At 65.3% G+C, this 113,860-nt stretch carries 101 protein-coding genes and 1 pseudogene (1 of these 102 running past the window's edge); 60 read left to right on the forward strand and 42 right to left on the reverse strand.

Translation table 11 applies throughout. The features are described from left to right. The first annotated feature begins 169 nt into the window (after positions 1-169). The 6 genes from ACE10X_RS34050 (at position 170) to ACE10X_RS34075 (ending at position 5,991) form a co-directional block, all read left to right on the forward strand. Positions 170-742, forward strand: coding sequence for a L,D-transpeptidase (locus ACE10X_RS34050; protein ID WP_038386286.1), 573 nt, complete (start codon positions 170-172; stop codon positions 740-742). A 93-nt stretch (positions 743-835) separates the two neighbouring features. Then, positions 836-1,636: a DUF2927 domain-containing protein gene (locus ACE10X_RS34055; RefSeq protein WP_038386285.1), complete on the forward strand. Its 801-nt coding sequence runs from the start codon at positions 836-838 to the stop codon at positions 1,634-1,636. Positions 1,637-2,227: 591 nt separating this feature from the next. Continuing rightward, entirely contained in the window at positions 2,228-3,187 is a 960-nt protein-coding gene (locus tag ACE10X_RS34060; RefSeq protein ID WP_375763425.1) for a MerR family transcriptional regulator, read from the forward strand. 87 nt (positions 3,188-3,274) lie between these two features. Further along, on the forward strand, positions 3,275-4,270 hold the full coding sequence (locus ACE10X_RS34065) for a LysR family transcriptional regulator (protein ID WP_038386283.1): 996 nt from the start codon (positions 3,275-3,277) through the stop codon (positions 4,268-4,270). An 851-nt stretch (positions 4,271-5,121) separates the two neighbouring features. Next, positions 5,122-5,412: a hypothetical protein gene (locus ACE10X_RS34070; RefSeq protein ID WP_038386282.1), complete on the forward strand. Its 291-nt coding sequence runs from the start codon at positions 5,122-5,124 to the stop codon at positions 5,410-5,412. Positions 5,413-5,529: 117 nt separating this feature from the next. Then, complete coding sequence (locus ACE10X_RS34075; protein ID WP_038386281.1) at positions 5,530-5,991, forward strand: GNAT family N-acetyltransferase; 462 nt, start codon at positions 5,530-5,532, stop codon at positions 5,989-5,991. Positions 5,992-6,011: 20 nt separating this feature from the next. On the opposite strand, the gene ACE10X_RS34080 is transcribed toward ACE10X_RS34075, so the two are convergent. Further along, complete coding sequence (locus ACE10X_RS34080; RefSeq protein WP_244435882.1) at positions 6,012-6,332, reverse strand: hypothetical protein; 321 nt, start codon at positions 6,330-6,332, stop codon at positions 6,012-6,014. Between the two features lie 342 nt (positions 6,333-6,674). On the opposite strand from ACE10X_RS34080, the gene ACE10X_RS34085 reads away from it, so the two are divergent. Continuing rightward, complete coding sequence (locus ACE10X_RS34085; protein WP_038386279.1) at positions 6,675-7,823, forward strand: ABC transporter substrate-binding protein; 1,149 nt, start codon at positions 6,675-6,677, stop codon at positions 7,821-7,823. Positions 7,824-7,827: 4 nt separating this feature from the next. On the opposite strand, the gene ACE10X_RS34090 is transcribed toward ACE10X_RS34085, so the two are convergent. The 4 genes from ACE10X_RS34090 to ACE10X_RS34105 form a co-directional block, all read right to left on the reverse strand. Further along, complete coding sequence (locus ACE10X_RS34090; protein ID WP_038386278.1) at positions 7,828-8,463, reverse strand: bifunctional 2-polyprenyl-6-hydroxyphenol methylase/3-demethylubiquinol 3-O-methyltransferase UbiG; 636 nt, start codon at positions 8,461-8,463, stop codon at positions 7,828-7,830. A gap of 116 nt (positions 8,464-8,579) precedes the next feature. Then, positions 8,580-9,704 carry a M48 family metallopeptidase gene (locus ACE10X_RS34095; RefSeq protein ID WP_051003102.1) on the reverse strand — a complete coding sequence of 375 codons (1,125 nt, stop codon included), beginning with the start codon at positions 9,702-9,704 and terminating at the stop codon, positions 8,580-8,582. 4 nt (positions 9,705-9,708) lie between these two features. Beyond that, entirely contained in the window at positions 9,709-10,860 is a 1,152-nt protein-coding gene (locus ACE10X_RS34100) for a DUF898 family protein (protein ID WP_085970710.1), read from the reverse strand. Positions 10,861-11,144: 284 nt separating this feature from the next. Beyond that, positions 11,145-11,996 (reverse strand): helix-turn-helix transcriptional regulator, encoded by an 852-nt coding sequence (locus tag ACE10X_RS34105; RefSeq protein WP_244435881.1) that lies wholly within the window; start codon positions 11,994-11,996, stop codon positions 11,145-11,147. 214 nt (positions 11,997-12,210) lie between these two features. On the opposite strand from ACE10X_RS34105, the gene ACE10X_RS34110 reads away from it, so the two are divergent. The 6 genes from ACE10X_RS34110 (at position 12,211) to ACE10X_RS34135 (ending at position 19,491) form a co-directional block, all read left to right on the forward strand. After that, positions 12,211-12,921 (forward strand): cyclic nucleotide-binding domain-containing protein, encoded by a 711-nt coding sequence (locus ACE10X_RS34110; protein WP_063709693.1) that lies wholly within the window; start codon positions 12,211-12,213, stop codon positions 12,919-12,921. Between the two features lie 44 nt (positions 12,922-12,965). After that, positions 12,966-13,340: a hypothetical protein gene (locus ACE10X_RS34115; RefSeq protein WP_038386275.1), complete on the forward strand. Its 375-nt coding sequence runs from the start codon at positions 12,966-12,968 to the stop codon at positions 13,338-13,340. 242 nt (positions 13,341-13,582) lie between these two features. After that, positions 13,583-14,854, forward strand: a complete 1,272-nt coding sequence (locus ACE10X_RS34120; RefSeq protein ID WP_038386274.1) for a cytochrome P450 — start codon at positions 13,583-13,585, stop codon at positions 14,852-14,854. 94 nt (positions 14,855-14,948) lie between these two features. Then, positions 14,949-15,962 carry an IS5 family transposase gene (locus ACE10X_RS34125; RefSeq protein ID WP_304557406.1) on the forward strand — a complete coding sequence of 338 codons (1,014 nt, stop codon included), beginning with the start codon at positions 14,949-14,951 and terminating at the stop codon, positions 15,960-15,962. Positions 15,963-16,266: 304 nt separating this feature from the next. Next, the gene (locus ACE10X_RS34130) at positions 16,267-17,541 is read left to right on the forward strand and encodes a cytochrome P450 (protein ID WP_038386273.1); all 1,275 of its coding nucleotides are present in this window, start codon (positions 16,267-16,269) and stop codon (positions 17,539-17,541) included. Between the two features lie 102 nt (positions 17,542-17,643). Beyond that, a complete protein-coding gene (locus ACE10X_RS34135) occupies positions 17,644-19,491 on the forward strand; it encodes a bifunctional 2-polyprenyl-6-hydroxyphenol methylase/3-demethylubiquinol 3-O-methyltransferase UbiG (RefSeq protein WP_244435880.1) in 1,848 nt (615 codons plus the stop codon). A gap of 438 nt (positions 19,492-19,929) precedes the next feature. Here the strand turns inward: ACE10X_RS34135 and ACE10X_RS34140 are convergent, their stop codons facing one another. Then, positions 19,930-20,439 carry a MarR family winged helix-turn-helix transcriptional regulator gene (locus ACE10X_RS34140; RefSeq protein ID WP_028342477.1) on the reverse strand — a complete coding sequence of 170 codons (510 nt, stop codon included), beginning with the start codon at positions 20,437-20,439 and terminating at the stop codon, positions 19,930-19,932. Positions 20,440-20,545: 106 nt separating this feature from the next. Here ACE10X_RS34140 and ACE10X_RS34145 point away from each other — a divergent pair, with 106 nt between their 5' ends. Together ACE10X_RS34145 and ACE10X_RS34150 are read left to right on the forward strand one after the other, a co-directional pair. Then, positions 20,546-21,445, forward strand: a complete 900-nt coding sequence (locus ACE10X_RS34145) for an alpha/beta fold hydrolase (RefSeq protein WP_038386271.1) — start codon at positions 20,546-20,548, stop codon at positions 21,443-21,445. 69 nt (positions 21,446-21,514) lie between these two features. Further along, positions 21,515-22,318, forward strand: coding sequence for an isocitrate lyase/phosphoenolpyruvate mutase family protein (locus ACE10X_RS34150; protein WP_038386270.1), 804 nt, complete (start codon positions 21,515-21,517; stop codon positions 22,316-22,318). A gap of 83 nt (positions 22,319-22,401) precedes the next feature. On the opposite strand, the gene ACE10X_RS34155 is transcribed toward ACE10X_RS34150, so the two are convergent. Both ACE10X_RS34155 and ACE10X_RS34160 read right to left on the reverse strand, forming a co-directional pair. Next, positions 22,402-23,355, reverse strand: coding sequence for an ABC transporter substrate-binding protein (locus ACE10X_RS34155; protein WP_038386298.1), 954 nt, complete (start codon positions 23,353-23,355; stop codon positions 22,402-22,404). A 179-nt stretch (positions 23,356-23,534) separates the two neighbouring features. Next, positions 23,535-25,253, reverse strand: a complete 1,719-nt coding sequence (locus ACE10X_RS34160) for an adenylate/guanylate cyclase domain-containing protein (RefSeq protein ID WP_038386269.1) — start codon at positions 25,251-25,253, stop codon at positions 23,535-23,537. A 367-nt stretch (positions 25,254-25,620) separates the two neighbouring features. On the opposite strand from ACE10X_RS34160, the gene ACE10X_RS34165 reads away from it, so the two are divergent. Both ACE10X_RS34165 and ACE10X_RS34170 read left to right on the forward strand, forming a co-directional pair. After that, entirely contained in the window at positions 25,621-26,181 is a 561-nt protein-coding gene (locus ACE10X_RS34165; RefSeq protein WP_085970709.1) for a thiamine pyrophosphate-binding protein, read from the forward strand. After that, positions 26,181-26,774 carry a thiamine pyrophosphate-dependent enzyme gene (locus tag ACE10X_RS34170; RefSeq protein WP_038386268.1) on the forward strand — a complete coding sequence of 198 codons (594 nt, stop codon included), beginning with the start codon at positions 26,181-26,183 and terminating at the stop codon, positions 26,772-26,774. Before ACE10X_RS34165 ends, ACE10X_RS34170 begins: the two co-directional genes overlap by 1 nt. A 13-nt stretch (positions 26,775-26,787) precedes the next feature. On the opposite strand, the gene ACE10X_RS34175 is transcribed toward ACE10X_RS34170, so the two are convergent. After that, on the reverse strand, positions 26,788-27,711 hold the full coding sequence (locus ACE10X_RS34175; RefSeq protein WP_028334965.1) for a LysR substrate-binding domain-containing protein: 924 nt from the start codon (positions 27,709-27,711) through the stop codon (positions 26,788-26,790). 200 nt (positions 27,712-27,911) lie between these two features. Between ACE10X_RS34175 and ACE10X_RS34180 the strand changes: the two genes are divergently transcribed. The 6 genes from ACE10X_RS34180 (at position 27,912) to ACE10X_RS34205 (ending at position 33,722) form a co-directional block, all read left to right on the forward strand. Next, complete coding sequence (locus tag ACE10X_RS34180) at positions 27,912-29,081, forward strand: acyl-CoA dehydrogenase family protein (RefSeq protein WP_304556756.1); 1,170 nt, start codon at positions 27,912-27,914, stop codon at positions 29,079-29,081. 11 nt (positions 29,082-29,092) lie between these two features. Then, positions 29,093-30,190: a CaiB/BaiF CoA-transferase family protein gene (locus ACE10X_RS34185; protein WP_038386265.1), complete on the forward strand. Its 1,098-nt coding sequence runs from the start codon at positions 29,093-29,095 to the stop codon at positions 30,188-30,190. 242 nt (positions 30,191-30,432) lie between these two features. Further along, positions 30,433-31,287, forward strand: coding sequence for a MaoC family dehydratase N-terminal domain-containing protein (locus ACE10X_RS34190; protein WP_304556759.1), 855 nt, complete (start codon positions 30,433-30,435; stop codon positions 31,285-31,287). A 103-nt stretch (positions 31,288-31,390) separates the two neighbouring features. Further along, positions 31,391-32,443 (forward strand): histidinol-phosphate transaminase, encoded by a 1,053-nt coding sequence (gene hisC / locus ACE10X_RS34195; RefSeq protein WP_304556761.1) that lies wholly within the window; start codon positions 31,391-31,393, stop codon positions 32,441-32,443. Between the two features lie 95 nt (positions 32,444-32,538). After that, positions 32,539-33,171 carry an MBL fold metallo-hydrolase gene (locus ACE10X_RS34200; RefSeq protein WP_375763426.1) on the forward strand — a complete coding sequence of 211 codons (633 nt, stop codon included), beginning with the start codon at positions 32,539-32,541 and terminating at the stop codon, positions 33,169-33,171. Continuing rightward, positions 33,171-33,722 (forward strand): hypothetical protein, encoded by a 552-nt coding sequence (locus ACE10X_RS34205; protein ID WP_304556765.1) that lies wholly within the window; start codon positions 33,171-33,173, stop codon positions 33,720-33,722. Before ACE10X_RS34200 ends, ACE10X_RS34205 begins: the two co-directional genes overlap by 1 nt. A gap of 119 nt (positions 33,723-33,841) precedes the next feature. On the opposite strand, the gene ACE10X_RS34210 is transcribed toward ACE10X_RS34205, so the two are convergent. Further along, complete coding sequence (locus ACE10X_RS34210) at positions 33,842-34,441, reverse strand: VOC family protein (protein WP_375763427.1); 600 nt, start codon at positions 34,439-34,441, stop codon at positions 33,842-33,844. Positions 34,442-34,554: 113 nt separating this feature from the next. Here ACE10X_RS34210 and ACE10X_RS34215 point away from each other — a divergent pair, with 113 nt between their 5' ends. The 4 genes from ACE10X_RS34215 to ACE10X_RS34230 all read left to right on the forward strand — a co-directional run bounded on the left by ACE10X_RS34215 (position 34,555) and on the right by ACE10X_RS34230 (position 37,256). Continuing rightward, positions 34,555-35,055 carry a helix-turn-helix domain-containing protein gene (locus ACE10X_RS34215; RefSeq protein ID WP_038386256.1) on the forward strand — a complete coding sequence of 167 codons (501 nt, stop codon included), beginning with the start codon at positions 34,555-34,557 and terminating at the stop codon, positions 35,053-35,055. Positions 35,056-35,154: 99 nt separating this feature from the next. Further along, entirely contained in the window at positions 35,155-35,538 is a 384-nt protein-coding gene (locus ACE10X_RS34220) for a tautomerase family protein (RefSeq protein ID WP_038386255.1), read from the forward strand. Between the two features lie 126 nt (positions 35,539-35,664). After that, positions 35,665-36,552: a BJP family subclass B3 metallo-beta-lactamase gene (gene blaBJP / locus ACE10X_RS34225; RefSeq protein ID WP_038386254.1), complete on the forward strand. Its 888-nt coding sequence runs from the start codon at positions 35,665-35,667 to the stop codon at positions 36,550-36,552. Between the two features lie 341 nt (positions 36,553-36,893). Beyond that, on the forward strand, positions 36,894-37,256 hold the full coding sequence (locus ACE10X_RS34230) for a DUF930 domain-containing protein (RefSeq protein WP_338132091.1): 363 nt from the start codon (positions 36,894-36,896) through the stop codon (positions 37,254-37,256). Positions 37,257-37,478: 222 nt separating this feature from the next. On the opposite strand, the gene ACE10X_RS34235 is transcribed toward ACE10X_RS34230, so the two are convergent. Next, a complete protein-coding gene (locus tag ACE10X_RS34235) occupies positions 37,479-37,850 on the reverse strand; it encodes a PepSY domain-containing protein (RefSeq protein WP_244435879.1) in 372 nt (123 codons plus the stop codon). A 167-nt stretch (positions 37,851-38,017) separates the two neighbouring features. On the opposite strand from ACE10X_RS34235, the gene mdlC reads away from it, so the two are divergent. Further along, entirely contained in the window at positions 38,018-39,646 is a 1,629-nt protein-coding gene (gene mdlC / locus ACE10X_RS34240; RefSeq protein ID WP_038386260.1) for a benzoylformate decarboxylase, read from the forward strand. Positions 39,647-39,925: 279 nt separating this feature from the next. Beyond that, positions 39,926-41,041 (forward strand): annotated as a pseudogene (locus ACE10X_RS34245) (integrase core domain-containing protein); the annotation flags it as partial. A 194-nt stretch (positions 41,042-41,235) separates the two neighbouring features. Here the strand turns inward: ACE10X_RS34245 and ACE10X_RS34250 are convergent. Then, positions 41,236-42,771 (reverse strand): 4-hydroxyphenylacetate 3-hydroxylase family protein, encoded by a 1,536-nt coding sequence (locus ACE10X_RS34250; protein ID WP_038386252.1) that lies wholly within the window; start codon positions 42,769-42,771, stop codon positions 41,236-41,238. 85 nt (positions 42,772-42,856) lie between these two features. Here ACE10X_RS34250 and ACE10X_RS34255 point away from each other — a divergent pair, with 85 nt between their 5' ends. After that, positions 42,857-43,477 (forward strand): TetR/AcrR family transcriptional regulator, encoded by a 621-nt coding sequence (locus ACE10X_RS34255; RefSeq protein ID WP_038386251.1) that lies wholly within the window; start codon positions 42,857-42,859, stop codon positions 43,475-43,477. A gap of 71 nt (positions 43,478-43,548) precedes the next feature. On the opposite strand, the gene ACE10X_RS34260 is transcribed toward ACE10X_RS34255, so the two are convergent. Both ACE10X_RS34260 and ACE10X_RS34265 read right to left on the reverse strand, forming a co-directional pair. Next, positions 43,549-44,343, reverse strand: a complete 795-nt coding sequence (locus ACE10X_RS34260) for an SDR family oxidoreductase (RefSeq protein ID WP_038386250.1) — start codon at positions 44,341-44,343, stop codon at positions 43,549-43,551. Positions 44,344-44,568: 225 nt separating this feature from the next. Next, on the reverse strand, positions 44,569-45,264 hold the full coding sequence (locus tag ACE10X_RS34265; protein WP_038386249.1) for a hemolysin III family protein: 696 nt from the start codon (positions 45,262-45,264) through the stop codon (positions 44,569-44,571). A 195-nt stretch (positions 45,265-45,459) separates the two neighbouring features. Between ACE10X_RS34265 and ACE10X_RS34270 the strand changes: the two genes are divergently transcribed. Further along, positions 45,460-46,923, forward strand: coding sequence for a YcjX family protein (locus ACE10X_RS34270; protein ID WP_304556766.1), 1,464 nt, complete (start codon positions 45,460-45,462; stop codon positions 46,921-46,923). Beyond that, positions 46,920-47,951 (forward strand): YcjF family protein, encoded by a 1,032-nt coding sequence (locus tag ACE10X_RS34275; protein ID WP_038386244.1) that lies wholly within the window; start codon positions 46,920-46,922, stop codon positions 47,949-47,951. The genes ACE10X_RS34270 and ACE10X_RS34275 overlap by 4 nt, the downstream gene beginning before the upstream one ends. 117 nt (positions 47,952-48,068) lie before the next feature. On the opposite strand, the gene ACE10X_RS34280 is transcribed toward ACE10X_RS34275, so the two are convergent. Next, positions 48,069-49,586 (reverse strand): glycosyltransferase family 39 protein, encoded by a 1,518-nt coding sequence (locus ACE10X_RS34280; protein ID WP_051003101.1) that lies wholly within the window; start codon positions 49,584-49,586, stop codon positions 48,069-48,071. A 220-nt stretch (positions 49,587-49,806) separates the two neighbouring features. Between ACE10X_RS34280 and ACE10X_RS34285 the strand changes: the two genes are divergently transcribed. The 5 genes from ACE10X_RS34285 (at position 49,807) to ACE10X_RS34305 (ending at position 54,153) form a co-directional block, all read left to right on the forward strand. After that, entirely contained in the window at positions 49,807-51,552 is a 1,746-nt protein-coding gene (locus ACE10X_RS34285; RefSeq protein ID WP_375763428.1) for an adenylate/guanylate cyclase domain-containing protein, read from the forward strand. A 162-nt stretch (positions 51,553-51,714) separates the two neighbouring features. Then, entirely contained in the window at positions 51,715-51,942 is a 228-nt protein-coding gene (locus ACE10X_RS34290; RefSeq protein WP_028342505.1) for a hypothetical protein, read from the forward strand. 205 nt (positions 51,943-52,147) lie between these two features. Further along, on the forward strand, positions 52,148-53,347 hold the full coding sequence (locus ACE10X_RS34295; RefSeq protein ID WP_038386243.1) for a molybdopterin-dependent oxidoreductase: 1,200 nt from the start codon (positions 52,148-52,150) through the stop codon (positions 53,345-53,347). Positions 53,348-53,358: 11 nt separating this feature from the next. Continuing rightward, positions 53,359-53,670 (forward strand): cytochrome c, encoded by a 312-nt coding sequence (locus ACE10X_RS34300; RefSeq protein ID WP_085970707.1) that lies wholly within the window; start codon positions 53,359-53,361, stop codon positions 53,668-53,670. A gap of 282 nt (positions 53,671-53,952) precedes the next feature. Continuing rightward, on the forward strand, positions 53,953-54,153 hold the full coding sequence (locus ACE10X_RS34305) for a cold-shock protein (protein WP_016842427.1): 201 nt from the start codon (positions 53,953-53,955) through the stop codon (positions 54,151-54,153). 202 nt (positions 54,154-54,355) lie between these two features. Here ACE10X_RS34305 and ACE10X_RS34310 read toward each other — a convergent pair whose 3' ends face one another. From ACE10X_RS34310 to ACE10X_RS34320, 3 genes are all read right to left on the reverse strand, one after another. Then, positions 54,356-56,428: a tetratricopeptide repeat protein gene (locus tag ACE10X_RS34310; RefSeq protein WP_038386241.1), complete on the reverse strand. Its 2,073-nt coding sequence runs from the start codon at positions 56,426-56,428 to the stop codon at positions 54,356-54,358. A 209-nt stretch (positions 56,429-56,637) separates the two neighbouring features. Continuing rightward, on the reverse strand, positions 56,638-57,261 hold the full coding sequence (locus ACE10X_RS34315; RefSeq protein WP_038386240.1) for a hypothetical protein: 624 nt from the start codon (positions 57,259-57,261) through the stop codon (positions 56,638-56,640). Positions 57,262-57,365: 104 nt separating this feature from the next. After that, positions 57,366-57,827: an Lrp/AsnC ligand binding domain-containing protein gene (locus tag ACE10X_RS34320; RefSeq protein WP_038386239.1), complete on the reverse strand. Its 462-nt coding sequence runs from the start codon at positions 57,825-57,827 to the stop codon at positions 57,366-57,368. Positions 57,828-57,941: 114 nt separating this feature from the next. On the opposite strand from ACE10X_RS34320, the gene putA reads away from it, so the two are divergent. Both putA and ACE10X_RS34330 read left to right on the forward strand, forming a co-directional pair. Beyond that, a complete protein-coding gene (putA, locus tag ACE10X_RS34325) occupies positions 57,942-60,950 on the forward strand; it encodes a bifunctional proline dehydrogenase/L-glutamate gamma-semialdehyde dehydrogenase PutA (RefSeq protein ID WP_038386238.1) in 3,009 nt (1,002 codons plus the stop codon). A 343-nt stretch (positions 60,951-61,293) separates the two neighbouring features. Beyond that, complete coding sequence (locus ACE10X_RS34330; RefSeq protein ID WP_304556771.1) at positions 61,294-62,499, forward strand: CaiB/BaiF CoA-transferase family protein; 1,206 nt, start codon at positions 61,294-61,296, stop codon at positions 62,497-62,499. Positions 62,500-62,525: 26 nt separating this feature from the next. Here ACE10X_RS34330 and ACE10X_RS34335 read toward each other — a convergent pair whose 3' ends face one another. From ACE10X_RS34335 to ACE10X_RS34345, 3 genes are all read right to left on the reverse strand, one after another. Beyond that, positions 62,526-62,690: a hypothetical protein gene (locus ACE10X_RS34335; protein WP_162832429.1), complete on the reverse strand. Its 165-nt coding sequence runs from the start codon at positions 62,688-62,690 to the stop codon at positions 62,526-62,528. A gap of 99 nt (positions 62,691-62,789) precedes the next feature. Then, on the reverse strand, positions 62,790-64,337 hold the full coding sequence (locus tag ACE10X_RS34340) for a hypothetical protein (protein WP_304556773.1): 1,548 nt from the start codon (positions 64,335-64,337) through the stop codon (positions 62,790-62,792). Between the two features lie 193 nt (positions 64,338-64,530). Then, the gene (locus ACE10X_RS34345; RefSeq protein ID WP_038386232.1) at positions 64,531-65,601 is read right to left on the reverse strand and encodes a hypothetical protein; all 1,071 of its coding nucleotides are present in this window, start codon (positions 65,599-65,601) and stop codon (positions 64,531-64,533) included. Between the two features lie 204 nt (positions 65,602-65,805). Between ACE10X_RS34345 and ACE10X_RS34350 the strand changes: the two genes are divergently transcribed. The 3 genes from ACE10X_RS34350 to ACE10X_RS34360 all read left to right on the forward strand — a co-directional run bounded on the left by ACE10X_RS34350 (position 65,806) and on the right by ACE10X_RS34360 (position 67,741). Next, entirely contained in the window at positions 65,806-66,180 is a 375-nt protein-coding gene (locus ACE10X_RS34350) for a Crp/Fnr family transcriptional regulator (protein WP_018273297.1), read from the forward strand. Beyond that, entirely contained in the window at positions 66,177-66,986 is an 810-nt protein-coding gene (locus tag ACE10X_RS34355; RefSeq protein ID WP_375763429.1) for an MBL fold metallo-hydrolase, read from the forward strand. Before ACE10X_RS34350 ends, ACE10X_RS34355 begins: the two co-directional genes overlap by 4 nt. Before the next feature lie 140 nt (positions 66,987-67,126). Beyond that, positions 67,127-67,741, forward strand: a complete 615-nt coding sequence (locus ACE10X_RS34360; RefSeq protein WP_038386230.1) for a glutathione S-transferase family protein — start codon at positions 67,127-67,129, stop codon at positions 67,739-67,741. A 218-nt stretch (positions 67,742-67,959) separates the two neighbouring features. Here ACE10X_RS34360 and ACE10X_RS34365 read toward each other — a convergent pair whose 3' ends face one another. Genes ACE10X_RS34365 through ACE10X_RS34375 form a run of 3 tightly spaced genes read right to left on the reverse strand, consistent with a single transcriptional unit; the run spans position 67,960 to position 69,992 of the window. After that, positions 67,960-68,454: a TPM domain-containing protein gene (locus ACE10X_RS34365; protein ID WP_038386229.1), complete on the reverse strand. Its 495-nt coding sequence runs from the start codon at positions 68,452-68,454 to the stop codon at positions 67,960-67,962. Positions 68,455-68,456: 2 nt separating this feature from the next. Then, on the reverse strand, positions 68,457-69,353 hold the full coding sequence (locus tag ACE10X_RS34370) for a YgcG family protein (protein ID WP_038386228.1): 897 nt from the start codon (positions 69,351-69,353) through the stop codon (positions 68,457-68,459). A 21-nt stretch (positions 69,354-69,374) separates the two neighbouring features. Further along, positions 69,375-69,992, reverse strand: a complete 618-nt coding sequence (locus tag ACE10X_RS34375) for a LemA family protein (RefSeq protein ID WP_038386227.1) — start codon at positions 69,990-69,992, stop codon at positions 69,375-69,377. A 159-nt stretch (positions 69,993-70,151) separates the two neighbouring features. On the opposite strand from ACE10X_RS34375, the gene ACE10X_RS34380 reads away from it, so the two are divergent. Genes ACE10X_RS34380 through ACE10X_RS34390 form a run of 3 tightly spaced genes read left to right on the forward strand, consistent with a single transcriptional unit; the run spans position 70,152 to position 73,370 of the window. Continuing rightward, the gene (locus tag ACE10X_RS34380; RefSeq protein WP_038386235.1) at positions 70,152-71,006 is read left to right on the forward strand and encodes an enoyl-CoA hydratase; all 855 of its coding nucleotides are present in this window, start codon (positions 70,152-70,154) and stop codon (positions 71,004-71,006) included. Positions 71,007-71,014: 8 nt separating this feature from the next. Continuing rightward, positions 71,015-72,160: an acyl-CoA dehydrogenase family protein gene (locus ACE10X_RS34385; protein WP_038386226.1), complete on the forward strand. Its 1,146-nt coding sequence runs from the start codon at positions 71,015-71,017 to the stop codon at positions 72,158-72,160. 13 nt (positions 72,161-72,173) lie between these two features. After that, the gene (locus ACE10X_RS34390; protein WP_038386225.1) at positions 72,174-73,370 is read left to right on the forward strand and encodes an acyl-CoA dehydrogenase family protein; all 1,197 of its coding nucleotides are present in this window, start codon (positions 72,174-72,176) and stop codon (positions 73,368-73,370) included. Between the two features lie 97 nt (positions 73,371-73,467). On the opposite strand, the gene ACE10X_RS34395 is transcribed toward ACE10X_RS34390, so the two are convergent. The 7 genes from ACE10X_RS34395 to ACE10X_RS34425 form a co-directional block, all read right to left on the reverse strand. Continuing rightward, positions 73,468-75,795, reverse strand: coding sequence for a xanthine dehydrogenase family protein molybdopterin-binding subunit (locus ACE10X_RS34395; protein WP_375763430.1), 2,328 nt, complete (start codon positions 75,793-75,795; stop codon positions 73,468-73,470). A 159-nt stretch (positions 75,796-75,954) separates the two neighbouring features. Next, the gene (locus ACE10X_RS34400) at positions 75,955-77,043 is read right to left on the reverse strand and encodes a S1C family serine protease (RefSeq protein WP_038386223.1); all 1,089 of its coding nucleotides are present in this window, start codon (positions 77,041-77,043) and stop codon (positions 75,955-75,957) included. Between the two features lie 97 nt (positions 77,044-77,140). Then, complete coding sequence (locus ACE10X_RS34405; protein ID WP_038386222.1) at positions 77,141-78,016, reverse strand: dihydrodipicolinate synthase family protein; 876 nt, start codon at positions 78,014-78,016, stop codon at positions 77,141-77,143. After that, on the reverse strand, positions 78,009-78,965 hold the full coding sequence (locus ACE10X_RS34410) for an NAD(P)-dependent oxidoreductase (protein ID WP_038386221.1): 957 nt from the start codon (positions 78,963-78,965) through the stop codon (positions 78,009-78,011). The genes ACE10X_RS34405 and ACE10X_RS34410 overlap by 8 nt, the downstream gene beginning before the upstream one ends. A gap of 23 nt (positions 78,966-78,988) precedes the next feature. After that, positions 78,989-80,629, reverse strand: coding sequence for a phosphoglucomutase (alpha-D-glucose-1,6-bisphosphate-dependent) (pgm, locus tag ACE10X_RS34415; RefSeq protein WP_375763431.1), 1,641 nt, complete (start codon positions 80,627-80,629; stop codon positions 78,989-78,991). Positions 80,630-80,873: 244 nt separating this feature from the next. Beyond that, positions 80,874-82,526 carry an acetolactate synthase large subunit gene (locus ACE10X_RS34420; protein WP_375763432.1) on the reverse strand — a complete coding sequence of 551 codons (1,653 nt, stop codon included), beginning with the start codon at positions 82,524-82,526 and terminating at the stop codon, positions 80,874-80,876. Positions 82,527-82,604: 78 nt separating this feature from the next. Then, entirely contained in the window at positions 82,605-85,271 is a 2,667-nt protein-coding gene (locus ACE10X_RS34425) for a M1 family metallopeptidase (protein ID WP_038386234.1), read from the reverse strand. A gap of 249 nt (positions 85,272-85,520) precedes the next feature. Between ACE10X_RS34425 and ACE10X_RS34430 the strand changes: the two genes are divergently transcribed. Further along, complete coding sequence (locus tag ACE10X_RS34430) at positions 85,521-86,975, forward strand: GH1 family beta-glucosidase (protein WP_038386218.1); 1,455 nt, start codon at positions 85,521-85,523, stop codon at positions 86,973-86,975. Position 86,976: 1 nt separating this feature from the next. On the opposite strand, the gene ACE10X_RS34435 is transcribed toward ACE10X_RS34430, so the two are convergent. Together ACE10X_RS34435 and ACE10X_RS34440 are read right to left on the reverse strand one after the other, a co-directional pair. Then, a complete protein-coding gene (locus tag ACE10X_RS34435) occupies positions 86,977-88,044 on the reverse strand; it encodes a maleylacetate reductase (RefSeq protein ID WP_038386217.1) in 1,068 nt (355 codons plus the stop codon). A gap of 20 nt (positions 88,045-88,064) precedes the next feature. Further along, a complete protein-coding gene (locus ACE10X_RS34440) occupies positions 88,065-89,045 on the reverse strand; it encodes a helix-turn-helix domain-containing protein (protein ID WP_038386216.1) in 981 nt (326 codons plus the stop codon). A gap of 153 nt (positions 89,046-89,198) precedes the next feature. On the opposite strand from ACE10X_RS34440, the gene ACE10X_RS34445 reads away from it, so the two are divergent. Continuing rightward, positions 89,199-89,924, forward strand: a complete 726-nt coding sequence (locus ACE10X_RS34445; protein WP_038386215.1) for an alpha/beta hydrolase — start codon at positions 89,199-89,201, stop codon at positions 89,922-89,924. On the opposite strand, the gene ACE10X_RS34450 is transcribed toward ACE10X_RS34445, so the two are convergent. Continuing rightward, on the reverse strand, positions 89,921-91,414 hold the full coding sequence (locus ACE10X_RS34450) for an NAD(P)/FAD-dependent oxidoreductase (RefSeq protein ID WP_038386214.1): 1,494 nt from the start codon (positions 91,412-91,414) through the stop codon (positions 89,921-89,923). The two genes, ACE10X_RS34445 and ACE10X_RS34450, sit on opposite strands and share 4 nt — an antisense overlap. Positions 91,415-91,533: 119 nt before the next feature. Further along, entirely contained in the window at positions 91,534-91,983 is a 450-nt protein-coding gene (locus ACE10X_RS34455) for a cupin domain-containing protein (protein ID WP_016842394.1), read from the reverse strand. A gap of 262 nt (positions 91,984-92,245) precedes the next feature. On the opposite strand from ACE10X_RS34455, the gene ACE10X_RS34460 reads away from it, so the two are divergent. From ACE10X_RS34460 to ACE10X_RS34475, 4 genes are all read left to right on the forward strand, one after another. Then, positions 92,246-93,274 (forward strand): AraC family transcriptional regulator, encoded by a 1,029-nt coding sequence (locus ACE10X_RS34460; protein WP_038386213.1) that lies wholly within the window; start codon positions 92,246-92,248, stop codon positions 93,272-93,274. A 97-nt stretch (positions 93,275-93,371) separates the two neighbouring features. Further along, a complete protein-coding gene (locus tag ACE10X_RS34465; RefSeq protein WP_304556788.1) occupies positions 93,372-94,238 on the forward strand; it encodes a S1C family serine protease in 867 nt (288 codons plus the stop codon). Beyond that, positions 94,235-94,609 carry a response regulator transcription factor gene (locus tag ACE10X_RS34470; protein WP_028342536.1) on the forward strand — a complete coding sequence of 125 codons (375 nt, stop codon included), beginning with the start codon at positions 94,235-94,237 and terminating at the stop codon, positions 94,607-94,609. Before ACE10X_RS34465 ends, ACE10X_RS34470 begins: the two co-directional genes overlap by 4 nt. Positions 94,610-95,006: 397 nt before the next feature. Beyond that, positions 95,007-95,219, forward strand: a complete 213-nt coding sequence (locus ACE10X_RS34475) for a hypothetical protein (protein ID WP_028342537.1) — start codon at positions 95,007-95,009, stop codon at positions 95,217-95,219. Positions 95,220-95,355: 136 nt separating this feature from the next. Here the strand turns inward: ACE10X_RS34475 and ACE10X_RS34480 are convergent, their stop codons facing one another. Both ACE10X_RS34480 and ACE10X_RS34485 read right to left on the reverse strand, forming a co-directional pair. Beyond that, on the reverse strand, positions 95,356-95,706 hold the full coding sequence (locus ACE10X_RS34480) for a hypothetical protein (protein WP_028342538.1): 351 nt from the start codon (positions 95,704-95,706) through the stop codon (positions 95,356-95,358). A 167-nt stretch (positions 95,707-95,873) separates the two neighbouring features. After that, positions 95,874-97,232: a metallophosphoesterase gene (locus ACE10X_RS34485; protein WP_038386208.1), complete on the reverse strand. Its 1,359-nt coding sequence runs from the start codon at positions 97,230-97,232 to the stop codon at positions 95,874-95,876. A gap of 148 nt (positions 97,233-97,380) precedes the next feature. On the opposite strand from ACE10X_RS34485, the gene ACE10X_RS34490 reads away from it, so the two are divergent. Next, a complete protein-coding gene (locus tag ACE10X_RS34490; RefSeq protein ID WP_038386207.1) occupies positions 97,381-98,472 on the forward strand; it encodes a mandelate racemase/muconate lactonizing enzyme family protein in 1,092 nt (363 codons plus the stop codon). Between the two features lie 17 nt (positions 98,473-98,489). Here ACE10X_RS34490 and ACE10X_RS34495 read toward each other — a convergent pair whose 3' ends face one another. Beyond that, positions 98,490-98,903 carry a hypothetical protein gene (locus ACE10X_RS34495; RefSeq protein ID WP_244435878.1) on the reverse strand — a complete coding sequence of 138 codons (414 nt, stop codon included), beginning with the start codon at positions 98,901-98,903 and terminating at the stop codon, positions 98,490-98,492. Between the two features lie 371 nt (positions 98,904-99,274). Between ACE10X_RS34495 and ACE10X_RS34500 the strand changes: the two genes are divergently transcribed. From ACE10X_RS34500 to ACE10X_RS34525, 6 genes are all read left to right on the forward strand, one after another. Then, complete coding sequence (locus ACE10X_RS34500) at positions 99,275-100,693, forward strand: M20 family metallopeptidase (RefSeq protein ID WP_038386206.1); 1,419 nt, start codon at positions 99,275-99,277, stop codon at positions 100,691-100,693. Positions 100,694-101,163: 470 nt separating this feature from the next. Beyond that, positions 101,164-102,954 carry a peptide ABC transporter substrate-binding protein gene (locus tag ACE10X_RS34505; RefSeq protein ID WP_038386205.1) on the forward strand — a complete coding sequence of 597 codons (1,791 nt, stop codon included), beginning with the start codon at positions 101,164-101,166 and terminating at the stop codon, positions 102,952-102,954. A gap of 279 nt (positions 102,955-103,233) precedes the next feature. Beyond that, entirely contained in the window at positions 103,234-104,190 is a 957-nt protein-coding gene (locus ACE10X_RS34510; protein WP_038386204.1) for an ABC transporter permease, read from the forward strand. Beyond that, entirely contained in the window at positions 104,156-105,073 is a 918-nt protein-coding gene (locus ACE10X_RS34515) for an ABC transporter permease (protein ID WP_028334911.1), read from the forward strand. Before ACE10X_RS34510 ends, ACE10X_RS34515 begins: the two co-directional genes overlap by 35 nt. Then, entirely contained in the window at positions 105,070-106,050 is a 981-nt protein-coding gene (locus ACE10X_RS34520; RefSeq protein ID WP_085970703.1) for an ABC transporter ATP-binding protein, read from the forward strand. Before ACE10X_RS34515 ends, ACE10X_RS34520 begins: the two co-directional genes overlap by 4 nt. Beyond that, complete coding sequence (locus ACE10X_RS34525) at positions 106,047-107,015, forward strand: ABC transporter ATP-binding protein (RefSeq protein WP_038386202.1); 969 nt, start codon at positions 106,047-106,049, stop codon at positions 107,013-107,015. The genes ACE10X_RS34520 and ACE10X_RS34525 overlap by 4 nt, the downstream gene beginning before the upstream one ends. A 188-nt stretch (positions 107,016-107,203) precedes the next feature. Here the strand turns inward: ACE10X_RS34525 and ACE10X_RS34530 are convergent, their stop codons facing one another. Further along, complete coding sequence (locus tag ACE10X_RS34530; RefSeq protein WP_038386201.1) at positions 107,204-108,166, reverse strand: LysR family transcriptional regulator; 963 nt, start codon at positions 108,164-108,166, stop codon at positions 107,204-107,206. Between the two features lie 100 nt (positions 108,167-108,266). Here ACE10X_RS34530 and bla point away from each other — a divergent pair, with 100 nt between their 5' ends. Then, positions 108,267-109,166, forward strand: coding sequence for a class A beta-lactamase (bla, locus tag ACE10X_RS34535; protein ID WP_063709692.1), 900 nt, complete (start codon positions 108,267-108,269; stop codon positions 109,164-109,166). 30 nt (positions 109,167-109,196) lie between these two features. Here bla and ACE10X_RS34540 read toward each other — a convergent pair whose 3' ends face one another. Beyond that, entirely contained in the window at positions 109,197-110,618 is a 1,422-nt protein-coding gene (locus ACE10X_RS34540) for an amidase (protein ID WP_038386200.1), read from the reverse strand. Positions 110,619-110,787: 169 nt separating this feature from the next. Here ACE10X_RS34540 and ACE10X_RS34545 point away from each other — a divergent pair, with 169 nt between their 5' ends. Then, positions 110,788-111,738 (forward strand): ankyrin repeat domain-containing protein, encoded by a 951-nt coding sequence (locus ACE10X_RS34545; protein WP_157788039.1) that lies wholly within the window; start codon positions 110,788-110,790, stop codon positions 111,736-111,738. Between the two features lie 217 nt (positions 111,739-111,955). On the opposite strand, the gene ACE10X_RS34550 is transcribed toward ACE10X_RS34545, so the two are convergent. Further along, complete coding sequence (locus ACE10X_RS34550; protein WP_244435877.1) at positions 111,956-112,522, reverse strand: c-type cytochrome; 567 nt, start codon at positions 112,520-112,522, stop codon at positions 111,956-111,958. Positions 112,523-112,608: 86 nt separating this feature from the next. Next, on the reverse strand, positions 112,609-113,860 hold the 3' portion of the coding sequence (locus tag ACE10X_RS34555) for a pyrroloquinoline quinone-dependent dehydrogenase (RefSeq protein ID WP_375763433.1). The gene runs 455 nt beyond the window's last position; 1,252 of the gene's 1,707 nt are visible here — the last part of the coding sequence; its start codon lies off the right edge, out of view; its stop codon occupies positions 112,609-112,611.

Here is a 113,860-nt window from a genome sequence, read left to right on the forward strand (position 1 = left end):
GCCGCTTCGTCAAAGACTTGGCCGGACAATGCAGGTATCGCTTCCGATCTGTTGCCTTTTTAAACCGTGTTGTTCGAAAATGCCTGAGGTCACGGCTTCGTCGCTTGCGAAACGCCGGCAATTGTGGCCTCTCTGACTGCATATTTGATTGTTCGCGAGGACGACGACCATGCGCCCGATTGCCTTGATGTTTGCCGCGCTCACGATCCTGGCAGGTGCCGGCCAGGCCCACGCCCAGTTCTTCGACTCCCGCGGCTATCAGTCCGAAGCCCCGAGCTTCTTCGGCGGCGGCGCAAGCCCGATCCCGCGCACCACCGTCAACTACCCGACCAACTACGCCCCCGGCACCATCGTGGTGAACACCGCCGAGCGCCGGCTCTATCTGGTGCTGGCGAACGGCCAGGCGCTGCGCTACGGCATCGGCGTCGGCCGCGACGGCTTCCGCTGGGGCGGCGTCCACCGCATCTCCGCAAAGAAGGAATGGCCGTCGTGGACGCCGCCGTCGCAGATGCTGCGCCGCCGCCCCGATCTGCCGCGCCACATGAACGGCGGCATCGAGAACCCGCTCGGCGCGCGCGCGATGTATCTCGGCTCGACGCTCTACCGCATCCACGGCTCGAACGAGCCGGAGACGATCGGCCAGGCCGTCTCGTCGGGCTGCTTCCGCATGACCAATGACGACGTCACCGACCTCTATGGTCGCGTCTCGGTCGGCACCACCGTGGTGGTGAAGAACAACTGATCGCGTCGATTTCAACGGAACCAGGCGCCGCCATTCGGGAAGATCGCTGATCCCGCCTTGCGCTGCCGCAAACCTTGCGGCAGCGTTGTCATAATGCCCCAGCACCGTCCTTCGATCCTCGTCCTTCTCGCCGCAACGCTCGCCGCTTGCCTCGCTGATGCCGCGGTGCCCGCGGCAGCCACCGAGGTACCGGCGATCGCCGCGCGCCAGCGCAACGAGAAGAAAATCTTCACCGACGCCGAGATCGTCGAGGGCTTTCTGAAAACCGCGTTCGGCGCCGAATATCATCTCGCCGGGCGGGTCGACCGCATCCGCAAATATGACAGTCCGGTGCGCGTGTTCGCCGACGGCAGCCGCGCCGACCGCAAGGCCCAGCTCGCCAAGGTCGTCGCCGACATCCGCGCCAAGGTGCAGCATCTCGACATCGCGATGACCGACAACAGCGAAGCGGCCAATGTCGTGGTCAAGCTGGTGCGCGACCGCGAGCTGTACCGCACGATCGCGACCTTCTACGGCCAGGAGCGCGCCAGGGAAATCCGCTCCTCGCTCGACCCGCAATGCCTGTCCGGCTTCCGCAAGAACGAGAACTACGAGATCGAGCATTCCGACGTGATCCTCACCGTCGACAACGGCGATTTCGTCTTCCTCGACTGCGCCTATGAGGAGCTGTTGCAGTCGCTCGGCCCGATCAACGACACCGCCACCGTGCCGTGGACCATGTTCAACGACAACGTCTCGATGGGCTATTTCGACGTCTACGACCAATATCTGCTCAACCTGCTCTACGACCCACGCATCAAGCCCGGCATGACCGTGCAGGAGGTCAAGGCCGTGCTGCCCGCCGTCCTCGCCGACGTCCGCGCCTGGGTGGCGAAGGTGAACCATCTGGAGTGAGGGTGGGCGGTTTTTTGTATGCAAATGCCCGTCGCACACAACACCGTCGTCCCGGCGAAGGCCGGGACCCATAACCACCGCATTTGATTGTGAACGGGATCGTGGCTCCAGCGTCGCGCAACGATTGAGATTTGGGGTAATGGGTCCTAGCTTTCGCCAGGACGACGGCGGCAAATGGTCCTCGATTCATGATGACAAACACACGGTGTCATCACCCGCGCATGCGGGTGATCCAGTATTCCAGAGGCCTCTGAGTTCAATCCGATAGGCCGCGGCGTACTGGATCGCCCGGACAAGCCGGGCGATGACAGATGAGGATGAGCATATAGCTTCGCGTTCTCGCGACACGAACTGCCCGAGCTTTGCATCTCGTTCCGCCCTCTCCCTTGGCAGAGGGCGCAGGGAAAGCCGGGTGCCGATCGCACCCATGGGTCCCGCGTAGTAAAAGCACCTCCCCGCTTGACCTTGCCCCTGCGGCCGCCTCCATAGAGGCGCGGTCAGACGACGCGAGGTGATTCGATGAATGCTGCTGCCGCCCGTTTCCTCAGCCCGTCCGAAGCTGCAAGGCAGCTCGGCATCTCGGCGAAAGCGTTGCGCCTCTACGAGGAGCGCGGCCTGATTGCACCCGGCCGCACGCCGGCGGGATGGCGCGCCTATGGTCCGGCCGAGATGGCGCGCGGCGCCGAGATCGTCGAGCTGCGCGCGCTCGGCCTCAGCGTCGGTGAAGTGGCGCGGATCCTGAACGGCGACGCCGTCACCCTCGGCCGCGTGCTGGCCGCGCACGAGGCCGCGCTCGAAGCGCGCATCCGCCAATGCGGCGACAACATCGCCAAACTGCGCCGGCTGCGCGCCGACCTTGGCGGCGGCAAGATGCCCGCGACGGGCGACATCATCGGTGCGGTCCGGACGCGCCCGGCAATCGGCGTCGCGTTCGATCTGCCGTGGCCGTGGGGCGGCGAGCGCTTCGAGCTGCGCGACATCAAACGGCTGAACTACATCGTCGGCCCGCTCGGCAGCGGCAAGACGCGCCTTGCGCAACGGCTCGCCGAAGCCCTGCCCGGCGCCAGCTTCGTCGGGCTGGACCGCGCTGCCGATGGCGGCGCGGCCGTGCGTGCGCGCCTCGATGCCGATCCGGCGCACAACGCCAGGGTCGCGGCCAGCCTTGCCACCCTGCTGGCCGACGGCGCCGCGGACTCGCCGGCGCTGACCGCCCTGCTCGCGGCGCTGGAGGCCGGCGACGACGCGATCCTCGTGATCGACATGCTCGAGCAAGGGCTCGATGCAGCGAGCCAGGAAGCCGTCATCGCGCATCGGCGCCGCCGCGGACCCGAGGCCCGGCCGCTGTTCTTCCTGACCCGCTCCAATGCGATCCTGGATCTCGACGCGGTCGGCGGCGATGAAGCAATCATCCTGTGCCCCGCCAATCACAGCCGGCCGATCTGCGTTACGCCCGTCCCCGGCGCGGCGGGCTATGAAGCGGTCGCGACCTGCCTCGCTTCGCCCGAGGTCCGCGCGCGCACGGAAGGCACGATCGCGTGGCGGCCGTCCTGACTTCTCGCATTGGTTGTATTATAATCGAATGACAATGCACGACGCAGGTCGGATGCGCGCCAGAAAAGTGTGCTATAAGCACGCGCGATGATCGAGCTTCCCCGTACCCAGGCCTTGCGTTGCTTCATCACGGTTGCCCGTGAGGGCACGGTATCGCGCGCAGCGGCGATGCTGAAACTGACCCAGCCTGCGGTCAGCCTGCAACTGAAGGCACTCGAGGAAAGCACCGGGCTGCAGCTGTTCAACCGCACCCCTGCCGGCTTCACCCTGACCGAGGCCGGCGCCGCGCTGCTGCCGCTGGCGCACCGGGCGGTGGCGGCCGCCTCCGACTTCAAGGCGATGGCGGACTCGCTGAACGAGGCGCAGCGCGGCACGCTGCGCGTCGGCACCATCCTCGACCCCGAATTCACCCGGCTCGGACCGTTCGTGCGCAGCCTTGCGATGTCCTCGCAGCGCACCGAAGTCTTCCTGCGCCATGGCGTGAGCGACGACGTGCTGGCGCAGATCGGCCGCGGCGAACTCGACGTCGGCTACTATGTCGACGCCACGCCTCCGGACCAGCTCGCCCATCACAGCTTCACCGAACGGACCATCGCCGACGGCCGCTACCAGCTCGCCCCGCTGCTTTGCTACGACTACCGGGTGATCGCACCGATCGCCTGGCGCGACCGGGTGATGGGCAAGGGCTGGGCCGAGCTCGCCGAGCTGCCCTGGCTGGCGACACCGCTGCACTCCGGCCACCGGCGGCTGCTCGACGACATCTTCCGCCCGCTCGGCGCATTGCCGAAGCGGATCGGCTACACCGACCAGGAAGAGGCGATGATCGACTTCGTCGAATCCGGCCTCTGCCTCAGCCTCGCACGCGACAACGTGCTGGCGCCGCGGATGGCGCGGCCGCATCAGTTCGTGGTCGCCGACAAGGTGAAGCTGACCTGCGATCTCTCCTTCGCCAGCCTCGCCGCCCGCCGCCAGGAGCCGGTGATCGCCCACGCCTTCGCAAGCGTGCGCGCGGTGTGGAATATCAAGCCGGCGATCGCCGGCGCCGGTCCGACGCGGACGCGGAAGGTCGCAAAGAACGTGTAGTGCGGCGCACGAGCGTGCAGCTCAAGAAACGACTCTGTCCACCTCGGCTTCCCGGACAAGACTAGCAGCGCGGAGGCGGCAGGTCAGCTTTGGGCCAATAGCAGTCCTCCGGTCTAAAAATAGCGCGATCACACCCCGCGCCGAATGACGTTCCAAGCCAGCCAACCAGCAACGAAGATTGACAGCGAACAGAATGCTACAGTCCCCCAGACACGGAGGTCAGGGTTTGTCTCGTTCAGCCAAACTAGTGCAGCCAAGCACAGCGACGCCGGGACAGTGCACGCCTGTGTCACAACAAACCGGCGTCGCAGTACGCGCGATGCGCGGGAGCTCCAGACAAAACTTTCAACCTCGAGCCTGCGGGAAATCGTATCGACTGGCTCTTGAGGATACCACTTTGCCAGCTCGCTCATGACGGACATAAAACCCCATCCGGCAATGCCGATTAGCGCAATTCCAATTAGGCTTAAAATGAGCGACATCCTCGCTGCTCCAGTTCCTAATCGTCTAGCGCGTCAAACATTATAGTCCGCTCAGGGTCAAAAGCCGCCACGAGCGGGAGCCGCTGCTCTGTCCGCTCTGGACCATCACCCCGTCATTGGACGTTCTGACATGCGGGTCCGACGTCCTCGAGCCTTCTTCACTTCAAAGCCAAGCTGGTGCAATAAGCGGAGACTTCACCGCTTCTCCAACCGGCGTTGAGTCCAGTTTCCGTGCACTGATTGTAGCTCTTGAAGGGGACGCCGCCGGGCCCGATGTTTCGGCACCCGGTGTAGGCGGACGCGCCGGCGGACCAGGAGCCACCGACCCAGGGCCGGTCGCCCGACCTGAAGCTCGTCACGCAACCGCCGATGCAAAACACCGAGGTTGCAGCTGAGTGGGGAGCCGGAGACGAGGTGCTGCGGGCCGCCGCGTGCTGCTGCGGCCTGGGCTGCGCGGCAACGTGCCTCGGCGCGTCGACCGAAATGCCAGGCAGCGGGCTCGGCTGCGACCACGCCGTGCCGCTCGATCCGCACAGCAGCGGCACCATCGATAAAACAGCGACAGCGACATTCGTGATGAAGAGCGACGAGCCTTTCATAGCCATGTCCTCCCAAGATGCCGGACGGCAGTTCCATCCCGGGATGCAGGTTAGCACATAGTCAACCGCTCGAAGTTCGCATTCGAAGACATAATCAGCAACATACCGCCGATGCGGGTCGTGTTATCGCCTGGTGATTGCAGACTTGACGCGACCGTTGCGCGAACGGAGACGACCGATGGAATGCACGATCCGACCTGCACGCGACGAGGACGCGGACGAAATCAGCGCGGTGATCTTGCGCGCGCTGCGCGAGACCAACGCGAAGGACTATGCGAGCGAGATCATCGAAAGGGTCGAGCGGAGCTTCCGTCCCGACGCCGTGCTGCAGCTGATCGGCAAACGCACCGTCTTCGTCGCCGCGATTGACGGTCGTGTGGTTGGAACGGCAAGCCTCGATGGCAACGTCGTCCGCACGGTATTCGTGTCCCCCGACGTTCAGGGCCAGGGCATCGGCAAGCGGCTGATGGCCACGGTCGAGCGCACGGCGCGTGAGCGAAACATCTCCACACTGGCCGTGCCGTCCTCGATCAGCGCCGAAACGTTCTACGCGCAGCTCGGCTTCAAGGCCGTGCGCGACAGCTATCACGGGGACGAACGGACGATCATCATGGAGCGGTCGTTGCAGGACCGCCCGTAGCTCGTCAATGAACCAGGGCCTTAGGCCGCAAACACCAGCGGCCTCGTCATCTCAGCCATTGTCGGCGCCAGCGACGGCGCCTCGCAATCCTGCAGGGCGAGCTCGTCGACCAACTCTCGCAGCCTTGGCGGCAGATCGGCGTAGTCGCCACGCAGGGCATGGCGCAGCCGCTCGCCAATCTCTTCGCAGATGGCGCGCGCGTGCTCGGACGCAATCGGATGATGCTTAGTCATGGACGTGGACCGCTGGCAATGACTGCGCGCCGTCCAACTGCACTTCCGCAACCACGGATCCGCATGTGCACATGCGATCAAGACGAGGATCCGAACAATGCTGAACATGGTTCGTACTCCCTTTTCCGGTTCTTCAATAACAGCAGGTCGTTGCCGCCCGATTAGGGAAACTGGTTCTCACCGCCTTTAAGGGATTGGTAAACGCGAGGTTCACGACCGGCGGAGCCCGATCAAGTGCTCTGGACGGCGTCGGCCTCGCCATTCCCGTTCGTCGCTTCCGGCACCTCAGCCGGTCAGGGCAGAACTCAACCAGGCGCAGGCCTGCCCGACGCCGCCAATGTCCCCAATCAGGGGGACAGACGAATCCGGCGGAATCAATATGATGCGCGACCGGACGGCGGTCGGCTATCATCGGCCGCAGATAAAAAGAACCTGCTGGGAGGATTTGCAATGAAGCTGGCCATGGCCGGACTGTTGACATTTGCGAGCGCGATCCTGATTGCGCCGGGCGCGCGTGCCGACATCAAGGTCGGCGTCGTGGTGTCCGGATCCGGACCGGGCTCGGCGCTCGGCCAGCCGCAGATGCGCACCATCGCCGCGCTGCCGAAGGAGATCGGCGGCGAGAAGGTCACCTATATCGCGCTCGACGACGAGTCCGATCCGACCAAGGGCACGCAGAATGCGCGGCGCCTCGTGATCCAGGACGGTGTCGATATCCTGATCGGCTCCTCGCTCACCCCGGTGACCATGCCGATGCTCGACGTCGCCGTGGAGAGCAAGACGCCGATCATCTCGCTCGCGGCGGCGACCGCGATCGTGCAGCCGATGGACGACCGCCGCCGCTGGGCGTTCAAGGTGGTGCCCAATGACGACCTGATGGCGGCGGCGATCCTGAAATACATCGCCAAGTCCGGCATCAAGACGCTCGGCTATATCGGCGTCTCCGACGGCTATGGCGAAGGCTATTACAAGGAGGTGTCGCGGCTCGCCCCTCAGCTCGGCCTCACCGTGACGACGCATGAGGTCTATGCGCGCGCCGACACCAGCGCGATGGGTCAGGCGCTGAAGGTGATCGCGACCAATCCGGAAGCGGTGTTCATCGCCTCCGCCGGCACGCCCGCCGTGCTGCCGCAGGAGGCGCTGCGCAGCCGCGGCTATGCCGGCAAGATCTTCCAGACCCATGGCGTGGCCTCGGAAGAGTTCATCAAGCTCGGCGGTGCCAATGTCGAGGGCGCGATCTTCACCGGCGAAGCCTTCACCATCGCCGACGATCTGCCGGCGAACGATCCGTTCCGCCAGGTGCGCGACGAGTTCGTGTCGTCCTACGAGAAAGCCAACGGCTCGAGGCCGAACATCTTCGGCGCGCATCTGTGGGACGCCGTCACGCTGTTCAAGCGGGCGGCGGCGAATGCGCTGAAGACCGCAAAGCCCGGCACGGCGGAATTCCGCGCCGCGCTGCGCGACGAGCTCGAGCGCGGCAAGGACGTCTACCTGAACAACGGCCTCTCGACGATGAGCTCGACCGATCACAACGGCTACGACGAGCGGTCGGCGTTCCTGATCAAGGTCGAGGGCGGCAAGTTCCGGCTGGTGAGGTAGAGTGTCACCTCTTGCGCGCCACGATGTAGGGGCGGTGATCGTCGCCCCTCGTCGCATGGTTCTCTGCAGCGACAATCTCGAACCCGCCGGCACCCAAGAACTCGCGCAGTCTCTCGGACGTGAACACGCCTGCATGGGGCGCCATTCCGATCGCGCGCATCGCCGGCAGCACAAGCCGGACCAGCGGGTTCATCTCACCAACACAGGGCGTCTTGGAAATGAAAACGCCATCTGCCACCAGCAGCGCGTGAATCCGGCAGAGAGTGCCATGCAGGTCCCGAATCAGATGGAGGTAGTTGAACCCCAGGATGGCGTCGAACGGTCCAGCGTCGACCGCAGTGGTATCGGCAGTCGCGACCCGGAACGTCAGACCCCGGATAGGCGTCGTCGCGTGCTTCTCATTGGCGATCGCAATCATCTCCGCCGAAATGTCGGTGGCGAGATAACTCTCGACGCCGCCGGCGAGCCGGAGCGCCGTGGTGCCGGTCCCGCAACCGAGCTCCAGCACACGATCGCTGGATTTCAAGAGTGCGCGGGTCCGGTCCAGCGTGCGCTCATATTCGGCCGGCGCTGCGACCGGCCGCGCGGCATATTTGCGTGCAGCCCGGTCCCAGAAGCGGGCGTCGCTTTCGATGGTCAAGACGGGCAAATCCTCCGGGCGCGTGCGGGCTCAAAGACCATGAGCAGTCTGCACCCACCCAGGTCAATTCCGTCAAAATGTCGCGCTAGCCTGCTCCAGTCTCGAAATCCCCTGCGTCACACCTTGCCCTTGCCCGCCGCGCAGATGCCCTTCAGCGCCTGCCATTCGGCTGGTGACAGCAGCGGCGGACCGTCGGGCCGGCCGGCGGCATCGACCTTGTCCATGCGCGCGAGGCGGTCCTCGGTCAAGGGATGGCTGGAGACCAGCGAGAGCCCCTTGCCGCCTTCCTTGCCGGTGACACGGAACATCAGTTCGCCCATCGGCCTGGCCGGACGGCCGAGCTTGTGCATGGTCTCGACCGCGAAGCTGTCGGCATTGGTCTCGGCGTCGCGCGAATAGGACGACGTCACCAGCGAGCGCGAGGCGAAGATCAGCGCGCCGGAGCCGGTGACATCGCCGAACAACAGCCCGATCAGGAAAGAGGTGCCGCCATTGTGGATCAGTTCGCGCATGCTGTCGCGGTGGCGGAGATGGCCGAGCTCATGCGCCAGGACGCCGGCGATCTCGTCGGGGTTCTCGGCTTTCTCCAGCAGCCCGTCGAACAGATAGACCTTGCCGCCGGGGAGCGCGAAGGCATTCGGGACCGACGTCGCCAGCACGCCCGACTGCACCGATGTGTCGAAGCCCGCGGACTGCCGCAACTTGCCGACCAGCTTCGCGAAGGCCGCCTGGCCGGCCGGGTTGCTGCAGGGCTTGCCGTCGAACAGCACCTTGACCTGCGCCTCCGCGACATCGCCGATGCGACGCTCGAACGAGTCGGGCACCAGCGGGGTCAGCCGCTCGGCGGCCAGCGGCACGCCGAACAGCACCACCAGCACGATCGACGCCGCGGCCGCGAGCGACCAACCGACGATCGCGGCGACGCCCCTGCGGTTCGGCAATCCCTCCTCGAGCGTGTCGCAGCGCGCGACGAGCGCAGCGATCAGCCCGGCGTCGCGGATGTCGAGCCGCGCCAGAGGCGGTGCGGTCAGGCAGCTCAGCCGCAACAGGCCGGACGGGCTGTCGGCGCGGCGGATATCGTGAAACGCCCAACGCGCCAGCAGCTCGCCGTCTTCCCTGATCTCCAGCGCATCGGACAGTTTGAGCGCGACGATGCGCCGCCGGTTCGACAGGCCGTCGAAGAAGACGCCGCCGGGATTAGGCAGCGCCGCGGAATTGGTCTGGCCGGAATCGGATTCCATGTAGCTAGAAGCCCCCGACGTCGAGGCCGTCGGCAAAACCTTCGCCGAGCGCATTGGCGAGCTCGCCGCGCGCGGTGACGTTGGCCGCCGCCCCGATATTGTGCACGATGGTCGACGACAGCACCCGGACCCAGAGATCGCGCATCAGATAGACGCGCAACACCACGTTCAGCGCCAGCGCGAAGGCGAGATAGCCGATGCCGAGCAGCACGATCAGCGGAATGCTCTTGGCGAACGCCTCGGTCCTGAAGAAATCCGCGATCGAGGAGCCGTCCATGCTGGCGACCAGCAGGGTGCAGAGCGCGAGATAGGCCGCGAACAGCAGGCCGAGCAGCACGACCCAGCCGATCACCTTCCAGTACAGGCCGATCAGCGCGCCGCGGCGAAGCGTGGACTCCAGCCTCACTTCGCCGAAGCGGATGCCCGACAGCCACCAGCGCCACTCGACCGCCTTGAACGCGGCATAGGCGAACGGGGCGAAGATCGTGCTGTAGAGCGCGAACGGCATCAGGACCCAGAGCCACCAGCCCCGCTTGAAGAACTCCCAGCCGCGGCCCTCGAACGAGCCTTGCAGGTCACCGTAATAGGAGTGCCGCATCTTGTAGCGTTCGAGCGCCGCCTCGCGCCACGGCAGCGCGAGGCCGAGCGTGATCACGACCAGCACGCCCCAGAGCGAGGCCTTGAGCGCATAGACCCAGCCCGACCCGCTCATCCAGAAGCGGACGCCGCGCCACACCGTGCGGGTCAGGCGGTAGCGCCGCGCGCGATAGATCGCGAACTGGCCGAACAAATAGAAGAAGGCAACCAGCGGCAGCGAGGCGAACGCCTTGAGATGCTCCGCCTCGATGCCGATCAGGAAATAGCCGAGATAGATCGGCACCAGGATCGCGAGCGCGACCAGGAAGCCGATCAGGAGCTCCTTGCCGCGGCCGGTATATTCCGGCGCGTCGCCGTCGATCTGGCTGTTCGACCACAGGTGACGTCGGATGTCGGTGGTGAGCCAGAACCGGTAGAAGCCGACCGTCACCAGTTCGAGCCCGGCGCCGCGCGCGACCAGACGAAAGAACTCCTTCCGGTTCCCTGAAAACGCCACCGGCATCGGCGGCGGAGCCGGTAGCGGCGGCGGCTGCGGCGACCCCAGCGGGGTCCAGCTCATGTCGTTCACGGGATGGCTCCTGGACGGGACAATCTCTGGGTTATCAAAAGCACAGATTTGTCGTCGCGAGTGTGATCCAGGTTTCACACAAGGTCGAGAGCCGAGGCGGTTTTTTGGCGCGGTGCGGTTGGCTTTGCCTTAACGAGATTGCCGGAAACAGCGTGTCCGCACTCCGGCAACCCCGGCGCGGTTCACTTTCCGAGATAGTCCTCCGCGATGGCCAGGATTGCTCTTCTCGCCGAAACGCGCCGCATCTTGCCGCATGAGACTGCGACCGCAGTTCGCTATCGCAGCTTGCCGAGCCACAGCGCGGTGAGCGCCGAGCGATTGCGCACGCCGAACTTGGCGTAGATCGACTTGACGTGGAAATGCGTGGTGTTCGGACTTTGGTCAAGCCTCTGTGCGATCTGCTTTTCCGTGTGCCCGTCGAGCAGTGCGAGCAACACCCTGCGTTCAGCAGGTGTCAGGGCTGCATTGGCGATCAGCAGGCCGTGGCTGAGCAGTTGCTGACGGTGAAACCATCTCAACCCGCGCATCACGAAGCCCAGACGCTGGCCGTCCTGCGCCGAGAAGCGAGGGGCCTCCGCATCGCGAAACACGAACAGGCGAATCCTGACGTCGTCATTGAGCGCGATGCGCACGGAAATGCTGTCGGCGAAGCCGACGTCCAAATAGTGCCGGCGATAGTGCTCGCCCTCGAACCATTCCGGCGGCAACGCTTCGAACAACAGGCGGACGCGGAACGGCTCATCTCCCGACATGGAAAGGATCTGAGACAGGTCGACGTCGCGGGACCAGAGCGTATCGAACTGCTTCTGCACGGATGCCGCCACCGCCGGTATCGGGTCCAGCACCCGGACGAGGCGCGGACGCCAACCGAGCAAGGGATCGGCCCGCTTCGGCGAAGGCAATCGCACGACAACACCCCATAGCACATTGCGTGCCGACAACATGGTACGCAGTGCGGCTAGCAGATGTGTCAGTGCGGCGTCGCCGTCGCCGACGGAGAACTCGGCCAGCCGATCCCAGAGTGCATAGACATCTTGATTCTGCGGATTGGTGGAATCCGTGGATAGATACATGTCCCCCCGCTGCGATTGCAAACGCTTTTGTCCGCGTATTCCCCGCATCGTCATTGCAAGCAAACGTCCTCAAGCAGACCGCGATGTTCTGTGGAGCGGCCCTCTTGGTGTGGCTGCTGTCGGTGACTTATGGGCTGGATCTCAGTGCCGGATTCTTCTAGCCGATCAGCATCTGATGATTGCGTTTGCTTCGGTATCCGGCCCCCTTGAGCCACATGTGCAGGGGTCGTCGCGCTCTTCAGCGGCAAGTTCATAGAAGGACGCGGAAATGCTCTGCTCAGACGTTTTGCTCTGCGGCTCGAAGTCCTGGGTTGAAGCTGCCGGCTATCTCGCATCACTTCTTGTCCTCGCCACGTTTTGCATGAAGACGATGCTCCCGCTCAGGATCGCGGCCATCCTGAGCAATGTCGCGTTCATCGCATACGCGTTCTTCGACGGCTTGTATCCAATCCTCATCCTTCACTCGGTTCTGCTGCCTCTTAACGTCATCCGAACAGTCCAGATGCTCCGCCTCAGGCGAATTGTGGAGCAGGCATCCAGGGGCGAATTCACAACCGAACCGCTATGTCCGTTCATGAAATCCGCGACGTGGAAGGCCGGGGAGATCATTTTCAGGCAGGGCGATTACGCCGATCGCATCTATCTGCTTGCAAAGGGAAGCGTACGCCTCAATGAAATCGATCTCGTTCTAGGGGCGGGAGAGCTGTTCGGGGAAATTGGCGTTTTCTCGACGGCACATGAGCGCACCCAGACGGCTCAGGCAATTTCCGATGTCGAGTTGCTCTGGCTCACCGAGGGCGAGCTCGCCCAGGTGTGCCATGCGGATCCTGCCCTGGCTTTCCACTTCCTGAAGCTGTCGATCAACCGCCTGCTGGCCAACACGGGACGCCAGCCGGTCCTTCGTGGTCCCAATACCCCCGGCCGGCGAGAACGAGCTTCGAACCTCAACGAGGGAAATACATACTTACCGATCAGGTGATGGAACGACCAGCAAGGACGCCGCCGCAAGCGAGGACAGGTGCGATGAACAGGTGGATCGTGTCGGCATGCCTTTTGGCGCTGACGGCAGCTCCGGCTGCTGCCGTCGACGTGCGGCTGGATTCCTATCGCAATCCAAAAAGTGAGAACTTCCGCGTCTTCAATCATATGTACCTGGACGGCGTCAGGGGCGGCCTGATGGCTTCCAATGCCTGGCTGAAACGGCATGGCGGCCAATTGTTGTTCTGCATGCCCGACGACCTTGCACTGAGCAGCGAGCAGACCGAAGAGATCATGCTGAAGTCCGCCGACAAGCGGTCGGCGAAAGGCGAGATGGTGATCGCCCTCCTGCTGCTGTGGGGGATGCAGGACACCTACCCCTGCGAAAAACCCGCCGGCGAGAAAACCGGCAGTCAATAAACGGCGCCCGCGCCGTTCGCACGCCGCCGCCCGACCAAATCAAACGCCGTTTCAAACGGGCGTGGCCGCGGCCGCGGCCCCTTCGCCACCGGAAAGGCCCGGATTCGGCCGCTTTGGCCTGACATCAATGCGGCCAAATGCGCGTCGAGAGCCCTTGCGCAAACCGCCGAATGGGAATGTAATTCGGTAAAACATGCCGCGCCGGCCATGCCCCGGCAGCTCAAACGGTTGAGGAGCCGCTCATGCACGGGACCATCGATCTCGTCGACAACACGAATCTGGACGCCGCACGCGAACGCGCCAACACGCTTGCGCTGGCGGATTACGATCCCGGCAATCCCGAGCTGTTCAAGACCGATACCTTCTGGCCGTATTTCGACCGGCTGCGCCGCGAGGATCCGGTGCACTATTGCAAGGACTCGATGTTCGGTCCGTACTGGTCGATCACCCGCTACAACGACATCATGGACATCGAGACCAACCACTCGGTGTTCTCCTCGGCGGCCTCGCTCGGCGGCATCACCATCCGCGACGTGCCGCCGGATCTGCGCCGCGAAAGCTTCATCGCGATGGACCAGCCGCGCCATTCCGCGCAGCGCAAGACCGTGGCGCCGATGTTCACGCCGACGCACCTCGACGAGCTCGCCACCAACATCCGCAAGCGCTCGACCGAATGCCTCGACAATCTGCCGCGCGGCGAGGTGTTCGACTGGGTCGACAAGGTCTCGATCGAGCTGACGACCCAGATGCTCGCGGTGCTGTTCGACTTCCCCTGGGAAGACCGCCGCAAGCTGACGCGCTGGTCCGACGTCGCGACCACCCTGCCCGGCGCCGGCGGCCTCGTCGCCACCGAAGACGAGCGGCAGGCCGAACTGATGGAATGCGCGAGCTATTTCGCACGGCTGTGGAAGGAGCGCGCGAGCCAGCCGCCGAAGAGCGATCTGCTCTCGATGATGGCGCACAGCGACGCCACGCGGAACATGGACCCGAAGAACTTCCTCGGCAACCTGATCCTGCTGATCGTCGGCGGCAACGACACCACGCGCAACACGCTGTCCGGCAGCATCTATGCGCTGAGCAAGCATCCGGAGCAGTACCGCAAGCTCAAGGAGAACCCGGCGCTGATCGACAGCTTCGTGCCCGAGGTGATCCGCTGGCAGACGCCGCTCGCCCATATGCGGCGCACCGCGCTCGCCGACTACGAGTTCCGCGGCCGCCAGATCAAGAAGGGCGACAAGGTGGTGATGTGGTACGTCTCGGGCAACCGCGACGAGGAAGCGATCGAGAAGCCCTACGAGTTCCTGATCGACCGCGCCCGGCCGCGCACCCACATCTCGTTCGGCTTCGGCATCCACCGCTGCGTCGGCCTGCGGCTTGCCGAGCTGCAGCTCAAGATCATCTGGGAGGAGATCCTCAAGCGCTTCGACACCATCGAGGTGGTGGACGAGCCGCAGCGGGTGTATTCCAGCTTCATCAAGGGCTACGAGACGCTGCCAGTGCGCATCGCCGCCTGACGCGTGGAAGGTTTACCCCCTCTCCCGCTTGCGAGGGCTTTGCGCAAAGGCGAATCTGCGATTCTCTAGGACCGATCTGAAGGGGGAGGCGGGGATGGCGTATCGGCGGGTTGGTCAAGCGAGCTTCGCAGATGCGCTGGTGTCGCGGCGGGGGAAAGGGAGTTCGGTGCTGAGGCGGATTGGCGAGCTGGTCGATTGGGCGGCTGTGGAGTGCGTGCTGCGCAGCCTTGCTGAACCGGAGCGTGGAGCGCCGCCCTATCCACGGCTGGTGATGTTCAAGGCGTTGCTGTTGCAGCAATGGTATGGGTTGTCTGATCCGGAGCTGGAGGAGGCGCTCGATGATCGGGCCTCGTTCCGCGAATTCTGCGGCTTTGTGCTCGGTGACGAGACGCCCGACCACACGACGATCTGGCGCTTCCGCGAAGCTTTGCAGCAGGCCGCTCTGGAGGAGAGGCTGTTCGGCGAGATCCTGCGCCAGATCGACGCGCGCGGGCTGGTGCTGCGCCGGGGCACCTTGATCGATGCGAGCCTGATCCCGGCGGCGGTGAAGCCGCCGAAGCCGCCGAAAGACCCGCTGCCGCTCGGCCCGGACGGCCGTGCGCCGAGCAAGCTGGTCAACAGCGAGCGGGATGCGGATGCGCGATGGACCAAGAAGGGTGGCAAGCGGTACTTCGGCTACAAGGCGCATGTCGGCGTCGACCAGGGCTCGGCGATCATCCGTCGCAGCAAGCTGACCGACGCCGCGGTCAACGACACGGTGCCGGCCGACGAGTTGATCTGCGGCGACGAGAAGGCGGTCTACGCCGACCAGGCCTATGACAAGCACGAGCGCCGCGCCCTCCTCGCGGCCCGGGGCATCAAGCCGCGGCTGATGTTCCGGCCCAACAAGCATCATCCCCTGACCGCGCGTCAGAAGCGCTTCAACGACGCCGTGGGACGGCGCCGCGCCCCGGTCGAGCAGGTCTTCGCGCGCCTCAAGGGCGTCTATGGCTGGGCGCGCGCTCGCTATCTGGGCTTGGCACGCAATCAGACCCATCTGCATCTTCTCTGCCTCGCCATGAACCTCAAACGATGGGCAATGCTGCGTCCAGCGGGAGTTGCGCTGTGACCGCCGCTCCGCAATGCCGTCAATCGGCCGCCCAAACCAAGCTGTCCACTCCCCCGCGCCCCCAGAAGCCACGCAAAAAAAGGCCTGACACTGGCCTGCACTCGCGCACGCCCGATTGCGCAAAGCCCTCGCTTGCGGGGGAGGGCTGGGGTGGGGTGTCGCCGCAAGTGACACTCTTCGTGTGGAGAAAGCCCCCACCCGCATCGCATCTTCGATGCGATGCGACCTAAGAGCGAGCTTCGCTCGTCTCGACCGCCGCAAGCGGGAGAGGTGGAAGTCAGAACATTCACTGGAGCTAGCTGAGATGAACGTCCAGACCGCCATCCTTGCCGACCGGGCCGAGCTGCTGCGCCAGGCCCGCGAGGAAGCCTATTCGACACCGCTCAAGGATTTTCATCCCGGCGCGCCAAAGCTGTTCCAGAACGACACGCTGTGGCCGTGGTTCGAGCGGCTGCGCAAGGAAGAGCCGGTGCACTACTGCACCAATGCGCCGATCGAACCCTATTGGTCTGTCGTGAAGTACAACGACATCATGCATGTCGACACCAGCCACGGCATCTTCTCCTCGGACTCCACGCTCGGCGGCATCTCGATCCGGGACGTGCCGCCCGGCTACGACTATCCGAGCTTCATCGCGATGGACCAGCCGAGGCACGCCCATCAGCGCAAGACCGTGTCGCCGATGTTCACGCCCACGCATCTCGACGAGCTGGCAAAGCTGATCCGGCAACGTTCGGCCAGCGTGCTCGACAATCTGCCGCGCAACGAGACCTTCAATTTCGTCGAGCGCGTCTCGATCGAATTGACCACCCAGATGCTGGCGACGCTGTTCGACTTCCCCTGGGAGGAGCGGCGCAAGCTGACGCGCTGGTCCGACGTCTCCACCGCGCTGCCGAAGAGCGGCATCGTCGAGTCGCCGGAGCAGCGGCGGCAGGAGATGGACGAGTGCTACGCCTATTTCTCGAAGCTCTGGAACGAGCGCGTCAACGCCCCGCCGCGCAACGACCTTTTGTCGATGATGGCGCATAGCGACGCCACGCGGCACATGGACCCCGATAATCTGATGGGCAACATCATCCTGCTGATCGTCGGCGGTAACGACACCACGCGCAACACCATGAGCGGCTCGGTGCTGGCGCTGCACGAGCACCCCGACCAGTTCCAGAAACTGAAGGAGAACCCTGCGCTGATCGACACCATGGTGCCGGAGGTGATCCGCTGGCAGACGCCGCTGGCGCATATGCGGCGCACCGCCCTTCAGGACACCGAGATCGGCGGCAAGACGATCAGGAAGGGCGACCGCGTCGTGATGTGGTACGTCTCCGGCAACCGCGACGACGAGGTGATCGACCGTCCGAATGAGTTCATCATCGACCGGCCGCGGCCGCGCATCCACCTGTCGTTCGGCTTCGGCATCCATCGCTGCGTCGGCATGCGGCTCGCCGAGCTGCAGCTTCGGATTGTCTGGGAGGAAATGCTGAAGCGCTTCGACCGTATCGAGGTGGTCGGCGAGCCGAAGCGGGTCTATTCCAGCTTCGTCCGCGGCATCGAGAACCTGCCGGTGCGGATCCCGGGCTGAAGCCTAGATTGTCCTTGGCCACAAGCGCGATCGGCCCTATGTCTTTGCCGGGCGTGGGGGGTTGATGCACCGCGTCTTGCAGTCTGGGCCAGTTGACGGAACATGAACCGAAAAGAACGGCGTGCGGCTGGTAAGCGACGGGACGAGTCCGCCAAGAACGCACCAGCCGTCGCCTCTGCAGGCGTCAGCATTGCCGATCTCGCCGCCGAGGCCAGCCGCTTCTACGGGATGCGCCGCTTCAACGAGGCGCACGAGATCTGCCGGCAGATTCTCGCGCGCGAGCCTGGCCATGTGCAGAGCCTCAATCTCCTCGGCCTGATGGCGCAGGCATCCGGCGATCATCGGGCTGCCGCCAAGGCGTTCGCGAAGGCGATTGCCGCGGACGAGGTGAACGCCGCCTGCCACTACAACGCCGGCAACTCCTACCAGGCCCTGGGCAATCGCAGCAAGGCGGCCGCGCATTTCAGCAAGGCGCTGGCGCTCGGCATGGATGCGAAGGCCGTCGGCTTCATCCTGCAAAGTCCTGTCGTCACCAGCTATGTCGGGCGGATTGCAAGCAAGTGGCCGCTGCCGGTGGCAAGCTCCGAATTGTTCGGCAGCGAGGGCGTCGCGCCGCTTGCGCGCGACCTGTTCCTGCGCTCGGCGATGGAAGCGACGACGCTGGCAAGCATGCAGCTCGAGGTGCTGCTCGGATATGCGCGGGCCGAGCTGCTGCGGCTTGGCGGCGAGCAGGGCTTGGATGATGGTGACGTCGACGACGATGTCTTTGGCTTTGCGTGCGCGCTCGCCCGGCAGTGCTTCATCAACGAATATGTCTATGCGCAGACCGAGGCGGAAAGCGAGGGTGCCGGCGCGCTGCGCGATCGATTGCTGCAGGACCTGGCATCAGGCACCGTGATCTCGCCGCTCACGCTGGCCGTTGTCGCCGCCTACTTCCCGCTTCACGCCTTGCCGACGGCGGACGCGCTGCTGCGCCGGGATTGGCCCGCGACTGTCGCCGGCCTGTTGCGGGTTCAGCTTCGCGAACCGCGCGAGGAGATGGAAGAGCGCACCGCCGTTGCGACGCTCACACCGATCAAGAACAGCGTGTCGGTCGACGTGATGCGCCAATACGAGGAAAATCCCTATCCGCGCTGGACCGTCAACCCGCTGACGGCCTTCGCCGCCGATCGGGCGCGGGGACGAACCGTCGCGAGCGCGGAGCAACAAGCTGAACGGGATATCCTGATCGCCGGTTGCGGCACCGGCTCGCACGCGATTCAGATCGCGCAGGTCTATCCCAACGCCCGCTTGCTCGCCGTCGACATCAGCATGACCAGCCTCGCCTATGCGCGCCGCAAGACGCGGGAGCTCGGCTTGCGCAACATCGACTATGCCCAGGCGGACATCCTGGAGTTGGGCTCGATCGATCGCAGCTTCGACAGCATCGAGTCGGTCGGCGTGCTGCATCATCTTGCCGAACCCTTGGCCGGCTGGCGCGTGCTGGTCTCGCTGCTGCGGCCGGGCGGCACGATGCGCATCGGGCTCTACAGCAATCTGGCGCGCCGCGTCATCGTCGAGGCCCGCGATCGCATCGCGGCGTGCGGTTATCGCGCCACCGCCGACGACATCAGACGCCGCCGGCAGGACATCTTCCGCGAAGCCGACAAATGGAAACCGCTGATCGGCGCCAAGGATTTCTACAGCATGAGCGGCTGCCGCGATCTGCTGTTCAACGTCATGGAACACCGCCTGACGATTCCGGTGATCGCGGCATTCCTCAGCGAGCACGGCCTGACGTTCCAAGGCTTCGAGCCGTTTGACGATCCGGCGGTGCTCGAACAATTCCGCAAGACGTTTCAGGGCACGGCCGACGAGACCAATCTCGATCAGTGGCACCGCTTCGAGGTCGATCACCCCGAGACGTTCTGGGACATGTACGTGTTCATGGTGCAAAAGACCGGGCCCTGACGGCGAGGCGCTAGAGCATGATAACGTTGAATCGAACTGGCGACTGCGCATGAACTGCGCTCCCTCTCCCGCTTGCGGGGGAGGGCTGGGGTATCGCCGCGAATCCCACCGTGGAGAGAGCCCCCACCCGCCGCGCTCAGGCGCGCAAGAGCGCTGCCGCGCGCGTCGGCCTCCCCCGCAAGCGCAGGGCTATCGCATTTCGTGGCGGTGCCCTCGTGGCCATCCTTCGAGACGCCCGCCTTCGGCGGGCTCCTCAGGATGAGGTCTTGTTTTGCGGCACAATAGTAGACCCTCATGGTGAGGAGCGCCGCTTGCGGCGCGTCTCGAACCACGAGGCCAAGCACTTGCGCGGTCGCCAAGGGGCATATGCGCCTACCCGCAAGCGGGAGAGGCCAAGCGAGTCTGCGGTTCGGCCGATTCAACCAAGATTTTCGCGCGCTAGCGCGCGTGCTGGCCCTTGCTGGTCGGCAACGGGCAGTTGGTGCAGACCCGGTCATCGCACATCCGGCAGATCGTGAAGCGGTCCATCTCGGAGGTGTCCTGCCTTGCCAGCAGCTCGCGGATCAGCGTTGCAAGCTGCTTCCTCTCCGTCGACGATAGCACGTCCAGTAGCGACGTCACGGCGGAAATCCGCGACGCCAAAAGCTCGTTCCGGGACGCGGCGCCTGACGCCGTCAGGTGCAAGGCGACCTCGCGGCCGTCCTTGCCCGCCCGGCGTTCGACAAGCCGATCCGAAACCAGCCGATCCACCAGCCGGACCGTTCCGGAGTGCGACAGGCCGAGGATCCGCCTCAGCTTGTCGTTGGTCATGCCCTGGCCATAGCCGATGACGATCAGCGCCGCGGGCGTTTCGCCGCCGCGGCCGACCACCTCGCGCGCGCCTTGCTCGATGCGATCCATGACGGCGAGCGACAGCGCGCCCAGCAGATTGGCGATTCCGTTTTCCATGCTGGGAATAATATGTGCGCTGCGCACAAAAAACAACTTGACCAGATATGTGTGCTACGCACATATTTAGCCAGGGGAGCAACGACGACAACAATGGAGAGCAGCGATGAAGACCCGAAGCGCCGCACTGGCAACGCCTGACGCATCCGGCAGCGAGCCCGCCCTGAAATACGTGCAGGCCAACGGCGTGCGGTTTGCCTATCTCGAACAGGGCAGCGGGCCGCTTGTCATGTTCATGCATGGCTTTCCCGACAATGCCTGGTCGTACCGAAAGCAGCTGCAGGTGTTCGCGGATGCCGGATATCGCGCAGTCGCGCCGTTCCTGCGCGGCTACGCGCCGACCGAGATTCCCGCCAACGGCATTTTCGATCCGATCGCGCTGGGCCAGGATCTCGAAGCGCTGATCGCGGCGCTGAGCGACGACAGACGAGCCTACGTCGTCGGCATGGATTGGGGCGGTACGTCGACCTTTCAGGCGCTGGCCACGGCGCCGTCGGCGATCAAGGCCGCGGTGGTCATGAACACCGCGCACCCGATCACAATCCCAAGCCTCAGGAGCGATCCCAATGCCGTTCGATCGGTCTTCCATGTCTATTTCTTTACGGTGCCTGGCGCTCACTCGGCGGTCAACATCGAGGGACTTCCCTTCGTCGACTACCTTTGGAAGTTGTGGTCGCCGACCCTGCAGAACGATGAGCATCTCCGCTCGGTCAAGGAGACGCTCAGCTCTCCCGGCACCATGAAGGCGGCGCTGAAATACTATAACGGCTTGGTCGATGCGGGCGTTGCGGGCCGGTTGCCGATCAACGACATGCATACGCCGACGCTGACGATCTATGGCGGCAACGATCCGACAGTACGGTATTCGATCAAGGAAGAACCGCTCTTCAAGGGACCACATCGGCGCGTTGTCCTGCCCGATGTCGGACACTTCCCGCATCTCGAGCGTGAGGCCGAGGTCACCGGCCTGATCATGGACTGGTTCACCACGCACGCCGCCGACTGAGCGCCCGCGCCGCGAGCAGCGGCCGCGTCCGTCATGAATTTTTAATTTCTCCGAGAAGGAGTGCGCGCAATGGACGCCACGACACAGCAGCAATACGCCGAAGCGTTTCACCGACTTCACAAGCAGGGCGATCCGCTCATCCTGTTCAACGCCTGGGACGTCGCCACCGCCAAAGCGATCGCAAAGGCCTCACCGGCAGTGGCGACCAGCAGCGGCGCGGTCGCGGCCGCACTCGGCTACGCCGACGGCGAAAATGCCCCGCTCGAGATGGTGGAAGGCCTGGTCTCGCGGATGACCGCGTCGGTCTCGGTTCCGGTATCGATCGATCTCGAGGCGGGATATGGCGACACTCCGGATGCCGCCGCGCATTCGGCGGCGAGGATCCTGAAGGCCGGCGCGATCGGCATCAACATCGAGGACGGGCTTGTCGGCGGAAAACGGCAGCTCGTCACTCCGGAGCAGCATGCCGCGAAGATCACGGCGGTGCGGGACGCCGCGCAACAACTCGGCGTTCACCTCTTCATCAATGCGCGAACCGATCCGTTTCTGCTGAAGTTCGGCTCGCCCGAGCAATGCCTGAATGAGGCGGCGAGGCGCGCAAAAGTCTATGCCGATGCCGGCGCTGACGGAATTTTTGTGCCGGGGCTCACCGAGCTTTCGCTGATCGAGAGGTTCGTCCAGCTGACGCCGCTGCCCGTCAACATCATGGTGACGCAAGGCGTGCCCGAAATCCCGGAACTCGCCCGTGCCGGTGTTCGCAGGGTGAGCCTTGGGCCGTGGCCGATGATGGCGGCAATGCGCGTCATCGGACAGGCGGCAGCCGCGGTCGCCGCGAGCAAGCAATACGGCGCGTTTCTACAGCCCAACGGTTGAGTCCGTGAGCGCAGGCGATGGCACGGTCCGGCCGGACCATTCAGTTCGTGCCGGCCGGACTACCGGATTCATGAACGAATTAGTCACTCGATCACTTCGTCTGCGCCGCTGACGACTGAAGCAGAGAACTCGTGACCGAGCAGTTTGGCGGTCTTCAGGTTGATGACGAACTCGACCTTGGTGACCAGCTGGACCGGAAGATCGGCAGGCTTCTCACCCTTCAGAACCCGGCCGGCGTAGACGCCCGCGCGTCGATGCGACTGCACGAAATCTCCGCCATAGCTCATCAAGCCTCCGGCCGTCGGGAAATCCCGGGTCTGCGTGATTGCGGGCACGCGATACTTCAGTGCGAGATCGGCCAATCGCCGGCTGCGAAATGCAAAATAGGGATCGGAGGTGAAAACGAGCGCGTTTGCCGACTCTCTCGCTACCGAAGAGAATACGGACTCGAACTCGTCCTCCTTGCTTGCCCGCAATATCTGCAGATGGACCCCCAAAGTTTCGGCGGCGGCCTGAAGCCTCTGCAGTTGCGAGCTGGCGGTTGGACTTGTCGGGTTGGTCACGACCCCCAACGTTGTCGCCGCCGGCAGGAGTTCGTGCATCAATTCGAGCCGCTTCGGCGACACGTCGACGCTCAGGCTCGAAACTCCCGTGATGTTGCCTCCCGGCCGCGACAGGCTGTCCACCACACCCAGCTGAACGGGGTCGCCGCCCATCTCGAAGACGATTGTCTTGGTGACGCCGGCAGCCTTGGCGGCAAGGGCGACGGGCGCGCCGCCGGGCGCCACCACCACATCGACGTTGCGCGCGATCAATTCGCCGGCCAGCGCGGGTAACTGGGCATATTGCCCATTGGCCCATCGATACTCGATCGCGACATCGCGGCCCTCGACAAAGCCGGCTTCACGAAGTCCCTGATGGAAGGCCTTCAGCCGGCTGCCAAACAACTCCGGCGATTCCGGGCAAAGGTAGCCGATCACAGGCATCGACGGCTTCTGCGCGTGCGAAGATGTGGTCCAAGCCGCGGCGGCGGCCATCAACAACAGGACCTCACGCCGGCCGGCGCGTCCGTGCGATGTTGCTGCACCAGAGTGAGCGCAACTCATGCTCTATCGATCCGCTGGCATTCGCCGTCGGCGGAAGTATATCCCACGATCCGAAACCAGTCGCCAATGGACTGCACCGAACCGCTCCTCGCGGCATCGGCCGACGCACATCAAAACGATATTCCGAACACCGGAATGGCGTCATCGAAGCCCTTGATTTGTCGACTCCCGATATCCTCCAGGGAGCGCTTGCCTCTCACGCTAGCGGCGGTCCCTGCGTCCATCAGGATTTCCCGATCTGCGGCAGATGCGCACAGGCGGGCGGCGAGATTCACGACACTGCCGATGGCCGTGTAATCGAGCCGGTCGTCGTAGCCGATCCGCCCAACCGTCGCCGATCCGCTGGCAAGCCCTATTCCAAAGCCAACTTGATAGCCCCGCGACCGCCAGCCGCCGATCAGGCCCTGCACGCGCTTCTGCATTTCGGTCGCAAGGTCGACGGCTCTCAGCGCCGGTTCCTCGACCGGCACGGGTGCGTTCACCAGCACCATCAGCCCGTCTCCCGAGAAGCTGATGAGCGTTGCTTCGAACCGCGCAATGACCCTGCCCAGAACCTCATAATATTCGGACAGCACGCTCATGACTTCCTCGGGAGTGACGCCCGCGGAAAACGCAGTGAACCCGCGCAAGTCACAGAACACAACGACGACGTCGGTGCGGCGGCCATCCAGCACGCTGTCATCGCCGGCGCGATCGACGAGATCGGCGACTTGAGGCGCGAGAAACCGCTTGAGCTTCGCGATCCGCTCCTGGTGCTGCTGCGCCAGCGCGAGCTCGCCGGCCATCCTGTTGAAGCTGTTTGCCAGACGCTGAAATTCGTCCCCGGTCTGGATCGCAATGCGGTGCTCGAACGATCCGGCGCCGATCCGCTCGGTCCCCTCCTCCAGCAGCCTGATCGGCTCGGTCATCCGGTGCGCGAATGCATAGGCGAGCAGCCCTGCAAATACGGTGCTGCCTGCGAGAAGCACTGTCGTCCGTCGCAACGCGGCATAGATCGGGGCGTAAGCCTCGGAGAGCGGCTGCGCCACCACGACGGTCCAATCGGGACCCGCCACAGGAGCCGCGCGGGCAGCAACCCGACGCCCCTGTCCGTCCCGGCCCGTTGCAAAGCCCGCTCCCGGGCCGATCGCGTCGCGTATGGCGCGAAACGGCTGAGAGGTTGTTTCTTCCAGCCCGCGGAGCACAAGGCTGATGTCGGGATGGGCAATGAGACGGCCCGGCCGGTCCAGCACGAAGGCGAGGCCGGTCTCTCCCACCTTGATCGCCGATACGACATCCCAGATCAGCTTGAGATTGACTTCGGCGATGACTGCGCCGACCGCGGATCGGTTACCCACGAGCGCAATGGTCAAATACGGTTCCGAGCCTCTGTTGTAGCTGACATCGCTGAACCAAACCTGGCGCGCGTGGGCGCCAGCCAACGCAGGTTCAGCCGATCGGTCGGTACGACTTTCAATTCGATTGAGACCAACCCGTGAGACGTAGAGACGCTCCAACCCATTGTTGTCGATGAGTGTCAGGCTGACGACGGCCGGCGCTTGACGAAACAGACGCAACGCATCGGTTCGGCGCCCCTCATCGGCCTCGTCGGTCCAGGGAAGTTGGACCAGCCAGCCAAGCTGGCTTGCGATGTCGGAGATGAAGTTATGAATTTCAGCGGCCGCGGAAGTCGCCTGAACACCAAGCAACTGGTCCAGCCTTGCGCGCTGATCGCGGTAACCGAACCAGGCCTCGATCGACCCGTTGACCACGAGCGGAAGCGCGACGGCCAGGAACAGTCCGAGAAAATACTTTGGGAAGAGGCCGCGAAACCGATCTCGGACAATCATGCCCTGATCCCTGAAAATGCGACGGATCTATCGATATGCGAAATGGGCCTTGAAAATGAAGCCCCGGCGCCGCCGCCAACCGGCATCTTCTAGCATAGAGCGTCGTTTTGGGCCGTAATGGGGCTGTCGTTCGACCCGGCCAAGGGACGCAGTCGGCTCCGGCCGCCATTGCGCTTGCGTTGGCCCTGCAAAACCTTGGCCCTATAAAATTCCGGCATAGCTGGGCGAGCCAGATGCGAAGAGAATTAAGCCCCCGCTTGTCCTAAGCCTATCGGTGTGAGGACGCGCCAATGCGCGTCCCTTATATTGACGCGTTTTTCTTCGCGAACCGGTACCCGGTTCGTTCGAAAACGCTACCGCCGAGGCCATGATGGACCAGATTGCCGTTCACCAGGACAGCGCGACCAGCCGGGACTGGCCGGTTGCGATCTACCGCACGCTGAAGAGCTTTGGCGTGGCGCAGGTGTCCTACGTCCCCGATGCGGGACATTCCAAGCTGATCAAGCTGTCGCACGCCGATGCCGACATCAAGACCACGGTGCTGACGACCGAGGAAGAGGGCGTGGCGATGGCGGCCGGCGCCTGGCTCGGCGGCGATCGCGCGGTGCTGTTGATGCAGTCGAGCGGCGTCGGTAATTGCGTCAACATGCTGTCGCTGATGGCGAGCTGCCGCTTCCCGCTGCTGACGCTGGTGACGATGCGCGGCGAATGGGCCGAGTTCAATCCCTGGCAGATTCCGATGGGCCGGGCGACGCCGCAGGCGTTCGAGATCATGGGCACCACCGTGCTGCGGCTGGAGAACCCTGATGATGCCGAGGAGGTGATCTCGGCAGCCGCCTCGCTCGCCTATGACGGCGACCAGCAGGTCGCGGTGCTGATCTCGCAGCGCATGATCGGCCGCAAGAAGTGGACCAAGGAGACGCACTGATGTCGGCATCAACAGGCACTCTCGATCGCCGCGCCGCCGTGAAGGCGCTGCTTGCCGACCGCGGCGAGCTGCTCGTGATCTCCGGGCTCGGCTCTTCCTCTTACGATTTGTTCGACGCCGGCGAGCATCCCGGCAATTTCTATCTGTGGGGCGCGATGGGCGGCGCGGCGATGGTCGGGCTCGGCCTCGCGCTGGCGCAGCCGAAGCGCCCGGTGCTCGTGATCACCGGCGACGGCGAGCAGCTGATGGGCATCGGCAGCCTGCTGACGATCGCGACCAAGCAGCCCGGCAATCTCTCGATCGCGGTGCTCGACAACGGCCATTTCGGCGAGACCGGCATGCAGCCGAGTCATTCCGGCCTTGGCGCCAGGCTCGAGGTGATCGCTGATGGCGCGGGCATCGGCAATGTCTCCGAGATCGCCGACATGGCCGGCATCGAGAACTTCCGCAACCGCCTGCGCGATCTCGGCGGCGGCCCGCGGCTGGCGCGCATTCGCATCGCTGCCGGCGAGGTCGAGCGCGCGCTGCCGCCGCGCGACGGCACCTATTTGAAGAACCGCTTCCGCGGCCATCTCGGCTTCAAGGTGAGCTGATGCGAAGCCGCGCTCAGGCGAGCTGGATATCCCAGAGCCCCTCGGCGCGCAGCGCGGCGACCTCGTCGCGCAACAGCTTCGCGATCAGCGTCATCGCGTTGGAGCCGGGATGCTCGACTGGCGAGGCCAGGGTCAGCTCGCGCCGCGGCGCCGGCCGCGCGATGGCGGCGGTCTCGAGCCGGCCCTCCGCCACCTCGGCGCGGACCGAGGACGGCGGCAGCAAGGTATATCCGAGCCCCTCCTCGACCAGGCTGGTCAGCACGCGAAACGAATCCGCCTCGAGCTTGACGTCGAGATCGATCTTCTTCTTGGCCGCGGCATGTTCGAGCAGCGCACGGAGGCCGTGCGAGTGACTTGGCAGCACCAGGCGCTGGCGCATCAGCCAGCCGAAGTCGACCTGCTTCTTCGGCTTCAGCCCGCTGCCGCGCGGGCCGACCGCGACGATACTGTCGCGGCCGAGGCTCTGCACCGCCAGATGCAGATCGACCGACGGCCCATAGATCACGGCAAGGTCCATCTCGCCGCGATGCAGCCACTCGATCAGATGGCCGCTGTAGCTCTCGACGATGCAGAGCGAGATGCCGGGATAGCGCTCCACCGTGCGCCGCGCCAGCCGCGCCGACAGCACGCAGCTCACCGTCGGCACCAGCCCGAGCACGACGCGCCCGGACGGTGCGCCGCCGGCGGACTGGATGTCGTCGCGGATCTGGTCGATCTGCCGCACGATACCGCTGGTGCGCGCCAGCAGCAGCCGGCCGGCGTCGGTCAGCACCATGCCGCGGCCGTTGCGCGTGAACAATTCGGTGCGCAGCTCGTGTTCCAGCAGCTTGATCTGCCGGCTCAGCGCCGGCTGCGCGACCCGCAAGGTATCGGATGCCTTGCTCAGGCTTCCGAGTTCCGCGACGCACGCAAAGGTCCTAAGCTGGCGGAAATCCATACTTGCCAATCCTGGAAGGCAGGTTCATACGCTATAACAAAACAGCATAGGGAGTTTACCGGGGCCCCACAACAGCGGGCGTTTCGTCCGTACGAGCATGATCCGGAAAAGTGCGAAGCGGTTTTCCGAAAGAGATCATGCTCAGACAACGAGCTAAAGCGCATCGCGCTTTTGGCGCAACCTCTCGGCAAGACAGAACAATGACCGCACACGATCAGAACATCGACGACCATTCCGACATCCGCGACGCGGTGGCAAAACTCTGCGCGCAGTTTCCCGGCGAATACTGGCGCAAGCTCGATCGCCAGATGGCCTATCCGAAGGAGTTCGTCGATGCGCTGACGGAGGCCGGCTATCTCTCGGTCCTGATCCCCGAGGAATATGGCGGCGCCGGCCTGAAGCTGTCCGCCGCGGCGGCGATCCTGGAAGAGATCCAGCGCGCCGGCTGCAACGGCGGCGGCTGCCACGCCCAGATGTACACGATGGGCACCGTGCTGCGGCACGGCAACGACGCGCAGAAGGCCAAGTATCTGCCGAAGGTCGCGACCGGCGAGTTGCGGTTGCAGGCGTTCGGCGTCACCGAGCCGACCAGCGGCACCGATACCTCCTCGCTGAAAACCTTCGCGCGCCGCGAGGGCGACCACTACGTCGTCAACGGCCAGAAGATCTGGACCAGCCGCGCTGAATATTCCGACCTGATGATCCTGCTCGCGCGCACCACGCCGAAGGAGCAGTCGAAGAAGCGCACCGACGGTCTCTCGGTGTTCATTGTCGACATGCGCGAGGTGAAGGGCAAGGGGCTGGAGATCCGCCCGATCCGCACCATGATGAACCACGCGACGACCGAAGTGTTCTTCACCGACATGAAGGTGCCGGCGGAGAATCTGATCGGCGATGAAGGCAAGGGCTTTCGCTACATCCTGTCCGGCATGAATGCTGAGCGCATCCTGATCGCGGCCGAGTGCGTCGGCGATGCCAAATGGTTCATCGCCAAGGCGACCAACTACGCCAAGGAGCGCAGCGTATTCGGCCGGCCGATCGGCCAGAACCAGGGCATCCAGTTCCCGATCGCAAAGGCCTACGCCTCGATGCGCGCGGCGGAATTGATGGTGAAGGAAGCCACCCGCAAATATGAGGCCGGTCTCGACTGCGGCGCCGAGGCCAACATGGCCAAGATGCTGGCGGCCGATGCCTCCTGGGAAGCCGCCAATGCCTGCGTGCAGACCCATGGCGGCTTCGGCTTCGCCGAGGAATACGACGTCGAGCGCAAGTTCCGCGAGACCCGGCTCTACCAGGTGGCGCCGATCTCGACCAATCTGATCCTGTCCTACGTCGCCGAGCACGTGCTCGGCATGCCCCGCTCCTACTGAGTTGCTTGAACATGCTGCCGCTTGAGGGATTGACCGTCATCGCCGTCGAACAGGCGGTTGCCGCGCCGTTCTGCTCGTCACGCCTCGCCGACGCCGGCGCCCATGTCATCAAGATCGAGCGACCCGAGGGCGATTTCGCCCGTGGCTACGACGCCGCCGCGAAGGGCCAGAGCAGCTACTTCGTCTGGCTCAACCGCGGCAAGGATTCCGCCGTGGTCGACCTCGCCACCAAGGAAGGCCGCGCGCAGCTCGAGGCCCTGATCGCCGGCGCCGACGTGCTGCTGCAGAACCTCAAGCCGGGCTCAATGGACAAGCTCGGCTTTTCGCGCGAGCGGCTGCGCAAGGCCTATCCGAAGCTGATCATGTGCACGATCACCGGCTATGGCGACACCGGGCCCTATGCCGACCGCAAGGCCTATGACCTCCTGATCCAGGCCGAGAGCGGCCTTGCCTCGATCACCGGCGGCCCCGAGGGCGCCTCGCGCGTCGGCATGTCGATCGTCGACGTCGCAACCGGCGCCACCGCGCATGCCGCGATCCTCGAGGCGCTGATCGGCCGCGGTCGCACCGGAGACGGTGCCGACATCCGGATCTCGATGTTCGACGTGATGGCCGACTGGCTCACGGTGCCGCTGCTCAATGCCGAGGACGGCAAGTCGCCGAAGCGGATCGGCCTCGCCCATCCCTCGATCGCGCCCTATGGCGTGTTCCGCTCGAAGGACGGCAAGGAGATCCTGATCTCGATCCAGAGCGAGCGCGAGTGGAAGACACTCTGCGCCAAGGTGCTGGGCCAGCCCGGCCTGCCCGACGATCCGCGCTTTGCCAATATGGTCGAGCGCGTGCGCAACCGCGCCGTCACCGACCAGATCGTCAGCGACAGCTTCGGCAAGCTCACGCGCGAGGAATTGCTGGCGAAGCTTGCCGAGGCCGACATCGCCTTTGCCGAGGTCAACAGCATGGACGACCTCGCGAAACATCCGCATCTACGCCGCGTCGAGGTCGACACGCCGAACGGCAAGGTCAGCTATCCGGCGCCGGCCGCGATCGTGGTCGGCGAGGACAGGCACTACGGCAAGGTGCCCGCGATCGGCGAGCGCATTAAACGTTAGGCTGCAATGAGATCAGGCGCGATCGCAATCAAGAACGAGCTGCGCCCCCTCTCCCGCTTGCGGGGGAGGGTTGGGGTGGGGGTGTCACCTCACAGGGACTCTTCAAGTGGAGAGAGCCCCCACCCGGATTGCATCTTCGATGCAATCCGACCTCCCCCGCAAGCGGGAGAGGTGGACCTTGCATGCCGCGCGAGCAATTTGAACATGCATCATCGCACTCACCTCCTCCCGGAGACAACCTCATGACCGACAAACTTGACCTCGATCATCTCCGCCAGTGGATCGGCCGCAGCACGGAGGCCTCCGACGTCGTCACCAAATATCTCGTGATGGGGCTGCGCGCGACGCTGTTCCAGGAGATCGGCGAGCCGAAGGCCGGTGACGCCGCGCCGTGGACCACGCATTGGTGCCTGGCGCAGCCGGTGTTTCCGATGTCGCAGCTTGGCCCCGACGGCCACCCGACCCGCGGCGGCTTCCTGCCGCCGGTGCCGCTGCCGCGGCGAATGTGGGCCGGCGGCGAGCTCGAATTCTCCGACAGCTTGCGCATCGGCGATGAGGCCAAACGCACCTCGAAGATCGCCGACGTCACGGTCAAATCGGGCTCGACCGGCACGCTGTGCTTCGTCTCGGTCAATCACGAAGTGACGACGTCGCGCGGACTTGCGGTGCGCGAGCGGCAGGACATCGTCTATCGCGAGATGACGAGCACGCAAGGCGCAGCGCCTGCCAAGGCGCCGCCGCCTCCGCCGGCCGCGCAGCATCGCGAGAGCCACGTCTCCGACCCGGTGCTGCTGTTTCGGTACTCGGCGCTGACCTTCAACGGCCATCGCATCCATTACGACCGCGACTATGTCACCAAGGTCGAGGGCTATCCGGGCCTGATCTTCCACGGCCCGCTGCAGGCTTCCTTCATCGTCGAGTTCGCCGCCAGGCTGCGCGGCGGCAAGCCACCGAAGAAGCTCACCTATCGCGGCGTGCAGCCGCTGTTCGAGGGCAGCGAGTTCTCGATCAATGCCAGCGACAAGGATGGCGGCATGGAGCTGTGGACCGCGAATGCCGAGGGCCAGCCGACCATGAAGGGCACGGCGACCTGGTAACGCGCGAGCGCGACGCGTGTCATGATGTGAGGGAATAAAGAGGCGCTTTCATTAGCGCCTCGTATTCCCTATTGTGATCGCGTTCATCCCTGGATCGCAGATCATGAGTCGCTTCTGGAGTTCGGTCGTCCACAATCTTTCGCCCTACGTGCCCGGCGAGCAGCCGAAGATCGACGGCCTCATCAAGCTCAATACCAACGAAAATCCCTACCCGCCGTCGCCACGCGCGGTGGCGGCGATCACAGCGACCACGGATCGCCTGCGGCTCTACCCGGATCCGCGCGCGACCGCCCTGCGCGAGGCGATCGCGAGGCGCTACGGCGTCACGGCGGACGAGGTGTTCGTCGGCAACGGCTCGGACGAGGTGCTGGCCCACGCGTTCCCGGCGCTGCTGAAACACGATGCGCCGCTGCTGTTTCCCGACATTACCTACAGCTTCTACCCGGTCTACTGTCGCCTCTATGGTGTCAGCTACGAGCAAGTGCCGCTCGACGCCGTGATGCGCGTGCAGCTTGCCGACTACCGGCGGCCCGGCAGCGCCATCCTGCTGTGCAACCCCAACGCACCGACCGGCACCGCGCTGCCGCGCGCCGCGATCAAGGCCCTGCTCGCCGAACATCCCGACCGGCTGGTGGTGGTCGACGAAGCCTATGTCGACTTCGGCGCCGAGAGCGCCGTGCCGCTGGTCGCGCGCCACGACAATCTGCTCGTCATCCAGACGCTCTCCAAATCGCGCGCGCTGGCCGGCCTGCGGGTCGGCTTCGCGATCGGCCAGCGCCCGCTGATCGAGGCGCTGGAGCGGGTGAAGGACAGCTTCAACTCCTATCCGCTCGATTGCCTCGCGATCGCGGGCGCGGTCGCCTCCATCGAGGACGAGGCGTGGTTCGAGGAGACGCGGCAACGCATCATCCGGAGCAGAGAGGCGCTGGTCCGCGGCCTCATTGAGCTGGGCTTCGAAGTGCTGCCGTCGCAGGCGAATTTCGTGTTCGCCCGCCATCCCAGCCATCGCGGCACCGACCTCGCCGCGAAGCTGCGCGAGCGCGGCGTTTTGGTGCGGCATTTCCAGAAGCCGCGGATCGAGGACTTTTTGCGCATCACGGTCGGCACCGACGATGAGTGCGGCCGCCTGATCGGCCTGCTGCGCGGCATGGTCTGATAGCCGTTCACCGACGACGCAACTTGCGATCGACGGCGCCAACCTGCATAGTGACTGCGCGACAGGATGGCACCGTTCTCCGGGAAGGAGCGGTCATGCGATTTGCGATCGGCGATGCGACCGTCGACGTCATCGTCGACGACGATGATTTCGGCCTTCCGCTCGCCGAATTCCTGCCCGGATACGATCGCGGCCTGATCGAAACACATCGCGCCACGCTGGAGCCGGTGTTTATCGACCTCGCCCGGGGCCTCGCGAAACACGCGATCCAGAGTTTTGTGGTGCGAACCGGCGGCCGAACGCTGTTGATCGACGCCTGCATCGGCGAGCACAAGGACATCCCCGAGATCCCCGCCTGGTATCGGCGGCGCGGCAGCGGCTTCCTCGATCGGTTGCGCGCGTGCGGCGTCGACCCGGCCGGCATCGACGTCGTATTCTGCACCCATCTGCATGTCGATCACGTCGGCTGGAATACGCGCCAGGACAGCGGCCGCTGGCAGCCGACCTTTCCCAACGCGCGCTATCTGTTCGGCCGCCGCGAGTTGGCCGACTGGATGACGCAGCATGATGCCGAGCGTGCGCCGCCGATCCACGCCCGCGCCCTGGAGCAGAGCGTCATACCGATCGTCGAGGGGGGCCGTGTCGATCTGGTCGACGACGGCCATCAGTTGGGACCGGGCTGCGGCTGGTCCCGCTGCCGGGCCACACCAGCGGCCAGATGGGGCTGATGGTAGACTACGCACAACATCGCGCGATCTTTTGCGGCGATGCCGTGCACAACCCGGTGCAGATCTTCCAGCCCGATCTGTCGACATCATCCTGTGCCGACCCGCAGCTCGCGGGCGAGACGCGCGCGAAGGTCCTGGCAGAGGCGGCGGACAGCGGCCGTCTCGTCATACCGGCCCACTTCCGCGGCCCGCGCTGCGCCCATATTCGTCGAGACGGCGGGCTACGCACCGGTGTTCGATGCCCGGCATTGGTAAGATTCAACACCCAGCGCCGCGGCTCACCAGGTGAAGACCGGGCGTATCATCCAGTTCATTGGAACCGAAACCCGGCTTGCGCGTTCCCCGCCCTGACGGAGGACGCCATGCTTAGAGACGAACAGGTCGCGGTTCTCTGCGACATCGCCCAATCGATTGCCTTCGCCGACGACGTGCAAGGCGAGGTCGACCGGCTGATCAGGGAGGGATACGTCGCCAAGGACGGCGACCTCTACGAGCTGACGCCGAAGGCGGAGAAGGTTTTGTCCGAGCGCGGCGCCTGCCTCAAGGCGTGACGCCGCCTACTCGGCCGGCGTACACCACGCCCCGGCAGCCTTGACGCCGATCGCGGCGGTCTGTTCGCAAAACTGCGCGATCGATCGCGCCGCCATGACGGACACTCCTGTTTGATCGCTCACTCCGGCAGCGGCTTGCCGGCCTGTTCGCGCGCGATGTAGTCGGCGTACCAGTCCGGCCAGTTCGCATCGTGGCCGCCGGTTCGCTTCTCGTGCTCGCCATGGGCTTCGGCTGCGCGCCGGAGCGCCGCGGCAAGATCAGCGGATGAAGCGAATGTCGTGCTGCTTCCGTCGACGCGACCGGGCAGACGCTGCGTCACCTGCTGGAGCAGCCAAACATTGCCGTCGGGATCGTTGAAGGTGGCGAGCGAACCGTAGCTCGGCCGCTCCGGATCGGGTCCCTTGATGCGGCCCTCCGCCCCGCGATGAAACACCTCGCTGACATCGACGCCACGCGCGATCAGGTCGGCACGCGCCGCCTCGATGTCGTTCACGATCAGGAAGCGCGGCAGCGCGGATCCCTTGTCGAGATGGATCGAGGTCGGCGAGCCCGGCGGCGTCAGCTGCAGCGCCCGGGATCCGTCCGCCCGGACGAAATCGGCGTCGAGCCGCCAGCCGAGATTTTCATAGAAGCGCTTGGCCCGGTCGACATCGGACACGGGAATCACCACGACCTCGAGCTTCATGTCGATACCCGGTTTCCTGCTTTCGGTACTCATAGCGCGCTCCTTGAAATGTGAGGGACCGGGCCGGAAACGCCCGTTGCACCCACATTGACGATAGCGCATATTGCTATGAATATCATAGTAACAATGCAGATGAAGAAAACGTGATGGCAAGGCCAAAGGGCAATGACCAATCGCTGTGTCCGGTGGCGCGCGCTGAGACCGCGGTGGGCGATCGCTGGACCGTGCTGGTGCTGCGCGAGCTGTTCGCGCGCAACCATCGCTTCGAAGAGATTCAGGCCTATACGGGCGCGACCCCGCAGATGCTCACCGCGCGGCTGAAGAAGCTGGAGGCGGACGGACTGGTGACGCGGCGCGTCTACAACAAGCGTCCGTTGCGCCACGAATATCATCTGACCGAGAAGGGCGCGGCGTTCTTCCCCGTCATGTTCGCGCTGCGCGCCTGGGGCGAGACCTGGTGCAAGTCACCCAGGGACGGTCTTTCCATGAACTATACGCACCTCAGCTGCGGCAAGCCGGCGGGGCTCGGTCCGGTCTGCCAGTCCTGCGGCAAGCCGCTGCATTGGGCGGACATGGTCGCGGAGCGAACGCCCAAATATCAGAGAGAGCGTGATGCGCGATGGGAGGCCTTCAAGGCGGCCCGCTGAACGCACCGACCCCGCCGGCGCAAGCGAACAATGCCCGTTCGTACCGTCGCACATCCCGATCAACGCGGGGCCGAGCCCCACATCACACAGGAGACCACCATGCCATTCGTTCGCATCGACCTGAAGCGCGGCAAGTCCGCCAAATATCGCAAGACGCTGGGCGAGATCGTCTACAAGGCGATGCGCGAGGTGATCAACGTCCCCGAGAACGACAAGTTTCAGGTCATCACCGAGCACGACCGTGGCGATCTGAACTACGCCGACAACTATCTCGGCAATACCTACAGCGACGATCTCGTCTTCATCCAGATCACCATGAATGCCGGGCGTACCGTCGAGATGAAGAAGGCGTTCTACAAGCGGATCGTGGACGACTATCAGAGCCAGCTGCAGGGCCGGCCGGACGATGTCGTCATCAACCTCGTCGAGGTCGCCAAGGAGAACTGGTCGTTCGGCAACGGCATCGCGCAATACGCGAGCTGAACGCAGAACAGGAATGCGCCGGACGGACGGCCGCCTGCCCGGCGGCTTGCCGTCCGCAGCTTGCGGTCGGCGTTGCCAGCACGCATAGTGCACGCCGCACGAACAACAACAAACAGGGAGGCAACCATGAGGACGATCGCAGCCGCGCTGTGCGCGCTCGCGCTGATCGCAACCGGTGCGCAGGCACAGACGCTCAAGGATTTCATGGCTGTTGTCATGAAGAAATGGACCGCGCCGTTCGAACCGTTCCAGCTCATCGACAATATCTACTATGTGGGCACTGACGGGATCGCGGTCTACGTCATCAAGACGTCGCAGGGGCTGATCCTGATGGACACGGCGATGCAGCAGTCGACCGGCATGATCAAGGACAACATCGCCAAGCTCGGCTTCAAGGAGGGCGACATCAAGATCATCCTCAACACCCACGCCCATCTCGACCACACCGGCGGCTTTGCCGAGATCAAGAAGGAGACCGGCGCACAACTGATTGCCGGCGAGCGCGACAAGCCGCTGCTCGAGGGCGGCTATTATCCGGGCGACGAGAACAACGCCGATCTCGCCTTTACGCCGGTGAAAGTCGACCGCACCGTCAAGGAAGGCGACAAGGTGACCCTCGGCGACGTCACGCTCACGGCGCACACCACCCCCGGTCATTCGCCCGGCTGCACCAGCTGGGAGATGACGGCCAAGGACGGCAGCCAAACGCGCAACGTGCTGTTCTTCTGCAGCGGAACGGTGGCGCTGAACCGGCTGGTCGGCCGCCCGACCTATCCCGGCATCGTCGACGACTACCGCTCGACCTTCACCAAGGTCAAGGCGATGAAGGTCGACGTGCTGCTCGGGCCGCATCCGGAGGTCTACGACATGCAGGCCAAGCGGGCGCAGATGAAGGACGGCGCGGCGAACCCGTTCGTCAAGCCCGGCGAGAATGCCACCTATGTGGCGGGGCTGGAGCAGGATTTCGACAAGCAGCTCGCCAAGCAGACGGCGGCGTTGCAAAAGTCGAACTAGGTATCACAGCGAAAGGTCATACCGTCATCCTGAGGAGCCGCGAAGCGGCGTCTCGAAGGATCGACGGCCCGGTTTGTGGCGCATCCTTCGAGGCTCGCTCCGCTCGCACCTCCAGCGACAAAGGCGCAGCCTTTGCGCGGGGATGACGTGGAACAGCCGCCGATACGATTTTCAGCCGTTGCTGAGGCAACACCGTCAGGCAATCCACCGACAGGTGGATTGCTTTTCCAATGTGGCCTTGAGCACGAATTCGTGGATTGAAGACTGCGCCGCTTCTGTATATGGCAGGGTCCTGCTCACCTACCTTCCCGATGAGGCGCCTGTTGAGACTGCTTCTTCTCGTGTCGCTGCTCGTGCTCTCCGCTCCAGCCTGCGCACAGGACCAGCGCTTTCTCGACAGCCTGCGTCACGTCGAGCCGGCAACAAGGCTTGAGCAAGTCTGCGACTATGCCGTCATGTCCGACATCAACCGCGATACCGGGCGACAGGCCGACAGGGCAAAGTCCGACGTCACCTCCAGCCCGTCGCACCATGGCGATACGGTGATCGCAAAAGGCGGCGCGTTCCGCAGCAAAGGCCAGTGGTTCTCGTTGAGCTATACTTGCAAGGGCACTCCCGACCACCTGCATGTGACCAGCCTGCAATACAAAGTCGGTGAGGCTATTCCGACGTCGAAATGGGCGTCGCTGGGCCTTTGGCGCTAGAGCGTTTTCGAGCGAAGTGGATACCGGTTCGCGTGAAGAAAACGCGTCAAAACAAGAATCTAGAGCCCCGTTCCGATTCCATCGGAACGGGAAAAGCTCTAGTCTGAGCGAGCGGAACGTTTCAACAGGCGCGGCCTTCATCTCCGCTTCCGGTGCAGCCGGCGGATCGCATGCAGCCATCTCGCCGCGCAGCGCGGCCACGAGCAGGCGCGAAGGCGGATATCAATTCTTTGGCTCGTTCTTGGTCAACTGTCCGGTGTGCGGGTCGATGTGCAACTCGTACGTCTTGCCATCCTTCACTGCATCGCCTTCCCAATGGCCGTCGTCAGCCTCCAGATCCGTGATGTTCGTGTAGCCCAGATTATGGAGCCGATCGACAATCTGTTGCTTGGTGAGCCAATCCGCGCCCGGAACGTCAGCGAGCGCCGAAGTGGACAGAACAGCAAGGAACAAAACGAGTATCGTCTTCATGCGTGCCTCCTTCGCTTGACCATCGCTTATCCGCGGCCGGAACTCGTGCCACACCTCAACGCCGACCGGCTGGTGGGGTTGCAGGGCATAGGTCAAAAGCGGAATATTCCGGCGCAGGCTCAAGACACTCCACACGCCTCACCTTGGAGCACGACGTCGGCCGGCGCTCGATTGGACAGCGTCCGAACCGTATCCTAGAACGATCAGACGATCCAAGACGCGCTCGTTGGACGTCAAGGCCGATCTCCGTTGCCCGTAACGAACGTGTCACCAACTCCCGGGGTTCAATGATGTCGTCGCGCAAACCCGCCGCCAGCAAAGGCAAGACCGTCACCGTCAAGCACGCCACCTTCGGCCTGCTCCGCGCGTGGGGCATCAACAAGGTGTTCGGCAATCCCGGCTCGACCGAGCTGCCGTTCCTGAGCGACTGGCCCGACGACATCGACTACGTGCTCGGCCTGCAGGAAGCTTCCGTCGTCGGCATGGCCGACGGCTATGCGCTGGCGACGCGCAATGCCGGGTTCGTCAACCTGCATTCGGCGGCCGGGGTCGGCAACGCGCTCGGCAATATCTACAACGCCTACCGCAACCAGACCCCGCTGGTGATCACCGCCGGTCAGCAGGCGCGCTCGATCATGCCGCTGCAGGCCTTCCTCTATGCCGAGCGCGCCTCCGAATTCCCGCGGCCTTACGTGAAATTCGCGGTCGAGCCGGCGCGCGCCGAAGACGTGCCCGCCGCGATCGCGCGCGCTTATTATGTCGCGATGCAGCCGCCCTGCGGACCGACCTTCGTCTCGGTGCCGATCGACGACTGGGCGCATGCGACGCAGCCGCTCGACGCGCGCCAGGTCAGCCGCGAGATCGGCCCCGATCTGTCGGCGATGCAGGCGCTGGTGGCCGCGCTCGGCGAGGCCAAGCGCCCTGCCCTCGTCGTCGGCCCCGCCGTCGATCGTGCCGAGGCGGTCGACCTCATGGTTGACGTCGCCGAGAAGTCGAAGGCCGCGGTCTGGGCCAGCCCGTTCTCGGCGCGCTGCTCGTTCCCCGAGCGGCATCCGCAGTTTGCCGGCTTCCTGCATGCCGCGCCGGGCCAGCTCTCCGACGCACTGCGCGAGCACGATCTCGTCATCGTGGTCGGCGCGCCGGTCTTCACCTTCCATGTCGAGGGCCATGCCGCGATCTTCGACGGCTCGACCACGATCTTCCAGATCACCGACGATCCGGATGCCGCCGCGATGACGCCGACCGGCCACAGCATCGTCGCAACCATGAAGCCCGCGCTGACGGCGCTGCTCGAGATGCTGCCCGAGACCAGGCGCACCGCGCCGGCCGGCCGTGTCCTGCCGCTGTCGCCCGCCGCCGGCGACCCGATCCCCGCCGAATATGCGCTGCACACGCTCTCGGCAGCGATGGGCCCCCACGATGCGCTGGTCGAGGAAATACCGTCGCACCGCCCGCTGATGCAGAAGGCGATGCCGATGCACGGCCAGGACAGCTTCTACACCATGGCGAGCGGCGGCCTCGGCTACAGCCTGCCGGCCGCGGTCGGCATGGCGCTCGGTCGACGTCAGGGACGCACGGTCTGCCTGATCGGCGACGGGTCGGCGATGTATTCGATCCAGGCGCTGTGGACATCGGCGCAGCGCAAGCTGCCGCTGACGGTCGTCGTGCTCAACAATTCCGGCTATGGCGCGATGCGCTCGTTCAGCCAGGTGATGCAGGTGCGCAACGTGCCGGGCCTCGATTTGCCCGGCATCGATTTCGTCAAGCTCGCCGAAGGCATGGGCTGCGACGCCGTGCGGGTGACGAAATCGGCCGAGCTCGCCGGCGCCTACCAGCGCGCCCTGTCGCATCAGGGCACCAGCCTGATCGAGGTGATGGTGGATTCCGCGGTGCCGCTGCTCTACGCGCAGAAGGCGTGAGCAAAGCGGTGATGGCCCTCAGCAGGGCATCGTGGAGCTATGTTAGTTGATCTTGCGGCAAACTGCCTGCACCTCTCCCGCTTGCGGGGGAGGTCGCATCGCATTGAAGATGCGATGCGGGTGGGGGATCTTTCCACGATGTGACTCGCGGAGAGAACCCCACCCTAGCCCTCCCCCGCAAGCGGGAGAGGGAGCCTGGTCCTAACCGGCTAGATAGGTAACAGAATAGACCGGCGACATGGGTAACAGGTCAACTGATCGGCGAGGAGGAGCTTGCCGATGGGGTGGATGGAGACCTGTGCTGTGGATGAGCGGATGCGGTTTGTGGTGGCGGCGCAAAAGCACGAGGAGTCATTTGCGGCGGTGTGTCGGCGATTCGGAGTGAGCCGTCGGGTGGGCTACAAATGGCTTGCGCGGTTCGAGGAAGAAGGCGCGGCCGGACTGTTCGATCGTCCACGAGCTCCTTTGCATCGTCCGCAAAGCGTTGCGGAAAAGATTGCCGAGCGCTGCCTTGAAGTGCGTCGGGCGCATCCGACCTGGGGGCCGATCAAGGTGCTGGCCTTTCTCGAACGGAAGTCACCTCGGACGGCATGGCCCGCGGCAAGCACGATCGGCGAGCTGTTCGATCGTGAAGGCCTGACGGTGAAGCGCAAGCTGCGCCGACGCAGCCCGCCCTCGAGCGCGCCCTTTGCCGGTTGCGATGCAGCCAACGATACTTGGTGCATCGACTTCAAGGGCTGGTTCCTGACCGGGGACGGCATGCGCTGCGAGCCGCTGACGATCACCGATGCCTATAGCCGCTACCTGCTGCGCTGCCAGGTTTTGGCGCGCACCGACACGGATCATGTCTGGCCCGTGCTGGACGCGGCGTTCCGCGAATTTGGGTTGCCGCATTACATGCGCTCGGATAACGGCTCGCCGTTTGCCTCGCGCGGCGCTGGAGGATTGTCGCGGCTGTCGGTGAAGCTGATCAAAGCCGGCGTGACGCCGGAGCGCATTGCACCGGGCAAACCTCAGCAGAACGGCCGCCATGAGCGCATGCATCTGACCCTGCTGCAAGACGTCGCCAGCCCGCCGGCTCCCACCATGCGCGAGCAGCTTAAGCGCTTGCACAGCTTCCAGTATCTCTACAACGAAGAGCGCCCGCACCAGTCGCTCGACAACGCCACGCCAGCCGACCGTTACCAAGCCTCCTCGCGCCGCTTCCACGGTGTCTTGCGCGAGCCGGAATACGCTGACGATCAGGAGGTCCGTTCGGTCCGGCAGAACGGAGAGATCAAGTGGCTGGGCAACACGATTTACATCAGCGAAGCGCTGATCGGTGAGCCCGTCGGCATGGCCGAGGACCACGACGGCTGGACCGTCAGCTATGGCCCGATCGTGCTCGGCACGATCGCTCGCCGCGGTGACCAACTTCGCAGGCCGAGACGCAAAGCAAGCGGCTGTGGACTTGAGGACAACGCTGCCCGTTGCCCTCAGGGTCCACAGCCTCAACAACAACAGACCTGAACGAAACGAGAATTGTGTTACCTATGTTGTCGGTCTGAACTGTTACCTATGTTGCCGGTTGCTCAGCCTGATGAGCGTGCTCACTTCACGAGAGCGGAATCCAGCGCCGACGGCGTCGGCACCTCGCAGCCGGTGGCGCAGCAGCGTCCGGGCTGCTTCGATACCCGCTGTCCCTGGTCGACAAGGCCGCGACCGAGCAGATTCTCGACCAGCTCGGCCTTCTCCATGACAGGATAGTTGCGCCAGATCTCGCGCTTCATCGCCTCCGGTGAGCCGCCGCCGTGCAGCGAGATCACCGAATACCAGCCGGCCTCGTGCGAGACGGTGAGGTCCTCGATCAGCCGCGCCACCTCGGCGCGCTGGTCGGCCGGGATATCGGGACGTCCGCCCATGACAGCGGCAAGCGAGGCGCGCGTTTCCGGATTGTGATCCTCGTCGGGACCCGGCAGCGCGACGATCAGCCCGCCGGAGACGTAGTGCGCGACGCGGTGCATGTCGTAGATCTTGGTCGCCAGCAGCAGCTTGCCGATGTTGGAGAACACCGCATCCGGCATCACCGAGCCCGCCGGATCCTTCGTGCAGTAGACCGACGAGGCGACGCCGCAGGCGTAGAAGCTTTCGGTAATGGTGATCAGCTCGACCATCGCCTCGCGGATATGCGCGTGCTTCTCGGCATCGAGTCCGTTGGCCTCGATCATCAGCGCGCCGGCGCCGATCAAGAGATCGCCGAAGCCGGCACGGGCGCCGATGCAGGAATGGCGATGATGCGTGGCGTAGGACGTGGTGAGGAAGCCGCCCTCCTCGGTCTCGCCGGCGAGGAACACGCGGTCGTGCGGCACGAACACGTCGTCGAACATCACGACGCCGACCGACTGGCCGTACTTCGCCGAGAATTTCGCCGCGGCATCGCCGGGCCGGCCGGCCGGGCGCGCGACGATGGTGACGCCGGGCGCATCGACCGGCACGGCGCAACAGACCGCGAAATCCTTGTCGGCAGGCACATGGGTGCGGCACGGCATGACAAGGAATTCGTGCATGTAGGGCGCGCCGGTCACAATCGCCTTGGTGCCGCGGATCACGATGCCGTCGGGCCGGCGCTCCTTGATATGGACGTAGACGTCCGCATTGGCCTGCAGGCCCGGTCGCTTGGAGCGGTCGCCCTTGGCGTCGGTCATGGCGATGCCGAGCGTCAGATCCTGGTCCTGCACCTCGTGCAGATAGTTCAGAAAGCGCTGACTGTAATCGGTGCCGTGGCGATCGTCGGTCAGCCTGGTCGCCTGATAGAGACCGTTCAGCGCATCATGGGTCAGGTAGCGCTGCGCGCAGCCCGACGTCCTGCACACCAGCCGCACCGCCTCGAGCTTGTCGAGCAGGTCCTGCGAGCTCTGATTGATGTGGAGCATGCGGTTGACGGTCTTGCCCGAAGTGCCCTGCCGCGCCGTCATGATCGGCACGTGCTCGGGCTGTAGCGCGAAATCATAGGTCACGCCGACGCCCGCCACGCCGGGCGCCAGCAACGGCTCGTCCGCGACGCTCGCAACGGCCGCGCCGTTGACGAACACACGCGGCTTGTAGCGGCGCAGGGATTCCCGGTAGTCCGCAGCCGTCATCAGCATGGCGCTTCTCCCTTGCTCATTTATTCTAGCATTGTTAAATTATCTAACGATGTTAGAATTGAGTCAAGAACGGATTCGCCGGGCCATGCAGACGCGCGAGAGCAGGAAGGAAGCGGTCAGCCGCCACAAGCGGGAGCTGATCCTCGACGCGGCGCGGAGCGTGTTCGCGGAGGAAGGCCTCGAGGGCGCGAGCCTGCGGGCCATCGCGACGCGGGCCGGCTACACGCCGGCGGCGCTGTATTTCCATTTCGATTCCAAGGAGGCGATCTATGCCGAGGTGCTGCGGCAGTCGCTGGCCTCGCTCGGCGAAGCCGTCAGCGCGGCGGTCGCGACGACGCGCGGCGCCAAGCAGAAGCTGCACGCCGCAGGCATGGGCTTCTTCCGCTATTATGCGGAGCACCCGCGCGACCTCGATCTCGGCTTCTACCTGTTCCGCGGCGGCATGAAGCCGGCAGGGCTCGGCCATGACCGCGACCACGCGCTGAACGCCGCGCTGGAGGCGGCGCTGCATCCGATCGCCGAAGCCGCTGAAGCGCTCGGCGCGTCAAGGCAAAAGGCGAACACCGTGATGGTGGACTGCTTCGCGCATGCGACCGGCCTGCTGTTGTTGCTGCACACCGGCCGCATCAGGATGTTCGGCGCGTCGGCTCCCGATCTGATGGACGCATATCTGCGCGACAAGATCGCGCAGATCGCCAGGGAGTGACCCGGATTACGCGGAGCCTGTCATCGGGCGCGCGTTCGCGCGACCCGTTGGCTTCATCCGGGCTACCGGTCTCACTTCCCGTGCGCTTCCCGCATCTTGGCCTGGATCTTGGCCATGCCGCCGATCCAGCGGTCGTAATTCTCGGTCTTCTTGCGCATGTAGCCGAGCACCTGCGGATGCGGCAGGATCAGGAAGGTCTCCTGCTCGATACCCCTCAGCGCATCCTGCGCGACCTGCTCGGCGGAAAGATCGCCGTCGCCGGATTGCGGGCCCTTCGGGATCGAGCGCAGCATGTTGGTGTCGACGCCCTGCGGGCAGAGGATCGAGACCTTGATGTTGTCGGCGCGGTGCGAGATCGCGAGGTTTTCCGCAAAGCCGACCGCGGCGTGCTTGGTGGTCGAATAGGCCGGGCTGCCGACCTGCGACAAGAGCCCCGCGGCCGAGATCGTGTTGAGGAAGTAGCCGCCGCCGCGCGTCTTCATGCGCGGCACCAGATGCCGCGCGGCATAGACGTGCGCCATCACATGGATCGCCCAGCTCCGCGACCACGGCTCGTCCGAGGTGCCGCCGGCGTTCACCGACAACGGATCGAAGCCGCCGCCGATGCCGGCATTGGAGCAGAACAGCGCGATCGGGCCGAACATGCGCTCGGTCTCGTCGATCACATGCAGGATGTTCTTCTCCTGCCCGACATCGCATTTGAAGGCGGCGCCGCCGACCGTGGCCGCCACCTTCTCGGCTGCGCCATGATCGAGGTCGACGACCACGACCTTCGATGCGCCCGCGGCGTGGAATGCCTCGCACAGCGCCTTGCCGATGCCATTGCCACCGCCGGTGACCACCACAACCTTACCTGCCACCTGCATGGCCATCCTCCCGATATCTCTGCTTGCACACTGTCGCTTTGCTCACTCGCTCCTGCGTGTCCCGTCACCCTGAGGAGCGCGGCACGCGCGTCTCGAAGGGTCGACGGCCACCAGCCGGGCCGTGCATCCTTCGAGACGCGCTCCGCGCTCCTCAGGATGACGGGACAAAGCGCAACGGGCGTATCACGAAACATGATAGCCCATCCAACGCCGTTGGCGAGAACTTCAGCTCGCCAGCACGACGTCGAACACCGCCGTGTAGTGGCAGGCGGCCCCGAGCAGCACGAAGCAGTGCCAGATCGCGTTCTGGAAGCGCAGCCGGCGCCAGGAGTGGAAGATCACCCCCAGGCTATAGAGAATGCCACCGGCCAGCACGAAGCCGAGCGCCATCGCCGGCAGCGCCTTTACGACGCGGTCGTAGAGCATGATGCCGCTCCAGCCCATCGCGAGATAAAGCCCGACCGAGAGCCGGTCGAAGCGGCCCGGATAGCGCAGCTTCAGCCAGATCCCGACGATCGCCACGCACCACACCCCGACCAGCAGCGCGATCGCGAAAGTGCTGTCCTTCAGTTCCACGATGAACGGTGTATAGGTCGCGGCGATCAGCAGATAGATCGCGGAGTGATCGAAGCGCCGCAGCACCCATTTGGCGCGCGACACCGGCCACAGATTATAGGTCGCCGACAGCACCAGCATCGCGAGCAGGCCGGCGACATAGACCGAGACCACGGCGATGTCGAACGGGCCGGCATAGACCGCGGTCAGCACGATCAGTGCGGTGGCGGCGACCAGCCCGAACGCGACGCCGACGAGATGAATGACGCCGTCGGCGATCAGCTCGGCGCGGTCGTAGTTCCACAGCGCGGCGCCGGCCGCGTGGATCGAGGTCGAGGCAAGTTGCTTCAGGCGGAAGACCGTCATGCAGGCTTTCCCGTGGGCCGATGGACGATGGGTAGCGCGGGTGGTGTGACGCGTTCAATTCCCTTGCCCCCGACAATCCCCTCGCCTGTAAAGGCGCCGGAAATGTGAAGCTTGATTTTGGCCCGATAATCGCCACTTTGCGGGTGATCGCCCGCCCCTTTTTGTCCCTCCTGCCGGGTTTATCGTTAACCCTCCATGCCCCCCAGCTTCACTGATATCGTCGAGGAAGCCCGTCTCTCGGCGCGGGCGCTGCTCGACTATGGCGAGGGCTTCTTCAACCCGACGGTGCGGCTCGGCGTCACCGGCCTGTCGCGCGCCGGCAAGACCGTGTTCATCACCGCGCTGGTGCACGGCCTGACCCGCGGCGGCCGCTTCCCGGTGTTCGAGGCCTATGCCTCGGGGCGGATCGCGCGCGCCTATCTCACCCCGCAGCCCGACGATGCGGTGCCGCGCTTCGCCTATGAGAACCATGTCCGGACATTGGTCGAGGAGCGGACCTGGCCGAGCTCGACCACCGACATCTCCGAGCTCCGTCTCGTGATCGAGTATCAGCGGCAGAATGGCGCGGACCGCACGCTCACCCTCGATATCGTCGACTATCCCGGCGAGTGGCTGCTCGACCTGCCGCTGCTCAACAAGAGCTACGAGCAATGGTCGGCGGAAAGCCTTGCGCTGTCGCGCGAGCCGCTGCGCGCAAAACTCGCGGCGCCCTGGCACGCCCATCTCGCGACGCTGAAGCCCGAAGCCAGAGAGGACGAGCAGGCCGCGCTGACCGAAGCACGCCTGTTCACCGACTATCTGCGCGCCTGCCGCGACGAGCGCTTCGCGATGAGCCTGTTGCCGCCCGGCCGCTTCCTGATGCCCGGCAATCTCGCCGACACGCCGGCACTGACCTTTGCACCGCTCGACGTGCCCGCAGGCGGCAGCGCGAGTGACGGCTCGCTATGGGCGATGATGCGGCGGCGCTTCGAGGCCTACAAGGACGTCGTGGTGCGGCCGTTCTTCCGCGACCATTTCGCGCGGCTCGACCGCCAGATCGTGCTGGCCGATGCGCTCGCCGCATTCAACGCCGGCCCCGAGGCGCTGCACGATCTCGAAGCCGCGCTCGCCGGCATCCTCGACTGCTTCCGGATCGGCCGCAGCACGATCCTGAGCGCGCTGTTCCGGCCGCGCATCGACCGCATCCTGTTCGCGGCAACCAAGGCCGACCACCTGCACCACCAGAGCCACGACCGGCTGGAAGCCGTGCTGCGGCGGATCGTGGCCAAGGCCGCCGAGCGCGCCGAATATGCCGGCGCCGACATCGACGTCGTGGCGCTCGCCGCGGTGCGCGCCACGCGCGAGGCGCAGGTCCAGCGCGGGCGCGACCGGCTGCCGTCGATCCTCGGCACGCCGGCGCCGGGCGAGGTAGCCAATGGCGAGCGGCTTGACGGCGAGACGGAGGTTGCGACCTTTCCGGGCGACCTGCCCGACAATCCGGAGGAGCTGTTCAACGGCGGATTCCGCGGTCTCTCAAGCTCGGACACGGAGGCCGCAGACTACCGCTTCCTGCGCTTCCGCCCGCCGAAGCTGGAACGAAACGGCGATGCGGAGCCGGCGCTGCCTCACATCCGCCTTGACCGCGCTCTCCAGTTCCTGATCGGAGACAAACTGCAATGAACGAGAAGACGCCCCCGCGGCGGCCGGCGACGTTCAAGCTCGACGATCCCGGCGTGGTCGTGATGGATCCGGACGACGGCGGCCGCCTCACCCGCGGCACGATCCAGATCGTGCCCGAGGCCGAGCCCGCGCAGCTCCCGGTCCCGGTTGATACGCCGCTGGTGCCGGCGCGCCGCGGCTTCCGCTGGGGCACGCTGTTCTGGAGCGCGGCCGCGGGCCTCGTGGTCCTCGGCACCGGACTTGGCGTCATCAACCTGGTCGAGGACCTGTTCGCACGCAATGAAGGCCTCGGCGTCCTCGGGCTGGGACTCGCCGTCATCGCCGCGGTGGCGCTCGCGGTCGTCACGACGCGCGAGCTGGTCGGTCTGGCGCGGCTGGCGACCATCGAGAAGCTGCATCTGCGCGCCGCCGAGGTGCTGATCAGCGACGACCGCGCCGCAAGCCGGGTGATCGTTGCCGATTTGCTCAAGCTCGCGCACCAGACCCCGCAGCTCGCCCGCGCCCGCAGCGCGCTGCAGAGCCACACCGACGACATCATCGACGGCGCCGACATGATCCGCCTCGCCGAGCGCGAGTTGATGACGCCGCTCGACGAGGAGGCGCGACGGCTGGTATCGACCGCCGCGCAACGCGTCTCGGTCGTCACCGCGGTCAGCCCGCGCGCGCTGTTCGACGTGCTGTTCGTGTTCGTGGCGAGCTTGCGGATGATCCGCCAACTGGCGCGGCTCTATGGCGGCCGGCCCGGCGCGCTCGGCATGATCCGCCTGCTGCGCCACGTCATCGCGCATCTCGCGATCACCGGCGGCATGGCCGCCAGCGACAGCCTGATCCAGCAGATGCTCGGTCACGGCATCGCGGCAAAACTGTCACAACGCCTCGGCGAAGGCATGCTCAACGGCCTGTTGACCGCCCGGCTCGGCCTCGCCGCGATCGACGTGACCCGCCCGCTTCCCTTCAACGCCCTGCCGCGCCCGGCGCTGACGGATCTCGCGAAGGACCTGATCCGCAAGCGCGAGGAAGAGGAATGAGTTGCTTTGCCTCGCCCCGCTTGCGGGGAGAGGTCGGAATTTTCGCGAAGCGCAAAATTCCGGGTGAGGGGGAGTCTCCGCGATACCAACTCTCGCCGTCCCCGCGGAGACTCCCCCTCATCCCGACCTTCTCCCCGCAAGCGGGGAGAAGGAGAAGGCCAGCACGCGCCAGCGGAAGAAGGTGGTGTCCGGCGGCGGCGACAGATCGGGCGTCCAGCCGCTGATCTTCTCCAGCGAATAGGTGTCCATCACCATGCCGCGCCAGCTCCGCGTCACGCGCTCCAGCGGCTGGCGCACCGCTGTCGTCTCGCTCCACAGCGGCAGATTGTTCTCGGGCTCGCGTCCGACATAGACGCCGGCGTGATCGCGGATCTTGCTCATGCCGGGATCGGCAAAGCCCTGGAAGCGGCCGCGTTCGTTGATTTCGATGACCGTCACCTTCCCGCGCAGCAACCAGCGCAGCATCGCATAGGTGCGATAATCCGTTGTCGCGACCCAAGTCGCGCCGGTCGCCTCAACCTGCGCCAGCGTGCGCGCGGCCACCACATCGTAGCCTGCCTCGGTGCCGATCGGATCGGTGCGGCCGATCAGATTCCACGGCGCGAACATGTAATAGAGGAAGACGCAGACCACGAACACGATGCCCGTGGTGATCGCGGTCCGCGCCCAATAGACCGTCGATTTGACGAGCCCGACCGACCAGCCCTCGAACGGCATCCGCGTGACGTTGATGGCAATTGCCGCGAAGCCGGCGGGCCACAGGAACATCGGCCAGGTGTCGCCGACCCGCAGCGTCAGGGACTTCCAGAGGAAGTAGAGGAACGGCACCAGCACCGCGGTCGCCAGCAGGATCGCGACCGGCTCGCGCTTGCGATAGCCGCGCCATGCTGTCAGCGCGGTGCCGAACAGCGTCACCGGCAGCAGCACGAAGCCGACCAGGCCGAACTGCATGCCGATAAACTCGCCGACGGTGCGCAGCGTGAAGGCGCGCTCGGCGGTGGCGCGCACCGCCTGAAAGCGGAACGAGGCCCAGTCGTGCCCGGCATTCCAGATCAGCACCGGCGCGAACACGACGATCACGATCAACGCGGCGAAATACGGATACGGGCTGCGCAGCCAGCGCCAACGCCAATCCGGCGCCAGCGCAAAGGCGAGCACCGCCGGCGCGAACATGATCGCGGTGAATTTCGACAGCAGCGCCAGCCCGGCAAACAGCCCGGCGGCGAGCCACCAGCGTCCGTCACCACTTTGCGCAAGCCGGACCAGCGACCACAGCATCGCCACCGAAAACGGGATCAGTGCCGTATCGGGCGCGACCTTGGCCATCAAGAGGCCGTAATAAAGCGCCGCCTCCGGCAGCAGCAGCGCCAGCATCACGGCGCGGATATTCTTGGCCGTCACGCGGCGGACGATGTCGGCGAGCAGGAGCTGGGTGGCCAGCATCGCGACGATGCCGCCGAGGCGGACGCCGAGATTGGTGTCGCCGAGGATCGCGGTGCCGAAGCGGATGAACCAGGCGACCATCGGGGGATGGTCGAGGAACGACAGCACGTTTTCCTTCGACCAGGTCCAGTAATAGGCCTCGTCGGTGCGCAGATCGAGCGCATGGGCGTAGACCAGCCGCATCGCGGTCATGGCAACGATCACGGCGATGACGCCCCGCCAATCCGGCGCGCGCGAACGGGCCGGCTTAACGCTGTTGTTATCGGCTCCAGGTTCGGCTTGGGCTATCGTCACGGCGCGCTTTTTGTTCGACTCTTAACGGAGTGTCAACGTGCCGCGCGGCCCGCTCTCGCGGCTGGTCCGGACCCGCGACGGTGTTCAGCGCGGGAATTAACCACTAGACTTGCCGATCATGAATCACATGGCCTCCCCCTCGCGCGAGCATTTGCAGGACATGGCCCGCGGTATCGGCCTGCGGCAGGTCCGCATCGTCACGGGGGCGATCATGTTCGCCTACCTGATCAGCCATTTCCTCAACCACGCGCTCGGCAATATCTCGACGCAGGCGCTGGCGATCGGGGTCTACTACCACACCGAATTCTGGCAGTTCCTGCCGGTCGCGATCGTGTTCTACAGCGCCTGTCTGGTGCATACCGGGCTTGGCATCTGGGCGCTCTATCAGCGCCGCGAGTTCCACTGGAAGGCGATCGAGCCGCTGCAACTCACGCTCGGCCTCAGCATCCCGATGCTGATCGTCGCGCACGTCGTCGGCGTACGGCTCGGCCAGACGCTGTACGGGCAAGAGAAGCTCTACCCCCAGGAGCTGTACACCTTCTTCATCGCCTCGTCGAACCGGCTGTGGCAGATGCTGGCGGTGCTGGTGATCGCCTGGGTGCACGGCTGCATCGGCCTGTATTTCTGGCTGCGGCTGCGTCCGTTCTTCAAGCGCGCCGCGCCGTTCCTGCTCGCCGGAGCCGTGCTGATCCCGACCCTGGCGATGCTCGGCATCTACCAGGGTGGCCGCGCCACGATCATCGACTATCAGGATCCCGACTGGCGGCGCGAGGAGCTCTCGGTGCAGAAGCTCGGCACCGCGGCGCAGGGGACCACGCTCGAGAAGATCACCGACGGCCTGACCATCGGCTATCTCGGCCTGCTCGGCCTCGTGCTGCTGGCGCGCGGCGCGCGCGCCCTGCTGGAGCGCCGCGGCGGCATGATCGCGCTGTCCTACGGCAACGGCCGCACGCTGCGGGTACCGAAGGGATTGAGCGTGCTGGAAGCAAGCCTGCGCTACAACGTGCCGCATGCGAGCGTCTGCGGCGGCCGCGCACGCTGCTCGACCTGCCGCATCCGCATCATCGGCGATCACGCCGGATTGCCCGAGCCCTCGCCGCGCGAAGCCTTCGTGCTGCACCGGGTCGGCAATGACGATCCGTCGATCCGGTTGGCCTGCCAGTTGCGGCCGACCGCCGACCTGAATTTCTTCCAGCTGTTCCTGCCGAGCACGACATCGGCCAACGCGTACGCCGCCAATCCGGCACGGGTCGGCCAGGAGCGCTATCTGGTCAGCATGTTCGTCGACATGCGAGGCTCGACGCAACTTGCCGAGAAGCGGCTGCCGTTCGACACCGTGTTCATCGTCAACCGCTTCCTCGGCGCGGTGTCGCAGGCGGTGCTGGAGGCGGGCGGGCGGCCCAACCAGTTCATCGGCGACGGCATGTTGGCGCTGTTCGGGCTTGCCACCGACCGGCAGGTGGCCTGCCGCCAGGCGTTGCGCGCGGCGGCGCTGATCGCAACCCATATCGACGAGCTGAACCAGTTCCTGAGCCACGATCTGCGCGAGCCAATCCGCTTCGGCATCGGCATCCATGGCGGCGAGGTGATCGTCGGCGATATCGGCTATCGCGACCACATGGTGTTCACCGCGCTCGGCGATGCCGTCAACGTCGCGGCACGGCTGCAGGACATGACCAAGGCGCTGGCCTGCGAGGCGATCATCTCGGACGAGGTGCGCATCACCGCCGGGCTGGCCGACGATGCCCTTCCGGCGCAGGAGGTCGCGATCCGCGGCCGCAACGAGCCGATGACCGTGCGCACGGTCGAAAAGACGCAGCTCCTGTCGACGCTGGTCGACGGCCGGCGTGCCGTCGCGGCCTGACAGGTTCATCTCCGCTTCAGCCCAATGTGACCTGCCGCACATCCGACGGTGCGTTCAGCAGAGATGCTCGAACGTGCCCGGTGCCGGATGCGACTGACTGGCGATGGGTAACACTGCAACCGCGCCGCGACCGAGCTCAACGCGCATCTGAAGGAGACGACCATGTTTCGCAAAGTCACACTCGCTCTCGCCACTGCCGCAACCCTCGGTGCCGCCGCGCTGGCGCCGACCGCAGCTTCCGCCAAGCCGTTCTTCTGGCATCCGCATCACCATCACTTCTGGGGTGGCCCGGGCATTGCCGTCGGCTTCGTCGACTCCGGCTGCTACGCCACCCGCCTGGTGCTGACGCCCTACGGCTATCGCTATCGCACCGTGAACGTCTGCTACTGATCGAACCTTCTTGGATGGAAACGCCCCGGTCGTCCGCGCGATCGGGGCTTTTCGTTGTTGCGACGCAACGCTGCGAAAGCTCAATTGACTCGCGGTTGCCAGGTGCGACATTTGGATCGCGCGCATTCCATGATGCGAAGGCGCGCAAGGCAATCTGGGGCTGGTGATGACTGGCTCACGACAGAACAGCTTCGGAGGAAGCGGAATGCTCGATCGACGAGACTTGATGAAGCGCGCCGGATTGGCCGCTTTGGTGACGGGGCTGGGATCAAGGGGCGCATTCGCCCTCGACACCGTGACGCTGCCCTTTGGCAATGGCGAGCGCCCGCTGGTGCGCTACCCGCAGAAGCGCCCGATGATCGGCCTGACCGCCCGCCCGCCGCAGCTGGAAACGCCGTTTGCGGTGTTCAACGACGGTCCGCTCACGCCGAACAATGCGTTCTTCGTCCGCTATCACCTCGCCGACCTCCCCTACAATCTCGATCCGGACAAGTTCACGCTGGAGATCAAGGGCAAGGTCGACAAGCCGCTGAAGCTGTCGCTGAAGGACATCAGGAAGCTGAAGGCGACCGATATCGTCGCCGTCAACCAGTGCTCCGGCAACAGCCGCGGCTTCTTCAGTCCGCGCGTCGCCGGTGGCCAGCTCGGCAACGGCGCGATGGGCTGCGCGCGCTGGCACGGCGTGCCGCTGAAGACCGTGCTCGACATGGCCGGCGTGCAGGCCGGAGCCAAGCAGGTCACCTTCAACGGCATGGACGGCCCGGTCAGCGACAAGACGCCGGATTTCGTCAAGGCGCTCGATCTCGACCACGCACGCGACGGCGAGGTGATGCTGGCCTGGGGCATGAACGGCGAGGACCTGCCGTTCCTCAACGGCTTCCCGCTCCGCCTCGTGGTGCCCGGCTATTACGGCGCCTATTGGGTGAAGCACCTCAACGAGATCACCGTGATCGACAACGTGTTCGAGGGCTTCTGGATGAAGTCCGCCTACCGGATACCGGATACGCCGAACAATGCGGTCGAGCCCGGCACCGCACCGAAGGCGACGATCCCGATCAATCGCTTCACGGTGCGCTCGTTCATCACCAGCGTTGCCGACGGCACCAAGCTGAAGGCCGGCCGCACCATGCTGCGCGGCATTGCCTTCGACGGCGGCAAAGGCATCAAGGAGGTGATGGTCTCGACCGACGGCGGCAAGAGCTGGACGCCGGCCAAGCTCGGCAAGGACCTCGGCAAATACGCCTTCCGCGAATGGAAGCTGCCGGTGAAGCTCGCGGCCGGTCCCGCAGAGCTGAAGGTGCGCGCCACCAACAATGCCGGCGACACCCAGCCGATGGATCCGTTGTGGAATCCGGCCGGCTATCTGCGCAACGTCGTCGAAACCGTGCGCGTCACCGCGGCGTGAGGAGAAGCATCATGACCAGCAAGCTGCTTCCATCCCTCGCCGCGATCGCCATGTTGTCGATCGGCGCCGCCGTCGCCGCGCCCGTGAACTACACGGTCCCCGAAGAGACCGCGGCCTTCAAGCCGGGCCCCAACCTCGAGGTGGTGCAAAACAACTGCACCGCCTGCCACTCGGCCGACTACATCAAGACCCAGCCGCAGGGCGAGAAGTTCAAGAAGGACTTTTGGCAGGCCGAGGTGACCAAGATGATCAAGGTCTACGGTGCGCCGATCGACGAAGCCGACGTCGGCAAGATCGTCGAATACCTCTCCGCGACCTATTAAGAGACGGCCGGTTGATCCCCGCGCGCCGGCCGAAAGGGCAGCGCGCGGGACGATCGATCCAATTCGGTACACTGGAACCGATCCGTTTTTGCAGCGCATCAATTGACCACGAAACGGGCAATCCGGCGCAAAACCCCCGCAAAGCGGGTTGTTTCCGGTCAAAAACACACCGTCGTTTGATCTACCCAGCTTTTTTCAAACTGCTATCCTGTCGTTGCGGACAAGCCGGTTGTGCGGGGGCCGGCTGGTCTGTTTTCGATTGATTCCGCGGAGACGACTGGAATGCCCAAAGGTACAGTGAAGTGGTTCAACCCGACGAAGGGCTATGGATTCATCCAGCCCGCAACGGGCGGCAAGGACATTTTCGTGCATATTTCAGCAGTTCAGAAGGCTGGCCTTCAGACCCTGAACGAAGGCCAATCCGTCGAGTACGAAGAGATCGCAAATCGCGGCAAGACGTCAGCCGAGAATCTCAAGGTCTAGCGTATCAGCGCCAGATCCGGCGGCGCACTCTCGGATACCGTCCGGGAGTGGGGGCCGACCCAACATCAGACAACGTGACGTTCGGCGGGGCGGGCACGATGCCCGCGCGCCACGGCGTTGAGCTTTTTTCGGCCGCCATCGCCAGCGCGCGCCGACGTTCATCCTTTGCTCCAGCAAAGCGCGCGGCCGCCGAGTTGCCGCGTCACAGGCAGGTGCCGCTCTGGCCGTTGCCGCACGGCACCCGCTTCGACAGCTCCTGAACCTTGCGCTTCGACTCGGCCTGCGCCAGCACGTCGAACACGCTTGACGGCGCGAGCTGCGTTGCCTTGCGGAAGTCCTCGGTCGCCTTGTCGGCACGGTTGAGCGCCTCATGCGCCTTGGCGCGGGCGAACAGGCCCTCAACCGTCTCCTTCTGCGCAATCGCCCGGTCGAGATCCTCGACCGCCTTGTCGTAGTTGCGCAGCGCCGACCAGGTGATGCCGCGCAATGTCAGCGCCGGCTGATAATCGGGCCGCGCAGAGAGGATGAAGTTGAGATCCTTCATCGCGTTATCCGGCTTCTTCAGCCCGAGATAGGCCCGGGCGCGCAGCACATGCGGGAAGGCATCGTTGGGCGCCCTCGTAATGATCTGGTCGAAGGCGGCGATGGCGCGGTCGTACTGGGACGAGGTCAGCATCGCGAGCCCGCGGCCGAGCTGGGCCGTCGGATTGTTCGGGCTTCGCTCCAGCACAGCGTCGATATCGACCAGCCCCTCATCGGCACGGCCCTTGAGCATCAGCGCGAGGCCGCGCCACGATTTGGCGACCAGATTGGTCGGCACCAGCGCCAGGGCCTGATCGAAATCCAGCAGCGCCTTGTCGAGCTGGTTGAGGCCGATATGGGCGAGCCCGCGCTCGGTGAAGGCGAGCGTCTCCTTGGCATTCAGCGAGATCGAATGATCGTAGTCGGCGAGCGCGTCCTGCACCTTGCCGGTGCCGGCCTTGACGAGACCGCGTGCCAGATAGGCCAACGAATTGTTCTGATCGAGCGTGATGGCACGGCCGGCATCAGTCATGGCCTCATCGAACTGCCGCATGCCGGCGGCATTGAGCGCGCGCGACGCCAGCAGCTGCGGATCGTCCGGCTTGAGCTTGAGCAGGGCATTGAGATCGTTGCGCGCGTCCGCCAACCGGCCGAGCCTTGAATAGGCCAGTGCACGCAGGCGCAGCGCAGCCTCGTTGCGGGGGTCGCCGCCCAGCACCTGGGTGAGATTGGCAACGGCGCCCGCATTGTTGCCCTGTGCGACGAACTGCTTGGCCTGCTCGATCTGCTGGTTACCCGCCGCTGGCGCGGCTGGCCGCGCCGCCGTTGCACCTGGCTGCGGTGCGGCCTGTGGCCGCGCGGCGCCGCCTGCTGCCTTGGCGAGTTCGGCCTGCATCGCGACCGCCTGCTGGCGCTGCTGCAGGATCTCCTTGTTGTCGGGAAGAACCGTCAACAGCCGGTCGAAGTCGGCAATCGCGCGGGCATAGTCGCCCTTGGCGCTGTAGAGCTGGGCACGGGCGAAGTAGGCGCTGCGCTCGGCCTGCGGCGCCTGCGCGATGGCGCGCGAGAAATCCTCGATCGCGCGATCCATGTCGCCCTTGCGGCGATAGGCCTGGCCGCGCCAGTAGAACGCATTCGGCGTGCCGGCATTGACGGCAATCGCGGTGTTGGCGTCGGCCAGCGCCGCATCGGGCTGTCCGGATTCGACATAGGCCCGCGCGCGCCCGACATGGGCGGCGGGGAGATCCTGCCGCAACGTGATCGCCTGACCGTAATCCGAGATCGCATCGCTCCAGGCGTGCTGGTCGGCGCGCAGATTGCCGCGCGCCAGGAAGCCGAACGGGTTCTTCGGCTCGAGCTCGATCGCGCGATCGAAATCGGCGCGGGCCTGATCCGGGCTGCCCTTGCGTTGCTGGACATAGCCGCGCGCGATCAGCGCCGGCACGAATTGTCCATTCAGCTGCACCGCCGCATCGGCATCGCTGAGGGCCTGATCGATCTTGCCGCGCGCGATGTCAAATCGCGAGCGGCCGGTGAAGGCCTTGGTGCGATCCTCGGTGGAGCGTGCGGTATCGTTGATGATGCCCGAGCACGCCGCCTCGGCCTTGTCCGTCGGCGGCCCGCTGCAATCCTCCACATCACCCGCGCGCGCCGGGCCGGCGAACAAAGGCCCAAGCAGCAACGCAAGCGCCAGCAGCTGTGGGAGACGAACGCCGCCGGCGGCGGCATCAATGCAGATCGAGTGTGAACGCATGTGGTAGCCTCGGGTTGACCGAATGCTGCCGGTGTTAACGCGTCACTTGGTTCTTATGGTGATCGGCGCTGAACGTATTTTTTGGAACCATATCGTTCGAAGCTATTGTTCAAATCTTGGCATTCGGTTCCCAGCGTCACGCGGAACGCCATGCCGGCGATCAACGAGGGTGGAACAGCGCGGAACGCGCAGCCGCAATGCTCAGCCGTTCAATCTTCCGTCACCCATTTGGCGACGGTCATGACATCAGGCGGTTGCAGATAGCCGCGCGGCCAGAGATCGACGGCCCATTCCACCTTGGTCGCGCGCTCGACGAGAACGGCGGTGTTGTGCGGCGTTTGCGCCAACGAAAATCCGCGGTAGTGGGGATCCCCGACGTCATGAAACCTGAACAGGTTCCACGCCTGCATCACCAGCATCAGGCTGGTCGTGTTCCGCGTCGTGTCCCAGCAATCATAATTGTGCTTGTCGTCGTTGGCGCGGAAGTCCGCTTTCGCCACGCGCTTGTCGGTGCCGAGGATCGGCCCCATGCGGCGGTCGAACCAGATCACGGCCTTTTGCACGGCCGCGCGTTCGGCGGCGGCATTGGCGCGGCCCGTGGCCATGATCTTGGCCAGGGCCGCCCGGTCGGCTGCGCTGAAGTCGAGCATCTCGCGACGCCGGCAGACGAAGCCGTAACAGACCGTCATCCCCGTCGCCGACGGCGGATAGATCGAGACCGAGGTGTAGAGCTGCATGATGCCGGAGCTGAGTTCGGCTGCACGGGCCGGCATGGCCGACGGCAACGACAGCATGAGCACAGCAAACGCGCCGGCAAATCCGGCCCGCTTCATTCGTATCGGCTGATCAGCGTCTTTCATGAACCACCGCCCCAACTCGACCAAAGGATTATCGCGGGTGTATCGCAATGCCAAGACATCCGGAGCATGGCTGTGGATCAGACCGGCAGCGGCGCGTCGCGCTTGACTTCCTCCATCACCGCGTAGGTTCGCGTCTCGCGTACGCCCGGCAGCGCCAGCAGGGTCTCGCCAAGAAACCTGCGATAGGCGGTCATGTTGGCGACCCGCGCCTTGACCAGATAGTCGAAGCCGCCGGCCACCATGTGACACTCGAGCACTTCCGGCGCGGTCTGGACCGCCCTGGCGAACTTCTCGAATACGTCGGGCGTGGTCTTGTCGAGCAGCACTTCGACAAACACCAACAGGCCAAGCCCGAGCCGGTGCGGATTGAGCCGCGCGCCATAGCCCTCGACGAAGCCGTCGCGCTGCAGCCGCTTCAGCCGCTCGCCGACCGAAGTCGGCGACAGGCCGATCCTCTCCGCCAGTTCCACATTGGCAATCCGACCATCCCCTTGCAGGATCGAGAGGATTTTGCGGTCAGTCTTGTCGATCTCTGTCATATCTACGGTAATTTTCGAATTGATCCTGATTTTCTAAGGCAAATCTGCTAATTTGTCTATCGAACTACGGTTCGCTAGCGCGTACGTGTTCCCATACAATCTCAAGGAACCGCCATGCCAGACCCGTCGCCGCTCCCACCCCCGTTCAGCGCGCCCTACGCGCCCGACGACGCCGCCATCGCCGCCCGCCTGCGTCAGGACGCGAGGCTCGGCGCGGAGGCGGAGGCACGGATCGACCGCACGGCAACGCGCCTGATCGAGGCGATCCGGGCCAACGACGATCCGCTCGGCGGGGTCGAGGACATGCTGCGGGAGTTCGCGCTGTCGACCAAGGAGGGGCTGGCGCTGATGGTGCTGGCGGAAGCGCTGCTACGGGTCCCGGACGCGCGCACCGCCGACCAGTTCATCGAGGACAAGCTCGGCCAGGGCGACTTCGTCAACCACGAGACCAGATCGAGCGCGTTCCTGGTCAACGCCTCGGCCTGGGCGCTCGGCATGTCGGCCCGGGTGATCCAGCCCGGCGAGACGCCGCAGGGCACGATCGGGCGGCTGACCAAGCGGCTCGGTGCACCGGCGGTGCGTGCCGCGACGCGGCAGGCGATGCGGCTGATGGGCAGCCATTTCGTGCTCGGCGAGACCATCGAGGCGGCGTTGTCGCGCGCGCAAGCGCACACGGCGCGCGGCTCGCGCTATTCGTTCGACATGCTCGGCGAGGGTGCGCGCACCGCCGACGATGCCCAGCGCTATTTCGAATCCTACGCCCGCGCGATCGAGGCGATCGGCAAGGCGGCCGGCGATCAGCCCCTGCCCGACCGGCCCGGCATCTCGGTGAAACTCTCCGCGCTGCACCCGCGCTTCGAGGCGGTGAGCCACGCGCGGGTGATGACCGAGCTGGTGCCGCAGCTGATCGATCTCGCGCGGCGCGCCAAGGCGTTCGACCTCAACTTCACCGTCGATGCCGAGGAGGCCGACCGCCTGGAGCTGTCGCTCGACGTCATCGCCGCCGCGTTCGCCGATCCCTCGCTCGCCGGCTGGAGCGGCTTTGGCCTCGCAATCCAAGCCTATCAGAAGCGCGCCGCCGACGTCATCGACTATGTCGATGCGCTGACGCGCGCGCTGGACCGCAGGATGATGGTGCGCCTGGTCAAGGGCGCCTATTGGGACACCGAGATCAAGCGCGCGCAGGAGCGCGGGCTCGACGGCTATCCGGTGTTCACGCGCAAGGCGATGACCGACCTGAACTACGTCGCCTGCGCGCGGAAGCTGCTGGCGCTGCGGCCGCGGCTGTTTCCGCAATTCGCTACCCACAACGCGCTGACGGTCGCGACCATCCTCGAGCTCGCCGACGATCCCTTGAGCTTCGAATTCCAGCGGCTGCACGGCATGGGCGAAGCGCTCTACGCCCAGCTCGGCGAGGACCGGCCGGAGATCGCCCACCGGACCTATGCGCCGGTCGGCAGCCACCGCGATTTGCTCGCCTATCTGGTGCGGCGGCTGCTCGAGAACGGCGCCAACTCGTCCTTCGTGGCACTGGCCGCGGACAATCGTGTGTCCATCGTGGACCTGCTGCGCCGCCCGGCCGAGATCGTAGGTCGCGACGACAAGGCGTCTCACTCCGCGATTCCGTTGCCGGCCGAGCTTTATCGGCCGCAGCGCGAGAACTCGCACGGCATCGAATTCGGCGAGCGCAAGGCGCTTGGCGCGCTGACGTCGGCGATCGCGGCCGAGCGGAGGGCTTCGCCTTCCATCACCCCATCAACAACCGAGCAGGCGAACGCCGCCGTTGCCGCGGCGCGCAGGGGCTTCAGGGCCTGGAACGCCACGCCGGCCACAAAACGTGCGGCGATCCTGGACAAGGCCGCGGGCCTGCTCGAGCAGCGTCGCGCCCACTTCCTCGCTCTGCTGCAAAGCGAGGGCGGCAAGACGCTCGACGATGCGCTATCCGAGGTGCGCGAGGCGATCGACTTCTGCCGCTACTATGCCGCGCTGGGGCAAAAGCTGTTCGGCGCAGGCGAGACGATGCCGGGCCCGACCGGCGAAAGCAATGTGCTGGAGCTGCACGGACGCGGTGCGTTCGTTGCGATCTCGCCGTGGAATTTTCCGCTCGCGATCTTCCTCGGCCAGGTGACGGCGGCATTGATGGCCGGCAATGCGGTGATCGCAAAGCCGGCCGAGCAGACGCCGCGCATCGCAGCCGAAGCGGTCGCGCTGCTGCATCAGGCCGGGGTGCCGCCTTCAGCACTGCATCTGGTCCAGGGCGACGGCGCGGTCGGCGCCGCGCTGGTGGCGCATCCCACTATCGCAGGCGTCGTCTTCACCGGCTCGACGGAGGTCGCGCGGTCGATCAACCGCACGCTCGCCGCCAAGGACGGCCCGATCGTGCCGCTGATCGCCGAAACCGGCGGCATCAATGCCATGATCGTCGACGCCACCGCGCTGCCCGAGCAGGTCGCCGACGACGTCGTGACCTCGGCGTTCCGCTCCGCCGGCCAGCGCTGCTCGGCGCTGCGGCTGTTGTTCGTACAGGACGACGTCGCCGACCGCATGATCGAGATGATCGCGGGCGCCGCGCGCGAATTGAAGATCGGCGATCCCTCGGAACCGTCGACGCATATCGGACCAGTGATCGATGCCGGGGCCAAGCAGCGGCTCGATGCGCATATCGCGCGGATGAAGCAGGAGGCGCGGGTGCATCTCGCCGGCGAGGCGCCGTCAGGCAATTTCGTCGCGCCGCACATCTTCGAGCTGTCGGCGGCCGGGCAACTGAAGGAAGAGGTGTTCGGCCCGATCCTGCACGTGGTGCGCTACCGCGCCGACAAGCTCGGCGAGGTGCTGAGCGCGATCGAGGCGACCGGCTTCGGGCTGACGCTCGGCATCCATTCCCGCATCGACGACACGATCGAGCACGTGATCGACCGCCTCCAGGTCGGCAACATCTATGTCAACCGCAACATGATCGGCGCCGTGGTCGGCGTGCAGCCGTTCGGCGGCAGCGGCCTCTCCGGCACCGGCCCCAAGGCCGGCGGCCCGCATTACCTCGCACGCTTCGCCACCGAGCAGACGATCACGATCAACACCGCCGCCGCGGGCGGCAATGCGGCGCTGATGGCAGGGGTGGAGTAAGCACTTCACCCTCCCCTGGAGGGCAGGGCTATCGCATTTCGTGGCGGTGCCCTCGTGGCCATCCTTCGAGACGCCCGCCTTCGGCGGGCTCCTCAGGATGAGGTCTTGTTTTGCGGCACAATAGTAGACCCTCATGGTGAGGAGCGCCGCTTGCGGCGCGTCCGCGGTCGCCAAGGGGCATATGCGATAGCCCTGCCTGGAGGGGCCCTCCAGAGGAGGGTAAGAAAGTGCCGTTGCATCGTGCCCCCCAGATAGGTCAAATGGCGGTCCGATCGGGATCATTGCTTGCGATAATTCCAGCTACCGGAAAAACACCAACAAGCGCCACGGGAGCGACGGCACGATGGAAAAAGGCATTTTTGACGGGCTCAAGGTCCTGGACTGCGCGAGCTTCATCGCCGCGCCCGCGGCCGCCACCGTGCTGTCCGACTTCGGCGCCGACGTCATCAAGATCGAGCCGCCCGGCGCCGGCGATCCCTATCGCAATCTGCCCAATCTGCCCGGCTATCCATCGAGCGAGCACAATTTCGCGTGGATGCTGGAGGCCCGCAACAAGAAGAGCCTCGCGCTCGACCTCACCAAGCCTGACGCGCAGCAGGTGCTGTACAAGCTCGTCGCCGAGGCCGACGTGTTCATCACCAACATGCCGCCGCAGGTGCGCCAGAAGCTCGGCATCACCTACGACCATCTCGCCCATCTCAACGACCGGCTGATCTATGCCTCCTTCACAGGCTATGGCGAGAAGGGCGAAGAGGCCAACAAGCCCGGCTTCGACTCCAACGCCTATTGGGCCCGCTCCGGCCTGATGGATCTGGTGCGCGCCGACGAGGAGACCACGCCGGCCCGTTCGGTCGCCGGCATGGGCGATCACCCCTGCGCGATGGCGTTCTACGGCGCGATCGTCACCGCGCTGTTCCAGCGCGAGAAGACCGGCAAGGGCTCGCATGTCTCGACCAATCTGATGGCCAACGGCGTCTGGGCCAATGGCGTGCTGGCGCAGGCCAAGCTCGCCGGCGCCAAGTTCAAGAAGCGCAAGCCGCGCGAAGAGGCCCTGAACGCGGTCACCAACCACTACAAGTGCAAGGACGGCCGCTGGCTGATCCTGTCGCTGCTCAACGAAGACCGGCAATGGCCGACGCTGGCGCGCTGCATGGGCCGCGAGGACCTCATCGCCGATCCGCGCTTCGCCACCAAGGCGGACCGCCATGCGCGCTCGGTCGAGCTGATCAAGATCTTCGACGAGGTGTTCGCCGGCAAGGATCTCGCCGAATGGCGCAAGATCCTCGACGGCAACGGTCTCGTGTTCGGCGTCGTCGGGATCCTCGACGATATCCCGAACGACAAGCAGATGATCGAGAACGAGGTGCTGGTGCGCTTCGAGAACGACACCATGCTGACCGTCAACAGCCCGATCTTCATCGACGGCGCGAGGAAGGTGCAGCCGCGCAAGCCGCCCGAGGTCGGCGAGCATTCCGACGAGATCCTGCGCCAGGCCGGTTACGACGAAGCCACGATCCAAAAGCTGCGCGCATCCGGCGCGGTGGCGTAGCGGATCGATCTCCGTCGAGCGTCGCTTCAGCGCTTCATCCAGGCCCAGACGATGGCCACAACGATGATGCCGATGATGACCGCGAGCCCGATCGCCCAGCTGCTGACGCGGATGGCGCTGACCGCCTGACGCTCGGCCTCGTTGACCGCGATCTCGCGGTCGCGCTGCTTGTCCTGCTCGGGAGCACTCATCGGCCGGTCTCCGCTCAAGGCTGGGCTGTTCGGGGCGTGGTCGCGACGCGGAATATAGCATCGAATAATTACGCGCAGCCGCTTCGGTTCCGGCCGAAATCACCGGTCCTTCACGAAGCACATGCCGATGCGCGAGGCCTTCGCGGCCACCTGGCAGGCAAGACCCTCGGCGCAGGTCCAGCCGCGGAAGCTGCGATCGGTCTCGGCGGGCCTCGCGCCCGGCAGGTAGCAATGCGCGCCCCAGCCGTCGGTGTATTCGGTGCCGGCAAGCTCGGTGCTGCCGCGCAGTTGCGGCCGGTTGGAGAAGCCGCGCGAAAAGTCCGGCGCCTTGCCGTCGCGGAAGCTTGCAAGGATATCGCGGCGGCGGGGCTGGTCGCCGAAGAAATGCGGCGAGGCCGGCACCACGGTGGAGTTCGACGGCTTTGCCGCCATCCAGTCGACGCCAGGGAAATGGAAGCCGCCGATGCCGCGGGTCTGGTGGCAGCCGGCACAGGTGACATCGTTGAGGCGCCGCTCGAAGCCGGCCAGCGACTGGATGTTTTGCAGCTTCGTTCCGTCGGCCGCGGCCTTCTGCAGGGCGCCGACGACGTCACCATCCGAGAACACCGCATTGCCGGCTGTGCCCTCGCCCTGCACCATGCCGAACTCGGGCTCCAGCTCGCTGACATCGAAACCGGTCGGCGTCGGCGCGACCGCTGAGGTCGCGAGGAAGCGATCGGGGATCAGCAAGGTGCCGCGATCGAGCTCGGCGAAATGCTTGGGATCGAGCAGCCACGCCTTGAAGTCGCGCCTCAGTGCCTCGTCCGCCAAAATGCGGTCGCGATCGATCTGGTTCTCCAGCGCCGCTTCGGTAAAGCGCTTTGCCGCGCCGTCATAATCGAACACTTTGAGCAGATAGTCGGTGCGGAAATCGCGCACCGCGGATTTCGGCGCGTGCGCGATCTGCAGATTGGTCTCGATGCGATCGATATTGCGGGCGTCGATCAGATCGAGCGGACCATCCTTGCCGGACAGTTTATCCATCGCCGACGGCGCGCTGCCGGTCGCGAGCCAGCGCCGCGCGATTTCGCGGCAGCCGAGCGATGCGTCGTTGCCGTCACCCTTCGCCTTCAGCACGAGGTTCAGCGTCATCGGCAGCCGCTGCGACACTGCGTTCTCGCCGATCGGCGGCACATCGGTGCGGGTCAGCCGGTAGATCAACCGGATCTCGCCGCAGTCTTTCGGCGCCACATAGGCGCGGTCCATGCGGTTGACGATGCCTGACAGCACGAAGCGGACGTCGGTGGATTCAAGCAGCGCGCGATCGAACAGCTGAAACGCGAAGCTGTCACCGACGCCGATGCTCTCATTCGGCAGGCTTGCCTTATGCTTTGCGACATAGCGATCGAACTCGCGATCCAGCGCCTCGCGCACCGGAATCATCGCCGCGAGCCCGAGCAGATCGCGGTTGGACAGCGGTGTATCGGCGGAACGCTCCGGCGCGAGCATCCGGCCGAGGTTGAAGCGGCCGTGATCGAGCTCGCGCAGGATGGCAGGATCGATGACCGCCGCGCCGCGCTCGAGCATGCGATCCTCGGCGGCCTGCACCGGCGCAACGCCGCAAAGCAGAACGGACATCACGAGAAGGCATTTCAGCGCACGGCTCATGCCCCCACTAACACCGCGCGGCAAACCCTATTCAAGAAAAAAGGCGCTTCACATCGTGGTGAAGCGCCTTGGTGTTGTCGTGTTGCGGGATGATAGCGTTTTCGAGCGAAGTGGACGCCGGTTCGCGTGAAGAAAACGCGTCCAAACAACACGCTAGAGCTTCGATTCTGATGCAATCAGAACCGAAAATGCTCTAGCGAGAGACGATCAGGCCCTTGCTGGTGACGACCACCCAGCGGCCATCCTGCTTGCGGATGGCATCGACCCGGCCGAGGCCCGGGACGGGGTCGCCGGCGTAAACCTCGTAGATGCCGCCGCGGCCCTCGATCAGCGCGCCGCCATTGCCGACGTCGCGCAGCGACCAGCCGTCGACCACCGGCAGGCGGCCGACCTCGGGCCTGGGCGCGGCCGGCGCCGCCGCGGCAGTCGCCGGGGTGACCGAGCCCGTGACCTCGCGGGCGGGCGTCGCCGCGGCGACGGTCGTTTGCGGCGTGGCGCGGAGCTTGTCGACTGCCTCGCTGAGCTTGTTGAGCTTGGCCATCGGCTCGGCCTGGGCCTTCTCGACCTTCTCGATCCGGTCGCTGGCCTTGCTGAACTGGGCCTGGCCGGCCTTGGCGGTCTGTTCCACGCTGGCCTTCAGCGCGGCGACCTCGGACTCGATCCGGACGAGCGCGGCATCGGCCGCTTCCTTCGCCGCCGCGTCCTTGGCAGCCGTATCCGTCGCGGAGGCGACGGCGGGGGTGGCAAAATGGCCGAGCCCCGCGGTCGCGAGCGCACCGCCGATGGCGCCGGCCACGGTCGCCAGCGCGATCACCGCGGCCATCGCCCCGATCCGGCGCGGGCCGGCCGGCTTGCCTGCCGCCTTGGCCGCCTGTTCGGCGCCCGGCCTGGATGCGGTCGCCTCGTGGTCCCAGGTGCGGTCACCCGGTGCCATGATCATCAGCTTGCCCGGAAAATGCGGCTCTTCCCGCTTGCCGGTCTCGACCTTGGGCACGTCCATATTGGTCGGCTCGACCTTGGCCTCGACCTTCGGCTCGATCATGGACTCGATCTTGGGCTCGATCTTGGGCGGTTCAAGCTTCGAGGGTTCAATCTTGGGCGCGTCCATCCGGGGCGCGTCCGCCTTTGGCGACGTCTCTTCCTGCTCGGGCGCAAGCCGGGGAGCTTCGACACCGGCCGCGACCATCACGGGCTCGCTTTTCGCCGCCGTTTCGGCGCCGGTTTGACCGCTGACCGGCTCGCTCTGCTGCTCACTCACGTTCAAAGTCTCCACACTGGGTTGACAATTCGGTAACTTTTATTGCTTGCGAAATGGTTACCCCGCTCCGCCATTACCTAAATTTTAGGGAGTTTTCCGGGCCGGATTTGGGCGATGCTGCCCTGCGGCAATCTGCGCCGCTTCCGTTTGCGCGCGGCGCTTTCCCGATTAACATACCGCTATCTTCCAGCCAGAAGGCAGGAGAGCGCCATGACGATCGAGAAATGCATCAAGGAATTTGGTGTCGATGACGTCATCTTTGAGGAAGGCTCGACCGGCCGCGAGCTGTTTGTCGTGCTCGACGGCAAGGTCGACATCGCCAAGATCGATCGCGGAAACAAGACGGTTATCGTCAGCCTCGGCAAGGGCGAGTTCTTCGGCGAGATGGCCGTGATCGACGGCTCGGCGCGCTCGGCGACCGCAATCGCCTCCGCGCCCGCGACGCGGGTGATGCGGATCAACCACGCCCGCTTCGTCTATCTGGTCAGCCAGCAACCGGCGTTTGCGCTGATGGTGATGGATGCGCTCTCGAAGCGCCTGCGCGCATCCAACGCGGTCACTTACCGGACGGCGGCAACACCATGAGCGACCGCAAGCCAAGCCCGTTCACGACGCTGTTCGACGCCGAGGTCGCAACGCTGATCCAGGCCGCCGACGACGTCTATCAGATCCGCTTCAAGAACCGTGCGGCGAACGCCTATCTGGTGCGCGGCAGCAAGCGGACCATCATGATCGACGTCGGACTGTCGAGCAATTATCCGTCGCTCGTCGCTTGTCTCAACCATCTCGGGGTGACGCCCGAGATGATCGACATGGTGGTGCTGAGCCACGAGCATCTCGACCACATCGGCGCGGCCTATCATTTCCACGGCAGCGCCTATATCGCCGCGCACCGGCTCGCCGCCAACAAGATCATGCTGCGCGACGATTTCTCGATGCTCCGCAAGATGTTCAACGAGCCGAACGTGCCGATCGATATCGACATCTGGCTCGAGGAAGGCAACCTGATCGACCTCGGCAATTTCCGCCTCAACGTGATGTACACGCCCGGCCACACCTCGGCCTGCATCACGCTGTTCGACCAGGACAAGGGCCTGCTGTTCGCCGCCGACACGCTGATGCCCGGCGGCGTGATGGGCGGCGTGTTCGGCTCCGGCTCGATCGCCGACTACATCCAGTCGCTGGAGCGGTTGAAGGGCCTCAACTCGAAGATCCTGCTGTCGGGTCATGGCCGGCTGTCCGATACGCCGCAGGACGATGTCCGGATCGCGCTGCAGCGCTCGCACGGCCTGCTCGAGGACACCGCGCAACTGTTCGATGCACTCGATGCGCGCTCGAATTTCGAGCCGATCATGCAGTCGGTGCGCGACCTCAACAAGCTCGACGATTGAGCTCAGTCCTTCCCCCTCGTTGCGAGCCAACGGGTCGCAATGACGTTCGGGCGACCGAGCACCTTCACATTTGACAAATCCGCGCGCGGCCTGTTCAACAGCGGAAACAACAACGCTGAAGAAAACAGGGAGCAAGGACCATGAAGCTTTACGACTCGATCGGACCCAATCCGCGCATCGTGCGCATGTTCATGGCGGAGAAGGGCATCGAGATACCCAAGCAGACCGTCGACCTGCGCAAGGGCGAGAACCGCGAGACGGAACACCTGAAGCGCAATCCGCACGGCCAGATGCCGGCGCTCGAGCTGGACTGCGGCAACTACCTCTCCGAGATCACGGCGATCTGCGAATATCTCGAGGAGAAGCACCCCTCGCCAGCGATGATCGGCACCACGCCGGAAGAGCGCGCGGAATGCCGGATGTGGACGCGCCGCGTCGATCTCAACATCGCCGAGCCGCTTGCGAACGGCTACCGCTTCGGCGAAGCGCTGAAATTCTTCGAGAAGCGCATTCCCGTTGCGCCCGAAGCCTCGCCCGGGCTGAAGATGATCGCCGCCAACCGCATCAAATGGCTCGATGACCAGATGGCCGACGGCCGCGGCTACATCTGCGGCAAGCGCTTCACGCTCGCCGACATGCTGCTCTATTGCTGGCTGGATTTCGGCAACCAGGTCGGCCAGCCGCTGGACGAGTCGAACGCCAACGTCGTCGCCTGGTTCAACCGCGTCGCCGCGCGGCCATCGGTGAAGGCGTAAAAGGCGGTCTTCTTGTCCTCCCTGGAGTGGAGGATCGGTTCGCATGAAGCGTAGCGCAATGCGAACCGAGGTGGGGTGATCGCTCCCCTCGGGCAGCGTTCACGCGGAGAGACCTTCACTCCACCTCGCCGCTCATTGCATTCGCGTCGATCCCAGAGCGAGCTTCGCTCGTCTCGACCCCTCCAGGGGAGGATGAAGAGCACCCGACCACTCAGTCCCTAAATGACCACCGGCTTGTCCGGCAGCTCATTCGGGCCGGCCGGCGGCGGAAAATATTTCGCCAGCTCGCGCGACACCGCCTCAATCCCCTTGATCACGCCCTGCTCGAAGCGGCCGGCCCGAAAATCCGTTTCCATCGTGCGGCAGATCGCCTCCCAGCCGGCATGGCCGACCTTCGCGTCGATGCCGCGGTCGGCGACGATCTCGACGTCGCGGTCGGCGAGCAACAGATAGATCAGGACGCCATTGTTGTGATCGGTGTCCCAGATCCGCAAATGCGAGAACACGTCGAGCGCGCGCTCCCGCGCAGGCTGATTGCGGAACAGCGGCACGCCGTCGAGCGCGCCCTCGACGACGAAACGGATCTGGCCGGAATGAGTGGCCTCGCCGGCCTTGATCGCCCGCTCGATGGCGTCGAGCACGCGCGGCGGAAAATCACGCCGCACCCGCCAGCGGTATTCGAGCAGATGCTTGCCGATGCGCTTGATGCCCATGCCTACCAGCTCCCCGAGGCGCCGCCGCCACCGAAGCTGCCGCCTCCGCCGCTGAAGCCGCCGCTATCGCTCGAGCTCGAGCCGCTGCTCCAGCCCCCGCCGCCGGACCAGCCGCCGGAATAACCGCCGCCGCGCCGGTACGGTCCCGAGCCTGCCGCCGGACCGCCAAAGTTCAATCCGCCGAAGATCAGCGCCGCCACGGCGGCGAACAGGCCGACCACGAATGCCGTGGCAAGCGAGCCGGCCACCATCCAGGTGAAGACGCCGACGACACCGCCGGTCGCAACCGAGCCCAACAACCGTCCCAGTATCCCACGCAACACGCCGGCCACGATGATGACGATAAAGATTGTCACCGGATTGGCGAAGTCGACCAGGTTCGGCCCTTGCCAATGCTCGGGCTCCGGCGCCGGCAATTGCTCGCCATTGATCAGGCGGATCATCCGGTCGACGCCGGCCGAGATGCCGCCGGCGAAATCGCCGGCCTTGAATTTCGGCGTGATGTCTTCGTCGATGATGCGGTGGGTGACGGCATCGCTCAGCACGCCTTCGAGGCCGTAGCCGACCTCGATGCGCAAATGCCGGTCGTTCTTGGCGACGACAAGGAGCGCACCATCGTCGATCTTCTTGCGCCCGATCTTCCAGGCCTCGGCCACGCGGATCGAGAACTGCTCGATGGTTTCTTCGCCGGTGGTCGGCACGATCAGGACCGCGATCTGGCTCCCCTTGCGGGTCTCCAGATCCTTCAGCCGGTCGGTCAGCGATGCGATATCGCCAGCGGACAGCGTCCCGGTCTGGTCGACGACGCGGCCGGTGAGCGGAGGCACCGCGACCTCCGCCCATGCCGGGCACACGAAGCCCAGCAGGAAGGCGAGCAGGATAACGCGTGCGGCGGTCATCGCGATGCGCGCACGCCGGCGTTATTTCGACGGCGCCGGGGCCGGCGACGGATTATTGAAATCGACCTTCGGCGCGGTCGATATTTCCTTTTCATTGTCGACCGTGAAGTTGGGCTTCTCCTTGTAGCCGAACGCCATCGCGGTCAGGTTGTTCGGGAAGGTGCGGATGCCGACATTGTAGTCCTGCACCGCCTTGATGTAGCGATTGCGCGCCACCGTGATGCGGTTCTCGGTGCCCTCGAGCTGCGCCATCAAGTCGCGGAACAGCGCATCCGATTTCAGCTGCGGATAATTTTCAGTGACGACCAGGAGCCGCGACAGCGCGCTGGTCAACTCACCCTGCGCCTGCGTGAACTTCTGGAACGCCGCCGGATCGTTGAGCACCTCGGGCGTCGCCTGGATGCTGCCGACCTTGGCGCGCGCGTTGGTGACGCCGAGCAGCACGTCCTTCTCCTGCTGCGCAAAGCCCTTCACCGAGTTGACCAGGTTGGGCACGAGATCGGCGCGCCGCTGGTACTGGTTCACCACCTCCGACCAGCTCGACTTGACCTGCTCGTCATTGGTCTGGATCGCGTTGTAGCCGCAGTTGGTCAGGCTCAATGTCGCCAGCGCTGCGAGCACGGTCCAAAGCTTGCGCATGAAGATGGTCCTCCCCGGTGGATTCCGCGTCAGCTTAACAGATTTTCGCCGGATAATCCCGTGCGGCGGATTTCGCGGCTTCTTTTGCGGATGATGACGCTTGCCTATCCCTGCCCGCGCCGTTCATCATGGCAAAAAAATCGATCGCGGGAGGATCCATTGGCGTCTGAACAATTCGAGACGATTGTTGTCGAACGGCCCGAGCCCGCGATTGCGCGGATCGTGATGAACCGCCCCGAGGCTCGCAACGCCCAGAACCTGCAAATGACCTACGACCTCAACGCCGCCTTCGACCGGGCGGTGCAGGACGACGCGGTCAAGGTCATCATCCTCGCCGGCAACGGCCCGCATTTCTCCGCCGGTCACGACCTGCGGCCAGGGGCCAAGAACCAGGCGGGTGTCGATTTCCCGCCAGTCGGAAATTGGGGCGGCTTCGCCGAACCTAACGCCCATGGCCGCTTCGCGCGCGAGCAGGAGATCTACCTGCAGATCACAAGGCGCTGGCGCAATCTGGCAAAACCGACGATCGCGGAGGTGCACGGCAAGTGCATTGCCGGCGGCCTGATGCTGGCCTGGGCCTGCGACCTGATCGTTGCCAGCAACGATGCCGAGTTCTGCGACCCCGTGGTGACGATGGGCGTCTGCGGCGTCGAATGGTTCGTGCATCCCTGGGAGCTCGGCGCGCGCAAGGCCAAGGAGATGCTGTTCACCGCCGACGTCTGGAGCGCCGACGAGGCGCATCGCCTCGGCATGGTCAATCACGTGGTGCCGCGCGGCGATCTCTCGTCGTTCACGCTGGCGCTGGCGCGGCGGATCGCCGCAAAACCCGCCTTTGCGCTGAAGCTTTCCAAGGAGGCAGTGAACCGCTCGATCGACATCATGGGGCAGCCGGCCGCGATCGATCAGGCTTTCGCGCTGCATCAGCTCTGCCACGCCCATAACCTGCAGGAATTCGGCATGGTGGTGGACCCCGCGGGCCTGCATCCCTCCGTCAAGAAAACCGCCAACGTGTAGCAAGCCAGATGGACCTCACCCTCAGCGACGAGCAGCGCCTGCTGCGCGAAAGTGCCGAACGCTTCGTGGCGGAAACTTTTAACCCCGAGCATCGCAAGAAAGCGGCGAACGATCCGCTGGGTTATTCGCCAGCGATCTGGAAACAGTTCGCCGAGCTCGGCTGGCTGGCGCTGCCGATCAGCGAAGCCCATGGCGGGCTTGGCGGCGGCGCGATCGAGATCGGACTGTTGATGGAAGCGTTCGGCCGCGGATTGGTGTCCGAGCCGTTCCTCTCCACGGTCGTGATCGGCGCCGCGCTGGTCGCCGAATGCGGCAACGAGGCGCAGAAGCAGGCGATCCTGCCTGCTGTTGCCGAGGGCAAGCTTACGCTCGCCTTCGCGCATTCCGAGCGCGCCGCGCGCTTCGACCTCGCTCTTGTCGACACCACGGCCGGCAACACCGCCGATGGCTGGCGGTTGAACGGCAGCAAGATCGCCGTGCTCGACGGCGCGGCCGCCGACCAGATCATCGTCTCGGCCCGTATCGCCAACGCCAATGGTGCATCCGGCAAGCTTGGCCTGTTCCTGGTGCCGGCGGGAACGTCCGGGCTCACCTTGCGCGACTACGCGCGGCTCGGCGGCGGGCGCGGCTGCAATCTCGATCTGAAAGACGTGCTGTTGCCCGCCGATGCGCTGCTCGGCGACGGCAGCGATGCGCTGCCCGCGATCGAAACCGTGGTCGACCGCGCGATGGCCGCGCTCGGCGCGGAGGCGGTCGGCATCATGCAGACGCTGCTCGACACCACGCTCGAATATACCAAGATCCGCAAGCAGTTCGGACGGCCGCTATCGGCCAACCAGGTGATCCGCCATCGCCTCGCGGACGTGGCGATGCAGGTCGACGAGGCGCGCTCGATGGCGTTGCGCGCCGCGCTGATGGCCAATGCCGAGCCCGTGGCCCGCAGCCGTGCGGCGTCCGGCGCCAAGGCGAAGATCGGCAAATGCGCGCGCTTCGTCGCCGAGCAGGCGGTGCAGCTGCACGGCGCGATGGGCGTCACCGAGGAGCTCGACATCGGCGCCTATTTCAAGCGGCTGCTCGCCTTCGATACGCTGTTCGGCAACAGCGCCCATCATTACCGCCGCCACGCCGCGCTCAGCGGCCGCGTCCACGCCTAACGGAGAGCGCACCATGGATCTAACCTTCAGCGCCGAGGAACGCGCCTTCGAGCAGGAAGTCCGCGATTTCATTGCCGGGAGCCTCACGCCGGAGATGAAGCGCGCCACCGCGCTGACGCCGTCGGTGTTCTCCGACCCCGATATCGGCATGGCCTGGCAGCGCGCGCTGCACAAGAAGGGCTGGGGCGCGCCGGGCTGGCCGGTGGAACATGGTGGACCGGACTGGACGCCGGCACAGCGCTGGATCTTCGAGGCCGAATGCGCCCGCGCCGGCGTGCCGAATGTCAACGTGATGGGTGTGAAGATGGTCGGCCCCGTCATCATCGGGTTCGGCTCGCCCGAGCAGCAGAACTTCTACCTGCCGCGGATTCTCTCCGGCGAGGACTACTGGTGCCAGGGCTATTCCGAGCCGGGCTCGGGCTCCGACCTCGCCTCGCTGAAGACGCGCGCGGTGCGCGACGGCGACGACTACGTCATCAACGGCACCAAGATCTGGACCACGCATGCGCACCACGCCAACCGCATGTTCGCGCTGGTGCGCACCAATGACGGCGAGCGGCAGCAGGACGGCATCAGCTTCATCCTGATCGACATGAAGACGCCGGGCATCACCACGCGCCCGATCCTGACCATCGGCGGCGACCACGAGGTCAACCAGGTGTTCTTCGACGACGTCCGGGTGCCCGTCGCCAATCGCGTCGGCGAGGAAGGCAAGGGCTGGACCTACGGCAAATATCTGCTCGAATTCGAGCGCGGCTCCGGCATCGCGTCGGCCAAGCTGCGCGAGGCGCTGAAGACGATCACCGATCTCGCTGGCTCCGACGTCACCGGCCGCGCCATCGAGGATCCCGATATCGCGATCCGGATGTCGGAGGTGGAGGTCGACATCGATGCGCTCGAGATGACCGAGCTCAGGGTGCTGTCCGCGCTGCAGACCGGGCAGAATCCCGGCGCGGTGTCGTCGCTGATCAAGCTCCGCGTCAGCGAGATCCGTCAGGCGGTGACGCGGCTCGGCGTCGACGTGATCGGCCAGGACGGGCTTGCCGTCGAGCCGGCGCGGCCGTTCTACCGGCTCAACCACGAGCCGGCGATCCCCGAAGAACTGCTGCCGGTGGTGCCGGAATATCTCAACGGCCGCGCCTATACGATCTTCGGCGGCTCGTCCGAGATCCAGCGCGACATCATCGCGAAGATGGTGCTGGGGCTGTAGGGCACTGTCGTTCCGGGCATCGCAAAGCGATGAACCCGGAACCTCGATGTTGTGGCGCGAGATTCCGGGTTCGCGTTGGCGCGCCCCGGAATAACGGCTACGCAGCCGTCACCTTGGCGTCGCGGATCGCCTGCCAGATCTTTGACGGCGTCAGCGGCGTGTTCAGCTGGGTGATCCCGACCTCGCTCAGCGCATCCATCACGCCGTTGGTGATGCAGGGCGGCCCACCGATCGCACCGGACTCGCCGCAGCCCTTGGCGCCCAGCGGATTGGTCTTGCACGGCGCGGAGCCATCGAGCGTCACCGTGATCGGCGGAATGTCGTCCGCGCGCGGGATGCAATAGTCCTGATAGCTCGCGGTCAGCAGCTGGCCTTCCTCGCTGTAGGCCACGCCCTCGTAGAGTGCCTGGCCAATGCCCTGGACAACGCCGCCATGCACCTGCCCGGTCACCAGCATCGGATTGACCGCGACGCCGACGTCGTCGACCGTGGTGTAGCGCACCACCCGCGTGACGCCGGTCTCGGGATCGATCTCGACCTCGCAGATATGCGTGCCGTTCGGCCAGCTCGGCCCGTCGACATTGCCCTCGCTCTCGACCGAGAGCTTTGCGCCGTTTTCCTTGGCCGCGATCTCGAACAGGCTGATGCGCCTGTCGGTGCCGACCACCGCGAGGAAGCCGTCGCGATACTCGATGTCCTCGACGGAGGCTTCCAGCAAATTGGAGGCCTTGTCGCGCGCCTTGTTGATCATGTCGTTGCTGGAGACCGCAACCGCGGTGCCGCCGACGAACAGCGAGCGCGAGCCGACGCTGCCGAAGCCGGTGGCGAGGTCCGTGTCGCCCTGGATCACATCGATCCTGTCCATCGCGATGCCGAGCGTATCTGATATCATCTGGGTGTAGGTGGTGGCGAGGCCCTGCCCCATCGCCATCGTGCCGGAATGCAGGATGACGCGGCCTTCGGCGGTCGCATGCAGCGAGACGTTCTCGGTGTGGGCGCGGCCGCCGGTCCATTCGATGTAGCTGGTCAGGCCGCGGCCGTAGAGCAGGCCCTTCTTCTTCGCCGCCTTCTTGCGCGCGGCAAAGCCGTTCCAGTCGGCCAAATCGGACGCGCGCTCCAGCATGTGCGCGAAGGCACCGGAATCGTACACCTGGCCGACCGCATTGGTGTAGGGCAGCTGCGCCGGCTTGATGTAGTTGACCTTGCGGATGGTGCGCGGGTCCATGCCGATCTGGCGCGCGGCCGCGTCGAACAGCCGCTCGACGATGAACACCGCCTCGGGCCTGCCCGCGCCACGATAGGCGCCGACCGGCGCGGTGTGGGTCATCACCGACTTCACCTCGAAATGCACCAGCGGCAGGTCGTAGACGCCGGTCTGCACGAACGGGCCGAGCACCAGCGGGATGATGTTGGCGGTGCCCGAGGAATAGGCGCCGGTGCCGCCGATCGAGCGCACCCGATAGGCCAGCACGCGGCCCTTGGCGTCGAGCGCGAATTCGCCGGTCGATGTGAGGTCGCGGCCATGGGTGCCGCCGACGAACTCGTCGGTGCGGTCGCCGCGCCAGCGGATCTTCTCATTCAGCTTGGTCGCGGCATAGGCGACGATGCCGTCTTCCGGATACAGGCTGGTCTTCTGGCCGAAGCCGCCGCCGATGTCGCCGACCAGCACGCGCACGCTGTCCTTCGGCCGCTTCAGGATCGATTCCGCCAGCAGGTCGCGGGTCGAGCCCGGTGTCTGCGACTGCACGTGCAGAATCAACCGTCCGGTCTTCTTCTCGATCTCGGCAATGGTCGAGCGCGGCTCCATCGCCGACGGCACCAGGCGCTGGCTGACCAGGTCGAGCGACACTTTATGCGCGGCGTTGGCGAAGGCTTCCTCGACCTTGGCGGCGTCGCCATAGCTCATCGCGGCCACGATGTTGTCAGGCGCCTCCGGCCAGACCGCCGGCGCCCCCGGCTTGATCGCCTCGACCGGATCGACCACCGAGGGCAGCACCTCGTAATCGATCTCGATCGCCTCAGTCGCGGTCTGCGCCAGCACGCGCGAGGTCGCGACCACGGCCGCGACGCCCTCGCCCGCGTAACGCACCACCTCATGCGCCAGCAGGCGCCGCGGCGGCACGGTCATCGGCGAGCCGTCGGGCCGCTTGAAGATCGCAAGCGTCGGCAGCGTGCCGATATCGTCCTTGACGAGGTCGGCGCCGGTATAGACGGCCTTGACGCCGGGCATCTCCAGCGCCGCCTTGGCGTCGATCGACTTGATGTTGGCGTGGGCGTGCGGCGAGCGCAGCACGTGCAGCCAGAGCGCGCCGTCCTGCGGCTTGTCGTCGATGAAATGTCCCTTCCCGGTGACCAGCCGCTGGTCTTCCAGACGCTTGACTGGCTGGCCCGCACCAAAACGCATATTGCCGGGAAGAATGTTCATCAGAGGGTCCTTCGAGCTTCCAAGAATTTCCAGAGAATTTGGCGGGGGTTTTAGCGGATTTTGGCGGCCTGACAACCACGCGCCGGCCGGAGGACAGGCGTCTCGTCGCGCGGCGCGCGGAAGCACAATCCGGTGGCACGCGTCAGGCCAGTGACGACACTATTGCGCCCGGCCGATATCGACGATGGCGACCTCGACATCGCGCGCCGAGCCGTCGCGGTTCACGCTGAGCCGCACTTTCTTGCCGACCCCGATCTGCTCGAGCTGATCGGCCAGATCGGAGAGCCGGTGGACCGGCTTGCCGTCGACCGCGGTGATCACGTCGCCGAGCTCACCGGTCGACATGTCGACCCCGCGTATCCCGGCGCGCTCGGCCGGCGACCCCGGTGTCGTGCGCACCACGATCAACCCTTCGGCACCGATACGGGTGGCGACCGCCTCATTCGCAGTCACGATGCCGATTCCCGGTGTCGGCACGCGGCCGTTGCGGATCAGCTCGGGAACCACGCGATTGACGATGTCGACCGGGATCGCGAAGCCGATGCCGGCATTGGAGCCCGACGGCGACAGGATCGCCGTGGTCACGCCGATCAGCCGGCCGGCGGAATCGAGCAACGGGCCGCCCGAGTTGCCCGGATTGATCGCGGTGTCGGTCTGGATCACATTGGAGATCTCGCGGCCGCTCGAGGTCGGCAGCCGGCGCTTGAGCGCGCTGATGATGCCGCTGGACATCGATTGATCGAGTCCGAACGGGTTGCCGATTGCATAGGCAAACTGGCCGACCTTCAGATCGGACGAGCTGCCGAGCGCCAACGACGGCGGCAGCTTGCGCGCGCTGCGGATGCGCAGCACGGCCAGATCGTAGTTCGGCGCCGTGCCGACGATTTCGGCGCGTACCGCTTCGCCGGAGGCAAAGCGGATCGCGACCTGGCTTGCGTTCTGCACCACATGGTTGTTGGTGACGACGTGGCCGTCATTGTCCCAGACAATGCCGGTGCCCGACGCCGCGCCGCCCTCCTGGTCCTCGCTCAGCGGATTGGCGGCGGTTTGCGTCACCACCTGCACGACCGATGGCGAGACCTTCTCGAAGATCTCAACATTTGCCTTTTCGGCATCCGACAGTGCGCCGCGCTCGGCGACCGCGCGGGCAGCCGGGCCGCTCCACGGCGCCTGACGAATGCTGCCGGCCGCGAAGATCAAGAGAACGGCCGCGATCACGGCCAGGACAAGGACGGTACGCCGATTCATTGGTGTGCTCCACGCAACAAACGCGCTGACCAAGCGGAGGTTTCCGGCATGGCCAAGGCGGATTGCCCGGCATTTTGCCGCGCGGCCCCCGACGGCTTCAGGCCAGATCGCGCAACGCCGCCTCGACCACCTTGCGCTGCTCGGCCGTGAGCGGCGCCTGCGGCGGCACGGGATCGCCGACATCGTAGCCCTGGCTCGCGAGCCCGGCCTTGATGCAGGCGGCGAGGTTGAAGCGGGCAAACGCCTCGTTGATGCGCCAGAGCTTGCGCTGCAGGGCCATCGCCTCGTCCCAGCGGGTGCGGCGGCACAGATTGTAGAGCTCGACGCTCTGCCGCGGGATGATGCAGGCCGGGCCGGCCATCCAGCCGTGGCCGCCGATCAGCATCACCGCGGCCGGAATATGGGCCGAGGCCGAGAACACTTTCAGGCTGTCGCCACAGCGGTTCATGATCGACAGCAGCCGGCCGGTGTTGGTCGAGGCGTCCTTGATGTAGCCGATGCGCGGATGCTCGGCGAGCCGCGCGATGACGTCGAGCGTGAGGTCGGAGCGCTGGAAATTCGGATTGGTGTAGATCACGACCGGAATGTCGACGGCATCGGCGATGGCGCGGAAATAGGATTCGACCTGCGCATCGGCGACCGGGAAATAGGCCTCCAGGATCGCGAGGATGCCGCTCGCGCCGCGCTTCTGGTAGGCCTTGGCCTGCGCCACCGCATCCGCCGTCGAGGTCGAGGCGACGCCGGCGACCACGGGCACGCGGCCCTGCGCGGCCTCAATCGTGGTCTGCACCACCTGCATGCGCTGCGCATTGTTGAGATAGGCGAACTCGCCGGTCGAGCCGAGCGGCGTCAAGCCGTGGACGCCGGCCTTGACCAGATCGTCGCAGAGCCGGCCCAGCACCTCGGTGCGGACATGGCCGGCGGGGTCGACCGGGGACACCAGGTACGGAAAGACGCCGTGGAAATCAGCCATTTGCGAGCCTCGTTGACGGCGAGACATAATCGGGATCGTGCGCAAAGGGAAGCGGCGCGCCGCCGCGCAAGGCGCCGAGCACGGCTGCGAAATCCGTGCCGGCGCGGAAACCGAGCAGCCGTTCGGCCTTGCTCGCGTCGTAGATCCGGCCGATCGATTTCGGCAGACGCCAGCCGCGCCGCGCGAACAGCGCCGGCGCATCGGGGAAATAGCGCGCAATAACCGCGGCCGCATCCGTCTTCAAGTCAGCGACATCGCCACGCTTAAGCGGCGTCGGCGCGCTGATGACAAAGACCTCGAAGCCGCGGATCTTGTCCAGCGCCACCACATGGGCATCGGCGGCGTCCTCGACCGTGAGGCGGCGGTACAGCAGCTCGGTCGCCTTCAGGTTCTCGCCATGGATGTCGCGGATCGTATCGTCATCCTCGGGGAAGAAGCGGCTGGTGCGCAGCACCGCGCAGTTCAGCCCGTGCTCGCGGCTGTACAGGCGGCACAGCCCTTCAGCGGCGAGTTTTGTCACTCCGTAAATGTTGCGCGGCTCGAGTGGCCCTGTCGTCTCGTCGAGCCACACCGCAGCATGGCCTTCCTCGTCGCGGATCGCCTGCGAGATCATCAGCGAGGTCGTCGAGGTGAAGACGAAACGGTCGTGGCCGGCAGCCACTGCCGCCTGCAGCAGGTTGAGCGTGCCTGTGACGTTGACGTCGACAAAGGCCTGCGGCGCGAACCGCGCGATATCGGGCTTGTGCAGCGCCCCGCCATGGATCACGGCCTCGATGCCGTGATCGGCGAACACGCGATCGACCACCGATCGTTCGGCTACCGAGCCTGTGACATCGGTCGCCTCACCCGGGACGACGTCGAGGCCGACCACGTCATGGCCGGCCTGTCGAAGCCGCGGCGCGAGGAAACGGCCGAGCCAGCCGGAGGAGCCGGTCAACAATATTCGCATGAATTCCGCCCGGCCCGCGCCTTTCAGAACACCTTGGCGATCGCGGCCTGCGCGTCGCCCTGGATCTGCTTCAGATGATCCGGCCCGCGGAAGCTTTCGGCGTAGATCTTGTAGACATCCTCGGTGCCGGAGGGACGCGCGGCGAACCAGCCCGCCTCGCTCTCGACCTTGATGCCGCCGAACGGCTGGTCGTTGCCCGGCGCCTTGGTCCTGACCGCGCGCACGGTGTCGCCGGCGAGCTGCGTCATGTTGAGCTGCTCGGGCCCGAGCGCCTTCAGCGCGTTCTTCTGCTTCGGCGTCGCCGCCACATCGATGCGCTCGTAATAGGGAACGCCGAGTTCGGCGGTCAGCTCGCCAAACAATTCGCTCGGATCGCGGCCGGTCCTGGCGATGATCTCGGCTGCCAAGAGGCCGAGGATGATGCCGTCCTTGTCGGTGGTCCACACCGAGCCGTCGCGCTTCAGGAACGAAGCGCCCGCGCTCTCCTCGCCGGCAAAGCCGAAGCCGCCGCTGCCGAGCCCGTCGACGAACCATTTGAAGCCGACCGGCGTCTCGACCAGCTTGCGGTTCAGCTTCTTCGCCACGCGATCGATGATCGAGCTCGACACGATGGTCTTGCCGATCGCGGCGTTCTTGCTCCATTGCGGCCGGTGCGTGAACAGATAGGCGATAGCGGTGGCGAGGAAGTGGTTCGGGTTCATCAGCCCGTTCGAGCGGGTCACGATGCCGTGGCGGTCGGCGTCGGTGTCGTTGGCAAAGGCGACGTCGAACCGGTCGCGCATCCCGATCAGGCTCGCCATCGCATAAGGCGACGAGCAGTCCATCCGGACCTTGCCGTCCCAGTCCGCGGTCATGAAGCGGAAGGTCGGATCGACCGCCTCATTGACGACGCTGGCGTTGATGCCGTAGCGCGCGATGATCGGTTGCCAGTAATGCACCGCCGCGCCGCCGAGCGGGTCGATGCCGATCTTGACGCCGGCGGACTTGATCAGCGCGAGATCGACGGTGTTGCCGAGATCGGCGACATAGGGCGTGATGTAGTCGTGCAGATGCGTGGTCGCGGCCTTGCGCGCGCGATCATAGGGCAGCCGCGCGACGCCCTTGAGGCCGGCCTCGATATAGCGGTTGGCGTTCTTCTCGACCACGGCGGTGACGTCGGTGTCGGCCGGACCGCCATGCGGCGGATTGTATTTGTAGCCGCCGTCCTCCGGCGGGTTGTGTGACGGCGTGATGACGACGCCGTCGGCAAGGCCCGTGCTGCGGCCCTTGTTGTAGCTCAGGATCGCGTGCGAGATCACCGGCGTCGGGGTGTAGCCGCCCTGCGCGTCGATCATGATCTCGACGCCGTTCGCCGCGAACACCTCGACCGCGCTGGCCAGCGCCGGCTCGGCCAGCGCATGGGTGTCGATGCCGATGAACAGCGGTCCGGTGAGGCCCTTCTCGCTCCGGTAATCGCAGATCGCCTGCGTGGTGGCGAGGATATGGTCCTCGTTGAAGGAATTCTTCAGCGACGAGCCGCGATGGCCCGAGGTGCCGAACGCAACCCGCTGGGTCGGATCGCTGGCATCGGGCTTGCCGGCAAAATAGGCCGTGACCAGCCGCGGCACATTGGCGAGCGAGGCGGGATCGATGGGTTTTCCGGCGGCAGGATTTGGTGCAGTCACGTGACCTCTCAGATCTGGTATCGCCGACCATCTGCGCAATGGTGTTGCCATTGCGTGATATCTTGGCGTGCTACCATGGCGGCTTACGTTCAATCAAGCCGAGGGCTTTTCGTTCCTTGCCCACCGCAGCAATGCTTTAGCTTCTTGTTTGAGCATGATCTCCGCGCAAACGCTTTGCGTTTGTCGCAAGGGAAAACCGCTTCGCACTTTGCGCTAACGCGGCCCTTCGGGTCCGGATCATGCTCTACGACACATCGATCTGCTGCACCTTCTCGCGCAATTCGTCGACCAGCACCCGCTTGTTCTCGGTATAGTCGATCGGCACCACGACGAGGTGCACGCCGCCGCCGGAAAACGCCCGTTCCAGGGTCGGGACGATTGCATCCGTGCTCGCGATCCGCGAACCCTTGGCGCCGTAGCTTTCGGCGTATTTGACGAAATCCGGATTGCCGAAGGTCAGGCCGAAATCCGGGAAATGATCGACCGCCTGCTTCCAGCGGATCATGCCGTAGGCGGAATCCTCCAGGATCAGGATGACGAGATTGAGCTTGAGGCGGACCGCGGTCTCGAGCTCCTGCGAGTTCATCATGAATCCGCCATCGCCACAGACTGCGAGCACGCGGTTGTTCGGATACAGCATCGCCGCCATCATCGCCGACGGCAGGCCGGCGCCCATGGTCGCGAGCGCGTTGTCGAGCAGCAGCGAGTTGGCAAGCAGCGTACGGTAGTTGCGCGCAAACCAGATCTTGTACATGCCGTTGTCGAGCGCGACGATGCCGTCCTCGGGAATCACCTGCCGCACATCGTGCACGATGCGCTGCGGCGTCGGCGGCCAGCGGCCCTCGGTGGCGCGATCGGTGATCTTCGCCAGAATGCTCTGGCGCAGGCTGAGCAGCGCGCTGGCATGCGGCAGCTTTCCCTCGACCCGATCGGCCAGCAGCTTAAGACTCGGACCGACGTCGCCGATCACCTCGCATTGCGGGAAATAGACCTGCTCGACCGTTGCCGGCATGTAGCTGACATGGATCACCTGCGGCCCCTTAGGGCCCATGATGAAAGGCGGCTTCTCGACTGTGTCGTGACCGATCGCGATGATGAGGTCGGCGCGGTCGATCGCCTCGTGCACGTAGTCGCGCTCGCTCAGCGCGGCGGTCCCCATATAGTGATTGGTGCCGCCGGATACAGTGCCCTTGCCCATCTGTGTCGTGAAGAACGGGATCTTCGTGCGCCGCACGAAGTCGCCGATCCCGGCAGTCGAACGCGGACGCGATGCCGCAGCACCAAGCATGATCAGCGGGCGCTGTGCCTTCAGGATCATGTCGGCGGCGCGGTCGAGCGCGGCGGCGTGCGCGATCGGAATCTCGATCGGATGCGGCGGTATCATTTCGACCGGCGTCGTCTCGTCGCCTGCGATGTCTTCCGGCAGTTCGAGCAGCACCGGCCCCGGCCGTTCCTGCGTCGCAATGCGGAAGGCGTCACGGACCAGCGTCGGAATGGTCGCACCGCTGACGATCTGCAGAGACAGCTTGGTCAACGGACGAAACGTGTTGACGATGTCGACGATCTGGAACTTGGCCTGCCGGCTGCTCAGGATGCCCTTCTGGCCGGTCAGCATCACCATCGGCATCGCGCCGAGCAGCGCATAGGCGGCGCCGGTGGTCAGGTTGAGCGCGCCGGGGCCGAGCGTCGTCATGCAGACGCCGGGCTTTCCAGTCAGCCGGCCATAGGTCGCCGCCATGAACGCCGCGGCCTGCTCGTGGCGCGTGACGATCAGTTTGATCGAGGATTTGCGCAGGCTCTCGACGACGTCGAGATTCTCCTCGCCGGGGACGCCGAACACCCGCTCCACGCCCTCATTCTCGAGGGCCGCGACCAGCAACTCGGAACCTTTGACCATCTCAGCCTCGCATCGTTGATTGCATGCCGCGCACGGAGCATAGCCGCATCGCGCGCTGCCGGAAACTCCCTCGCGATCTCACGACTTGTGCGCCCTGATCCAGGCGTCGGCGGCGGGCAGCACGCGCGCGGCAAGATCGGCTGAAATTGCGATCGCCTGCACGGATCGCGCCACCATCACCCGTCCGCCGGTGGTTGATTGCGACGGAGCAAACGCGGCGAGTTCCGCCGCGTGGTCCTCATCGGTAAAATTGGTCATGAAGTTCGGCACGAACTGGTCGCGGAAGTTCGGTCCCTGCCTTGCCAGCAACGTATCGAAATTGGTCCTGACGAAGTTCCAGGCGAGCTGCGGCTGCTCGCCTGAGGACGCAACCGCGTTGATCATCCCCGTCACGATCGTGTCGGGCAACTCATTGGTCAGCGTCAAGGCCAGCGTCGCCCGCGCCATTTCGGCATCGCGGGCACTTGCCGCCGCGAGATAATAGCGCAGCCGTTCATTGGTCGCCGTGCTGTTGCGCGCCATCGCCAGCAGCTGGTCGTAGGTCGCCCGATCGGCAGTCACACCGACAACATGCGTGACGGCATCGCGCAATGCGGTCGGAAGCGAATTGGGATCGTCGACGAATGCCGCAAAGCGCCGCTTCGCTTCTGCCACAATAGCCGCATCCCCGAGGTCGCCAAGCGTCGAGATCAGGCTTGCACGCAGCAATGCAGTGTCATCGCCGCCTGAACCGGCGCCGTCCCATCCGATCCGATCGAACACCGGGCGCAGCTTGGCGCGGGCATAGGCCTGGATCACCGGCCGCTCGGTGCGGCCGCGCGACAGACGGTTCAGTGAAGCGAATGTCGAGATCACCTGGTCCCACACCGCGCGATGGTCACCGGCATCGAGCGCATCGAGCAGCGCGAGATAGGATGGCGCCTCCGCGCGGCCCGCCTGCACCAGCGCCCAGCTGTCGGTGACGACATTGAGACGGTCGGCGATTTGCATTTGCGGGAAGGCATTCAGCAACGCCGCACGGTTCTTCGGGCCGTACTCGACCCTGTAGTATCCGACGTCGCCGAGATTGACCTTGATCGCATCGCCGCAGGCGCCGGCCGGGATATTGGTGCTCCCCTTCAGCAATATCTCGTCAAACGGCTTGCCATGCGTCGGCCCGACCGCGACCGGAATCTGCCAGTTGCGGGCCGACAGCGGCGGATTGTTGGCCGGCGCGATCACGAAGCGATCCTGCCGCAAGGTCAGACGTTGCGCGGCGCCATCGCAGGCCGCCTCGGCCACGACCAGCGGCACGCCGTCCTGCTCGGTGAAGGAGGCGGCGATCCCGGTGATCGCCTTGCTGCCGCTACTCTCGAGCGCCTGCCAGAGATCAGCGGTCGTCGCGTTGCTGTAGGCATGCGCGGCCATGTATTTGCGGATGCCGTCGCGGAACGCCTGTTCGCCGAGATAGGTCTCGAGCATCCGGATCAGCGCCTGCCCCTTGTTGTAGGTAATGGCGTCGAATGCCGTGACTGCCTCACTGTGATCGGCAATCGGCTGCTGCACCGGATGCGAGGTGCGCCGCGCATCGAGCGTCATGGCAAACTGCTTCGCGCCGTAGCCGTTCAGCCAGCCCTGCCACTCTGGATAGAACTGCTCCGAGGCCTTGGTCGCCATCCAGCTGGCAAAACCCTCGTTGAGCCAGAGATTGTCCCACCACGCCATGGTGACGAGATCGCCGAACCACATATGCGCCATCTCATGCGCGATGATCGCGAAAATGCCGCGCCGCGCGGTCTCGGCATTGGTCGCGGGGTCGAACAGCAGCCGGCTTTCGAAGAAGGTGATGCCACCCCAATTCTCCATCGCGCCGCCGAACCCGCCGGGAACGGCGATCAGGTCGAGCTTCGGCAGCGGATATTTGACGCCGAAATAGTCGTTGTAATAGGCAAGCAGCTTCACCGCGCTGTCGAGCGCGAACCGGCTCTGCCCGCCCTTGCCCTCCGTCGTCACCACGCCGACCGTGACGCCGCCGGCATCCGCCGTGACGCGCTCGAGCTCGCCGACCGTGAGCACGAACAGATAGCTCGACATCTTCGGCGTCGGCGCGAACGTAACCTTCTTGAGATCGCCGGCGACCGGCTCTTCGCTGGTCACCGGCATGTTGCCGACCGCAAGCAGATTGCGCGAAATGACGACGGTTAGCGCGAAGCTCGCCTTGAACGACGGCTCATCCCAGCACGGGAAGATCCGCCTTGCATCGGCCGGCTCCAGCTTGCTGGAGATCATCCGCTTGATCCCGGTTTTGGTCGGGTAGTCGACCGAGAACAGGCCGGTGCCGAATTTATTGATCTGCGCCGTGAAGGCGATGCGCAGCTTGTGGCGGCCGGCCGCAAGCGGCTTGGCGAAAGTCAACGTTGCGGTCTGCACGGCGGCGTCGGTCGCGACCTCTGCGCGCTGCGCGCCGTCATCGATCGTGACCTCGGTGAAAGTCGTGTTGATCGCGTTCAGCATCAGCTGCGCGGTCACCTCGCGCACCTCGATATCGACGGTCTCGACGCCGGGCAGAGCGAGGCTCGCGATGTCAGGCGTCAGCTCGATCGCGTAATGCAACGGGACGACCGTCTTCGGCAGCTTTCCGGGCGTGTGGTCGAACGAAAATGTCTGCTCGGCCTGCGCGCTTGCGGCCATCGCCAAAGCCAAGCCGATCGCAGTGGCAAGACGCCGCAGCAGCGCCCTTCGGACATGGGTTGCAGGCTTGTTCATCGCGCGCAGCTCACGGGGATCTCGGGGATATTCGGATGTCATTGCGGAAGGACGTAGCAGGCAATCTAGTAGAGAAAATGTCGCCACAAAACTGACAACTCCGCGACATTGGCGTCACAATGCTTCGCATTGATTGGTGCGCCGCTCGCCACGGCGCTTTGGCCTGCTGACCCTTGTTGCTCAACGGCGGGATGGAAGGTTAACGTACGGATCGCATTCCAGCGGCAACGTCCGCGACGGGAGACAACAATGTTCGGAAAGTTCTCGCGCCGGCAGTTTGCGGGCCTCGCAGGCCTCTCGGCGCTCGGTTTGACCGGCCCTGCCGAGGCTGCAAACCGTGCGTCGCGGCCGGACGGCACGACCTTTCCCACGGGCTTCGTCTGGGGCACCGCGACCTCGTCCTACCAGGTCGAGGGTGCGGTCAATGAGGACGGCCGCGGCCCATCGATCTGGGACACATTCACCCATACATCGGGCAAGATCGAGGACGGCTCGACCGGCGACCGCGCCAACGAACACTATCACCGCTACAAGGAGGATGTCCGCCTTATCAAGGAACTCGGCGCCAGGGCCTATCGCTTCTCGATCGCCTGGCCGCGGGTGTTTCCCGACGGCACCGGGGCGCCGAACCCGAAGGGCCTCGACTTCTACAACCGCCTGGTCGACGAGTTGCTTGCGAACGGCATCGAGCCCTACGCCACGCTCTATCACTGGGACCTGCCGCAGGCGTTGCAGGACCGTGTCGGCGGCTGGCGCTCGCGCGACACCTCGAAGGCGTTCGGCGACTATGCCGGCTACGTGGCGCAGCGACTGACCGACCGCGTGAAGAACGTCTTCACCCTCAACGAGGTCGGGCGTTTCCTGCCGTTCGGCTATGCGCTCGGCGTCGACGCCCCCGGGCTGAAGCTGCCGGCGGGCGAGGTGAACCAGGCGCGCCACCACGTCGCTCTGGCGCATGGCCTTGCGGTGCAGGCGATCCGCGCCAAAGGCCGTGCCGGCACGCGGGTCGGGCCGGCCGAGAACATCACCGCCTGCGTGCCCGCCTTCAACACGCCGGAGAACATCCGCGCCACCGAGATCGCGACCCGCGAGCTCAACGCAGGCTTTCTCGGCGTCGTCCTCGAAGGCAAGTACACCGAAGGCTTCCTGCAATATGCCGGCGCGGATGCGCCCAAATTCACCGCGGACGAGCTGAAGATCATCGCACAGCCCAATGATTTCGTCGGGCTGAACATCTACGCGCCGCAATGCTACATCCTCGCGACCGATAATGCGCCCGGTTGGAAGCCGCTGCCGATGCCGGCTTCCTTCCCGCATATGAGCTCGGAATGGCTGCGGATCGCGCCCGAGGTGATCTACTGGGCGCCGCGGATTGCCGCCAAGCTGTGGAACATCAAGAGCATCTATATCAGCGAGAACGGCACGTCCGGCGAGGACAAGGTGCATCCGGACGGGCAGATCTACGACCTCGACCGCATCATGTTCCTGCGCAACTACCTTGCGCAGTTGCAGCGCGCGACCGCCGACGGCGTCCCGGTCCACGGCTATTTCCTGTGGAGCCTGATGGATAATTTCGAATGGATCTTCGGCTATGAGAAGCGCTTCGGCCTCTACCGGGTGGATTTCGAGACCCAGGCGCGGGTGCCGAAATTGAGCGCGGCATTCTACCGCGACGTGATCGCGCGCAACGCGATCGGGGTTTGATCTATCCAGCCTGCGGGCGCGCGCCGGACCAGGCGCGCTTCAGCAGGTCGCGGATGCCGCTCTCCTCGATCGGCCGCGGATTCCAGTAGGGATTTTTGGTGGCGAGCGCGGCGGCCTTTGCGATGCCGTCCTCGGGCATGCCGATCTCGGCGAGCGAGCGCGGCGCGCCGAGCCTTGCCGACAGATCGAACAGGCCGTCGGCGGCGTCAGCCGCTCCAAGCGCCCTCGCCGCGCGGCCGACTGAATCGCGCGCGGCCGGCGTGTTGTAGGCGATGGTATGCGGCAGCAGCACCGCATGGGTCTCGGCATGCGGCAGGTCGAACAGCGCGCCGACGGTGTGGCAGAGCTTGTGATGCAGCGCCATGCCGACGGTGCCGAGGCAGACCGCGCACAGCCACGCGCCATAGAGCGCGTCGGAGCGTGCCTCGAGATCGCGCGGCCGCGCGATCACGTCGGGCAGCGACGAGGCAAGCTTCGCAATCGCCTCCTCCGCCATCAGCGAGGTGATCGGGTTGCCGTCCCGCGCGTACAGCGCCTCGGCCGCATGCGCGATGGCGTTGAGGCCGGAGATCGCGGAGAATTTGGCCGGCATCGAGACGGTCAGGTTGACGTCGTAGATCACGGCCTCGGGCAGGATCTTCGGCGATGATTGCGTGGTCTTGACGCCGTCGACGGTCTCGCCGAGCACCGGCGTCATCTCGGAGCCGGCATAGCTGGTCGGCACGATCAGTTGCGGCAGGTCGGTGCGCAGCGCAATCGCCTTGCTGAGGCCGGTCGCGGCGCCGGCACCGATCGCAACCACGCCATCCGGCTTGAGCTCGCGGACGATCTCCATCGCACGTTCGGTCACCGCGACCGGCGTGTGCACCACTGCACCGTCGAACAATCCGGTCACACGGCCGCCGGTCAGGCCAGCGAGATCGCCGAGCTCGGCCTGCTGCCGCCGGCTCGCCAGCACCAGCGCGCGGTTGATGCCGAGCCGGTCGAGCTCGGCCGCCAGCTGCGCGACCGTGCCGACCCCGAACACGACCCGCATCGGACTGACCTGGTAGGTGAACGGCTGCGCCATGGCGATTTCCGAAGCGTTGGTCAGCCGCGGCGCCAGTCGCGCGGCGTGCAGCCGAAGCGGTGCCTGAAGCGCCGCGTGAAATGCGACAGGTCGGAGAAGCCCCAGTCGAACGCGATGTCGCCGATCGCGCGCCCGGCGATCGCGGGGTCCCTCAGATCGCGCGCGGCGCCATCGAGGCGGCGGTCCATCACATGGCTGGCGAATGTCGTGCCGGCGCGCTCGAACAGCTTGTGGACATAGCGCTCGCTGATGCCGATCGCAGCCGCAATGGCGGCAACGCCGAGCCCGGGCTCGCGCAGCCTGCGGTCCACGGCGCGGCGCAGCGCGAGCCACGTCGCATCGGCAAGGCCGGCGCTCTCGGCGACGCCGGCGCGGCCGCTGCGCGACAGGCTGAGCGCGACCAGATCGAGCAGCACGCCGAACAGCCGCGCGTTGTCCGCATCCGAAGCACGGAGCGCGGATGTGTTCAGGACCTGCGCCGTCTCGGTGATGAGATGGCCGACGAAGGGATCATCCGAGACCCGCGCCGGCGCGGCCTCGGGCGCCGACGGCAGCCGTTCATCCAGCGCCTCGGCCGGCACCCAGAACGAGGCGACCTGCAGCGCCGGGCCGCGATCGTGCAGCAGCGCGAAGCGCTGGCCGCTGTCGAAGATTCCGACCTGCCCCGGCGACAGGCTGATCTCGCGTCCCGCCTGCTGGATCCGGCAGCGGCCGGCGAGCTTCAGATTGAGGTAGTAACAGCGCCGGCTTGACGCGGCGATGTCGGCAGCGGAGCGCCGCACGACATGCTCCGGGAAGCTGACCCGGTTGACCGCGCCATCCCCGAGCCCAACGGTCTCGACGCGGGCGAGGAAGCCCGGCGTCGCCGGCGGCTCCGGCGTCAGGTTCATGAAGGCCTGGCAGATCGCCTCGCGGTAATAGGCAAACTGCTCGCCGGGCCTGGTGTCCGCGGTATTCCAGCTCAGCCTGCGCGAGCGATCCGCGGCGGCGATTTGCTGCATCAGTTCACTCCGAGCCCAGTCCGGTTCGGTTACAGCCAAGCGCGTTCTGTAGGCCCGGGTCAATATCCATCAGGAAGCGGATGAAACTTGCGCGTATCCCGGGCCGTCCGGTCGCGGCAATCGGTCTAACTAAACCAGACAGGGAGGTACAACATGTCGACCTATGTTCTCGTCCATGGCGCCTGGCATACCGGCGCCGAGTTTGAACCGGTTGCGGCTGCGATCCGCAAGGCCGGCCATGTCGTCCACACCCCGACCATCAAAGGCAACCGGCCCGGCGACCGGAAGGACTCCGGCCTTGCCGAGGCGATCCAGTCGATCGTGGATTATCTTGCCGAGCATGACCTCAAGGACATCGTGCTGGTCGGCCACAGCTATGGCGGCATGGTCATCACCGGCGTCGCCGACGCCGCCGCGAACCGCATCCGCCGCCTCGTCTACTGGAACGCCTTTGTGCCCAACAACGGCGAGTGCCTCAACGACATGGTGCCGCCGCACTATCGCGGCCTGTTCGACGCCATTCACGCCGAGCGCGGCGACGGCTCAGTGGTGCTACCATTCCCGATCTGGCGCGAGGCCTTCATCAACGACGCCGATCTCGAGACGGCGCAACGCGCCTATGACAAGCTCAACCCGCATCCCCTGAAGACCTTCCAGGACAAGATCGCGCTGCGCACCAATCCGGCCGAGATGCCCATCGCAAAGTCCTACGTGAACTGCACCGAGGACACCGCGATGCCGCACAGCCTGCCCTGGCATCCGCGGTTGTCGGAGAAGCTCGGGCTGTTCCGCCTGGTCCAGGTGCCGGGCAGCCACGAGCTGTGCTTCTCCAATCCCGAGCGCCTTGCGCAGGCCTTCCTCGACGCCGGCCGCGATTAGGCCACCGCCCTGTATGCCGGCGCGGTCGCGAGGAAGCGGGCATAGGCATCCGCGTCCGGCGGCGTGAACTTTTCGACGAGCGGGTTGCGGCGCGACGCCTTGGTGCCGATGTCCGCCAGCAGCTCGTCGAAATGCTTGAAGTGGTAGGGCGCGACGCACAGCCCGCCATAGACGCCCGCTGCCGGACGCTCGACGCGCTTGAAGTTCAGCATCATCGCGATGTTGCTATTCATCTCGGCCGCGCTCGGCTGCCGCGCCAGCTGGCCGTCGGCGTAGCGCACCAGCCAGTTCGCGGCGAGATCGGCGCACAGCACGGTGCAGAAGCTCGAATTGAAACCGACAAAGCCCATGTCGGGCAGATCGGGATTGGCGATCAACCGATAGAGCCGGTACTGCCCGTCGGGCTCGACCAGCTTGTTCTGATACTCCTCGGGCAGGAACGGCACGCCGAGCTTGTAGCCGATCGCGAGCACGGCGACATCGGCCGCGACGCGCTGGCCGCCGCTCATCACGATGGTCTTGCCGTCGTAATGGTCGAAGGTGCCGCGCACCGCCTTGATCCGGCCGTCGGCGACCATCGGATAGAAGCCGGGGGTGGCGATCGGCACCGAGCAGTTGACGCCGTCCTCGATCCGCTCCTTCGGCACCATGCCGCATTGCTTCAGCTTGAGCTGCATCTTCAGCATGCTCTCGAGCCCGCGCCAGTTCGCCCACACGAACGGCTTCGCCACGACATGCGCAAGGCGCGCCATCGGCCCGATGCCCCAGCTCGCAAACATCTGCTCCTGGGCGCGGATGTAGAGGATGCGCTTGAAGTTGACGAGGCCGCCGACGAAATAGGGAATCCGCCAGACCGGCTCGCGAAACACGATGGTGACTTCGCTGGCGCCGGAATTGACCGCATTCACCGCGATGTCGGTCGCCGATTTGGAGCCGCCGAGCACCACCACCTTGCGGCCCTTGGCAAGCGCTGGATCGCCGTATTGCGATGAATGCAGGATCTGCCCGCCCTGCGCCTGGAAGCCGTCCTCGCCGGCCAGCGGCAAGGTCTGCGGCTCGTTGAACTGCCCGGTGCAGACCGCGACGAAGTCGAAATCCTCGTGGCCGGTGGCGCCGTCGGTCGAGCGCAGCGCCAGCGTCCAGCCCGGCCTGCCGTCGGCACGGCGCTTCATGCCTTCGACCTTGGTGTCGAACCGCATCGCGCCGTCGAGCCCGTGGCTGCGGGCGTAGTCGCGCAAGTAAGCATGGACCTGCGGACCCTTCGGCCATTCCGGATAGGACTCCGGCATCGCCTTGTCGGTGTAGCGATAGAGCTCCTTCGGGCTCTGGGTCTGCACGTCGGGATAGGAGCGTGCCGGCTCCCAAACCCCGCCGAGATCGCCGCTGCGCTCGATGATGGTCACCTTGTGGCCGCGACCGGCAAAGGCCTTGCCGGCGGCGAGCCCGGAAATGCCGGCGCCGATGACGCACACATGCTTCTGCTTGACCATGAAACCGCTCCGAATTGAATGAACAGGTCCAATTTCGTTAAGCGCACGCGTCCCCGTCATCGCCGGAGCCAGCTCCGGCGATTGCTACCTCGCGTGCGTATTGTCTGTTTGGCCGCCGGCTAGTCGTTGGCTTCCGGCGGCAGAAAATCCACCTCGTGCTCGGCGGAGATACGCACCACCTCGACGGGGTCCTGCAGATTGTGCAGCTTCTCGAACAGCGCCTCGAGCTTCTGCATCGGCGACACCCAGAACAGCGCCCGCGCCGGCTTGTCCGACTTGTTGAAATAGCCGTGCGGGATGCCGCGCGGCATGCGCACGAGGTCGCCGGCCTTGGCCTGCACCCAGACGCCGTCGAGCTTGAGGTCGAGCACGCCTTCCTGCACCAGGATGAACTCGTCCTGGGTCGGGTGGATGTGTACCGGCACGAACTGGCCGGGATCACTGTTGGTCTCGAACGCGAAGGTCGAGTCGGTGATCGCCTTCGGATAGTAGACCTGGCCCAGGATATTCCAGGTCTTGCCGCCGTAGCCGGTGCCGGTTCGGGTAATGCCTTTTTCGAGCGTGCCCATGTCAGCCTCTCCAGTTTTGATGCGCATTGCCGGCACGGAGCCTGTCGCCGGCCGCCGATGCTGTCTAGCCGATAAACGAATCCGCACCCGGCACCTCATGCTGCAATGCGGGAGCGCGGCACCGGCCGGCTGCTGCCCAATGCCGCCGCATCCGCCTGCGCTCAGATCGGGCAGTTTGCGCGACGAAACGGCGTTCCCCTTTGCCGCGGGATGCTCTAGGCTACATGATGTTTTAGGCCTCAAACAACTCCGGACGGCCGACGTGACTGCTGTTGGCAACGAGGTTTCGGCAAGCGCAAATTCTCCAAGCGCAAGGCTGACGGATTTCGCGCGCGTCGCGACGGCGCGCGTCGATGACGCGGCGGAAGCGATCGGCCGCATCTTCTGTCCGCACGATCTGACGCCGGTCGATCATTCCGCGAGCGATTTCTCCGCGCATCACAATTGCGCCGACTTCGACGGCTTCTCCGTCAACTATGTCGCCTATGGCGGATCGGTCGCGATCAATCCCGGTTGCCTCGACCGCTTCTTCCTGTTGCAGATGCCGCTGTCCGGCTCGGCCTCGGTGCGGACCGCCGCGCGCGAGCTCACCACCGGACCACGACACACCGCCTCGCTGCTGTCGCCGACCATTCCGACCGAAATGACCTGGCGCGGCGACTGCGCCCAGTTGATTTTGCTGCTCGACCGCAAGCTGGTCGAGCATCGCGCCGCGGCGCTTGGCGGCGTGGCGGTGAGGCCGGTCGAGTTCGATCCGGCCGTCGCGCTGAGCGGGCCGCTCGGGCAGACGCTCTCGGCCAGGATCGAGCATCTTGTCACGGCCGCCGAGCAACTCGGGCCGCGCAAGACCTTGTCGGCGGTCGCGGCGGCCGATTGGCGCGAGTCGTTTCTCAATGTCCTGCTCAACGGGCAGCGGCACAGCCTGAGTTCGGCGATCGATGTCTTCAACGGCCGCACTGAGGCCCAGCCGGCCGCCTTGAAACGCGTGCGCGCCTATCTGGAGAGCCGGGCGACGGAGCCGCTGGACCTCGCCGAGCTTGCGGAGATCGCGGGCACCGGTATCCGAGCGCTGCAACTCGGCTTCCGCCGTCACTTCGGCACCACCGTGTCCGAGATGCTGCTCGACATCCGCCTCGCCCATCTCAACGCCCGCCTCAAGACGGCGCGGCCGGGCGAACGCATCGTCGATATTGCATTCGACCTCGGCTTTACCCATCTGAGCCGGATGGCGAGCGCCTACCGCGCCAAGTTCGGCGAGAGCCCGAAGGCGACCCTGCAGCGGCTGAGCTGAGCGGCAGTTCCGGGCGGCCCGGCCACGCCCTGCCCATCCGGCCAGTATCGCCGTCAACCGCGACATCCCAGACTGAGGGAAGCCAACGGAGTTTCCCATGACCGAACCGAATATCCTGTCCTCGCTGTCGTCAGCCCTTGCGGAAACCATTGCGCGCGCTGCGCCCGCTATCGTCTCCGTGCATTCGCATCGCGCGCGCGCCTCCGGCTTTGTCTGGAAGGCGGGCCTCGTCGTCACTGCCGACGAAGCGCTGGCCGACGAGGGCGAGATCGAAATCCAGTTCGCCGACGGCAGCCGCAGGCTGGCGACCGTCGTCGGGCGCGACCACACCACCGACATCGCGCTGCTGCGCGTCGATGGCGACGCCGCCCCCGTCAAGCTCTCGACGGGGAGCCCTGCGCTGGGATCGCTCGCGGTGATCGTCGCCGCCGACCGCGGCGCGCCGACCGCGCGGCTCGGCATGGTCGCACTGTCGGGCCCGGCCTGGCGCAGCCTGCGCGGCGGCGAAATCGATGCACGGATCGAGCTCGACGTCCGGCTGCGGCACAGCCAGCAGGGTGGCCTCGCGCTGAACGCCGCGGGCGAGCCGTTCGGCATGGCCGTGCTCGGCCCGCGCCGCGTGCTGACGATCCCGGCTACGACCATCGAGCGGGTCGCAACGCAGCTCGAGAAGAGCGGCCGCATCGCGCGCGGATATCTTGGCGTCGGCTTGCAGCCGGTCCGGCTCGACGACGGCCTCGGCGCGATGGTGATGAATGTCGACAAGGCCGGCCCCTCGGCCGCCGCTGGCATCCGGCAGGGCGACGTGATCATTGCCGTGAATGGCGAGAAGCTGTCCGGCGTGCGAGCGCTGTCGCGCGGCCTCGGACCGCAGAGCGTCGGCACGGTGGTCGAGCTCACCGTGCATCGCGGCGGCGAGCCGCTGAACTTCAAGGTAACGGTCGGCGAGAGGCCCGAGACGTGAGCGGTGAGCCGGCCAACGACATCGTCATCGCGCTCGAGGTCGACGACGCCGTCCTCGCCGACCGGCTGGCGACCCTGCTCGGCAGCGTCGCAGGCCTGCGGCTCGCCGCGCCGGGCGAACAGGCCACGGCGGCGGTCGTCGCACGCAACCGCGAGGCCGCGGGCGCCGGCGACTTCGAGCTGACGCCGCGCGAGCTCGACGTGCTGGCGCTGCTGGCCGAAGGCGCATCCAACAAGATGATCGCACAGCGGCTCGGGATTTCTGTCCACACCGCCAAGTTTCATGTCGGCTCCCTGCTCGACAAGCTCGACGCCACCGGCCGCACCGACGCCGTCGCCCATGCCGCGCGGCGCGGGGTGATAAATTTGTGAGGGGCGGGATTGCTGTTGTAGTGACGCTGAGCTGAGATCTCTCCATCCGTCGTCCCTGCGAAAGCAGGGACCCATACGCCGCGGCGGATGTTGCAGGCGGGACTCATCATTGTCGTCCTGGCGAAAGCCAGGACCCCATAGCCACCGCATTTGATCGTGAACGAGATCGTGGCCCAGCGTCGCGCAACAATGCGCACTTGGGGTAATGGGTCCTGGCCTTCGCCAGGACGACGGCGAATCTTCATACGCACTCGTCAGTCGCACGCAGCCACTGCACAGCGACCCCAAATCAGTGATTGGGAAAATTCCGCCCTGCGGACACCCGGCTCAGTATTCGACGGATACAGACGCCTTCACGATCTGGCTATGCAATCTTCAGCCAACAAGAAGAAACGGCATGAAGAAGCTGATCGGTCGTCATCGGGACATTCAATACACACTCACCAACATCGAACCCGACCTCTGGGGTTGGTCGTTCGACATCAACGGCAAGACCAAGCAAGGCACCACGCGCGCGCGGCTCGACCTGCTGGCGCGGCGGCGCGTCTGCACGCTGATCGATCGCGAATTGAAACGCGCGGAACGTACCCGGCCCAACGAGCCTGACTGATCACTCTCCCCGGTGAAAGTCCATTGGACGTACCGCGCCTATGAGAAATGAAAACTCCCGCAGCACCGGCTGCGGGAGTTGTTGGCATCGGTGGTCGCGGGGAGGTCCAACCACCGATGCCGACATTCGAACCCTGTCAGGCTGTTTTGGCGAACATCGTCAGGACGCCATCGGCGATGTTGATAGCGACGACCTGCGACGAAGTCAGGCCCTTGGCCTTGAGCGCGGAGACCGCCTGCGGTGTCGCGTCAATCGACTTCCGAAGCGACTGGATATCGTCCTCCTTTGTCTTTGCGATGGCATCCTCGACCTTCGATCGCATCTCGGGCTTGAGGTCCTTGATGTCCACGACCTCTATGCTCCGGATGACAGTGGACTGATCAGATGCCTGCGGCGGCGCCTTGGGTTGTGCGCCTTGCGCTTGCACCAAGGCGGGCGTTCCGAGGGCGAGCGCGGCAACAGTGACGAATGCAGTGAGATTGCGCATGGTCGATTCCTTTCCGAGTCCTTATCCGAGTCAGCAAGCGATAAAACCTACGCGCGAAGTTTGGCCGGCGTCTGATTTTTCCGTGGCCATTCATTGGAGCCAATGCGACCGCAATGCGGGTGTCGAAGCCCGCCCGGCCGCCGCGTCGACGTCCAGCGCGCGACTGACTACAATTCGATGACGGAAATAGCGATCCCGAGCCGTGGTCCGGCGTAGCGCTTGTCATCCGGCCCACCCTCGCCGCACCCGACCTTCCAGACCGCCGGCCATGGGAACCGCTCGAGCCCCGTTGCCGATATCGCCGCCCACGACGTCCAGCGCGTGTCACCGCTGCGTCGCCACAGCACGCCGCCCGGTCCCATGTCCGGGTAGAAGGCGATGTCGAGGTCGAAATCGCTGTTGGCGCCGAGATCGGGACCGATCCAGTAATAGGGACTGCGTCCGCGCTCACGTCCAAGTATCAAGGTGAGCGTCTGGTTCGGTCCGCGCAAGCCCAGCCAGAGCGGTGCGATCACGCCGGGCGCGGGCATGCAGAGCAGCGTTTGTGGCGCGGCAGTTCCCGCGGCGGTGCGGCCCGACAGTTTCAAGGCGAACACCGTCGCGGGCGCCAATGTCCCCGACAGCGGTGCAGGGCTGGTCCCGCGCGGCAGCGGCGTCCACGCGGCCTGGTCCGGCGATGGCAGCGGCCATGTGAGCTGCTCGCGCACCACACCTTCGGTATCGAGCACCTGATAGCGGAACCCATCCTGATCGAGCGCGGCTTGCACGCAATGCAGATACTCGACGCCTTCGGGCATCCGGTGCGCGGTGCCCGCACCCGCCGTGCAGACCTGCAACACACCGCGATGAACCTGGACGTCGAATGCGAGAATGTGGCTGCACAGATAGGCGGTGACATCGGCGCGGACGAGGATATCCCAGAACCGCTCGCGGTATTCGTGGCCGATCTCGCGCCGATAGCTGCCGCTGTAGCCATTGATGGGGTACACGGGATGATGGCCCAGCACCAGCTTGTGCCTGGCGTCGTTGTGCTGTGCGAGGACCGCTTGCAGCCAGTCGGTCTCGACATGCCCCTCGCCGCCGAGGCCGCTCCAGAGTGTGTGCACGAACACCATCAGGAGATCGCCGCAGCGAACCCAGTAGGACAGCCCCTCCTGACCGGGCGGGCCGTTGCGCGGCAGCTGCAGCACCTCGCGGAACACCGCCTCGCTCATCTCGTCATAGGTGGTGTGGTTGCCAGTCGTGTGCCACAGCGGCACCACGCGCCGGTCGAGCCAGGACATCTCGACCTCGAACCAATGCCGCCATTGCGCGCGCAGCGCGTCGGCATCCGCGGTGAGGCCGATGATCTCGTCGCCGGGGAACAGAATGAATTCGGGCGTGGGATGCAGCCGGCGCGCCACGTCGTTCACCGACGCGAAGGTGCGCTCATGCAGCGCGCCCGGAACGCCCGAGCAGGCATCGGCATAGATCACGAACTGGTGGCCCGAATTTCTCGGCAACAGAGACGGAATTGCATCATCCATGGTCGGACCACGTCCTCGCGAGCCACATCATAGAGGAAGGCAGACTGATCGCTCAAGGCAGACATTCGCAGGCGCAAGGTTGCAGGCAGCCGGGGCTTTTGAGATCGTGTGCCGCGCATTGCATACGTCCATGACAAGGAGTTCCGGCGTGGCCATCCTGAAGGACTTCAGCATCGGATTCTACAAGATCCCGCTCCCGGTGGTGCTGAGCGACAGCACGCATGGCGAGATCAAGGCGTTCGAGCTCGTCACGATCCGCGTCCGCGATGCCGACGGCGCGGAAGGCACCGGCTATACCTACACGGTCGGCCGCAATGGCGGCGCCGTCGCCGATATCCTGGGCCGCGAAATCGGCGAGATCGCGCGCGGGATGGAGGCCGAGGACACCGAGCAGCTTTGGCACAAGGTGTGGTGGGCGCTGCATTACGGCGGCCGCGGCGGGCCGGCGGTGCTGGCGCTGTCCGCGCTCGACATCGCGTTGTGGGACCTCAAGGCGCGGCGGGCATCGCTGCCGCTGTGGCGGCTGCTCGGCGGCTTCGACCGCCGCGTGCCCTGCTATGCCGGCGGCATCGATCTTGATCTGCCGCTGGATGGATTGCTGAAGCAGACCGACGACAATCTGGCCAAGGGCTTTCGCGCCATCAAGATGAAGGTCGGCCGGCCGAGCCTTGCGTCCGACGTGTCGCGCGTGAAGGCGATGCGCGGCCATCTCGGCGACGAGTTTCCGCTGATGGCCGACGCCAACATGAAATGGACCGTCGAGGAAGCGATCCGCGCCGCGCGCGCCCTGCAACCGTTCGACCTGACCTGGCTCGAGGAGCCGACCATTCCGGACGATGTCGCGGGACACGCGCGCATCCTGCAAACCGGCGGCGTGCCGATCGCAGCCGGCGAGAACCTGCGCAGCCTGTGGGAGTTCAAGCCCTATATCGCCGGCGGCGCGCTGTCCTATGCCGAGCCCGACGTCACCAATTGCGGCGGCGTGACCAGCTTCATGAAGATCGCCCGCCTCGCCGAGGCCTTCAATATTCCCGTCACCAGTCATGGCGCGCACGACATCACCGTGCATCTGCTGGCGGCGTGCCCGAACCGATCCTATCTCGAAGCGCACGGCTTCGGCCTCGATCGCTACATCGAGCATCCGCTGGTTCTGGAGCAAGGCATGGCGACCGCGCCGGATCGCCCAGGGCACGGCATCGCCTTCGACTGGAAAGGCCTGGAGCGGCTCAGCGCGGGATGAGGGACGGCTGGCTCGGGCTATCGGCTACAGTGGCGGATGAACCTTACATCCCTGGCGTAGAGGTACGTGTAAGGGTCCACCTGTTCGAGCGCGTGGTGCCGCATCACCCAGTCGCGAACCTCGGGCGCATAGGCCGACATCATCAGCTGGGTCTCGCCGGGGTTCATGCTGCGGTCGCCGTGATGTGCAGCGTGAAACATGAAGTAGCCGCTCGGGGTAATGCAGATCTTGTTGAGGGGAACGGTCCCCAGCACCGTCGTGCAAGAAGACTTGCAGCGACCATCGATCACCACGCGATCATACTCCGCATTGACTTGCCGGTACTTGTAGATGTGCGCTGCGGTGTTGCCGCCAGGGTCGTGAAGATAGTAGATCTTCTCTGCGCGTGCGAAACCCGTCATTACCAAGGTGAAGATCGCGATACTGACCACGGCGAGTATCCGATGCATATCACTTCCCCTCTTGCGGCCCTCTCTACTTCAACGGGCATTGCGGCATGAGGTACTATGCGTGGGTCGGTTTCGCAACTTCCGCTGTTGGAGCCTTGGGCGGACACAATTGGACATGTTGGCGACATCCGCCGTCGAAACCAAGCCGGAAGACATAACCTCAAGTCGCGGATCGGGTCTGCGAGCAGGTGCCCTAGTCGCGCTCACGCCAAGCTGCTAGCCTTTTGCGCTTCGGATTGCCCAAAGCGCGATGAGATCATCGCACTTTGGCTCATTGTCTGAGCATGATCCTTTCGGAAAACCGCTTCACACTTTTCCGGATCATGCTCTAGCGAGTTAAGGGATCGGAGCAAATGGACAACCGTAGTGATGTTTGGCGCGGCGTCGACGCGATCAAGCCGCGTTTCATCGAATTGAGCGACCGGGTCTGGGCGATGCCCGAGGTCTGCTACACCGAGGCGCGCTCATCCGCCGAACATCTGGCCGAACTGCGCCATCAGGGTTTTCGCATCACCGAGAATATCGCCGACATCCCGACCGCGGTGATGGGCGAATGGGGCGAAGGCGGCCCGGTGATCGCCTTCCTCGGCGAATATGACGCCCTGCCCGGTCTCAGCCAAGAGGCCGGAATCGCCGAACATCGCCCGGTCGAGAGCGGCGGCCACGGCCATGGCTGCGGACATAATCTGCTCGGCTCCTCAGCGTTGCTCGCCGCGACCGCGGTGAAGGACTGGCTCGCCGCCAACAAGGTGCCGGGGCGCGTGCGCTATTACGGCTGTCCCGCCGAGGAAGGCGGCGCGGCAAAGGCCTTCATGGTGCGCTGTGGCGCGTTCGAGGACGCCGACATCGCCATCACCTGGCATCCGCATAGTTTCTGGGAGGTGGCGGTGACACCGTCGCTCGCCAATACCCGCGCCGACTTCATCTTCACCGGGCGCACCTCGCATGCGGCGGCCTCGCCGCATCTCGGGCGCAGTGCGCTCGATGCGGTGGAGCTGATGAATGTCGGCGTCAACTACATGCGCGAGCACATGCCGAGCGACGCCCGCGTGCATTACGCGCTGCTCGACACCGGCGGCATCGCGCCCAACGTGGTGCAGGCCCATGCCCGCGTGCGCTATTCGATCCGCGCCCGCGACTTGCCCGGCATGAACGAACTGGTCGAGCGCGTGCACAAGATCGCGCAGGGCGCGGCGCTGATGACCGAGACCAAGGTGGAGATGAAGATCATCTCCGCGGTCTCCAACATCCTGCCCAACACGCCGCTGGAACAGACGCTGCACCGGATCATGGAAGAGCTCGGCCCGCCGCATTTCGACGACGCCGACAAGAATTTCGCCGGCAAGATCCGCGCGACCCTGACCGACAAGGACATCGCCTCGGTCTATTACGCGATCGGCATGGAGCCGACCGACCGGCCGCTCGCCGATTTCCTGGTGCCGATCGACGCCAAGCGCAATCCGCTGATCGGCTCGACCGACGTCGGCGACGTCAGCTGGGTGGTGCCGACCGTGCAGGTCCATGCACCGACGGTTGCAATCGGCACGCCGTTCCACACCTGGCAGGTTGTGGCGCAGGGCAAGACGCCGGCCGCGCACAAGGCGATGGTACAGGCCGCCAAGGCGATGGCCGGCCTCGGCGTCAAGGCGCTGATGGAGCCGGAGCTGATCGCGGCCGCCAAGGCCGACCTCAAGAAGCGGACCACAAGAACACCCTATGTCAGCCCGCTGCCGGCGAATGTTGCACCGCCGTTGGACATGTCGATCGCCTGAGAGCCGCATTGAGCGGGCCGGACCTGCTCTCCGGGATCAAGCAATCGCATATCCCCATCGTCATGGCCGGGCTTGTCCCGGCCAACCACGACCTTCTCACGCGGAAACGGAGACGTGGTTGCCCGGCACAAGGCCGGGCATGACGAGTTTGTGGAGGGATCGAGCGCATATGCGATAGCTCGGCCTTCAGACGCGAACTCCGGCTTGCGTGGCAAAAAAGCATCTCGGAACAAAGGATAACGAACAAATTTTCCGCACTGCGAGGCGCGCAAGAGCGCGCTTTTGGCGCCGATCTGCTGAACCGATGTGCGGCGAGCGGAGGTTCTGCACAAGCGATAGCCAAAAGACCTAGACGCTGAAGAGCGGGAGGCGTTGACCTTCGCGGTCATTCGGTGTGCCATCCTGCCGCCAACACGGCGGCCGGTTCCACGGCCCGCCGCAATAACCAATTGAGCCGGACCGAGGGGACAATGTTCGACAGGAATCTGCGAGGCATGATCGACGAGGTGAAGGACGGGCGGATGGATCGCCGCGCCTTTGTCAAGCGAATGATTGCCGTCGGCCTCACCGCGCCGATGGCCAACCAGATCCTTGCGATCGGCGGCGTCGCGATGGCGCAGAGCCCGAATCCCTACAAGCCGACCAAGCGCGGCGGCGGTGGTCCGCTGAAGCTGTTGTGGTGGCAGGGCCCGACCTTGCTCAATCCGCACTTCGCCACCGGCACCAAGGACCAGGACGGCTCACGGCTGTTCTACGAACCGCTGGCAAGCTGGGACGTCGACGGCCATCTCAATCCGATCCTCGCCGCCGAAATCCCCTCGATCCAGAACGGCGGACTTTCCAAAGATGCCAAGACGGTGGTCTGGAAACTCAAGCCCGGCGTCAAATGGCATGACGGCAAACCCTTCACCGCCGACGACGTCGTGTTCAACTGGGAATATGCCACCGACCCCGCCACGGCAGCCGTCTCGAGCGGCACCTATTCCGGCATGACCGTGGAGAAGGTCGACGACCTCACGGTCCGCATCAAGTTCAAGGATCCGACGCCGTTCTGGGCCAACGCGTTCGTCGGCGCCTATGGCTGCATCATCCCGAAGCATTTGTTCGCCGAATACAAGGGCAGCAAGTCGCGCGAGGCGCCGAACAATCTGAAGCCGATCGGCACCAGCCCCTACAAATTCGTCGAGTTCAAGCCGGGCGATCTGGTGCGCGGCGAGATCAATCCCGATTACCACATGCCGAACCGGCCCTATTTCGACACGATCGAGATGAAGGGCGGCGGCGATGCGGTGTCAGCGGCGCGCGCGGTGATCCAGACCGGCGAATATGATTTCGCCTGGAACATCCAGGTCGAGGACGAGGTGCTGCTGCGGCTGGAAAAGGGCGGCAAGGGCAAGACGCTCTATGCCGTCGGCGGCGACATCGAATTTATCGCCATCAACTTCACCGACCCGAACACCGAAGTCGACGGCGAACGCTCGTCGATCAAGACCAAGCATCCGATCCTGTCGGATCCGGCGGTGCGCAAGGCGCTGGCGCTGCTGGTCGACCGCGACTCCGTCAAGAAGGTGATCTACGGCCGCGCCGGCCGCGCCACCGCCAATTATCTCAACGGCCCCGAGGAGTTCGTTTCCAAGAACACCAAATGGGAGTTCTCGGTCGAGAAGGCGAGCGCGTTGCTGGAGCAGGCCGGCTGGAAGGTCGGCTCCGACGGCATCCGCGAGAAGGACGGCAAGAAGCTGAAGCTCCTGTACCAGACCTCGATCAACGGCCCACGGCAGAAGACCCAGGCGATCGTCAAGCAGGCCTGCCAGAAGGCCGGCATCGATGTCGAGCTGAAGTCGGTGGTGGCCTCGGTGTTCTTCTCCTCCGACGTCGCCAACCCCGACACCTATTCCAAGTTCTACGCCGACATCGAGATGTTCCAGATCCCGATGACGCAACCCGACCCGGGCCTGCACATGCGCCGCTATCTGTCGCGCAATGCCGCGACCAAGGAGAACAAGTGGCAAGGGCAGAACTTCCCGCGCTGGGTCAACAAGGATTTCGACACGGCGATCGAGGCGGCCGATACCGAGACCGATCCGATCAAACGGGCCGAGCTCTACATCAAGTGCAACGATCTGATGTGGCAGGACACGGTGGTGATCCCGGTGATGCACCGCCTCGCGGTGGAAGCCTGCTCCAACACGGTGCGGCCCGCGCTCTCCGGCTGGGCCAACCAGACCGACAATCTGCAAGACTGGTATCGTGAAACCTGAGACACGGGGACAGGTTCGGAGTTTGAGTAGGTGCATCTTCTCCCTCTCCCCGTTCTTACGGGTCGAGACGAGCGGAGCTCGCTCTTGGAGGGTCGGGGTGAGGGGCTCTATCCGCAAATGCGTTGGAAGGTGAGTTCGTGGAGGGTCCCCCTCACCCGGAATTCAAGCTGTGCTTGAATTCCGACCTCTCCCCGCACGCGGGGCGAGGTGAAGCTCGCCTTTCGACTGGAAGCAAGATCAACGTGCTCAAGGTGCGAGCGTTAGTTAGATGATCTCTCGATGAGTCAATATATCCTGCGTCGCCTGATGATCGCGATCCCGAGCCTGCTCGGGATCTCGCTCGTGCTGTTCGTGGTGCTGGCGCTCGCGCCGGGCGATCCGTTCAGCGAGCTCGCGACCAATCCGAACGTGCCGCCCGAGGTGCAGGCCGCGCTGCGCGCCAAGTTCGGCCTCGACGACCCGATCTATCTTCGCTACCTGCACTGGCTCGCGGCGATGGCGCAGGGCGACTGGGGCTTCTCCTTTGTCAGCCGGATCAATGTCGACACCCTGATCCTGCAGCGGCTGCCGACCACGCTCTACGTGATCGGCTCGGCCCAGTTGCTGGCGCTGCTCATCGCGATCCCGGTCGGCGTCTATGCCGCCACCCGGCCCTACTCGATCTTCGACCAGATCGCCAACACCTTCGCCTTCATCGGCTTCTCGCTGCCGACCTTCTTCACCGGGATCCTGTTTATCCTGGTGTTCTCGGTGAAGCTGGACTGGCTGCCCTTCGTCTACACCGACGTGCCGGGCAGCGGCATTCGCTGGCTGCTGGAGATGATCCGGCAGGCGATCATGCCGGTGATGGTGCTCGGCCTGTTCCAGGCGGCGTCGATGACCCGCTTCGTGCGCTCGGCAATGCTCGACGTGATCCGGCTCGACTATGTCACCACCGCCCGCGCCAAGGGGCTCGGGCAGGCCAAGGTGATCGTCAAGCACGTGATGCGCAACGCGATGATCCCGGTCGTCACGCTGATTGCGCTGCAAATGCCCGCCGTGTTCGGCGGCGCCATCGTCACCGAGCAGATCTTCCGGATTCCCGGTATCGGCTCGCTGCTGATTTCCTCCATCCTCGCCAATGACACGCCGGTCGTGATGGCCGTGACCTTCGTCTTCGCGTGTCTCGTGGTGCTGTTCAACCTGATCGCAGATGTCCTCTATGGCTGGCTTGACCCTCGCATCTCCTTCCGCTGAGCGGCGCGGCTATTCGCCCTGGCGCGAAACCTGGCGGCGCTACCGCCGGCACCGGCCTGCCGTGGTCAGCGCCGTGCTGTTGCTGCTGCTGATCGCGGCCGTCGTGATCGGCCCGTTCGTCTGGCGCGTCTCGATCAGCGACATGGACGTCGTGGCCGGCCTGCAGGGGCCGTCGCTTGCGCATCCGTTCGGCACCGACGATCTCGGCCAGGACTTGCTCGCCCGCATGATCTATGGCGGGCGCATCTCGCTCGCGGTCGGCCTCGCCGCGATGCTGGTCTCGGTGTTCGTCGGCACGCTGATCGGCGCGCTCGCCGGCATGTCGCGCGGCGCGCTCGGCTACGCGTTGATGTGGCTGACCGATTTGTTCCTGTCGCTGCCGCAACTGCCGCTGCTGTTGATGCTGATCTATCTGTTCCGCGACGGGCTGAAGGCGATGTTCGGCCCGGAGGGCGGCATCTTCATCCTGATCGTGTTGGTGATCGGCGGCTTGCGCTGGATGCCGGTCGCGCGCCTGGTGCGCGCCCAGTTCCTCTCGCTGCGCGAGAAGGAATTCGTCGAGGCGGCGCGCGCGCTCGGCGCAAGCCCGGTGCGGCAGGTGGTGCGCCACATCCTGCCCAATGCGCTCGGACCCGTGATCATCGCCGGCACGATCGACGTCGCCGCCGCCATCATCGCGGAATCGACGCTGTCGTTTCTCGGCCTCGGCTTTCCGCCGGATACCCCGACCTGGGGCCGCATCCTCTATGACGCCAAGGACTTTCTCGACATCGGCCCGCATTGGGCGCTGTTTCCGGGCGGCGCGATCTTCATCGCGGTGGTCGCCATCAACTTCATCGGCGACGGGCTGCGCGACGCGCTCGACGCGCGCAAGGTGATCTGATGGCGCTGCTCGACATCAAGGGCCTGAAAACCCATTTCACCACCGACGACGGCATCCTGCAGGCGGTCGACGGCGTTGACATCAGCATCAACCGCGGCGAGACGCTGTGCGTGGTCGGAGAATCCGGCTGCGGCAAGACCGTCACCGCGATGTCGATCCTGAAGCTAATTGCGATGCCGCCGGGCAAGATCGTCGAAGGCGAAATCATCTTCGAGGGTCGCGACCTGGTGCCCTTGACCAGCCATGAGCTCGACGACATCAGGGCCAAGGAGATTGGCTTCATCTTCCAGGAGCCGATGACCTCGCTCAATCCGGTGCTGACCATCGGCGAGCAGATCGCCGAGAGCCTGCGCCGCCACGAGGCGGTAACCAAGAAGCAGGCGCTGGAGCGCACCATCGAGATGCTGAAGCTGGTGCAGATCCCCAACGCCGCGGGCCGCGTGCATCATTATCCGCACCAGTTCTCCGGCGGCATGCGCCAGCGCGTGATGATCGCGATGGCGCTGGCCTGCCGCCCCAAGCTCGTGATCGCCGACGAGCCGACCACCGCGCTCGACGTCACCATCCAGGCGCAGATCCTCGACCTGTTGCAGGACATGAAGGAACGCTTCGGCATGGCGGTGATGCTGATCACGCACGCGATGGGCGTGGTCGCCGAGACCGCGCAGCGCGTCGTCGTGATGTACGCCGGCAAGGTGGTGGAAGAGGCGCCGGTCGACGAACTGTTCGGCAATCCCGGCCACCCCTACACCCAGGGCCTGATCCGCTCGATCCCGCGCATCGATCTCGACGCCGCGCACAAGACGCGGCTGGAGGCGATCGGCGGCTCGGTGCCGATCCTGATCAACCCGCCGCCCGGCTGCCGTTTTGCTGCCCGCTGCAAATACGCCATGAGCATCTGTACCGAAAAGGAGCCGAGGCTGCGCGAGATCGCACCCGGCCATCGCATGGCCTGCCACCTCGGAGACGCGTCATGAGCGAGCCCCTGCTGCGCGTTTCCAATCTGAAGAAGCACTTTCCGGTGCTGGGCGGCCTGTTGTCGCGCGAGGTCGGCCAGGTCTATGCGGTCGACGGCGTGTCGTTCTCGGTCAATCGCGGCGAGACGCTCGGCCTCGTCGGCGAATCCGGCTGCGGCAAGTCGACCACCGGACGCTGCGTGCTGCGCCTGATCGAGCCGACCTCGGGCGAGGTCGTGTTCGACGGCCGGAGCGTGACTGGTCTGGGTGGCGGCGATCTGCGGGCTATGCGACGCAACATGCAGCTCGTGTTCCAGGATCCGTTCGCCTCGCTCAACCCGCGCATGACGGTCGGCGCCATCCTCGGCGAGCCCTTCATCATCCACAACCTCGTGACCTCGGCCAGCGAGCGCGAGGACCGCGTCGCGAGCCTGTTGGTCAAGGTCGGGCTGAAGGCCGAGCATATGCGGCGCTACCCGCACGAATTCTCCGGCGGCCAGCGCCAGCGTATCGCGATCGCCCGCGCGCTCACCTTGGAGCCGAAGCTGATCGTGTGCGACGAGCCGGTCTCCGCGCTCGACGTCTCGATCCAAGCCCAGGTCATCAACCTGCTCGAGGATCTGCAGGCCGAGCTGAACCTCACCTATCTGTTCGTCGCCCACGATCTCTCTGTCGTGGAGCACATCTCCGACCGCGTCGCGGTGATGTATCTCGGCCGCATCGTCGAGCTCGCCAAGGCCAGCGATCTCTACCGCAATCCGCAGCACCCCTACACCAAGGCGCTGCTCTCGGCAGTGCCGGTGCCGGATCCCAAGGCGAAGCGCGATCGCATCCGCCTGAAGGGCGACGTGCCGAGCCCGATGAATCCGCCCAAAGGCTGCCACTTCCACACCCGCTGCCCGATCGCCGAGGAGCGCTGCCGGCAGACCGCACCGGAACTGCTGGAAGGCAGGAACGGGCATTCCGTGGCGTGTCATCTGGCGTAGGTCGCGCACCAGATGCGATAGCCAGCCGGCGCGGGAGCGCACCGCCAAAAATATCGAAAACAACCCCATGCAAAGTAACCGGCGGCCGCGGGCGTTCGACACGGCACTTGACATGTCGGGCAAATCAGCGGCATTATTCGATAATTCCGAAATAATGGCGACGATAGTTGGAATCACGTCGTCAGACGTTAACGCCGCTTGGTCTTGGTCCGCGACCTCGGTCTGGCCTTTGTCTTGATCTTCCGCCGGGGTGCAGGCGCGACGGCGTCCTCCACCTCATTCGCCTCCGCCCGCAGCGTCTCGAGCAGCCAGTCACGAAATGCGCGCATGCCCGGCGTCACGTCGCGCGACTTCAGCCAGGTCAGCCAATAGGATCCCGCCGGGACCTCGGCCGCGAACGGCCGCAGCAGCCGGCCGGACGCCAGCTCATTTTCGAACATCGCGATCGGCACCAGCCCGACGCCGACGCCGCGCGCGGCGGCCTCGGCCATCGCCACCGAGCTGTCGAAGATCGGCCCCTGGATTTTCGGGCACGGCGCGCCGGCGACCGCAAACCACAGCGGCCATTCCTCGGCGCGGTAGGAGCGCAGCAAGAATTCCTGCGCGAGATCGGACGGCTTGCGCAGCCGGTTCGCCGCGTCGGGGCAACACACCGGCGAGAGCGGTGCGGACAGCAGATGGATCGCCTCGGTGCCGTGCCAGGAGCCGTCGCCGAAGCGCAGCGCAAGGTCGAGCCCGTCGCCCGCGATGTCGACGCGGTTGTTGTTGGTGAGCAGGCGCAGATCGATATAGGGATGCGCGCGCTTGAAGCGGTCGATGCGCTGCAGCAGCCATCCGGTCGCGAACGTCGTGACGCAGCCGACGGTCACGACCTCGCGCGTGCCCTTGGCCTCGATGCGGTCGATCGCGGCGCCGATCCGGTCGAGCGCGTCCGACAGCACCGGCAGCAGCGCCAGCCCTTCGTCGGTGAGCACCAGCCCGCGCGGCAGCCGGCGGAACAGGCTTGTGCCCAGAAGATCCTCGAGCTGCTTGACCTGATGGCTGATCGCGGTCTGCGTCACGCGCAGCTCCATCCCGGCGCGGGTGAAGCTGAGCAGCCGCGCAGAGGCCTCGAAGGCGCGCAGCGCGTTCAGCGGGAGATGCCGGCGCACGACGTCATGACCAAGTTTTCCTCATGCCTCGCTGTATAAATGATTGTTTGTGCGCCGTCACGCCGCCCGGCAGGTTCGCGCCGCCAACGGGAGATTCGACATGCTGACGAGACGGACATTTGGATTGCACGCGCTGGGCCTTGCGGTGTCCTGCACCTTGCCGCGGCAAGGTGCGGCGGCGGGACCAAGCGAGCCGGCGCAGCGGCTGCAGCAGGAGTTTGCACGCATCGAGCTGGCGACCACCGGCCGGCTCGGCGTCGCCGCGCTCGACATGGAGACGGGATTGCGCGCGAGCCGGCGCGGCGACGAGCGGTTCCCGATGTGCAGTACCTTCAAGGCGATGGCATCGGCCGCGGTACTGCACCGGGTCGATCGCGGCGAATCCAGCCTCGATCAGCAAATCCGGTTCGAGGCCAAAGATATCTTGGCCAACTCGCCCGTCACCAAGGAGCACGTCGCCTCGGGCATGACGCTTGCCGAGCTTTGCGAGGCCGCCATCACAAGGAGCGACAACACTGCGGGCAACATGATCCTCCGCGAGATCGGCGGGCCCGCCGGCTTCACCAGCTTCTTCCGCACCATCGGCGACAATGTGAGCCGGCTCGATCGCTGGGAACTGGCGCTGAACGAGGGGGTATCAGGCGATCCGCGCGACACCACGAGTCCTGTCGCGATGCTGAAGGATTTGCAGCGCGTGCTGCTCGGCGACGTCCTGTCCGCGGCCTCGCGCCAGAAGCTGATCGACTGGATGGTCGCCAACAAGACCGGCGACGCTCGGCTGCGCGCCGGCGTGCCCCGCGACTGGCGGGTTGCCGACAAGACCGGCACCGGCGAGCGCGGCACTTACAACGATATCGGTGTGTTCTGGCCGCCCGGCCGCAAGCCGATCGTGGTGACGGTCTACCTGACCGGGGCAAGCGCCCCCATGGAGAAGTGCAACGAGGTGATCGCCGATGTCGCCCGCGCCGTCGCCAATGCGAGCGCCGGGCAGAGCGGCTGAACGACGCCGCGATCAGCATCTCCGACAACGTCAGGCCGGCCAGCGACCAAGCAAGTCGCTCGCCGCCTCGAACAACGCTGCAACACGCAACAGTTCCGCATCGGCCCGGAAGCGGCCAACCAGGTGCAGCCCGATCGGCAGGCCGTCGCGGCCGAAACCTGCGGGGATGCTGACGGCGGGATGCCCGGTCATGTTGAACAACATGGTCCAGGGAAACCAGTGCGGCCGCACGCTGTCGAAACTCCGGCCGTCGATCTCGATCGTGCCGAACAGGTCCTGGTCGATCGGCAGCGCCGACCGGGTCAAGGTCGGCATCGCCAGGAGATCGCCGCGCGCGAACAGCGACTGCACCCGGCGGAACAGCGCGGTGCGGTCGAACATCGCCCGCTGGTAGTCGACACCGCTGACCTGCGCCGCCAGCGCGAGCTGCTTCAGGAAGGTAGCGCTGAGATCATTCGGATGATCGGCCGCGAGCTTCTCGAAGCGGGTGCGCCAGACGGTGTGATTGATCGCACGCCAGATCGGCTCGATGTCAAAGCCGTCGCCGGAAAACTCTTCGAGCTCAGCGCCGAGGCTCGCCAGCCGGTCGAGGCTTGCCTTGAACGCCGCAGCCACATCGGACGTGACCGGACGCCCCGGCGGCGACAAGCAGAACAGCACCCGCCGGCCCTTGAGGTCGCCGCGCGGCGCGGCAAGGCCGAGATAGTCAGACACCGGCACCCCGATCGACCAGGGGTCCGACGGGTCCTCTCCCGCCATCGCCTGCATCATCAGCGCCGTATCGGCAACGGTGCGCGTGGTCGGCGTAACGTAGGTCTGGTTGCCGAAAGCATCCTGCGCCTGGCTATGCGGGATCACCCCGTTGCTCTGCTTGATTCCGACCACGCCGTTGCAGGCGGCGGGAATCCGGGTGGAGCCGCCGCCATCGGTCGCAACCGCCAGCGGCGCGATGCCGCTCGCGACGGCCACCGCCGCGCCGCCGCTGGAGCCGCCACTGGACCGCTCGGCGCTCCATGCATTGCGCGTCCGCCCGAACAGCGGCGAGTCGGTCAGGCACTTGCTGCCGAACTCCGGCGTCGTGGTCTTGCCGATCAATATGCCGCCCTGGGCACGGAGGCGGGCCACCGCGACGGCGTCATTGTCGGGCACGTTGTCCCGGTACGGCACCGCGCCGAAGGTCGTCCGGACGTCTTTGGTGTTGACGATGTCCTTCACGGTGAAGGGGATGCCGTGGAGCAGACCGGGCGGCTCGCCGGCCGTGATTTGCCGCTCGGCGGCTTTCGCCTGCGCCATCGCCGCATCGCCGCACAGCGTGATGAAGCAGTTCAATTCGGGTTGCAGCCGCTCGGCACGGGCGAGCACCGCGCGCGTAACCTCGACGGGAGAAACCTCCTTGCGAGCGATGCGCCCACGAAGCTCAACGGCAGACAGCAGACACAGATCGCCGCTCATTGGACAAGGACTCGCGTCAGACATGGTCGACGCCCGCATCGTGCCGCGCGGCATGCGGCAAGTCCATCGGCTCGGACGCATGGCGAAATGCCACGGAGCCGCGCCGACGCATGGCCTGCCGAGTAGGCGGGCCCTTCCCGGCCGCGCGGCTTGGCAGCGACGGAGGATCATGCGACGCTCGATCCGCCATACGGAGGACCACGCCTTGTATCGCCGCCTCGCCCTCGCCGCGCTGATCGTTGCCGGCAGCGTGCACGGCAGCCTCGCGGCGGCCGATCCGGCACGGTGCCGCGACCTGATCCGCAAATACGAAACCGACAAGGCCCAGCTCAGCGCGATCGAGATCTCGCTGTCATTGTTCGCGGCCGCCAATGCCGATTGCATCAACCTTGCCACCGAGCTGCTCGATCACGGCGCCTCGGTCGATGCGCGGGACCGGCTGGGCGCAAGGCCGCTGAGCCACGCCGCCCGCTCCGGCCATCTTGCCATGGTCGACCTGCTGCTGGCGCGCGGCGCGCCGGTCGATGCGCGCAACCTCGCGGGATCGACCGCGCTGTATTTTGCCGCCGAGCGCGGCCATGCCGCGATCGTGCAGCGCCTGATCGATCGCGGCGCCGACGTCAATCTCACCGGACGCAGCGGCGCCTCCCCGGTCGCAGCCGCGGCCTATGCCGGCAGGGACATGGTGGTGCGCATGCTGCTGGCGCACGGCGCCGACGGCAGCAAGACAGACGACACCGGCAAGCCGCCGGTCGTCTATGCCGCGGCGGGCGGCCAGCTCGGCATCGTCAAGCAGCTGCTCGCGCGCGAGATCGACATCAATGCGCGCTACGCCAACGATCTGACGCTCCTGATGTGGGCGGCCGGGCCGGATGAGACCGTACCGGAGGCGCAGGCGCTCGAGGTCGTCTCGTACCTGCTGGAAGGCGGCGCCAGGGTCGACGACCGCGATGCGCGCGGCCGCACCGCGCTGATGATCGCCGCCGAAGGCAATCATCCGGCGATTGCCAGGACACTGCTCACGCATGGCGCCGACCCTGCGCTGGCCGACAAGGCCGGCAAGCATGCCGCCGATCTCACCATCCTGTCGGCGCTGCGCGAGGAGCTGACGCCGCGCTGAGGCATGATGAGTTGAATCGAGCAACAGGTTCCGCATCACCTCGCCCCGCTTGCGGGGAGAGGTCGGAACGCATCGTTAGATGCGTTCCGGGTGAGGGGGAGCTTCCACGAGCACGTTTATCACCGTGTTCGCGGAGAGAGCCCCTCACCCCAACCCTCTCCCCGTAAGGACGGGGAGAGGGAGATCAGCCGCAACGAGGGGTGAGCTTCAGCGCCGCTCACAGCCCCGCCAGATAGTCCACCAGCGCGGCAAGGTCGTCGGGCGACGTTGCCAACATCAGGTCGGACATGCCGGGATTGTTGCCGCGCGCACGGGTGCGGAAATCGGCGATGGTCTTGGCGAGATAATCCCGTCCCATTCCGGCCAGCCGCGGCACCGTGCCGTCGCCCTGGAAGCGATCGAGATGGCAGGCCGGGCAACCGATCGAGCGGCTGGCGCTGACCGCCTTTTCCGCCACGTCCTTGGGCGCGCGCGGCTGGCCGAGGTCAGGCCACGGCTTCTGCGAAAAATATTCCGCGATCGCCAGCATGTCGTCGCGCTCGAACTGCGTCGCGATCGGCTGCATGATCTCGCTCTTGCGATCGCCGCGCTTGAAGTCGCGCAGCTGGATGTAGAGATAGCCGGCCTGCTGGCCCCAGATCGTCGGAATGGTCTTGTCGACCGGCTTGCCGTTCTCGCCGTGGCAGCCGGCGCAGACCTGCACCTTGTCTTCAATCGTCTCAGCGCATGCCTGTACCGCCATCAGCAGCAGCGCGACGCCGCAAATCATCAATCTACTGAACATCTGCTCATCCGTAGAAAACAGAGGCGGGACCGAACCGGTCCCGCCTCGCCGTCAATGTTTGCACGCGTGATGCATCAGGCCCGGGCTCAGTCGAGCGTGAAGGCGATGATGTTGTTGCCACGCTTGTAGTCGAGCTGGGTGTTGCCGCCCGCGCCGACCACGACATATTGCTTGCCGCCGACCATGTAGCTCGACGGCGGCGCGTTGACGCCGGCGCCGGCCCGGAAGCTCCACAGCTCCTTGCCGTTCGACGAATTGTAGGCCGCGAACTTGCCGTTGCCTTCGCCGGTGAAGACCAGGCCGCCGGCGGTGGCGAGGATGCCACCGATCATCGGCTCGGGCGTGTTGACCTGCCATTTGATCTTGCCGTTGTTGTAGTTCACCGCGGTGATATTGCCCGCCTGCTTCTCGCCCGGGATCACCTTGAAGGCACCGCCCAGCCACAGCTTGCCGTTCGGATAGGCCGAGCTCTCGACGTGGTAGGTCATCGGCTGGTGCAGGTTGATGGCGTAGGCCAGCTCCTGTCCCGGATCGGTCGCGATCGGCGACCATTCGACGCCGCCATTGGCGCCGGGCAGCATGCGCGCACCTTCCTTGGTCGGCAGCACCCACATGTTCTCCTGCGGCACCATCGCCTCGGAGAAGCGGATCAGGCTGCAGTCCTTGCGATCGTGCACATAGATGTGTCCGGTCTTGCCGGCATGAATGACGCCGGGAATCGTCTTGCCGCTCTTGTCCTTGACGTTGACCAGCACCGTCGGGCTGACCGCGTCGAGGTCCCAGACGTCATGGGCGATGTACTGGAAGTGGCAGACATACTTGCCGGTGTCGAGATCGAGCGAGACCAGCGAGTTGGTATAGAGGTTGTCGCCGGGCCGGTTCGAGCCGTCGAGGTCGGGCGACGGGTTGCCGACGACGAAGTAGATCCGGTTGGTCGCGAGATCGACCGACGGGTTCTGCCACACGCCGCCACCGAGCTTGGCATAGGGATCGCCGATCTTGGCGAGCATGTCCTTCTCGGCCTGGATATTGCGATGCATGTCGCGGCCGGTGGCATCCTTTGTCGCCCAGACACCGACGGAGTTCTCCGGAATGGTGTGGAAATTCCAGAGCTGCTTGCCGGTCTTGGCGTCATAGGCGCGCACGAAGCCGCGGATGCCGTATTCGCCGCCATTGGTTCCGATCAGGACCTTGTCCTTGACCACCGTCGGCGCCATCGTCTCGCTGTAGCCGAGCTCGGGATCGGCGATGTTGGTGGTCCAGACCACCTCGCCGGTCTTGGCATTCAGCGCCATCAGCTTGGAATCGAGCGTCGCCAGATAGACCCGGTCGCCGAGC

Origin of the sequence: Bradyrhizobium sp. Pha-3, assembly GCF_042258325.1 — a bacterium.
GTDB lineage: Bacteria > Pseudomonadota > Alphaproteobacteria > Rhizobiales > Xanthobacteraceae > Bradyrhizobium > Bradyrhizobium elkanii.

What these genes read in the sequence shown, in the direction of transcription:
- ACE10X_RS34050 (WP_038386286.1), top strand. Translation starts at nt 170, where the DNA reads ATGCGCCCGATTGCCTTGATGTTTGCCGCGCTCACGATCCTGGCAGGT.
- ACE10X_RS34055 (WP_038386285.1), top strand. Translation starts at nt 836, where the DNA reads ATGCCCCAGCACCGTCCTTCGATCCTCGTCCTTCTCGCCGCAACGCTC.
- ACE10X_RS34065 (WP_038386283.1), top strand. Translation starts at nt 3,275, where the DNA reads ATGATCGAGCTTCCCCGTACCCAGGCCTTGCGTTGCTTCATCACGGTT.
- ACE10X_RS34070 (WP_038386282.1), top strand. Translation starts at nt 5,122, where the DNA reads ATGCAAAACACCGAGGTTGCAGCTGAGTGGGGAGCCGGAGACGAGGTG.
- ACE10X_RS34075 (WP_038386281.1), top strand. Translation starts at nt 5,530, where the DNA reads ATGGAATGCACGATCCGACCTGCACGCGACGAGGACGCGGACGAAATC.
- ACE10X_RS34080 (WP_244435882.1), bottom strand. Translation starts at nt 6,332, where the DNA reads ATGTTCAGCATTGTTCGGATCCTCGTCTTGATCGCATGTGCACATGCG.
- ACE10X_RS34085 (WP_038386279.1), top strand. Translation starts at nt 6,675, where the DNA reads ATGAAGCTGGCCATGGCCGGACTGTTGACATTTGCGAGCGCGATCCTG.
- ACE10X_RS34095 (WP_051003102.1), bottom strand. Translation starts at nt 9,704, where the DNA reads ATGGAATCCGATTCCGGCCAGACCAATTCCGCGGCGCTGCCTAATCCC.
- ACE10X_RS34100 (WP_085970710.1), bottom strand. Translation starts at nt 10,860, where the DNA reads ATGAGCTGGACCCCGCTGGGGTCGCCGCAGCCGCCGCCGCTACCGGCT.
- ACE10X_RS34105 (WP_244435881.1), bottom strand. Translation starts at nt 11,996, where the DNA reads ATGACGATGCGGGGAATACGCGGACAAAAGCGTTTGCAATCGCAGCGG.
- ACE10X_RS34110 (WP_063709693.1), top strand. Translation starts at nt 12,211, where the DNA reads ATGCTCTGCTCAGACGTTTTGCTCTGCGGCTCGAAGTCCTGGGTTGAA.
- ACE10X_RS34115 (WP_038386275.1), top strand. Translation starts at nt 12,966, where the DNA reads ATGAACAGGTGGATCGTGTCGGCATGCCTTTTGGCGCTGACGGCAGCT.
- ACE10X_RS34120 (WP_038386274.1), top strand. Translation starts at nt 13,583, where the DNA reads ATGCACGGGACCATCGATCTCGTCGACAACACGAATCTGGACGCCGCA.
- ACE10X_RS34125 (WP_304557406.1), top strand. Translation starts at nt 14,949, where the DNA reads ATGGCGTATCGGCGGGTTGGTCAAGCGAGCTTCGCAGATGCGCTGGTG.
- ACE10X_RS34130 (WP_038386273.1), top strand. Translation starts at nt 16,267, where the DNA reads ATGAACGTCCAGACCGCCATCCTTGCCGACCGGGCCGAGCTGCTGCGC.
- ACE10X_RS34135 (WP_244435880.1), top strand. Translation starts at nt 17,644, where the DNA reads ATGAACCGAAAAGAACGGCGTGCGGCTGGTAAGCGACGGGACGAGTCC.
- ACE10X_RS34140 (WP_028342477.1), bottom strand. Translation starts at nt 20,439, where the DNA reads ATGGAAAACGGAATCGCCAATCTGCTGGGCGCGCTGTCGCTCGCCGTC.
- ACE10X_RS34145 (WP_038386271.1), top strand. Translation starts at nt 20,546, where the DNA reads ATGAAGACCCGAAGCGCCGCACTGGCAACGCCTGACGCATCCGGCAGC.
- ACE10X_RS34150 (WP_038386270.1), top strand. Translation starts at nt 21,515, where the DNA reads ATGGACGCCACGACACAGCAGCAATACGCCGAAGCGTTTCACCGACTT.
- ACE10X_RS34155 (WP_038386298.1), bottom strand. Translation starts at nt 23,355, where the DNA reads ATGGCCGCCGCCGCGGCTTGGACCACATCTTCGCACGCGCAGAAGCCG.
- ACE10X_RS34160 (WP_038386269.1), bottom strand. Translation starts at nt 25,253, where the DNA reads ATGATTGTCCGAGATCGGTTTCGCGGCCTCTTCCCAAAGTATTTTCTC.
- ACE10X_RS34165 (WP_085970709.1), top strand. Translation starts at nt 25,621, where the DNA reads ATGATGGACCAGATTGCCGTTCACCAGGACAGCGCGACCAGCCGGGAC.
- ACE10X_RS34170 (WP_038386268.1), top strand. Translation starts at nt 26,181, where the DNA reads ATGTCGGCATCAACAGGCACTCTCGATCGCCGCGCCGCCGTGAAGGCG.
- ACE10X_RS34175 (WP_028334965.1), bottom strand. Translation starts at nt 27,711, where the DNA reads ATGGATTTCCGCCAGCTTAGGACCTTTGCGTGCGTCGCGGAACTCGGA.
- ACE10X_RS34180 (WP_304556756.1), top strand. Translation starts at nt 27,912, where the DNA reads ATGACCGCACACGATCAGAACATCGACGACCATTCCGACATCCGCGAC.
- ACE10X_RS34185 (WP_038386265.1), top strand. Translation starts at nt 29,093, where the DNA reads ATGCTGCCGCTTGAGGGATTGACCGTCATCGCCGTCGAACAGGCGGTT.
- ACE10X_RS34190 (WP_304556759.1), top strand. Translation starts at nt 30,433, where the DNA reads ATGACCGACAAACTTGACCTCGATCATCTCCGCCAGTGGATCGGCCGC.
- hisC (WP_304556761.1), top strand. Translation starts at nt 31,391, where the DNA reads ATGAGTCGCTTCTGGAGTTCGGTCGTCCACAATCTTTCGCCCTACGTG.
- ACE10X_RS34200 (WP_375763426.1), top strand. Translation starts at nt 32,539, where the DNA reads ATGCGATTTGCGATCGGCGATGCGACCGTCGACGTCATCGTCGACGAC.
- ACE10X_RS34205 (WP_304556765.1), top strand. Translation starts at nt 33,171, where the DNA reads ATGGTAGACTACGCACAACATCGCGCGATCTTTTGCGGCGATGCCGTG.
- ACE10X_RS34210 (WP_375763427.1), bottom strand. Translation starts at nt 34,441, where the DNA reads ATGAGTACCGAAAGCAGGAAACCGGGTATCGACATGAAGCTCGAGGTC.
- ACE10X_RS34215 (WP_038386256.1), top strand. Translation starts at nt 34,555, where the DNA reads ATGGCAAGGCCAAAGGGCAATGACCAATCGCTGTGTCCGGTGGCGCGC.
- ACE10X_RS34220 (WP_038386255.1), top strand. Translation starts at nt 35,155, where the DNA reads ATGCCATTCGTTCGCATCGACCTGAAGCGCGGCAAGTCCGCCAAATAT.
- blaBJP (WP_038386254.1), top strand. Translation starts at nt 35,665, where the DNA reads ATGAGGACGATCGCAGCCGCGCTGTGCGCGCTCGCGCTGATCGCAACC.
- mdlC (WP_038386260.1), top strand. Translation starts at nt 38,018, where the DNA reads ATGTCGTCGCGCAAACCCGCCGCCAGCAAAGGCAAGACCGTCACCGTC.
- ACE10X_RS34250 (WP_038386252.1), bottom strand. Translation starts at nt 42,771, where the DNA reads ATGCTGATGACGGCTGCGGACTACCGGGAATCCCTGCGCCGCTACAAG.
- ACE10X_RS34255 (WP_038386251.1), top strand. Translation starts at nt 42,857, where the DNA reads ATGCAGACGCGCGAGAGCAGGAAGGAAGCGGTCAGCCGCCACAAGCGG.
- ACE10X_RS34260 (WP_038386250.1), bottom strand. Translation starts at nt 44,343, where the DNA reads ATGCAGGTGGCAGGTAAGGTTGTGGTGGTCACCGGCGGTGGCAATGGC.
- ACE10X_RS34265 (WP_038386249.1), bottom strand. Translation starts at nt 45,264, where the DNA reads ATGACGGTCTTCCGCCTGAAGCAACTTGCCTCGACCTCGATCCACGCG.
- ACE10X_RS34270 (WP_304556766.1), top strand. Translation starts at nt 45,460, where the DNA reads ATGCCCCCCAGCTTCACTGATATCGTCGAGGAAGCCCGTCTCTCGGCG.
- ACE10X_RS34275 (WP_038386244.1), top strand. Translation starts at nt 46,920, where the DNA reads ATGAACGAGAAGACGCCCCCGCGGCGGCCGGCGACGTTCAAGCTCGAC.
- ACE10X_RS34280 (WP_051003101.1), bottom strand. Translation starts at nt 49,586, where the DNA reads ATGACCGCGATGCGGCTGGTCTACGCCCATGCGCTCGATCTGCGCACC.
- ACE10X_RS34285 (WP_375763428.1), top strand. Translation starts at nt 49,807, where the DNA reads ATGAATCACATGGCCTCCCCCTCGCGCGAGCATTTGCAGGACATGGCC.
- ACE10X_RS34290 (WP_028342505.1), top strand. Translation starts at nt 51,715, where the DNA reads ATGTTTCGCAAAGTCACACTCGCTCTCGCCACTGCCGCAACCCTCGGT.
- ACE10X_RS34295 (WP_038386243.1), top strand. Translation starts at nt 52,148, where the DNA reads ATGCTCGATCGACGAGACTTGATGAAGCGCGCCGGATTGGCCGCTTTG.
- ACE10X_RS34300 (WP_085970707.1), top strand. Translation starts at nt 53,359, where the DNA reads ATGACCAGCAAGCTGCTTCCATCCCTCGCCGCGATCGCCATGTTGTCG.
- ACE10X_RS34305 (WP_016842427.1), top strand. Translation starts at nt 53,953, where the DNA reads ATGCCCAAAGGTACAGTGAAGTGGTTCAACCCGACGAAGGGCTATGGA.
- ACE10X_RS34310 (WP_038386241.1), bottom strand. Translation starts at nt 56,428, where the DNA reads ATGCGTTCACACTCGATCTGCATTGATGCCGCCGCCGGCGGCGTTCGT.
- ACE10X_RS34315 (WP_038386240.1), bottom strand. Translation starts at nt 57,261, where the DNA reads ATGAAGCGGGCCGGATTTGCCGGCGCGTTTGCTGTGCTCATGCTGTCG.
- ACE10X_RS34320 (WP_038386239.1), bottom strand. Translation starts at nt 57,827, where the DNA reads ATGACAGAGATCGACAAGACTGACCGCAAAATCCTCTCGATCCTGCAA.
- putA (WP_038386238.1), top strand. Translation starts at nt 57,942, where the DNA reads ATGCCAGACCCGTCGCCGCTCCCACCCCCGTTCAGCGCGCCCTACGCG.
- ACE10X_RS34330 (WP_304556771.1), top strand. Translation starts at nt 61,294, where the DNA reads ATGGAAAAAGGCATTTTTGACGGGCTCAAGGTCCTGGACTGCGCGAGC.
- ACE10X_RS34335 (WP_162832429.1), bottom strand. Translation starts at nt 62,690, where the DNA reads ATGAGTGCTCCCGAGCAGGACAAGCAGCGCGACCGCGAGATCGCGGTC.
- ACE10X_RS34340 (WP_304556773.1), bottom strand. Translation starts at nt 64,337, where the DNA reads ATGAGCCGTGCGCTGAAATGCCTTCTCGTGATGTCCGTTCTGCTTTGC.
- ACE10X_RS34350 (WP_018273297.1), top strand. Translation starts at nt 65,806, where the DNA reads ATGACGATCGAGAAATGCATCAAGGAATTTGGTGTCGATGACGTCATC.
- ACE10X_RS34355 (WP_375763429.1), top strand. Translation starts at nt 66,177, where the DNA reads ATGAGCGACCGCAAGCCAAGCCCGTTCACGACGCTGTTCGACGCCGAG.
- ACE10X_RS34360 (WP_038386230.1), top strand. Translation starts at nt 67,127, where the DNA reads ATGAAGCTTTACGACTCGATCGGACCCAATCCGCGCATCGTGCGCATG.
- ACE10X_RS34365 (WP_038386229.1), bottom strand. Translation starts at nt 68,454, where the DNA reads ATGGGCATCAAGCGCATCGGCAAGCATCTGCTCGAATACCGCTGGCGG.
- ACE10X_RS34370 (WP_038386228.1), bottom strand. Translation starts at nt 69,353, where the DNA reads ATGACCGCCGCACGCGTTATCCTGCTCGCCTTCCTGCTGGGCTTCGTG.
- ACE10X_RS34375 (WP_038386227.1), bottom strand. Translation starts at nt 69,992, where the DNA reads ATGCGCAAGCTTTGGACCGTGCTCGCAGCGCTGGCGACATTGAGCCTG.
- ACE10X_RS34385 (WP_038386226.1), top strand. Translation starts at nt 71,015, where the DNA reads ATGGACCTCACCCTCAGCGACGAGCAGCGCCTGCTGCGCGAAAGTGCC.
- ACE10X_RS34390 (WP_038386225.1), top strand. Translation starts at nt 72,174, where the DNA reads ATGGATCTAACCTTCAGCGCCGAGGAACGCGCCTTCGAGCAGGAAGTC.
- ACE10X_RS34395 (WP_375763430.1), bottom strand. Translation starts at nt 75,795, where the DNA reads ATGAACATTCTTCCCGGCAATATGCGTTTTGGTGCGGGCCAGCCAGTC.
- ACE10X_RS34400 (WP_038386223.1), bottom strand. Translation starts at nt 77,043, where the DNA reads ATGAATCGGCGTACCGTCCTTGTCCTGGCCGTGATCGCGGCCGTTCTC.
- ACE10X_RS34405 (WP_038386222.1), bottom strand. Translation starts at nt 78,016, where the DNA reads ATGGCTGATTTCCACGGCGTCTTTCCGTACCTGGTGTCCCCGGTCGAC.
- ACE10X_RS34410 (WP_038386221.1), bottom strand. Translation starts at nt 78,965, where the DNA reads ATGCGAATATTGTTGACCGGCTCCTCCGGCTGGCTCGGCCGTTTCCTC.
- ACE10X_RS34420 (WP_375763432.1), bottom strand. Translation starts at nt 82,526, where the DNA reads ATGGTCAAAGGTTCCGAGTTGCTGGTCGCGGCCCTCGAGAATGAGGGC.
- ACE10X_RS34425 (WP_038386234.1), bottom strand. Translation starts at nt 85,271, where the DNA reads ATGAACAAGCCTGCAACCCATGTCCGAAGGGCGCTGCTGCGGCGTCTT.
- ACE10X_RS34430 (WP_038386218.1), top strand. Translation starts at nt 85,521, where the DNA reads ATGTTCGGAAAGTTCTCGCGCCGGCAGTTTGCGGGCCTCGCAGGCCTC.
- ACE10X_RS34435 (WP_038386217.1), bottom strand. Translation starts at nt 88,044, where the DNA reads ATGGCGCAGCCGTTCACCTACCAGGTCAGTCCGATGCGGGTCGTGTTC.
- ACE10X_RS34440 (WP_038386216.1), bottom strand. Translation starts at nt 89,045, where the DNA reads ATGCAGCAAATCGCCGCCGCGGATCGCTCGCGCAGGCTGAGCTGGAAT.
- ACE10X_RS34445 (WP_038386215.1), top strand. Translation starts at nt 89,199, where the DNA reads ATGTCGACCTATGTTCTCGTCCATGGCGCCTGGCATACCGGCGCCGAG.
- ACE10X_RS34450 (WP_038386214.1), bottom strand. Translation starts at nt 91,414, where the DNA reads ATGGTCAAGCAGAAGCATGTGTGCGTCATCGGCGCCGGCATTTCCGGG.
- ACE10X_RS34455 (WP_016842394.1), bottom strand. Translation starts at nt 91,983, where the DNA reads ATGGGCACGCTCGAAAAAGGCATTACCCGAACCGGCACCGGCTACGGC.
- ACE10X_RS34465 (WP_304556788.1), top strand. Translation starts at nt 93,372, where the DNA reads ATGACCGAACCGAATATCCTGTCCTCGCTGTCGTCAGCCCTTGCGGAA.
- ACE10X_RS34475 (WP_028342537.1), top strand. Translation starts at nt 95,007, where the DNA reads ATGAAGAAGCTGATCGGTCGTCATCGGGACATTCAATACACACTCACC.
- ACE10X_RS34480 (WP_028342538.1), bottom strand. Translation starts at nt 95,706, where the DNA reads ATGCGCAATCTCACTGCATTCGTCACTGTTGCCGCGCTCGCCCTCGGA.
- ACE10X_RS34485 (WP_038386208.1), bottom strand. Translation starts at nt 97,232, where the DNA reads ATGGATGATGCAATTCCGTCTCTGTTGCCGAGAAATTCGGGCCACCAG.
- ACE10X_RS34500 (WP_038386206.1), top strand. Translation starts at nt 99,275, where the DNA reads ATGGACAACCGTAGTGATGTTTGGCGCGGCGTCGACGCGATCAAGCCG.
- ACE10X_RS34505 (WP_038386205.1), top strand. Translation starts at nt 101,164, where the DNA reads ATGTTCGACAGGAATCTGCGAGGCATGATCGACGAGGTGAAGGACGGG.
- ACE10X_RS34510 (WP_038386204.1), top strand. Translation starts at nt 103,234, where the DNA reads ATGAGTCAATATATCCTGCGTCGCCTGATGATCGCGATCCCGAGCCTG.
- ACE10X_RS34515 (WP_028334911.1), top strand. Translation starts at nt 104,156, where the DNA reads ATGGCTGGCTTGACCCTCGCATCTCCTTCCGCTGAGCGGCGCGGCTAT.
- ACE10X_RS34525 (WP_038386202.1), top strand. Translation starts at nt 106,047, where the DNA reads ATGAGCGAGCCCCTGCTGCGCGTTTCCAATCTGAAGAAGCACTTTCCG.
- bla (WP_063709692.1), top strand. Translation starts at nt 108,267, where the DNA reads ATGCTGACGAGACGGACATTTGGATTGCACGCGCTGGGCCTTGCGGTG.
- ACE10X_RS34540 (WP_038386200.1), bottom strand. Translation starts at nt 110,618, where the DNA reads ATGAGCGGCGATCTGTGTCTGCTGTCTGCCGTTGAGCTTCGTGGGCGC.
- ACE10X_RS34545 (WP_157788039.1), top strand. Translation starts at nt 110,788, where the DNA reads ATGCGACGCTCGATCCGCCATACGGAGGACCACGCCTTGTATCGCCGC.
- ACE10X_RS34550 (WP_244435877.1), bottom strand. Translation starts at nt 112,522, where the DNA reads ATGTTCAGTAGATTGATGATTTGCGGCGTCGCGCTGCTGCTGATGGCG.